The following is a 114,059-nucleotide window of genomic DNA, read 5'->3' on the forward strand; positions in this document are numbered from 1 at the left end:
CAATTTAAAGCCGCATCCGCCCTTGAGCGTAAGCGTCTTGGCGCTGCCGGTTTCCGAAAAGCTGGCGATGCCGATGCCAAAGGGGTCGCGCACAACGGCCTCGGCCAAGGTGCTGTTGGTCCCGTGGCGCAGCGTGCCTTCGGGCAGATCGGCGTTGGCGGGCAGAAACCGGTCTTCGATGCTTTGCGACAGGCCAGACAGCGCGTCGCGCAGGTGCAGCGCAATGGGCGCATCGGGCCCGCCAAGCGTCGACCAGTTGTCGATCCGACCGGTCAGGATGCCCGACAGTTCCGCAAGCGAGATCGAACCAACGGGGTTTTCCTGTGCCACGATCGGCACCATAGCATCCAGCGCCAGAACGCGGCTGCGGTTGGGTTCTTCCAGATCGCCAAGGCCAGCCTCGCGCGCACGGGCCAGTTCTTCGTCGCGGATTTCACGTAAGGCCATCACGATGTCGGCGTCATCGCCCAGAAGATCGGCAAAGCCTTCGTCGGTGTTGGTCACACGGAAGGTGAAACGGCCCACGGGTTTGCCGGTGTCGACGTTTTTCAGGGTGTAGAGAAACTGGGTGTCTTCCAGTTTCTCGCGCTCGGTCGTCATGACGTTGTTGCGCGCGAACCCTTCCAGCAGGGCGGGCATCAGCACCGCGCCAAGGGTGGCAGAGCCGGAGACAGACAGTTCAGCGACAAAGTCGGTCAGAGACGGGCATCCGGGGCCTTCACAGAGCACGCCAGAGCCATCAACGGTCAGTTCGCCGTACTGGGTGCGAAGACGATAGAATTCGCCATCAAAGCCCAGCATCGTGCCGCTTAGTTCAATCGCCCCGTCACGCGACCGAAGGGTCACGTCTTGGGCGGCGACGGCGTTCACCGTGAAGAATAGAAAAAGTGCGGCGCTGATCGCCGCACGTACATAACGCATAGAAACGTCCGTCCCACCGGTCTTAGTTGGATGCGATCTTCAGGTCTTCTATGAGGTTTTTCAACACAAGAAAATCACCAACTGAGCCGCACTCGGGAATGGCCAGTGTCAGATCCTGCACCTTGAGGTCGCCACCGGCGCGCATGTCCAGCGTTTGGGCTTCGACATCTGTGTTGCAGTTTCTAAGTGTCACCTCGGCTTCGACCGACAGGGCGATGTCGCCGTTGCGGGCGGTGGTGCCTGCGGGGAAGCTGTAGATTTCGGCGACCAAGGCATCGGGCGTGTCTTCGTTGCCGATGCGCGTCAGGAAGCCGCCTTTGCCTTGTGCGGCCTCGGCGATGTCACCTTTGGCGTCGTGCCAGATATGACCCTGATCGAAATAGTTCGCGCCGAATTCGCGGGCGTGAAGTTGCAGGCCCGCCTGACCGCGCCACTGTACGACCACGCGGTCATAGAACGGCAGCGAGGGTACATCTGCTTGTGCCAGACCGCCTTCGCCGTTGGTGAAGGCCGCGATGAACACAGCTGTTTCAGACAGCGCAGGGATGGACAGGGTTGCTGTGCCGTCGGGCTGGGTGACTTCGGTCACCATCATGCCGTTGTGGTGCAGCGTAAAGCGTTCGGACGCATTGCAGGGCGCTTTGATGGACACGTCGACCATGGCGCCTGCGGCGGCTGTGGCAGTCATGTCGATGGCGCAGTCGGGGCTAATCTGGGGTTGCTCCAGCACCGGACCGGGCAGGGGGGCTGCATCATCCTGAACAGCGGCCATTTCAACAGGTGTGTCGGGCAACTGTGCATCGGTCAGTGCATCCAGCGGAAGGCTGGGCAGGGCGTTCATTTCGGCGGCAGCGACCGGTTCATCCGCTTTCGCAGATGTGTCGGTGATCGCGCTGACCTGCACGGTTGCGGGCGAGCCGCTTTTGGATTGCGATGGCAGTTCAAAACCGAATTGCATCACATAGCCGGTCGCCAATGCGACGCACAGTGTTGCACCACCAAGAACAATAGACTTTTTCTGGGCCATAACAGCCTCCGCAAAACTATCCTTGCGGAGTAATTTCGGTAATAAAAGGGGCCAGCATAAGGCGCGCCCCAGACCGCATTAGGGCAATCCTGTGAACAATCGCCCGCAATTCGCCCGTTTTGATTCCGGTTTTCAGAGTCGGATTGACTGCGTTGATGTCAGGGCGGTCAACGCGCGTCCGAAATCCTTAACGGATGCCTCAAACAAAAAACGCCCCGAGAAGGGGGCGTTTTTTATCTGATACGGATCAGGCCAGACGGCCGTGGCAATGTTTGAACTTTTCGCCCGATCCGCATGGGCAGGGGTCGTTCCGGCCCGGGTTGCCCCACGTGTTGGGATCGGTTTCGTCAAAGCCTGCGACGAGCGGGGTGCGTTCGGCTGCGGGTTGACCGGCGTCGGGCGCGGGGGCCGCGGCTGCCGCCTGAGCGGCGCGGGCCGCAGCTTGGGCCTGTGCTTGCTGTTGCAGCATCTGCTGCATCATGGCGTTGCGCTCGTCTTCGGTCATCGGACGGACCTGACCCAGTTTCTGGGTGACCTCTTCGCGCAGGCTGTCGAGCATGGATTCGAACAGCTGGAAGGATTCGTTCTTGTATTCGTTCAGCGGATCACGCTGCGCGTAGCCGCGGAAGCCTACAACCGAACGCAGGTGTTCCAGCGTCAGAAGGTGTTCGCGCCATTTGCCGTCGATCGTTTGAAGCAACATCTGCTTTTCGATCTGGCGCATGGTGTCTTCGCCGAAGGCCTTGGTCTTTTCGGCCATTTGTTCGTCTGTCTTTTCTTCCAGACGTTCGCGGATCACGTCCTGATCGACGCCGTCCTCTTCACCCCACGCCATGATCGGCAGGTCGATGCCCAGCTTTTCGATCACAGCGGCATAAAGGCCCTCTGTGTCCCACTGGTCAGAATAGGATTTCGGCGGCGCGTAGGCGTCGACCAGATCGTCGATGACCTGATGGCGCATGTCCTGTGTGATTTCGGACAGATCCTCGGCTTCCATGATTTCGCGGCGCTGCGAGAAGATCACCTTACGCTGATCGTTCATCACGTCGTCGAATTTCAAAAGCTGCTTACGGATGTCAAAGTTGCGGCCTTCGACCTTGGCCTGAGCGCGTTCCAGCGATTTGTTCACCCAGGGGTGGATGATTGCTTCGCCCTCTTTCATGCCGAGCGAGGACAGCACCTTGTCCAGACGTTCCGAGCCGAAGATGCGCATCAGGTCGTCGTCCAGCGACAGGAAGAACGAAGAGCGGCCCGGGTCACCCTGACGGCCGGAACGACCGCGCAGCTGGTTGTCGATACGGCGGCTTTCGTGGCGCTCGGTTGCCAGAACGAACAGGCCACCGGCCTCCATCACGGCCTTTTCCGAGTCCTTATGTTCGGCCTCGATGCGGCTGCGGATGGCATCGGGGTCAGCTTCGGGATCGGCTGCGATGGCTTCCATGATCTGGAATTCCACGTTGCCGCCCAGTTTGATGTCTGTACCACGACCCGCCATGTTGGTGGCGATGGTCACCGCGCCCAGCTTACCGGCGTCGGCGACGATCTGCGCCTCTTGCTCGTGCTGGCGGGCGTTCAGAACGTTGTGCGGCAGGCCGGCTTCTTTCAGCAGGGCCGACAGCATTTCCGATTTCTCGATCGACGTGGTGCCGACCAGAACCGGCTGGCCTTTTTCGTGGGCCAGTTTGATTTCTTCGACGATGGCCGCGTATTTTTCCTTGGCCGTACGATAGACTTTGTCGTCTTCGTCGATACGGGCGATGGGGCGGTTTGTCGGAACTTCGACAACGCCGAGGCCATAGATTTCCATGAATTCTTCGGCTTCGGTCAGGGCCGTACCGGTCATGCCGCCCAGTTTGTCGTACAGGCGGAAATAGTTCTGGAACGTAACCGAGGCCAGCGTGACGTTTTCCGGCTGGATGTTCACGCCTTCCTTGGCCTCGATCGCCTGATGCAGGCCTTCGGACAAACGACGACCCGGCATCATACGGCCTGTGAATTCGTCGATCAGGACAACTTCGCCATCGCGCACGATGTAGTCTTTGTCCTTGGTGTAAAGCTTGTGCGCGCGCAGGCCCTGATTGATGTGGTGGACCAGCGTGGTCGATTCCGGATCATAGAGCGTCTGACCCTCTTCCAGCAGACCAAGGGCCTGAAGGCGGGCTTCCAGAAATTCGTTGCCCTCATCCGTGTAGGTCACGTTGCGGGTTTTTTCGTCCAGCTCGAAGTGATCGTCGGTCAGTTCAGGAATGACGCGGTCAACGTTCTGATACAGTTCGGAACGGTCCTGCGCGGGGCCCGAGATGATCAGCGGTGTCCGCGCTTCGTCGATCAGGATCGAGTCGACCTCGTCCACGATCGCGAAATAGTGGTCGCGCTGGGACATCTGCTTGAGTTCCGACTTCATGTTGTCGCGCAGATAGTCAAAGCCCAGTTCGTTGTTCGTCGCGTAGGTGATGTCAGCGGCGTAGGCTTCGCGCTTTTCGGCTTCGTCCTGACGCGGGTAGACAACGCCGGTTGTCAGACCCAAGGCGGCGTAGACCTTGCTCATCCATTCGGCGTCACGCTTGGCCAGATAGTCGTTCACGGTCACGACGTGGACGCCACGGCCTGTCAGCGCGTTCAGATAGGCAGGGAAGGTCGCCACAAGGGTTTTACCTTCACCGGTCTTCATTTCCGAGATGTTGCCCTGATGCAGGAAAATCCCGCCCATCAGCTGGACATCGTGGGCGCGCAGGCCCAGGGCGCGATGAGCGGCTTCGCGGCAGTTGGCAAACGCTTCGGGCAGCAGATCATCCAGGGATGCGCCATCGGCAAGACGTTGCTTGAATTCTTCGGTCTTTGCGATCAGGCCAGCGTCGTCAAGCTTCTGGAAGTCCGGCTCCAGCGCATTGATCTGCTCGACCAGAGGGCGCGTCGCCTTGATTTTACGGTCGTTCGGTGTTCCGAACACCTTGCGCGCGAGTTTTCCTAGCATGGTCTCACTTTCGTGTCTGACATCAAAGTGTGCGGCATTTGCTTGCCCGTCTTGCACACAGCCCATAAGACACTGGGGAAAAGACCGGCCTGAAACAGCCACCTTGGCGATGTAAGGGCCGCTCAACCCAGTGTCAACGCCGCCACTGTGCGGCATTAGAAGAAGGTCGTTTAAATGCTTCACTTTACCGATAGCCTGTCCCGTATGTGCCGAGTTTCAGGTCTGGCAATGATGCTGGCCCTGCCGGTTGCGGCGCACGCCCAAGACGAAGTTACCGCCGACACAGTCGTTGCGACGGTCAACGGCGTTGAAATCAAACTGGGTCACATGCTGATGGTGCGCGCAGGTCTGCCCGAACAGTATCAGCAAATGCCCGACACGGTTCTGTGGGACGGCATTCTGGATCAGCTGATCCAGCAAGAGGTTCTGGCCCAACAGCCCGAAGCAGTAGAAACCAACCGCGTTAAGCTGGCACTGGAAAACGAACGTCGCGCGCTGGTCGCGTCCGAGCGTCTGGCCGTGGTTTCGCAGGATCTGGTGACAGACGAAGCGATCGAGGCGAAATACGCCGAGCTATTTGGCTCGGTCGAGCCCAAGCTGGAATACAACGCGAACCACATCCTTGTGGAAACCGAAGAAGAAGCCGCCGCATTGGTTGCCGAACTGGAAGGCGGCGCGGATTTCGAAGCGCTGGCCAAGGAAAAATCCACAGGCCCGTCCGGCCCGTCCGGTGGCGCGCTGGGCTGGTTCGGCGAAGGCCAGATGGTTGCACCCTTCGAACAGGCTGTCATGGAGCTTGAGGTCGGCGCTGTGTCCGCCCCTGTCCAGACGCAGTTCGGCTGGCACGTGATCAAGCTGAACGAAACCCGCGAACAGGGTGCCCCTGCGCTGGAAGAGGTTCGTGAACAGATCGCGGGCCAGATCGAACAGGAAGGCGTGCAGGCCATGATCAAAGAATACGTCGACGCTGCTGATGTCACAAAAACCGACACCAACGACGTTGATACCTCTGTTTTGTCCAATCTTGAGCTTTTGGAGGAATAATTGGCCAAGATCACCACACGGTCACCTCTGGCGCCGGAAAAATTTCCGGACCTGCCAGCCATTGCCGGTGTCCGCTTTGCCTCGACCGAGGCGGGCGTGAGGTATGCGGGACGCAAGGACGTCATGTTGGCGCTTCTTGATCCCGGTAGCGTGATGACGGGGGTGTTCACCCGTTCTGCCACGCGGTCGGCCAACGTGCTGGACTGTCAGGCCAAAATCGGCGGCGACAGCGATGCGGGCGCGGCGATCATCGTGAACTCGGGCAACTCGAATGCCTTTACGGGCCGCGCGGGCGAAGGCTCGGTTCGTGCGATTTGCGAAAAGGTGGCCGAGGTCACAGGCCTGTCCGCAGACCGTGTGTTCACCAGCTCGACCGGTGTGATCGGCGAACGGCTGCCGCACGACCGGATCACCGGCAAGGTCGAAGAACTGGCGGGTAAGCTGAGCACGGACGGCATCGAAGATGCGGCCATGGCGATCATGACCACCGATACCTTCCCCAAAGGCGCGTCGCAGGTTGTCGATCTGCCCGGTGGCACGGTCAAAATCGCGGGAATCGCCAAAGGGTCGGGCATGATCGCGCCGGATATGGCGACGATGCTGGTCTACATCTTTACCGATGCCAAGATCAGCCGCGCAGACCTGCAAACGCTGGTCAGCCGGATCAACGACCGCAGCTTTAACTGCATCACGGTCGACAGCGACACGTCGACCTCTGACACGCTGCTGTGCGGCGCGACAGGGGCGTCGGGGGTTGAGGTGACGGCAGAAACCGAAGCCTTTGCAAAAGCGCTGGAAGCGGTGTTCATGGACCTTGCGCATCAGGTGGTGCGTGACGGTGAAGGCGCGACCAAGTTCGTGACCGTTAACGTCACAGGTGCTGCCAATGACCAAGACGCACGCACCCACGCGCTGGCCATTGCGAACTCGCCCTTGGTGAAGACCGCAATCGCGGGTGAAGACCCGAACTGGGGTCGCGTTGTGATGGCGATCGGCAAATCCGGTGCGGCTGCGGATCGTGATCTGCTCAGCATCCGTTTTGGCGACGTGCTGGTCGCGGAAAAGGGCTGGGTATCGCCCGACTACCGCGAAGAACAGGGCGCTGCGCAGATGAAGCAACCCGAGATCACGTTGAACGTGGATATCGGTCTGGGCGAGGGCACAGCCACGGTTTGGACCTGTGACCTGACCCACGGCTATATCTCGATCAACGCGGATTACCGTTCGTAAAAGACTTTGGGCGGGGTTTCGGCCCCGCCCGCATTACCGGAGTTGCCTTTGATGAAAACTGTACTGGTGTCGGCTGTTGCCCTGATCGATGTGGACGGCCGTGTGTTGCTGGCCCAACGGCCTGAAGGCAAATCCATGGCCGGTCTGTGGGAATTCCCCGGAGGCAAGGTCGAGCAGGGCGAAACGCCCGAGGTCGCGCTGATCCGCGAGCTTCAGGAAGAACTGGGCATCGACACTTGGGCCAGCTGTCTGGCGCCTTTGACCTTTGCCAGCCACAGCTACGACAACTTCCACCTGCTGATGCCACTGTTTGCCTGCCGCAAGTGGGACGGCGTGCCGCAAAGCCGTGAAGGACAGGCGCTGAAATGGGTCGCGGCGCGCGATCTGAACCAATACCCGATGCCCGCCGCAGACGTGCCCCTGATCCCGATTTTGCGCGACTGGCTGTAAGCAAAACTTAGCCTATTGGCTTAAGTTTCGGATGGTCATCTTTAGATAGAAACTATTGCGAAGGCCGCACGTTCGTTTATCTTGAGTGCTGTTCTGGGGAGGACATCACATGATCAAAACTATCGTACTCGGAAGCTGCGTATCCGTGCAGGGTATCCTTGAAAAAACGCTGCCTGACGGCCGCATGGTCGTCCGTGTGGGGCAACAGCTTTTCACAGGCAAGCCCATCGGCGCCTGATCTGAACAGACTATCTTCCAGATAGACAGAAGGGAGGACGACGGTCCTCCCTTTTTGTTTGGGGCGTGCACAAGTGTTGCGTGCGGGACTTTGCCGGCGTTCATAAGGCCTGCACTAAGGTTCGCTTCGCTATTGTAGCTTGAGGATCACGTTGTCCTCTGCCTCTTCCCCGTCAGCTCCGTGCACGCGGATAATCTCAACCAGCCAGTCGAAAACGACAGGGCCCTTGTTGTTGTGTGCGTTTCTCAGTTGTTTCTTAACCGAGTTTCTGTTCGTCGGATGGCAGCGTTCCAGGCGCAGCTCCAGTTGACGAACGGTTTCCGCGTAGCCCAATCGGGATCTAGACAGATCGGAATTTTCCCAAAACAGTATAAAGCCTTTATCCGGCGTCCCGAAACCACCGCGCAGAATGTCGTTGAACGCATCCAGATTGCGACCCCAATATGAACCGGGAATAAGAACGCGGCTGATCTCTTCGAAAAACTCCTCAAGCGTGGAGAATTGCCTGCCGTTAATCCGGTAGGTTCTCATGCTCTGAAACTTTTGCCAGTCTTCTTTGGTCCTCATGGATTAAGTGCAGACGCTGTCCTGACATGCAAGTTCCCGCGCCTTAGGCGCAGACAATCGTGCCACCGTAGAGGATCGGCTGAATTTGTCCCTATACAGAGAAAGGGACGTCCGCACTATGGGCGAAGCCAACCTTGATTATAAACAAAATAATGACCGCTTTGGTGCCTTCTGCCCTGAAGCACTCCAATCGGCGCGGTGCAGTTGGGCAACGCCTTAGATCATCCTATGCAGTTTAAAAAGAGCAGCCGTACAGGGGTCAGCTGCCGAGTGACCCTTCGATCCAAACTCGCTCAAAACGTTTATTCTTGCAGTCTTCGGGCAAAATACGGAACTCGACCTCTCCGCCGTCGCCGAAAGGTAATTCTGGTATGGTGCCGCCTTCCAACCGCAACAGACGGAGCCCCCGATTTCCAGAACCACAGAGTGGATATTTCTCCGGCCCGCCGATCATGTCTGGCCGACATTCGTAGATCATCAGGTCCGGTCTATCCATTGCCTGTTTGATCGAGGCAGCAATGCTGATTTCGTCCATTTCCGTCAGCAATTCATGTTCCGCCCTGGTCAACTGAAGGGCAGCGATGGCGCCGTCATCAAGCGTCTTGCCTTCGATCGCACGGACCGACCGCCGCGGTAGGGCACGCGGGCTGCCTCTCTGGGACAGAACGTCACAAATTCCACAAAGATCATCCGGCGGGGTCGTTACTGTTTCTCCGGCGCTTTCGACAAAAAGCACTGCACCGTCAACCGAGTGCCCTTCGGACAGATCAAGGAAGAAATACAGGACCCCCGATTTGGGGAAATCGCTCGGAATTACGGAGACAGGCAGTTCGTCCAAGTGCACCGAAGCCAAGAAGTGGTAGGGGGAACGTGCGCCTCTCGGCCACTCAACACCGTCTGGCAGCCGTGGGAGGCCTCCAAACGCAGAATTGGATTGCGCGTGATCCGGACTTTCGTGAACGAGAAAGACAGCGTCCTTCACGTGCTCTTCGAAAAGCGCTCTGACGGACGGGCTGATCGATTTTCTTTCTGACTCATGGCATTCCCGCTGATACAGTTCCTCGGCCGCCTCTCTGCGCTGACGTTGCAGATTGCGATCTTCTTGCATTTCCTTGATCAGCTTTTCTCGCAATCCAAGCGTTTTGCGCAGACTCGCAATTTCGTCGCTTTCATCCACCAAAGTTTTTGTTCGCGGTTCAATGGGGGTATCACGCTGCCCAACCGTCGCGTTTGCCGCGGCCTCGACCACCTCGACCTTTCGGGGATATCGCCATGTTGCGAAGGCGATCAAACCGCTGGTCATAAAGATCGCCCAACTTGGAATTCCGATCCAAACGAACGCGTTGTAAAGCGCAATAGCAGAAACGAAAAGCGTCAGAACAAAGCCGACCATGATCAAATATTTCATCGAAAATCTCCACCTACGCAGCTCTACCTATAAGAGAAATCCGGCTTAATCTGGGAATGAGAGCGACTTTTTCATGCGAGAATGTTCCTGGTCGCGCTGGTGTCAGCACGTTTTGGGCTGCTTTCTGAGAGAGTGGAGATTGGCGCGACGTGCGGCATCCGACACGTTGGGCGCCAGGCAGACATTCGCTGGGACGCTAAGAATTTACAGCGTGGGAAACGTTCGGATGGCAGTGATAACTCGGGGTGCCTGATTTTGCCCCTGAAAAGCAAAAGGGCCGCCCTGAGGCGACCCTTTTTGTTCTTATATCAACCGGATCAGTCCAGTTTGCGTTCGATCTCTTCGCGCTCGAAGATTTCGATGACGTCGTCGGGACGGATATCGTCGTAGTTCTCAAACGCCATACCGCATTCCTGACCGGACTGGACCTCGGCCACTTCGTCTTTGAAGCGCTTGAGGGTCTTGAGCGTGCCTTCGTGGATAACCACGTCGTCGCGCAGTAGGCGGACGCCTGCGGAACGGCGGGCAACGCCTTCTGTGACCAGACAGCCTGCAACCTTGCCAACGCCTGTGACCTTGAAGACCTCTTTGATCTTCGCATAGCCGATAAAGCGTTCGCGGACTTCGGCGGACAGCAGGCCGGATGCGGCTGCTTTCACGTCGTCCACGAGGTCATAGATGACGCTGTAGTAGCGGATCTCGACGCCCTTCTGGTTGGCGGTGTTACGTGCGGAAGCGTTGGCACGGACGTTGAAGCCCATGATCGGCGCACCGGATGCTTCGGCCAGACCCACGTCGGTTTCCGTGATCGCGCCAACACCGTAGTGAAGAACGCGGACGCGGACCTCGTCGTTGCCGATCTTTTCCATCGCCTGAACGATGGCTTCGGCAGAGCCCTGCACGTCGGCTTTGACCAGGATGGGCAGTTCCGCCACGTTCTGATCGTCTTTCGCCTTCTGCATAAGCTGGTCAAGCGTTGTGGCGGCACCGGCAGCGGCGCGTTTGTCCTTGGCGACCTGAGCACGGTATTCCGCGATCTCGCGCGCCTGTGCTTCTGTAGAGGTCACGTTCAGAACGTCGCCTGCTTCGGGTGTGCCGTTCAGACCCAGAACCTCGACCGGAACGGACGGGCCTGCTTCCTTCACGCGCTCGCCGCGGTCGTTTTCCATCGCACGGACCTTACCCCACTGTTCGCCGACGACGAAGATATCGCCCTGACGCAGTGTGCCGTTCTGAACCAGAACCGTGGCAACGGGGCCGCGACCTACGTCCAGTTTGGCTTCGATCACGGCCGCCTGAGCGGGGCGATCGGGGTTGGCTTTGAGTTCAAGGATTTCCGCCTGAAGCGCGATGGCTTCGAGCAGTTCGTCCAAACCCTGACCGGTGTGCGCGGAAACCTCGACGTCTTGGACGTCACCGGACATCTGTTCCACAACAACTTCGTGCTGCAGCAGGTCGGTGCGGACCTTGGTCGGGTTCGCGGCGGGTTTGTCGATTTTGTTGATCGCAACGATCATCGGAACGCCAGCCGCTTTGGCGTGGCTGATCGCTTCGACGGTTTGCGGCATGACGGCGTCATCGGCAGCAACCACCAGAACAACGATGTCCGTGACCTGGGCACCGCGCGAACGCATTGAGGTAAAGGCCGCGTGGCCCGGTGTGTCGAGGAACGACAGAACCGCGCCAGAGTCGGTTGTGACCTGATACGCACCGATGTGCTGCGTGATGCCGCCGGCTTCGCCAGTGACAACCTTGGTGTTGCGGATCGCGTCCAGCAGCGATGTTTTGCCGTGGTCGACGTGGCCCATGATGGTCACGACCGGCGGACGCGGCTTCAGATCGTCTTCGCTGTCTTCGACCTGTTCGATGACCTGTTCGACGTCAGCGTCGGAAACGCGGGTTACCTTGTGGCCGAACTCTTCGATGATCAGTTCCGCTGTATCGGCGTCGATCGTCTGGTTCTGTGTCGCCATTACACCCATCTGCATGAGCGATTTGACAACGTCTGCCACGCGCTCGGCCATACGGTTGGCCAGTTCGGCAACCGTGATCGCCTCGGGCAGCTGAACGTCACGTGTGACCTTTTCACGGACAGCGTTGCCACCCATCGCTTTCTGACGGGCGCGTTCCTGTTTCCGCTTCATCGCGGCCATGGATTTCTGACGGCCACCTTCACCGGACAGCGCCTGGTTGAGGGTCAGCTTGCCTGCACGGCGACCACCGTCGTCGCGACCACGGGTCGAACGGCCACGCTCTTCGCGTTCACGCTCGGCTTTGCGCGGTGCTGCGGGTGCGGGTTTTGCACCTGCGCCTGTGCGGGCAGGGCCACCGTCTTTGTCGGCAGGTGCGGCTTTGGGCGCGGCGGCTGCGGCAGGCTTGGCTGCTGCGGCGCGCTCGGCTTTCTTGGCCTCTTCTGCGGCGACGCGTGCGCGTTCTTCTTCTTCGGCCTTGGCGCGTGCGCGCTCTTCGGCTTCACGCTGTTCGCGCTCTTTCTGTTCTTTCTCGGCGCGCAGGCGGTTGCGCTCTTCTTCGCGGGCCTTTTCTTCGGCTTCGCGCTGAGCGGCTTCTTCGACTTCGCGGGCTTTCGCAGCCTGCAGAGCCTTCAGGCGCCGTTCCATTTCCGCTTCGGAAATGCCACCGGGACGTCGTGCATTCGCTGCAGCGGCTGCTGCTGCGTTGCTGCCCGAGCCGGTACCTTTGCCAGCCGCGCCAGCGCCCGCTTTGGGCACCACAACGCGCTTGCGTTTGGTTTCCACCACGACGTTCTTGGTCCGGCCATGGCTAAAGCTTTGCTTGACGTTCCCCGAACGGGGCCCGCCGCCACGTACACCCAAAGTCTTTTTACCGTCGTTATCGCTCATGAAGCTCTCTTATCCTTCCCGGCAGCCCCTGCCGCCGTCTTTGCATCGGACGTTCCGACGCGTAGGCCCTTCAAACGTTGGGCATCCTCTACAACACGTTTCGTGAGTCCGCCAGCGCCAAGCGCGGCATGTATCACAGTTTCCCGACCAAAGGCCATGCCCAGCTCGTCCGAGGTGAGCCAACCGATGTAACTGCCGTAGTGCGGGGTACTTAGTTTGCTTTTTCCCCGAGAAGATCCGTCAGAGGACTGAATCAGTACCTCGGCCTCTTCTTTTTGCAGCCAGTCTTTGACCTTTTCGTAGCCCGCAACGGCATTGCCGGATTTGCGGGCCAGGCTGATCAGTTCGACAACGCGGCGGGCCAGCATGGGTTCCAGCATGTCCACCAGATCGTCGGGCGCTTTCACGGGCTGTTTGGCGGCCCGAGAAAACAGGTTTTTCTTAACGGCCTTTTCCAACGCCGCGCGATCAGACGCAACATAAAAGCCCCGACCGGGCAATTTGCCCGCCAGATCAGGAACGATCTGGCCGTCTGGTCCCGCAACGAAACGGATCAACCCGTACTTCGGCTGAGCCTCGCCTGTGGCGATGCATTTCCGTTCGGGACCGTCAGAACGGTCTTTATGTGCCCCACCGCGTGTCACGTGGTTTTACGCCTCATCTTCCGAAGCTTCGATCGCATCTTCGTCGATCTCTTCTTCGCTACCATGTTCCAGTTCTTCCGGATCAACCCAACCCAGCAGAACGCGGGCGGTCATGACCATGGACTGTGCCTCTTCCAGAGAGACGTCGAACTTTTCCAGAATGCCGTCATCCTTAACGCGCTGACCGTTGTCGGTGGTCCAGCCACCTGCCAGTTCCCAGTCGGCGCATGTGGCAAAGTCTTCCAGCGTTTTCACGCCGTCTTCTGCCAGTGCTTCCAACATCTGGGGTGTCAGGCCTTCGAATTCAATAAGGCTGTCGTCGGCACCCAGTTCACGGGCATGTGCCAGTGCGCGCTGTGCCTGCTCTTCCAGAACGTCGCGGGCACGGGCCTGCAGTTCTGTTGCCGTGTCGTCGTCCACACCGTCGATTACGGTAAGTTCTTCGATCTCGACGTAAGCCACTTCTTCGAGGTTGGTGAAGCCTTCGGACACCAGCAGCTGGGCAAAGAATTCGTCCACGTCCAGCGCGGCCTGGAACAGCTTGGTGCGCTCTTCGAATTCGGCCTGACGACGCTTGGATTCTTCTTCTTCGGTCATGATGTCGATATCGAGACCGGTCAGCTGGGATGCCAGACGGACGTTCTGACCGCGGCGGCCAATGGCCAGCGACAGCTGTTCGTCGGGAACAACAACTTCGATACGCTCGGCGTCTTCATCCAGAACAACCTTGGACACTTCTGCCGGCTGCAGCGCGTTCACAAGGAATGTCGGAACGTCTTCGTTCCACGGAATGATGTCGATCTTTTCGCCCTGCAGTTCGTTCACAACGGCCTGAACACGGCTACCGCGCATACCCACACAGGCACCGACCGGATCGATCGAGTTGTCGTAGGAGATAACGGCGATCTTGGCGCGCGAACCCGGGTCACGGGCGACGGCCTTGATTTCGATGATGCCGTCGTAGATTTCCGGCACTTCCATCTTGAACAGCTCGGCCATGAATTCGGGCGCTGTACGGGACAGGAAGATCTGCGGTCCACGCGCTTCGCGGCGTACGTCCTTGATGTAGCAGCGGATACGGTCGTTCGGGCGATAGCTTTCGCGGCCGATCTTTTCGTTGCGGCGCAGGATGCCTTCGCCACGACCCACGTCGACGATGACGTTGCCGTATTCTTCGCGCTTGACCACACCGTTGATGATGGTGCCTGCGCGGTCTTTGAATTCTTCGTACTGACGGTCACGTTCGGCTTCGCGCACCTTCTGCAGGATGACCTGCTTGGCGGATTGCGCGGCGATACGGCCCATATCGACCGGCGGAACCTCTTCTACGAACTGGTCGCCCACGGCAGGGTTTGCCATGTACTGCTTGGCCTGCTCGACGGTCATTTCAGCCTGATAGTTTTCCAGCTCGTCATCTTCGACAACGGTGCGGACGCGTGTAAATGTGGCGCGACCTGTCTTGCGGTCGATGGACACGCGGATGTCCATTTCCGAGCCGTAGCGCGACTTGGCAGCCCGCGCGAGGCTTTCTTCCATCGCTTCAACGACCAGCGCAGGGTCGATCATCTTTTCGCGTGCAACCGCTTCGGCGGTCTGCAAAAGCTCAAGCTGGTTGGCAGAGGTAATGGCCATTGGGTCTTACTCCTCGTTCTGGCCGTCGTCGGCCACGATGTCATCAAACTCGGTTTCGTCAAAGCCCTGCGCCTTGCGGGCTTTCAGCATTTCCTTGATCAGGTCGTCGGTCAGAACCAGCTTGGCATCTGCCAGCCAGTCGAACTGAAGGCCGACAGTGCCTTCTGTAATATTGATCAGAACTTCGCCGTCCTCGACGCCAGCCAGAACGCCCTTAAAGCGTTTGCGGCCGTCGATCAGTTCCTGCGTCTCAAGCTTTGCCTCGTAGCCTTCGAATGTTTCGAAGTCCTTGATGCGCGTCAGCGGGCGGTCGATGCCGGGGGACGAGACTTCAAGTGTATAGGCGTCGATAATCGGGTCTTCTACGTCCAGAACCGCAGACACAGCCGTGGAAATCTGCGCGCATTCATCCACTTCGATGCCGCCTTCGGGGCGTTCGGCCATGATTTGCAGCAGGGGCGTGTTGCCGCCTTGAAGGCGAATACGCACCAGTTCGAATCCCATGTCTTCGATGACAGGGCCCACGATGCTGGCCAGCCGCTGGTCCATGGACGTTTTGGCAATCAGGTCGCTCATTAAGCTTCCGGTATCCTTATTCTAACGGGCCTGACGTTCAGGCACAAAAAAACGGGCGCGCGGCCCGTCGATGTTTCCCGGTGGAGCTTCGACCGAGGCCGACGCGCCGCTGTTGGGGGTCGTATACGCAAGCTTGGGTGAGTCTGCAAGCCTGCTGTGCAGGGCCGCCAATTCTCAGGCGACGGGTATTGCGGCAGCCGTGTTTCGGGCGGTGTCCGAGGTCATGCCAATCAGGGTCTGGCAAACGGTCTGCGGATCGTAACGTTCCGCATTCGAGGATGCCAGCGGCAGGCGGTGGCAGGCGATCCCGAAGCGTTCGGAAACGGCGTCGCAGTCCTGTTGCGGGACGCTTAGATCGCACAGGATATCGGTGATGAACTGGCGGGCCGAAAGCGTGTCGGGGGTGTCGGACATCATCGGGGCCAAAAGGCCGGTGATTTGATCGCTCAGCGTCATGCCCAGGGCCTCGGGGTCATGTCCGAGGTTCGGCATATAGACCTTGCGCGCATCGCTTTGCGCCACGGCCCGTCCGACGCCGGCTGGCAGCAGGTTCGCAATGACGCTGGAAAAAAGCGATCCCGGCGGGAAACAGATGACGTCGGCGTTGGCGATCAGGGTCTGGTTTTCAGCATTCAGGGCAACGCTGGCGGGCAGCACCTCTTGCGTGCCGTTGGTGATGAACAGCCGTCGGATCGGGGCGCTGATCGGGGCGGTTGTTTTGCCGGTGAAATGACGTTGCCCGAATACCAGCTGACCATCCGCCAGCGCCACGCCCAGATGCAGATTGACGTCTGCAATGGGGCGCACCCGCCCTTGGATGTCGACCAGTCGCGCCATCTGTTCGATCGCCGGTGCCAACTGTCGTCCGCAGCGGAAATAGGCGCCGGTCAAAATCAGGTTGCCCACGCTTGCCCCGCGATAGTCGAAATCGTCAGGCGCAATTTGCAGGAAGTCATGCAGCAGCCCCAAGACCTCGGATTGGATGGGGCCTTGGATATCCTGCATCAACGGATGCGAGGCATCGACGAATGAACGAAGCTCAGCCCGCAGCGCTGTCTTAGTCGCATCCGCAGAAAGGCGGTGTTTGAACAGATAAAAGATGGCCCGTTGATGCGGCGTGTCCTCGTTCGCGAGGGCCATCAGACGACTGCGCATGTCACCCACAGCGGGCATATCGAAGGCCGCGCGCAGCACTTGGGAACTGCCGCCATTGTCGAAGGGTGTGATCAGATGGGCGCTGTTGTGCGTGTAGCGTTTCAATTGCCGTGCAATGCCGTTCAACGCGGTGCCGCCGCTGAAAAACAGAATGCGCGCGCCATCCTCTGGCGGGGTCGTCGCGTCGGGCATCAGGGAAGAAAAGGGCGCGTCGGGCAATGTGAATTCATTTCAGAAAAAAGGCCGCCACCAGAGGGATAGGATAGGTGGCGGCCGTTGTCCGGTTGGGGATAGGGCCGTGCATTAACGAAAACGGGTTCGCAAGTTTGGCTAACCGGGTTCAGTAAGGTCATAAGAAAACAAAACCACGGAATATGTCAGGGGGAAAGCACGCGCCGTTTTGCCCGTAAATCCTGAGCGCGAAATTGCTGCAGAATTTGCGTTACCCCAGCATTCTCAGTGATTTGACCTGATCACAACAAATTTCAGATCAGTTGTTTAATGCCCTGCACGTGATCGATTTTTGCTGCCAGCACATCGGCGGTCAACTCATCCACAGTTGTCATCAGGTCCTCGGGTTCGACGATCTTGTCGATCAGCCCCCAAACCTGCGCTTCTTGCGCGGTGATCTTCTCGCCCGCCATCAGGATCATCTTGGCCCGCGACGGCCCCGCAATTGCCGCCAGCCGTTTCGGGTCAGATGGCTGCGGCAGGAAGCCTAGTTTCATCACCGGATAGAACACCTTGGTGCCGGGCGTGGCGATGCGCAGGTCACAGGCCAACACCATCCCCATCGCGCCACCCGCCACCGTGCCATTCAGCGCGGCGATGGTCAGGCCGGGCAGGGCCGCGATGGCCCCAGACAGGCGTTCCCACAAGGGTGACACGGCCAGTCCGGCCTTGGCCGCATCCAGATCGGCACCAGCGGAAAACACCTTGCCCGCGCCTGTCAGGACAAAGGCGTGTTTGTCGGTCGCACCCTCGGCCGCGATGGCCAGCTGTTCCAGCATTTCGGCAGTCAGGGAATTGGCCTTATCCTGACGGTCGATGGTGACGATGCGCAGGTCGCCTTTGTCTTCTACGGTGATCATGCAACGCCAACCTTTTTGCGAATATCCGGATCGCGCAAATATACCTCATCGCCCAGGAATGTGTCTGCGTCAGAGCCGCACATCCACACCAATGTCTTGGCCACCCATTCCGGCGGAATGTGATCGGACCAGTCCAACTGGCTGACTGGGTTGATGCCCGAAGCTTTGATTTCCTTCTGCATCTGGGTGGCGACCGTGCCGGGTGACAGCGAAATCGCGCGGATGTTTTTGTCGCCGTATTCCTTGTTGGCCATGCGGGTCAGCATCAGTGCCCCCGCTTTGGAGGAACAGTAATGCGACCAGCCTTCGACCGGGCCATGAGCCGCGCCGGACCCGATGGTCAGGATCGTACCGCCACCGTGTTCCAGCATCACGGGCAGTGCTGCGCGCATGCCGTGAAAGACGCCTTTGAGGTTGATGTCGATGACCTGACCCCACGCATCGGGATCGGCCTCGGCCAGATGCGAGACCGGTTCGATCACGCCCGCGTTGTTGATCAGAACGTCCAGACGACCGAAGGCCTTGATGCAGTTTTCGACGGCTTGCTCGACCTCCCAGTAGCGCGAGATATCGCAGGGAATCGCAACGGCGTTTTCGCCGATTTCACCAGCCAGATCAGCGATTTGGTCCGCGCCACGCGCAACCAAGGCCACTTTTGCACCGGCATCGGCGAATTCCCGCGCGGCGGCTGCGCCGATTCCGCGGCTGGCACCCGTGATCAGAACCACTTTTCCTGTCAAATCCATGCCAACTCCTTTCAGTTACGAGTGAAATACGTATCTATCCAATATCTTGCGGTCTAGCCCCTTGACCCCCGGCTTCCGGCGGTTGACCCTTAACCTATTCGTTTGTCACTTTTCGGAAAGGATCCACCATGCGTTATGACCAGCGTTTCAGCCAATTTATGATCTGCGGTCTGGCGGCTGCATCATTCTCTGTACCTGCGGTGTCCTTTGCGGATGTCACCCCGGAAGACGTTTGGGCAGACATGAGTAAATACTACGAAGCCTATGGTTACCAGATGGCGGGGGATCAAACCCGCGTGGGTGACACGCTTGTTATCGACAATATGGTTCTGTCGATGGCCTTCCCCGAAGAAGAAGGCAGCTTCAGCTTTTCTGCCGATAAGGTCGTTCTGACCGATCTGGGCGATGGCACGGTTAGCATGGCTTTCCCTGACTCGATGCCGATCAGCGTGCAGGTCAAACCGGCAGACGAGCCGCCCGTCGATATCACCTTGGACTACCGTCTGAATGACGTGTCCATCATCGCATCCGGCGCACCCGATGACATGCTGTATACCTTCGAAGGCGCAGGCATTGCGATCGAGCTGACCGATCTGGCGATCAACGGCATCTCGATCGGGAACAACGTGGCGTATTTTCTGTTGAATATGGACGGCGTGTCCGGCACCGCGACGACAGTGTCCGAGGAAGGCTTTAACAAACTTGCGGAAAGCATTGTTGCGGAAAACATCACCTACAAGATGAATTTCGCCGATCCTGAAACCGGTGATACCGGCGCGTTCAGCGGGTCGATGACAGATACGAGAGTCAAGCTGTCTTCTGACATGCCCGAAGGTGTTGATCCTAACGATATGCAGGCCAGCCTTGATGCGGGTATGAGCGGCGGCATCTTGATGGATTTCGCGTCCAGCACGATGATCGGGACATTCACGTCGAAATCCGAAGGCGACGGTACGTTCAATACTTCGTCGGCTGGTGGCCACTATGAATTGTCCGTGTCCAACAACGGCATGGTGATCGAGGGAAAAGCGGCTGAAACCAAAACGGATCTGATGACGCCTGAATTCCCGTTGCCGCTGTCCTATTCGGTCGGCAATTCGGCCTTCGCCCTGAAGATGCCTATCGTCGCCTCTGAAGAAGAGCAGATGTTCAATTTGGGTCTGACGCTTGCCGATCTGGAAATGTCCGAGATGATCTGGTCGATGTTCGATCCGCAGGCCGCCCTGCCGCGTGATCCGATGACGCTTGATCTGGGTGTCAGCGGTTATGTCCTGTCCGAGCTGGATTTCTTTGATGTCGAGGCGATGGCAGCGCTGGAAAACACCAACGAGGCGCCCGGTGAAATCCGGTCGCTTTCGCTGGATCGTTTGCGTGTGAACGTGCTGGGGGCCGAACTGACGGGCGAGGGTGGCTTCACATTCGACAATTCGGATATGGAAACCTTTGATGGCGTGCCGCGCCCCGAAGGCCGGATCGCGCTGGGCCTGACCGGTGCAAACGCTGTGCTGGATAAGCTGGGCGAGCTTGGTTTTATCAGCCCCGACGACCTGATGGGCGCGCGCATGATGCTGGGGATGTTCACCATTCCGGCGGGTGATGACAGTGTGACCACAACGGTTGAGATCAACGAACAGGGTCACGTCATCGCGAACGGTCAGCGCATCCAGTAACGGAACGCCAAAACGTACAGTGGGCCGCCTTTTCGGGCGGCCCTTTTTTATGGTTTTCTTGCTCTATTGATTATTTGCGCAGGGCAGGCAGACCCACGCCTGTGGATTCAAAGCCACCGTCAGCAGCCACGATCTGGCCCGTCACATAAGATGCCTTGTCTGAACACAGGAAGACGATCACCTCGGCGATCTCCTGTTCGCTGCCGTAGCGGTTCAGGGGGATCGCGTCGTGATAGGCATCGATGATGTCCTGGCTGTGAACGGCCATCGCCAGCTTGGTGCGCACAGGGCCCGGGCAGACACAGTTGGCACGGATGCCGTATTCGCCCAGTTCTGCCGCCTGCTGCTTGGTCAACTGGATCACCGCAGCTTTGGACGTGCCGTAGGCCACCCGCAGCGTTGAGGCCCGCAGGCCAGAGATCGACGCGATGTTCAGCAGCGCGCCTTTGGTCATTTTCAACGCGGGGATCAGTGCCTGAGATACCAGAAACACCCCGTCCAGATTGGTTTCCATCACGCGCCGCCAGCGGGCGAAATCGGTTTCCTCGATAGGTCCGAAATCGGCCACACCTGCGTTGTTCACAACCGCATCGATACGTCCGTTGATCGCCACCGCTTCGGCAGCCATGTCGTCAACGGCTTGCGGATCAGACACGTCGCAGACGATTGCTGTGGCGTTGTCCAGTGCCGCAGCTTCGCTTTGCAGAACCTCGGCATCGCGGTCGACCATGACGACCGACCAGCCTGCCTCAAGAAACAGTTTTGTTGTTGCCAGACCAATCCCACGGGCCGCGCCCGTCACCAGAGCGGTTTTCTGTTCCATAGTATCCCTCATTCATCCCTGCGCGGGACCGTCGCCTGTCGCGTTGAAAAAGAAAAGGCCTTTGCCACAAGCGAACGCAAACTGACGGTGCGGAAGTTCGCTTAAATGCGAAAATGCAGCAGAAAACGTCGATTTTGATGCGTTGCCGCGCTTGAACGACACCTACTTTGGTGTCACCTTCGCGCATCTATAAAAACGAGGAAAAGATGCAGGACCAACAAGCCACCCTACAAATTGAAACGCCTGATGTCGCAGCACCCGAGCTGTTCGACGATGCCAAGGCGGCGGTGGATCGGTTGGTCGAGCTTTATCAGGCGGGCGTTGGGTATCTGGTCGATGCCTTTTCCAAGGCGATGGTAAACGGCCATCCCGGTGTTCGGTACCGCGCCTATTATCCCGAAATCCGCATCGCGACGACAACCTTTGCCAGCGTCGACAGCCGTCTCAGCTTTGGTCACGTATCGCAACCCGGTGTGCATGCGACGTCGGTGACGCGCCCTGATCTGTTCCGCAATTATCTGGAGCAGCAGATCGAGCTTTTGGTGAAAAACCACGGCGTGCCTGTGCAAATCGGCTTGTCTGATACGCCGATCCCCGTGCACTTTGCCGTTGCAGCCTATTCCAACATGGCTGTGCCGCAGGAAGGGGCGTCTGATTTCACCCTGCGCGATGTGTTTGATGTTCCGGACCTGAACACCACCAACGATGACATCGTGAACGGTTTGGCCAAGCCTGCCGCCGACGGTGCGGCGGCCCTTGCGCCGTTTACTGCGCAGCGGGTGGATTATTCGCTGGCACGTCTGGCGCATTATACCGCCACCGACCCCGAGCATTTCCAGAACCACGTTCTGTTCACCAACTACCAGTTTTACGTCAGCGAGTTCGAGGCTTTTGCCCGCCGCATGCTGGCTGATCCGGACAGCGGCTACACAAGCTTTGTGTCGACCGGCAACGCGACGATCACCGATGCTGACGCCGAACTGCCGCCGTCGGCCAAGATGCCGCAAATGCCGACCTATCACCTGAAACGGGCGAACGGGTCTGGCATCACGCTGGTGAATATCGGGGTGGGGCCGTCTAACGCGAAAACCGCGACGGACCACATTGCCGTTCTACGTCCCCATGCATGGATCATGGTTGGCCACTGCGCCGGCCTGCGCAATTCGCAAAGCCTTGGGGATTTCGTGCTGGCTCACGCCTATCTGCGCGAAGACAAGGTGCTGGACGACGATCTGCCGGTTTGGGTTCCGATTCCGGCCTTGGCTGAAATCCAGACCTCGTTGGAAAAGGCTGTGGCCGAGGAAACCCAGCTTGAAGGTTATGAGCTGAAGCGCGTGATGCGGACCGGCACGGTGGCATCTGTCGATAACCGGAACTGGGAATTGCGCGACCAACAGGGGCCTGTGCAGCGCCTGAGCCAGTCGCGCGCGGTCGCTTTGGACATGGAAAGCGCCACAATTGCTGCGAACGGTTTCCGCTTCCGTGTGCCTTACGGGACGCTTCTTTGCGTGTCCGATAAACCGCTTCACGGCGAACTGAAACTGCCCGGCATGGCATCGGATTTCTATAAAACGCAGGTATCTCGGCACCTTATGATCGGGATTCGCGCGATGGAATTGCTGCGCGAAATGCCCTTGGCACGCATCCACAGCCGGAAGTTGCGTAGCTTCGACGAAACAGCGTTCCTCTAAAGGGCGAAAAAGGCAAAAAACCCCTTGTTTTTTGCGGTTATTGGCCTGCTAATCGTTGTGTCATACCGCAATATGCTGTTAATTACTGCGACACATGCCCTAGAGATTTGGGCCAAAAAGGAGACCTATAATGTCTAAGCCGATGACAAAGACCCAGCTGGTGGCGGCACTGGCCGAAAAAATGGGCAGTGACAAGAAAACTGCTGGCGCAGCTTTGGACGGTCTGACTGACCTGATCCACGAAACAGTCGCCGCAGGTGGCGCGCTGACCGTGCCTTCCGTTGGTAAGATTTATGTTCGCGAACGTCCTGAGCGTATGGTTCGCAACCCCGCAACTGGTGAACAGTTCAAAAAAGAAGCCGACAAGCAGGTTAAAGTAACCGTGCTGAAAGCTCTGAAAGACGCAGTGAACGGCTAAGTTCCCGTCTTTGGTAAGTAAGAAGCGCGTCGCATTTGCGGCGCGCTTTTTCGTTGGATGCTGCGCAGAAAAATGCTGCGTTATGCTGCAACAAAAAGCTGGCCTGCGATCGAGCTTTCGACACCCATTTTGAACTCCTCGACGATCTGTTGAATTGAAATCATTCCGAGTACTTTTGTCCCCGTCGTGACTGGCACGTGACGAATGTTGTTTTCAATCATTGTGACCGCCGTAATGCCCAGCGTCATGTTCTTGTCGACGGTGATTGGCGGGGTCGTCATGATCCGGGACACCGGCGTTGTCATCGGGTCCAGGTCCAAAGAACCCAGACAGCCATGAACGATATCGCGTTCGCAAACCACGCCTGAAAGCTGCTTTTCCTGCATGACGGAAAGCGCGCTAATATTCTTCTTTTTCATAAGGTTGGCGGCATTCTGAACCGTGCAATCCGGTGCGATGGTATAATGGGGTTTGCCGTGGATGAGGTGCTTTACCTTCTTCTGCGCGACTGAGTGGAATGACATATCGGCTACCTTTTAATTTGGCTTCTGTCTGCCGCCGACTCCCCACGTGTCGCGACAGGTCCATAATATCTGGGACCTATCCGAAAGGGTAAGAATTGTCCTGAGAATGCTATGAAATATTAAGTCAAATTGAAAAAAATGCTGCGCAGCATTTCAATTTATGCTGCGCAGCATTTTGGCGATTATGCTGCAGTTTTCTGCGCAGAAAAATCTACGCGAAAACCCGTGTCAGGGCGCTGTCGACAGCCGTGATGATTTCGTCGATGTCGTCTTTGGTTGCGATCAGCGCAGGCGAGAAACACAGCGTGTTGTTGTAGCCGGGAACAGAGCGGTTGGTCGCGCCGATGATCACACCTTGTGCCATGCAGTCTGCGGTCACGGCCATGACGCGTTTTTCGTCCATCGGCGTTTTCGCGTCGCGGTCCGACACCAGTTCGGCCCCAAGGAACAGGCCCTTGCCACGGACATCGCCGATCACGGCGTGTTTGTCTTTCAGCGCGTGCAGTTGATCCATCATGTAGGCGCCCATGTTGGTTGTGTTGTCCAACAGGCCTTCGTCTTCGATGATGCGCATGTTTTCGATCGCGGCGGCGGGGCCAGCGGTGCAGCCGCCAAAGGTCGAGATATCGCGGAAGTAATCCAGCGGGTCGGCGGCGTCTTCTTTGAACATGTCAAAGACGCCTTCTGTCGTGACCAGACAGGCAATCGCCGCATAGCCCGACGCCACGCCCTTGGCCATTGTGACCATATCGGGCTGAACGCCGTATTGCTGGTAACCGAACCACTTGCCGGTCCGGCCAACGCCGCAGACGACCTCGTCGATATGCAGCAGCACATCATATTTGCGGCAGATTTCCTGAACGCGGGGCCAATACCCTTCTGGCGGCGCGATCACGCCGCCACCTGCTGTGACCGGTTCAAGGCAAAGCGCACCCACGGTGTCTGGGCCTTCGCGCAGGATGACCTTTTCGATCTGGTCAGCGGCCCATTCGCCATAATGTTCGATCGGCGCGCCTTCCTGTTCGAAAGCGCGGTATTCAAGGCAGTGCGGCACGCGGACAAAACCGGGCGCAAAGGGGCCGTACTGTGCGTTGCGTTCATCCTGACCGCCTGCCGACAGGCAGCCGATTGTGGTGCCGTGATAATCGCGGTCGCGATAGAGGATCTTGTGCTTTTTGCCGCCATAGCGTTTCGCCGCGATCTGGCGGACCATCTTGAACGCTTTCTCGTTAGCCTCGGACCCCGAGTTACAATAGTAGACGCGCGACATACCGGGCATCTTATCGATCAGCTTTTCCGCAAAGATCGCACCGGGAACAGAGCCTTTGGCACCTGCGAAATAGTTCAGTTTGATCAGCTGGTCATAGACCGCCTTGGCGATGCTTTCGCGGCCATAGCCCACGTTCACCGTCCAGACCGCGCCGGACACCGCATCAAGGTGTTCCTTACCCTTCTGGTCCCAAACGCGCATGCCTTTGCCTTCGATGATGATCTGCGGATCAGTCGTCTCGTAGGGTTTGTGCTGGCTCAGGTGGTGCCAGACATGTTCGCGGTCGGCGGTGACGATATGCGAAATGTCGTTGGCGGAAAGCGTACCGTCCATGATCGGGCTCCGAAGTTTTGACTATTTGATCAAATTTTGCACCACTGCTGAGTCGGCGCAAGGATAATGTTAGTTGACACGAATAAAGCTGCCCATGCCAGCCGCATGATGCGACAGCATATGGCAGTGGAACAGCCAATCGCCCGGATTGTGGGCGTTGAAGGCGATCTCGATCTGGCCTTGGGATTCGATCAGGATGGTGTCACGCAGCGGGCCAAGGGTGCCGTCTGCCAGAACTTGGGCGAAATGCATGCCGTGCAGGTGCATTGCGTGGGGGAAGGCGGTGTCGTTGGCCATGCCGATCCGTACGGTTTGGCCCTTTGAGACTTCGATCAGGGGCGTTTCAGTGCGCCCGACCTGACCATTCAGCGCCCAGAACATGTTTTCCTGTGCCAGTTCACGGCCCGTCATGCGCGTGCCTTTATACATCGCGTGATCCAGTCCAGCCATCGCGCCGCCCGCTATCAGAATGGGCAGCGTCTCGGCGTTCGCCAGATCAATCGGGAAGTCGGGGTTTGGGGGTAGGGCATCTGGCGTTGATCGTGTTGTATCGCTTCCGCCGCTGACGTTGAAATGCACAGCCGCATAGCCGCCGTCGCGTTCATATTGGATCAGATAGGCGTCGCTGTCGTCGGTGATGTCGACGATCAGATCGATGCGCTGCGACGGGGCCAGTGCAAAGGTTTCGCTAAGCGGCTGAGGCGCAATCAGAGGCATGCCGTCGTAAGCAACCACATGGGCGTTCATGCCTTGCAAACTGAGTTCGAATATCCGCGCGTTCGCGGCCGAAATCAGGCGCAGCCGCAGGCGGTCACCGCGTTTGACGTCAAAGCTTTCGTCGATCTTGCCGTTGACCAGCGCGACGTTTCCGATGCGTCCGCCGTGGGAGCGGTCAAAGAAACTGTCGAATTCAGGATCGACCTGCGCCTGATCCGTAAAGCGTATATCGTCCAGCACCAGTACCAGATCGTGATCGACGTCTGGCGCATCGGCTTCTTCGACGATCAGCGCGCCGTACAGGCCGCGTTCCATCTGTTCGACGGTTTGCAGGTGCGAATGATACCAGTAGGTGCCCGCATCAGGCAGCGCAAAGTCATAGGTGAACGTGTCGCCCGCGGGAATGGCAGGCTGCGTCAGGCCGGGAACGCCGTCCATCGCGTTGTCGATGCGGATGCCGTGCCAGTGAACAGATGTGGCTGCAGGCAGTTCATTCACCAAATCAAGTGACAGACGCTCGCCCTGTTTGTAGCGCAGCGTGCGGCCCGGAAAGCTGTCACCGAACGACCAGAGGTCTGTTTCCGCATAGGGTTCGGGTGCGATGCGTTGGCGAATGGTCGAGGCCCGAAGAACATCCCGTTGCGTGGCGTTTCCCAGTGCGGGAAGCGCGGACAGCGCGGCGGTGCCAAGCAGCATGTTTCGACGGGTGATCATAGCGCTCTCCTCTTTGCTGCAGATGATAGCTACGGAATGGGGGCTGGCAATGGCTTGCTTGACAATAAGCCGTTCCCGCGACAGACCGCGCGGATGGTCGCGAACCTTATATATGTAGCGCTGGGTGGCGCTTTGGGTGCTGTTGCACGTTATCTGACCGGCATGGCTGCCGTTCGGGTCATGGGGCATGGCTTTCCTTGGGGCACTCTGACAGTGAACATCTTCGGGTCTTTCCTGATGGGTGTTCTGGTCGTTGCATTGGCTGAGTTGAGCGCGACACGGTTCGCGCCGCTTCTGATGACGGGATTGCTGGGCGGGTTCACGACCTTCTCGGCCTTTTCGCTGGACGCGGTGGCATTGTATGAGCGCGGCGCGATCGGGCTGGCGGCAGGCTATGTGGGCATGTCGGTGGTTCTGTCGCTTCTGGCGTTGGCGGCAGGTATGATCCTGTCACGAGGAGTATTCGCATGAGCGGAGTACAAACACTGACCGTAACCGATGGCGACGCAGGGCAGCGTCTTGATCGCTATCTGAAGCGGTTGTTCCCGCATCTGGCCCAAGGCCGCATCGAAAAGATGTGCCGTAAGGGTGAGCTGCGCGTCGATGGTGGTCGCGTAAAGGCGAACACACGGATCGAGGCCGGTCAGCAGGTACGTATCCCGCCGATCCCCGACGCGGGCGAGGTCCAATCGCGCCCCAAGCCCACGGTATCGGATGCAGACGCAAAGCTGATCCAGTCCTGCGTGCTTTATCGTGACGACTATATCATTGCATTGAACAAACCTCCGGGTTTGCCGACGCAGGGTGGGTCGAAACAGACGCGCCACGTAGACGGCATGGCCGAAGCGCTGAAGTTCGGGTTTGAGGATAAGCCGCGCCTTGTGCACCGTTTGGACAAGGACACATCCGGTGTCCTGATCCTTGCCCGCACCCGCGCGATTGCGGCCGATCTGACCAAGGCGTTCCGCGCCCGCGACACGCGCAAGATTTACTGGGCCGCCGTCGCCGGCGTGCCGCACCCGTCCATGGGCACCGTACGCTATGGTCTGGTCAAGGCGCCGGGTCACGGCAAGGGTGGCGAAGGCGAAAAGATGCTGTGCGTCCATCCCAACCGCGTGACCGAGGTTGAGGGCGCGAAACACGCGACCACGGACTATGCCGTTCTGACCAGCCTTGCGAAACGCGCAGCTTGGGTGGCGCTGGTTCCGATCACGGGCCGGACGCACCAGTTGCGCGCGCACATGGCCGAGATGGGGCATCCCATCATTGGCGACGGTAAATACGGCGGCTCGGGTCAGGAAAACCTGGGCGATGGATGGGGCGCGCAGTTGGGTGGCGAAATCAGTCGCAAACTGCATCTGCACGCGCGGTCGTTGTCTTTGGTGCATCCCGTTACGGGCGCACGTCTGGTGATCACAGCGCCGCTGCCCGACCACATGACCCGCACGTGGGACTATGTGCAGTGGGATGTGCGCGATGTGCCCGCCGATCCCTTCGAGGACATTGAATGACCATGGACCTGAGGCTTGTCATCTTTGATGTGGATGGCACCCTTGTGGACAGCCAGGCCGATATCCTTGCCTCGATGGCGGCGGCTTTCGGGGCGATTGGTCTGGATGTGCCGGAACGCCAGACGGTTCTGGGTATTGTGGGCCTGTCTTTGGATCGTGCCATCCGCGCACTAGCACCTGACGTGGATGACGCCGGCATTTCGACCGCGGTCGAGGCCTATAAGACAGAGTATCAGCGCCTGCGGGCCACCGGTGGCACGCAGAAATCGTCGCCTTTGTATGACGGTATCCGCGATGTGCTGGATACGTTGCATGGCCAGCCCGAAGTGCTTTTAGGTGTCGCTACCGGCAAATCCCGTCGTGGGCTGGTCAGTCTGATGGAGGGGCACCAGATGGGGCATCTGTTTGTTACCCAGCAATGCGCCGATGATCATCCGTCGAAACCGCACCCGTCGATGGTGATGGCCGCACTGGCGGAAACCGGTGTTGCGCCCGAACAGGCCGTGATGATCGGCGACACGAGTTTTGACATGGATATGGCCAAGGCGGCAGGCGTTGCTGCGCTTGGTGTGACTTGGGGCTATCACAGCCCCGCCAGTTTGAGCGCTGCAGACCGCATCGCCGAGCGCGTGCAGGACCTGCCCGAACTGGTGCACGCGATATGGAGTGACCGAACATGAGCGAATGGGCCCCGAAACGTTTCTGGACCGATGCAACTGTCACCGATGCGGAGGGTGGCTTCACCGTTCTGCTGGACAAGCGCGCGGTGAAAACGCCCGCCAAAGCGCCGCTGATCCTGCCGACACAGGCGATGGCTCAGGCAATTGCCGAAGAATGGCAGGCCCAAACCGATAAGATCGATCCAAACACCATGCCGGTCACCCGCAGCGCGAATGCCGCTATTGATAAGGTGCGCATCCAGCATGCCGAGGTCGCCGCCATGATCGCGGCATACGGTGACAGCGATCTTTTGTGTTACCGCGCCGACAGTCCCGAAGAGCTGGTGGCACGTCAGGCCGAGACTTGGGATCCCTATCTTGAGTGGGCCGAAGAGGCGTTGGGCGCCAAGCTTGAACCCCGGACTGGGGTGATCCATGCGGGTCAGGACGCCGCCTCTTTGACACGTTTGTCGGAGGCCGTTCATGCCTTTGACCCGTTTGGGTTGACGGCCTTCCATGACCTTGTGGCATTGACCGGATCGCTGATTTTGGGATTCGCGGCTGAACGGTCGTGGGCCGAATCCTCGTCTATCTGGAGCGCGTCGCGCGTCGATGAAAACTGGCAAATCGAACAGTGGGGCGTAGACGAAGAGGCGCAAGCTACTGAACAGGTTAAGAAACGCTCGTTCGAAGACGCTTTGCGTTTTATTCAGCTTACACGCGGTTCAAACGGCTCATAAAAGCAGCCTTTTCAGGAAAATTAACTTTTGAGCGACTGGTCAAAGCCTTTGCCTTGACCTTCTAAACGGAATCCGACCAAACTCCCTCCCACTAAGCGGACCAAACCGCTTTGGAATCCTATGGGCCACTTGGTCCACTGAACCGTTCCATGAAGGGACGGGCCAAACAGGAAGAGGTAAAAATGAAAAAATCCGTAATTCTTGGCGCATTGACTGTCGCTGGCCTGGCGGCCGGTGCTGCTGGTGCGGCCACACTTGATGACGTCAAGGCGCGCGGCAAGCTGAACTGTGGTGTGACCACAGGTCTGGTTGGCTTCGCTGCTCCTGATGCAAACGGGGAATGGGACGGTTTTGACGTAGGCGTCTGCCGCGCTGTTGCTGCTGCTGTTCTGGGCGATCCGGCTGCTGTCGAATTCGTTCCGACAACCGGCAAAACACGCTTTACAGCGCTGGCGTCCGGCGAAATCGACATGCTGGCACGTAACACCACATGGACATTCAGCCGTGACACAGACCTGAAGTTCGATTTCGTAGGTGTAAACTACTACGACGGTCAGGGCTTCATGGTTCCCAAGGCGCTGGGCGTATCGTCCGCGAAAGAACTGGACGGCGCGACTGTCTGCATTCAGACCGGTACAACAACCGAACTGAACCTGGCGGACTTCTTCCGTTCGAACAACATGGAATACACACCGGTTCCGATCGAAACAAACGCCGAAGCGCAGCAGCAGTATCTGGCTGGCGCATGTGACGTTTACACGACTGACGCATCCGGTCTGGCTGCGACACGTGCCGCGTTCGAAGCACCCGGTGACCACGTTGTTCTGCCGGAAATCGTTTCCAAAGAGCCGCTCGGCCCGCTTGTTCGCCACGGCGACAACGACTGGGGCGACATCGTTCGCTGGACTCTGAACGCGCTGATCGCAGCTGAAGAGCTGGGCGTCACATCTGCGAACATCGAAGAGCTGTCCGCAGGCACAGAGAACCCCGAAATCAACCGTCTGCTGGGCACAGAAGGCAACCTGGGCGAGATGATCGGCCTGGACGCTGGCTGGGGCAAAGCAGCGATTGCAGCGGGTGGTAACTACGGCGAGCTGTTCGAAAAGAACATCGGCGAAAACACTCCGATCGCGCTGTCGCGTGGTCTGAACGCACAGTGGACAGATGGTGGTCTGCTGTACGCACCGCCGTTCCGCTAAGACCTAAGAAAGAGCGCAGGGAAACCTGCGCTCTTTTCCCGTTTAGGGACACTGTCAAAACCGGGGGCAGATGATCGGACTTACCGATCGGATTAATGACCGCCGGGCATCTCAGGGATACCATTATGACAACGCTCAGCGACCCGCCTCGCGAGTCGTTCCGGCTATCAATGCTGTTGAACGATACGCGGTACCGGTCTTACACATTCCAATTCATTGCGCTTTTGTGCGTAATCGCGCTGTTTTCCTTCCTTGGCTACAATCTGGTCAAAAACCTTCAGGCCGCAGGATTGAACATCAGCTACAAGTTTCTGGGTGAAACGTCGAACTACGACATCAACCAGACACTGATCGATTATTCATCCCAATCCACCCATTGGCGGGCGGCGGTTGTCGGGGTTCTGAACACGCTTCTTGTTGCGTTTCTGGCCTGTGTGACCGCGACGATCATCGGCGTGGTTGCGGGCGTTTTGCGCCTGTCGAAGAACTGGCTGATCAGCAAACTTATGGCGGTGTACGTCGAAGCGTTCCGGAACGTTCCGGTTCTGATCTGGATCATCATCATCTTTACAGTGATGACCGCAGTTCTTCCGCAGCCGCGTGACTTCCGCGGTGAAAACGCAACAGCGTCCATGTGGTTCGATGCGGTCGCCTTCACAAACCGCGGCGTCTATATCCCGAAGCCCGTGCTGGAAAGCGGCGGTATGGCGGTTGTCATCGTCTTCCTGCTGTCCATCGTGGGTGTCTTTGCCTATCGTCGCTACGCAACGAAGCTGCTGTATGCGACAGGTAAAATGCTGCCGACAGGCTGGCCGACGCTGGCGATCCTGTTTGTGCCTGCGCTGCTGACGTACTTCGTTCTGGGCAAACCCATTTCGCTGGAACTGCCGGCTCTGGCGGGCTTCAACTTCAAGGGCGGGATCAACATTCTCGGGTCCTTGATCGCGCTGTGGTTCGCCCTCGCGATCTACACAGGCGCCTTCATCGCGGAAAACGTGCGTGCCGGTATTCAGGCCGTCAGCCGTGGCCAGACCGAGGCCGCTGCCTCACTGGGTCTGCGTCCAGGCCGGATCATGAACCTTGTGATCCTGCCGCAGGCGCTGCGCGTGATCATTCCGCCGCTGATTTCCAACTACCTGAACATCACCAAGAACTCGTCTTTGGCGATTGCGGTGGGCTACATGGATATCACAGGCACACTGGGTGGCATCACGCTGAACCAGACGGGCCGGGCGATCGAAGCGATCCTGCTGTTGATGGCGTTCTATCTGGCGATCAGCCTCGCGATCTCGTTCATCATGAACATCTACAACTCGAAAATGAAGCTGAAGGAGCGCTGATATGTCCGACACACACCAGCATTCAATCCGCTTCGTGCGTGAATCCATGTTGCCCGAGCAAGAGCCGCCGGCAACGGAACGCGGGGTGATCAAATGGATGCGCGAGAACATGTTCTCGAGCATTCCGAACGGCATCCTGACATTGATCGCGCTTTATGCCGTCTATGCCATCCTGTCCGGCCTGCTTCCGTGGCTTCTGAACGGGATCTGGGATGCGCCGTCCATTCGCGCCTGCCGTGAAATTCTGGACGGTCAGACAGGGGGCTGCTTTGCCGTTCTGACAGAACGTTGGAACCAGCTGCTGTTCGGGTTCAAATATCCGAACCATCTGTACTGGCGCCCGACAGTGGCCTTTATCCTGCTGTTCGTCGCCATCGCGCCCGTGCTGTTCTACAACACATTCCCGCGTCAGATGCTGATCTTTACCGCGCTTTACCCGTTTGTGGCCTACTGGCTGATCTGGGGCGGTTCGATCCTTGTGCCTATCTTTGCGCTGGTCGGCTTTGGTGTGGGCTACATCGTCTACAGCAAATACGTCGCGCAAAGCTTTGCGATGGGCTTTTTCGGCGGGATCGCCGGTGCCTTGGTCACATGGTGGCTGACCGGCATGATCCCGGTCGAAGGCGTTCTGGCAATGGAGGCGGTTCCGTCCCGTGACATGGGTGGGTTCATGTTGAACCTGATCCTGGGGACTGTCTGTGTGTCCTTGTCGATCCCGTTCGGTATCGCGCTGGCGCTGGGTCGTCAGTCGGACATGCCGTTCATCAAGTGGATCTGCGTGGTCTTCATCGAGTTCATCCGCGGCGTGCCGCTGATCACCCTGCTGTTCGTAGCAAGCGTGGTTCTGGCCTACTTCCTGCCGCCGGGTACGAACTTTGACCTGATCCTGCGCGTGATCATCATGATCACCATGTTTGCATCGGCCTACATCGCCGAGGTGATCCGTGGTGGTCTGGCCGCGCTGCCGAAAGGCCAGTACGAAGCCGCCGACAGCCTTGGCCTTGATTATGCGCAGTCCATGCGTCTGATCATCCTGCCGCAGGCTCTGAAAATTTCGATCCCGGGTATCGTGAACGTTGCGGTGGGTCTGTTCAAAGACACCACACTGGTTTCCGTTATCTCGATGTTCGATCTTGTTGGTATGATCCGCGGACCGATCCTTGCGTCGACTGAATGGAACGGCGTGTATTGGGAACTGTTGGGCTTTGCGTCCTTACTGTTCTTCATCACATGCTACGGTATCTCACAATATTCCCAGTGGCTTGAGCGGCAGCTCAACACGGACCATCGTTAAGGAGGCAACCATGACTGAAGCTGCCCAAACTCAAATGACCGTCTCGGATGAAGTTGCGATTTCAATCGAGAAAATGAACAAATGGTACGGCACGTTCCACGTGCTGCGGGATATCGATCTGACCGTCTATCGTGGCGAACGGATCGTTATCGCGGGCCCGTCGGGTTCCGGTAAATCCACCCTGATCCGCTGCATCAACGCGCTGGAAGAACACCAGCGCGGGCGGATCACCGTGGATGGCACGGTCCTGTCGTCGGATCTGAAAAACATCGACAAGATCCGGTCCGAGGTTGGCATGTGCTTCCAGCACTTCAACCTGTTCCCGCACCTGACCATTCTGGAAAACTGCACGCTGGCTCCGATCTGGGTTCGCAAGACACCCAAGAAAGAAGCCGAAGAAACGGCGATGCACTTCCTTGAAAAGGTGAAGATCCCCGATCAGGCCAACAAGTACCCCGGCCAGTTGTCCGGTGGTCAGCAGCAGCGTGTGGCAATCGCCCGTTCGCTTTGCATGCGTCCGCGCATCATGCTGTTCGATGAACCGACATCGGCGCTTGATCCCGAGATGATCAAAGAGGTTCTGGATACCATGGTCGAACTGGCCGAAGAGGGCATGACCATGCTCTGCGTGACGCACGAGATGGGCTTTGCCCGTCAGGTGGCGAACCGCGTGATCTTTATGGATCAGGGCCAGATCGTGGAACAGAACGAACCCGAAGAGTTCTTCAACAACCCGCAGAACGAACGGACCAAACTGTTCCTCAGCCAGATCCTGGGTCACTGATCCAAACATCTGCGCGCGCCTTTACGGGCGCGTCGTACAAAACAGAAATCCCGGCAAATTCTGCCGGGATTTTTCTTTTGGAAGTGTCTCAACTTCGTGTCTGTCGGGACCGAGAAGTCACGCGGTATCCAATCGGTATTTCAGAAAAGTCGAGCCGTCATAGGTGATTTCGGTGACAAAAGTGGCACCAAGCCGTTTGAGCGCGCTGAGGTTTTTGCGCGACGGTGGAAGCAGAAAGGTTATGAACGGAATTCGATCATCGGCCTTAGCAAACTCGATTGCTTTTCTTGAAATGCGGGTTCCCAACCCAAAAGCGGATGGCGTGAGCACAAGTCCATAATCCCACTCATCCCCTTCCTTTTGAAAACCACCCCACCCGACATATTGGCCGTTATCCAATATTGCCCAGTGTCCAAGGCCATCTCGGTGCCAGCACGCCTCTTTAGCTGTGACAAAGTTCGCGGTGGTGCCCTCGTCCCATTCAAAAGTCAGAAGCGGCATATGTTCTGCCACACGAGGATCGGACATGTGATGAATGATCTCGGTCGGATCAATCTCGGTTAATCTTGTAAACGTAATGTTGTGCTTCAACTGAATGTCCACTTGAACTGAATATCCTGCCAGTTAAGCAAAGGCCTTTTTGCGGACAACGAAGAAAGGCACATGTCACCTTAATTTGAGTGCCATGTATTGGCTCCAAGTCGACCCACCAAAATTAAAGAGAAAACTTTTTCATTTTTTCTGAAACTCTTTTCCGCGGGCTCCCGTGTCTTGAGTACAGCCGGCCGATGGTGGCTGGGAAAAGTACACAGGAGTTCACTAATGAAATTTGCAATGATCGCCGCTTTGATGACTGGTTTTACAGGTACCGCCTACGCAGGTGGCCACGCGATGCAGACCGTGGATGCCATGGATCAATCCGTTGAAAATGGTGTCGTAAGCGCGGAAAACGTTGTCGCGAGCCAGAATGGTTGGCTGGTTGTTCACCGCACAGGCGACGATATGAAGCCCGGTCCCGTGGTTGGCCACGCCCCGCTGCGCAAGGGCGAGAACGCCGATGTCGCCGCGATCCTGACAGAAGAGGTCGCTGCTGGTGACAAGCTGATGCTGATGATCCACGGCGAAGACGGTGGCATGAGCACAGGTATCTTCGAATACACATTGGGTGCCAAAGAAGACGGCCCCGTACGTGTCGACGGCGAACTGGTGATGACCGTCATAACAGCTCAGTAACCGGTTTCCGGTAACGAGTACCCTGTAGTGGGGTAATCAGTATCGGCCGCGCGGGCTAGGTCAGTTCGCGCGGCACGACAAAGTCTTTGACCGTGCCTTTGTCGAAATCGATCCAGCTGTTCAGGTCGAAATCAACCACCAGCGTTGCGCCTGTCGGATAGTCCTCGAACCGGTCATGGCTGGGGGCTTCTTCAACGATATCCGATGCAAAATTGGCAATGCCCGGATTGTGCGCGATGATCAGAACGGTGTCGCCGGTCGCCGCCTGTAGCGCATGGCTCAGATCGGCGCGTTCAGCCAGATACAGCGGTTTCGGGAAATGCGTCGGCGCATCGGTTATATCCAAGCGTTGCAAGGTTTCCTTGGTGCGCGCCGACGGTGAACACAGAACCTCGTCCGGGTGCAGATCATTGTCCTTCAGCCATTTGCCCAAGGCCGTTGCGCTGGCTTGGCCGCGCTTGTTCAAAGGCCGGTCGAAATCGGGCTGATCCATTTTCCAGTCGGATTTTGCATGACGCATCAGGATCAGTCGTTTCATACCTCGTCCCCTTGGTTTCCGTTAGTTTCCCAGAAAGGCACGCATGTGAAAAGCGGCCTGTTCGGGGTGACGCGTAAATTCTTGTGAAACGGGGCAGGCGCGGCGGACAAGACAGCCGTTTTCGCGGCAGTTCTGGCCGGCTTCTGTGCGCAGATAGGTTTTGCAACGCGGCACATCATAGGGCTGTCCAAGCGCCATCGCGCCGACAGGGCAGGCGGTGACACAAGGTCGGTCGGTGCAAGTGTCACAGGGCCGTTGGAATGTGTTGGGCCTCGTAACGGTAAAGGGCAGGGCGATGGCCCCCCGAAACGACAGGAAAAGACCCGCGTGGTGGTGTACCAAAAGGCCGACAGGGGCCTCCCACGCCTCGGCGCAGTCGGTGGCCCATTTGATAAAGGGCGGCCACGGCGGGCCGTCTGAAGGAAAGATCGCAGAGCCGCCCCAGTCACGGGCCAACGCGCCGATCACGCGCTTGGACCACGCGTCCATCGGATCGGCGACGCCTGTGCGATATTCATCAGAAGCTGCGAATAATGGCCAGAAGCGCGGCTCATCCGGCCCCAGAAGGACCAGAGTTTCCGTGCCCTCGGGTAGAACCGCGTCGGGATCAGGGGCAAACAGGCCGCGCAGGCGCAGCCCCGCAGCCTGTGCCGCCTGATCCAACGCGTCTGGTGTCATTCCTGCGCAGAGTATTTGGGCAGGTCTTTTTCGCGGATCAGAGAGCCTGCACCATGGGCTGTGAACAGCTCAAGCAGGCAGGCGTTCGACACGCGGCCATCAAGGATAACAACGCCACGCACGCCTTCTTCCAACGCTTTCAGGGCGGTTTCCGTTTTGGGGATCATACCGCCTGCGATCACGCCTTCTTCGGTCATGATGCGGACGTCTTCGGGCGTCATGGCGGTCAGAACCTCGCCTGCCGCATTCTTGACGCCGGACACATCGGTCAACAGCAAAAGCCGCGCCGCTTTCAGCGCGCCAGCGATGGCACCTGCGGCTGTGTCGCCGTTCACGTTAAATGTCTCTTCTGACAGTCGGCCTGTGGCGACGGGGGCCACAACGGGGATAATGCCCGCGTCCATCATATCGCGCAGCACCTGCACGTTCATTTCGACAGGACGGCCTACCCAGCCCAGTTCCGGATCATCCGCTTCGCAGACCATCAGATCGTCGTCTTTGCCCGACAGGCCAACCGCGCGGCCACCTTCATCCATGATCGCCTGAACGATGCGCTTGTTGACCAAACCGGTCAGCACCATTTCGACGACCTGAACCGTGGCTTTGTCGGTCACACGCTTGCCACGCACGAATTCCGATTTGATGCCAAGCTTATCCAGCATCTCGTTGATCATGGGGCCGCCGCCGTGGACAACGACGGGGTTCACGCCAACCTGCTTCATCAGCACTATATCGCGGGCGAATGTGGCCATGGCTTCGGCGTCGCCCATGGCATTGCCGCCGAATTTCACGACGACCGTCGCGCCGGAATAGCGCTGCATGTAGGGAAGAGCCTCGGAAAGGGTCCGTGCTGTTTCGTGCCAGTTAGCGTTCATTTTTTGCGTCTTCATGTTTTGGTCCGCACAAAGGGTTCTTTGGCGGTTATCGGACGTGGCGATGTTGGGTGCAAGGGGCGCGTCTTAGGTCAGCGATGCAATGATGCTGCGCAGCGTCGGAATCCCGTATCCTTTTTCCGACGATGTCAGCACCAGTTCAGGGTAGGCCGCCGGATGTTTCGACAGCTTCTCGCGGACCTGAACCAGCATTTTCTCGCGGTCTTTCACGCTGATCTTGTCTGCTTTGGTCAGCACCACCTGAAAGGTCACCGCGCTGCGATCCAGAAGCTTCATGATCTCTTGGTCGACGGCCTTGATGCCATGGCGCGAATCCACCAGCACAAAGGCGCGGCGCAGGGATTGACGGCCTGACAGATACCGCTTCAACAGCTGCTGCCATTTTTCAACGACAGCAACGGGCGCATTAGCATAACCATAGCCCGGAAGGTCGACGAGAAAGCGTTCATCGCCCAGCGTGAAGTAGTTGATTTCCTGCGTCCGGCCCGGCGTGTTCGACGCGCGGGCAAGACCCTTGCGACCTGTCAGTGCGTTGATCAGGCTGGATTTGCCAACATTCGAACGGCCTGCAAAGCAAACTTCGATCCGGTCGTCGGGCGGCAGGCCGTCCATGGCGACAACGCCTTTCAGAAAGTCGGCGCCACCCGCAAAAAGCTTGCGTGCTTTTTCAAGTGTCAGATCGTCAGGCTCTTCGGCCAAAGGGAACGGGAGTTGTGTCATAGCGAAATCTCATCCCCGATTGCTACGGTGCCGGACTGGGTGCATTCGACGTTTACCGTGAAATCCTGATGGCCCCAAGTCTGAAGCAGCGCCAAGGTGGCAACGTCACGTTCGCCGGTGTCAGGATTGGCTTCGGTCGCCCGGCAGCGCTCAATCGGTTTACGGACGGCAAAAGTTGCGCCGCCGATGGTGATGTCCTTGCCGATCCAGTCGAATTCTTCCCAGGGGGCAAGGCCATCAAGCCAGAGGTTGGCTCGGAACCGGTGTTCGGACACCGGTCGGCCAAGTTTATCAGACAGCGCACGAAGCGAGGCCAGATTGCCGACCGAAATCGACTGAAGGCGTGAATCGGTGATGCCGCGCGATGTGCGGTAGACCGATGAGGGGGCAGGGCGGCCTTCGGCCACCAGCGGGGCGACCCAATCAATCAACGTGTTTTGATCCTGGTCGGGATTGACGGTGATCGTCGGTCGATCCGGGTGGGAGAGTGTGACTGTGCCAGCGTCTTCATCCAGCTGTGCGAACACAGCCATCAGCTTGGGCGATCCCGCCGCTCGAATGAAGTTGCGGCAATGCTGCCAGCCGTCGCCTTCGTAGACCGCGTTTGTGTGGGCGATGCCCCAAACGCGGTCCCACGGTGTTGTTTTGCCAGCTTCAAAGGATATGCGGTCCGCGCTTGCGCGACCGACCGCTTTGATCGGATAGCGCCAAAGCGCGGAAACGCGTCCCATTAGGCCTTGTCCTTACCTTTGCCGAGCTTGAGGCTCGACTTGATGTTGCCGAACACGTCGGGGGTGTACCCCTGCGACCGCATGATCAGGTACTGCTGGGTAAAGGTGATGGTGTTGTTCGCGATCCAGTACACAACCAGACCCGAGGCAAAACCGCCCAGCATGAACATGAAGACCCACGGCATCCACGCAAAGATCGCGGCCTGTGTCGGATCGGCGGGCGCCGGGTTCAGTTTCTGTTGCAGCCACATGGAGATACCCAAGAGCAGCGGCAGAATACCGATAAAGATCAGCGCCACGATCGAACCAGCCTCGGGTGCGCCCCAGGGCAGGAGGCCGAACAGGTTGAAAATCGATGTGGGATCCGGCGCGCTGAGGTCCTGGAAGGGGCCGAAGAACGGTGCGTGACGCAGTTCCAGCGTGACGAAGATCACCTTGTAGAGCGAGAAGAAGATCGGGATCTGCATCAGGATCGGCAGACAGCCGGAGGCAGGGTTCACCTTGTTCTTCTTGTAAAGCTCCATCATGCCTTGCTGAAGCTGCTGACGGTCGTCGCCCGCCTTTTCCTTCAGTTTCTCCATCTCGGGCTGAAGCTCTTTCATCTTGGCCATCGAGACGTAGGATTTGTAAGCCAGCGGGAACAGGATGGCTTTGATCATCAGCGTTAGCACGATGATCGACACACCCATGTTGCCGATCAGCTTGTTCAGCTCGTGCAGAACCCAGAAGATCGGCTTGGTCAGGAAAAAGAACCAGCCCCAGTCGATCGCATCAATAAAACGGTCAACGCCCGCTTTTTCGTATTCACGGATCGTTTCCCATTCCTTCGCACCGGCGAACAGGCGTGTGGTGACTTCGGTCGTCTGGCCCGCGCCAACGGTGACTGTCGGCAGAACGGTTTCGGTCTGATAGATGTCGCGGGTTGCGTTGTATTTCGACGCCGCACGGAACGCGCTGCCCGGTTCGGGGATCAGTGTGGACATCCAGTAGTGGTCGGTAAAGCCGATCCAGCCGTTTTCGGTAACCTGCAGAACTTCGGCCTGCGCGCCTTCGGACGGAACAACCGGCAGATCGACGATATCGCCATAGCCGATTTCCGTCAGTTCGCCGTCCGCCATGATGCTTGCGCCTTCATGCAGGATGAAGAAGTTCTTGGCGTCGGCGGGTTCGCCGTGACGTGCGATGATGCCATAAGGCGCAAGAGCGACTGTGCCGGCTGCTTCGTTGACCACCTCTTGGGTGATGTCGAACATGAAGTCGTCGTCAACAGCGATGGTGCGACGGAACAGCAGGCCTGCGGGGCTTGTCCATTCCAGAACCGCCGGCGCATCAGGTGTCAGCGTGCCGGTCGAGGCCTGCGTCCAGACCGTGTTCGGGCCGGGAACATCATCGATGCCAAGGCCGCTGCCCGGTGCCCAGCCGTGAAGCGCGTAGAACGCGTTTTCTTCACCAACGGGTTTGAACAGGTGAACGATGGGCGAGCCATCTTCCAGCGTTTCGCGGTAGTCTTTCAGTTGCAGATCGTCGATCCGGCCACCCAGAAGCGAGATCGAGCCAGCCAGACGGGGCGTGTCGATGTCGATGCGGGGCGCGTTGGCCTCTTCGGCTTCGGTCGCCTGCACCTCGGCAGCGCCTGCCGCTGCGGTCGGTGTGTTTGCCACGCCGTCCTCTGTGACGCTTTCGGTCACGGCAGGGGCATTGGGGTCTGTCGGCTCTGCTTCCGGCGGGGGGAACAGCAGGAACCATACGAGGATCACAATAAAGCTGAGCGCTGTCGCGAGGATGAGGTTCTTGTTCTGATCGTCCATGAGGGACTGCCACCCTTGGTTTTTAAACTTGCATGGGTTCAACAGTCGTCGTCGTCCAAGGTCAACCCGATTCCCGTTCACATCGTGCCGCAATCGCGGAATTTAAGGGCAAACCGGCCAGTTTTCGTGGGAATCTTTGGAAATTGCCGGTTTTGGTCTGTGTCTTAGGGGCGGTCGCGCAGCTGCGGTGTCTGCGCGGTTTCGGCGGTGTCGGACAGTCGTTCCGTCATCCAGCGCTGGATTTTGTCGGCGGGCATGGGGCGCGCGATGCCAAAACCTTGCAAATGTTCGCACCCCATGTCCGCCAACAGGCTCTGCTCGGACAGGTGTTCGACACCTTCGGCCAGGGTTTCCAGCCCCATTTTATTGGCCATTCCGATGATCGCCGCGACCATGCGTTGTTGGTGGGTGTCCTGCTCCATGTTGGTGATAAAGCTGCGGTCGATCTTCAGGCGATGCACGGGCAGTTTGCGCAACGCGCGGATCGAGGCATGGCCGGTGCCGAAATCATCAAGGCTGACGCGGCAGCCCAGATCAGCGATGCGGATGACGTTTTCGCGGATGCCATCATCGGAATTATCGGCGATCACCGTTTCCAGAATTTCGACGCCCAGTCTTTCGGGGTCAAGGCCCGCGCGGTCCAGAGCGCGTTGAAGTTTGGCGGCGATGTCAGGGTTGCGGAGTTCATCCATAGTCAGGTTCACCGACACTTCCGGCACGTGGTAGCCCGCTGCATCCCAGGCTTTGATCGCGTCCAGTGATTTTTCCAGAATGATCTGGCCCAACAGTTCAGAGCTGCCCGCAGCTTCTATGTTTTCAAGGAACGATCCCGGCATGATGATGCCGCGTGTGGGATGAACCCAACGTGCCAGTGCCTCGACCCCCGACAGGTTGCCCGTGCGGGCGCAGATCTGTGGTTGGAACCACGGCTGGATTTGACCGTTGACCAATGCCTCAGAGAGTTCGGTGCGGACGGCGCAGCGTGTTTCATCCGCCGCACGCAGGGATTTCGACCACAAGCGCACCGTTGATCCACCATGGCGATTTGCGTCTTCGAGCGCGAGCGTTGCCGCATCCATAAAGTGACTGCCATCAATGGCGGGGATCGGCTGGAACGACGCGGCAGCACCAATCGATGCCCCCAAAAACCGCGAGCCGTGATCAACGTTGATCGGATCCTCGATGGCGTCCTGAAGGCGTTTGCCCAGAAATCGCACGCCATCGGCATCAATATCGACGGCCAGGCTGGGCAGGACGATGAAACGGCTGTCCCCGATCCGGAACACACGGTCATTTTCGCGCAGCACGCCACGAATGCGCGACAGGCAGATGCGCCGCGCGTCGCGGGCCGGTTTTTCGCCAAAGTCCGACGCGATGGCGCGCAGCCCGTCGATATCGATCATGTAGCAGCACGCGATGCGATTCTGCTGTCTGGCGGATTGAACAAGGTCATCCAGCAGGTGTTCGGCCTGCGAAACCTCGATCACCTCGCCGTATTTGCGAAGGACAGACAAATCCGACATGGCGCCGCGCCGCGTGCTGACCCAAACCGCAAATGGCAGGGCCAAGGCGGCAGCGACCAACGTCGCCTGGCCGCCGAACCAAAGGCCGATCATAAGAAGCCCCGGCACTGTCGCAAACAGCATCGGCACCGAGATCACGCTGGCCTGGCCAGATGCGTGTTTTCCCGAAGATGCACGGTGGTCCGAATGCGACATTCCCGAATCCCTGTTGCCATTTTGTTCTATGGCAGGCTAGGGCGCTATTCGTGACCGGTCGGTTAACGCAGTTTCGGGATTTCCTGAGGATTTTCTGTAACTTCGCCCAAATCGCGGGTCAGACCTGCAAAATCAAACAGCTTGGGGTCCAGCAAATGCGAGGGCCGCGCGTTCATCAGCGACCGGAACATGACCTGCCTGCGGCCGGGCGAATTCTTTTCCCACTGATCCAGAATCTGCTTTACCTGCTGGCGTTGAAGCCCGTCCTGCGATCCGCAAAGATCACAAGGGATAATCGGGTAGTTCATTGATTTGGCGAACTTTTCACAGTCGGCCTCGGCCACATGGGCAAGCGGGCGGTAGACAAACAGATCGCCTTCTTCGTTCACCAGTTTCGGCGGCATTGTCGCAAGGCGGCCGCCGTGGAACAGGTTCATGAAAAAGGTTTCCAGAATGTCATCGCGATGGTGGCCCAGAACGACGGCGGAACAGCCCTCTTCCCGCGCGATGCGGTACAGGTTGCCACGACGCAAGCGCGAACAAAGCGCGCAATAGGTGCGGCCCTGCGGGACTTTATCCACCACAATCGAATAGGTGTCCTGATATTCGACGCGATGGGGCACATCCATCTTTTTCAGGAACTCGGGCAGGACTGTCGCAGGAAAGCCGGGCTGGCCCTGATCAAGATTACAAGCCAACAGATCCACAGGCAGCAGGCCGCGCCACTTCAGTTCATAAAGAACTGCCAGCAGGGTGTAGCTGTCTTTACCGCCTGACAGGCAGACCAGCCAACGCGCGCCGCGTTCGATCATGCCATACTGTTCAATCGCCTCGCGCGTATATTGCACGATCCGTTTCCGAAGCTTCTTGAACTCGGTCGTTTTGGGGGCGCCGTAGAACAGCGGGTGGATATCGTCGGCATCATCAAGCATGAGGCTGCTTTACGTCCGCTTTGGCGTTGGGGCAAGGGCCATAGACTATCGCTTTTCCGCGAGGTCAAAGAGGTAGTCTTCGAATTCCGAGCACATGATGATCGTGCGGTCTTCGGGTTCGTAAAAGGCGTTCGCCTCGTCGCAGTCTTCGATGGTTACCGTGACGGTGTGGGATAGGGCATAGTATTCGTTCAGAAAATCGACCTCTTCGGCTATGATCTGTTCGGTGAGCGAGGCATCATCCCCACGATCGCCGCTGTAGACCAACGTGTCGGATGGTTCCTCGATTCCAAGCACATCCAGAACATGGCCCCAGCTTCGATTGGCCTGATCATATTCCGAAGGACAGGATTCGACCCGTTCTTCGGGCAGGTTGAATTGTTTGATCAGGTGGCCGCGTTCGTCGGGGTTGGCGCCGTAGAAGACGCAGACAGTCGTATAGAATCGCTGTTGATCGGCGCTGTGCAGGCCCCACCACGCGACATCGCCGCCGTTTTCGCGGGCTTCCGCGCGAAACCCGAGCGCGGCATCGGCGGCAACCGCGATGGCGGCGTCTTCTTTGAAGGTCGCGTCGATGAAGAAGATCGAAAAGATATCGGCAGCGTCTTCTTCGCGGCCAAAGATCGGCAGGTTTTCCGTATCGATCAGCGCATGGCCCAGCTCGTGGTAAAAGATCGATAGGATGTTCGCCTCGACAAAAGCGACGTCGTCCGCATGGGACGGCGAGGCGCAGAAAAACGCGGCTAGGCTGGCGATCAGGCTGGCTGGTTTCATTCGGTCATCCTGTGTTTGGTCCAGTCTAACCAACAAACGGCACAGAACGAAATCAGTTGATCAATCGTCTTTGCGGGCGGGCACAGGATCATAGCCGCTTTTGCCCCAAGGATGGCAGCGCAGGATGCGGCGTGCGGCCAGCCAGCCGCCCTTGAATGCGCCGTGTTTTTCCAAGGCTTCCAAGGCGTAGGCCGAACATGTGGGCTGGTAGCGGCAATTGTGGCCGACCCATGGGGAAAAGATCAGGCGGTAGGCCTTAACCGGCAGGGACAGGATGCGCGCGCCGAATGTCATTTGCCTGCGTGCAGCTTTTTCAGCGCATAGGCCAGATCGCCCTTTAGCGCTTCGAATTCGCGTTCGGCGGTGGCACCGGCCTTGCCGATCAGCACATAGTCATAGCCCGCGACGCCCTTTTCGGGCAGAACCGCGCGGGCCGCTTCGCGCAGGCGCCGTTTGGCGCGGTTGCGGGCCACGGCATTGCCGACCTTCTTGGAACAAGTAAAGCCCACGCGAATCCCGTCGCTGTCTTCATCGCGCTTGCGGGCCTGAACCAACATGCCAGCAGTGCCCTGACGCTTGGCGCGGGCAGCTTTCAGAAAATCGGCGCGTTTGGTCAGTGTTTCCATGAAGGTTTCCACAAAGTCCGTGCCCCAGAAACGGCAAAACCGCCGAAGGCGTGTTCCCTATGCAGGGGCCCTCGACGGTGCCAAATCTTCGATCGCCTGAAAAAGCTTACGCGCTCAGGCTCTTGCGACCACGTGCGCGGCGGGCATTCAGAATCTTGCGGCCTGCTTTAGTCGCCATGCGTGCGCGGAAGCCGTGGCGGCGTTTCCGCACGAGGTTCGAAGGTTGAAAAGTGCGTTTCGACATCGCTCCGTCTCCGTTTGTTGGGCCCGGACGATGGAATTCGAGGGGCCGTGTATCCTATGAAGCCCGCGCTATAGGGGGTGTTTCCGCCCGAGTCAAACGTGGAAATGCCACTTGTTGCAACATTTCGATCCGAAATGCGGGTTTTATGTTTCAAAGGTGACATGAAACCCAAGGATTCCCGCGGTTTCTGTCACCTGACTTCAACGGGTTGTGAGAAGCCTGTCGCAAACTTGGTTCAATGCGCATGTCTGTGGCACACAACGCAGGACATCCGCAATGACCGAAGTCTATCCAAAACAGAAAGCCGTGCCAGTGAAACAGTCCAGTGAACAGTCCGCCGCTGCACCCAAAGGCGTGATGCGTTACCTGCCTTTGGCGATCATTCTGGCGGTGGCCGTGATCGGATATGCGACGCTGGGCGATTATCTGACCTTTGATACATTGCGCGAAAACCGCGAGGCGCTGCTGGCGTTCCGCGATGCGAACTATGTGCTGACAGTCCTTGTTTTCATACTCATCTACGTTGCGATTGTGGCCTTTTCCCTGCCGGGCGCGACGGTGGCGACGCTGACAGGCGGCTTTCTGTTCGCGACGTTTCCGGGCGCTTTGTTCAACATCACAGCGGCGACTTTAGGCGCGATTGCGATCTTTCAGGCCGCCCGTTGGGGGCTTGGTGAAAAGCTGGCCGCACGGATGGAGGCCAGCGACGGGGTGATTCACAAGATCAAGCAAGGGATCAATGAAAACGAATGGTCCATGCTGTTCCTGATCCGTCTGGTGCCTGCTGTGCCGTTCTTTGTGGCGAATCTGGTGCCTGCCTTTGTGGGCGTGCCGCTGTGGCGCTACGCGGTTACGACATTTCTGGGCATTATCCCCGGCACGGTGGTCTACACATCGGTCGGCGCAGGGCTGGGCGAGGTCTTTGCCCGTGGTGAAACACCGAATCTTGGGATCATTTTCGAACCTCATGTGTTGTTCCCGATACTGGGTCTGGCGGCGCTTGCCGCGCTGCCCATCATTCTGAAGGCCCTTCGTGGCAAAAAAGGGCTGTAAGATATGGACCGGATTTCATGTGACCTGCTGATCATCGGTGCCGGATCGGGCGGTTTGTCTGTTGCGGCGGGCGCGGCGCAGATGGGTGCGGATGTTGTGCTTCTTGAACGCCATAAGATGGGCGGCGATTGCCTGAACTACGGCTGTGTCCCGTCCAAGGCGCTGATCCAGTCCGCCAAAACGGCCCATGCGATGCGCTCCGCTGGCCAATACGGAATCACTCCTGTCGAGCCGCAAGTCGATTATGCGGCGGCCAAGGATCATGTGCAGTCTGTGATCGATGCCATCGCGCCGATGGATAGTGTCGAACGGTTCGAAGGCTTCGGCGTGCGCGTGATTCAAGAAGAAGGGCGCTTTATATCCGATACAGAAGTGCAGGCAGGCGATCACATTATCATGGCCCGCCGGATTGTGATTGCCACGGGCTCGTCCCCGTTTGTGCCGCCCATTCCGGGGTTGGACAGCGTCCCTTACCTGACAAACGAATCCCTGTGGGACCTGCGCGAATTGCCGAAAGAACTGATCGTGATCGGTGGCGGCCCCATCGGCATGGAAATGGCGCAGGCGCATTTGCGGCTCGGGTCCAAGGTGACGGTTCTTGAAGGGGCCAAGGCGCTGGGTAAGGACGATCCGGAAATGGCCGCGGTTGTTCTGGATAATCTGCGATCCGAAGGGGTGGAGATTGTTGAGGATGCGGCGGCCTCGGAAATCCGCGGTGCTGAAGGCGCGATTGAGGTCGAAACCAAAGATGGCCGTGTTTTCAAAGGCACCCATCTGTTGATCGCTGTCGGGCGCAAGGCGAATACAGCGTCACTCGATCTGGAGAAGGCGGGGATCGAAACCACCCGCACAGGCATCAAGGTCGATGACAAGCTGAAGACAACAAATTCCAAGGTCTATGCCATCGGAGATGTGGCTGGTGGCCTGCAGTTCACCCATGTCGCTGGCTATCACGCGGGCGTCGTGGTGCAATCCGCCATGTTCGGCCTGCCCGCCAAGGCGAAAACCGATCACATCCCTTGGGCCACCTACACCGATCCTGAACTGGCGCAGGTTGGTCTGACCGAAGCGCAGGCCAAAGAAAAACACGGCGATGCGCTGGATGTTGTGCGGTTTCACTATAACCACAACGACCGCGCACAGGCCGAACGCCACACCAAGGGCCTGATCAAGGTGATGATCCACAAAGGCCGCCCTGTCGGTGCGTCAATCGCAGGCCACCAAGCGGGCGAGCACATCAATTTCTGGGCCTTTGCATTGGCCAATAAGTTGAAGATGCGCGCCATCACCAGCATGGTTTCTCCGTATCCCACCTACGGAGAGCTTAACAAACGCGCTGCGGGCACCTATTTTTCACCGAAACTCTTTGAAAGCCCGATGGTTAAGCGTGTGGTACGACTGGTCCAGCGCTGGTTGCCCTAAGGTTCTGACGTAAAGGCCCTGATGTTGAACTCTCTTTCTGGCCGATTTCTGGTACTGACGGTGCTTTTTGTCATGTTGGCAGAAGTGCTGATCTTCGTGCCGTCTATCGCCCGTTTCCGAGAGGATTATTTGCTGGGCCATCTGGAGCGTGCCCAGATCGCGTCGCTGGCACTTTTGGCCGACGACATGATCGACGCCGATCTGGAAGAAGAGCTGCTGTTGAATGCGGGCGTGTTCAACGTGGTGCTGCGGCGGGATGAGGCGCGGCAATTGGTTCTGTCTGCCCCTATGCCAGGGCAGGTGCACAAAACTTTTGATCTGCGAAACGCTGGTGCGGCTGTTTTGATCCGTGATGCAATGGCGCGCCTGATCGATACCGAACCACGCGTGATCCGTGTGATCGGCAACCCTTTGCGTGACGCAGGCCTGTTGATCGAGGTCACGATGCTGACCGCCGAACTACGTGCGGCGATGATCGACTACGGATTGCGCATCCTGTGGCTGTCGGCCGTGATTTCCGTCGTGACGGCCACGCTGCTGTTCTTTGCGGTGCGCCGTTTGCTGGTGAAGCCGATCAAGGGCGTCGTGCATCAGATGCAGCGTTACGCCGCCGCGCCGGAAGACGCGCACCGGATCATCACGCCCACCGCCTCGGTCCGTGAACTGCGTGAGGCTGAAACAGCACTTCAGTCCTTGGAACAGCAACTGACCCAGGCCCTGAAACAGAAAGAACGTCTGGCGCAGCTGGGAGGGGCCGTCGCCCGTGTCAGTCATGATCTGCGGAATATTCTGACATCGGCGCAGCTGTTCACCGACCGGATCGAGATGTCTGAAGACCCGTCGGTTAAACGCATGGCCCCGAAACTGGTGAACTCGATCACTCGTGCGGTGAACCTATGCGAAAGCACCTTGGCCTTTGGAAAGGCAGAAGAGCCCGCGCCGTCCCTGACGCTGTTTAATCTGTCGCAACTGGTCGAGGATGTGCTGGATGCCGAACGCTTGGCCATTGGTGACCATGATCTGTCGCTGTCGTCGGATGTACCTGCATCGATGACCGTCCGCGCTGATCCCGAACAGCTTTACCGTATGGTGTCGAATCTGGTGCGTAACGCGCGGCAGGCCATCGTCGGATCGGGCAAACCGGGCGAGATTTCGGTGTCAGGCCGCGCCGACGACACCGGATGGGTCATCCGCGTGTCCGACACTGGGCCGGGTTTGCCGCCGAAAGCGAAAGAGCACCTGTTCCAGCCGTTCCAGGGTGGGGTGCGCAAAGGCGGGGCGGGGCTTGGCCTTGCGATCGTGGCCGAACTGGCACGTGGGCACGGCGGGCTTCTGATGTTGGATGAGGACGTGACAGAAGGAACCGTCTTCGAAATCCGCCTGCCTATGGGCTCGGTCGCCTAGCCAAATCGGGCCATGCAAAAATTATCGGATTTTTCTGGGATAGGGACTTGCACTCCTTCGCAGGCACCGTTAGATGCACGCCCTACGGACCGATAGCTCAGCTGGATAGAGTACTTGACTACGAATCAAGGGGTCGGGGGTTCGAATCCTCCTCGGTCCGCCACCTTGACCTTTACATCATGATCGTGTGGCTCTCCTCTTCTTGGCGGCCTTTTCGCCAATAACGGCTTCTCAAGAAAATAGTACGTAAGTGACGCCAAAATGATGGTTGTCAGAACAGTCGCTATGAACTTTGGGACTGTTTCCTTGTCTTTAAAAAACACGAGAACGGGAATGTGCCAGATATAGATTCCGTAGCTGATCCAGCCAAGATATCTGATTGGTTTCCATCTTAGTAAGATTCCAGCCCAGCTGGGCGAGGAGATGCACGCTGCTATGATCCCGACACCGACCCATTCGGCGATCAAAATTGCCGTAGGTAGTCCTCCAATCGAATTTTCCCCAACAATTGCTACGAAGGCAAACATTACGAGACTCGTAACTAGGGTGAGGTTCACAAAAGGTTTCGGCAAGGTGAAACGGGATGTCGCGAGTATAGCGCCAAGAAATAGCCCTGACGAATGGGGGCCTGGTAAGTAATAGATTGAATTGACAGGTAGAGCGTATCGCGACATCACACAAATGACGTAGAGAGCTAGTGAAATCCTCAAGACGTTGAGACGGCAGTACGCTAGAAGAGCAATTAGAATATAGAAACTCATCTCCATTGTGAGTGTCCAGGTGTGGCCCATTGGACTAAGGTGAGGCGAAAAAAAAGTTTGCAGAAAAACAAGAGACGGCCAAACGACTAGTCCGTTCAAATTCACTGAAAAAAGCAAGGTGCCAACGCAAAAGCTGACAAACGCCATCAAGGGCCAGACCCTGATAAACCGGCGCCAAATAAAGCCTTTTAAAGTGTAACGGTGTGATACTGCGATGGACGTTGTAAGATATCCGCTTAGAACAAAAAATATATCAACGCCAAAAACGCCACCTGGCAATGTTGCTCGGTCTGTATGAACAAGGACGACTGCAAGCGCTGCCATCGCTCTCACACCATCCAATTCAGGATAGTATTTCACAATTAAATCGCCCTATTTTAAAATAATGAAACTATGGAAATTTGAATAGCTTGCGTCAACACAAATAGGTTTCGGCCGGATTCCAATGGCGCGTAGCTCACTAATCGCACGATTAGTGTAGGACTTACCGACCGATCACTCAGCTGAATAGAGTACTTGACTAGTGAGGAAGGGGGCGGAGGTTCGAATCCTCGTCGGTCGGCCACTTTGATTCCCCCCATAAAATTAGTGCGTGTTGGATGTGACGTTGCTGTCACGGGTCACGGCGCGTCGTTGTTGCAGGGCAGATGTTCCTTCCCGTGCGTTTATCCGTTTAACCTGTTATATCAATCTGAAGACGCTTTCAGAAAATCAGAGTTGAATTGCAGCTTGGACGCTTTCAGCGCCTGATCCTGCCGATCTGTTCAGATTTTCAAAGCCTCGGGCAGGGCAATGCCCGTCAGGCCGAGATGATCCGCAAGGATGGCGGTGGACATCTCATGATCTTCGACCGAGGGCAGGCCTGACACACCAATCGCCGCGATGACGCCGACACCTTTTACAGTGATCGGAAAGCCACCTCCGTGGATGACGAAATCGCTATACGGTAGCCCCACATCGGGCCACTGTTCGCGGCCTTCAAGACCGTATTCCAATCCTGCCCGCATCGACGATTTGAACGTCCGCAGAACCGTATTGCCCTTTCTGCGGCCCCAATCTTCGTTTTCAGGTGTGGCGCCTGACAGGGTGGTGAAAAAGTATCGGCGGGCTGCCGATTTGATCTCGATCGAAACAGGAGCCGCTGAGGCCGTCGCGTGTTCGCTAAGTGCGCATCCGAGGGTGAAGGCCAGATCTTCGTCAAAATGATCCAGCACAAGCCGGCGTTCTTGCTCGGCGATGGCATCCACAAGGTCTTGGGACATAAGCTAATTCTCCTGCCGCAGGACTGGGAAACGCGTTCCGTCCTGCAAATTTGTCCGAATAATCAGAGGGTAGGGCACAGGATTTTGCGACACCAGCGGCAACGGGCTGTTGTTGCGGCTGGGGGTGCAGTTTGTGTCAATTCTTTTCAAAACAACGGGCTGCAATCAACCGGGGCTATGACAGGCCACCGTCATCTTGACCGGTCCCGTATGGCGCAACGTGATGCCGGGCGTCGTACCAATCTGTTGGTCAGGTAACAGGCGCAACCTGAAGCGGGAGAACACGCGTTCAATCACGTGGGCTGCAATCTTATTGGCCAGATAAAGCCCGACGCAACGATGTGGCCCAAGGCCGAAGGACAGATAGCCGTCGCGCAGGCGTGGCTGATCCCCAACGAAACGCGATGGGTCAAACCGGTCAGGTTCGGGCCAAAACTCTCTGTGCCGGTGCAAGAGGTAAGGCGATATCAAAACCGAGCTGCCACGAGGAATGTGGTAGCCGCCGATGATGTCGTCGCGAATGACGCGGCGCTCGATGATCCAGATTGACGGATAAAGCCGGATTGCCTCGGAAAAGATATGTGCAGGCTCGGCTGTCTCAAACCCGTTGGATGCGTGGATGAACGCCCAAGATAGGGCATTTGCCGTGGTTTCATGACCGGCCAGCAACAGCGTGACAGTCGCATCGCGAAGCTCTTTGTCGTTCAGCTGTATCGCGCCTTCGGCTTCGTGCGCAGCCAGCAATCGGGATAGCACGTCATCAGGGCGGTCCTGACACCTGCGGCGGGTCTGGATCAGATCGAAAACGATCTGGTCAATCTCGCCCACGGCTTTCTTGAATGCGGGTCGGTGCAGCCGCGGGGAAATCATCGATGCGTCGACCGGAGCTTCGATCCGGCGCCACGTATCGGCCAATAGCGTTTCAAGCGCGGTGTTGATTTTCTGTGGATCGATGTCGGACGAAAACAGGGTCTTGATCGCAATGGCGATGACCAGCTGCATCATCTCGTCGACGATATCGATTTCCTTAGTCTGCTGCCATCGTTCCAGCATGGGATCGACCAATGCGTCGATGACAGGTCCGATGTTTTGGAAACAGGACGGTTGAAAGGCTGGCTGGATCAGCTGCCTGTGACGGCTCCAAGCCCGCTGATCGGCCGAAAGCAGGCTGTTGCCTGTTGTGGCGGCGATCCGGTCTGCGCTGCGGGTGGCTTTGTCGTAGTTGGAGGCCTGTCGCGACAGGACATGATCGACATATTCGGGGCGGTTGATCAGATGGGCGGTGATCGGTCCAAACCGTAATCGCACGATGTCGCCGTGATCGCGCACAGCGTCGGCCAGAAACCCCAAAGAATCCGCTTTGAATTCAGAGAGCGATCCCCAAAGCAAGCTGCCTCTAGGGCCGGGCGCACGCGTCATTTGGGGTAGTTTCCATGGTCAAAGCTGCGGGCCCAGCGATCTGCAACAATCGCTTTGGTGGCAGGATCGAGATCGGTGAAACTGTTCTTCTGATAGCCTCTGAGCGCATCAACATAGCGGCTCAGTTCCGGCTTGAACCTTGCAAAGCCTTCCAATCCCAAACGCGCATAGATTTTGCCGATTTCATCAACCGGATCAGACTCGAGATCATCAAAGCGGATATCGATGAAACGGCCTTCGGGGATCAACGGAAGATCCTCGAAAAAGGCGTCGTACATGACCTCGTGGCGCTGCAGGATGCCTTCGTCAATCGCGTCGATGTCGGGCTTTTGCAGGTATGTGTACCACCCCGCCGTATCAAAGAAATGCCGCTGCGACTGGAACACCCGATACGGGTCGCGGTGGATATGGACGAACCGTGCGTCGGGAAACATTTCCAGAATTGTGCGGATGCGGGCCGTGTGCGGCGGCGACTTGATCAGCAAAGTGCGATCGTCGTTCAGCGACAGTTTCTTGCAGAACTGCACGAAGGCGGCTTTCCATGCCTCGACTTTGGTCCGGTCGACATCGCGGAACGTCATGTAGCGATCATAGTGTTCCATGCGTCGGGGAAAACTGGTGCCCAGATACAGCGACGTCAGCGTCATCAGCAAAGGCGCGAATTCGTCTTCTTGGGGTGATGTGAACTTTAGCGCCATGTTGTCCATGGGCCGTTTTTCAGGGACCAGCCAAGGAAACATGCGGGTCGTGAAATTTTCGGTGGTCAGAAAGGTGTAGGGGTTCACGACCTGATAGGTGTTGGGGAACTGGAATTGCGCACTGTCCTGCGCCAGAAGTTCGTGCAGCAAGGTCGTGCCGCTGCGCCAATGCCCCAGAATAAACAAGGGCGCTTTCGGCTTTTCCGCCTGTTCGATCGCCTTGCCAAAACGCAAAGTCTCAACTGTGGCGCAGGCTGAATTCGACAGGCTGGCCAAGGTAATCACAGCAGCACGATGAAGATAGGCGGGCGAGATCTGAAAATGGTTCTCGGCCAGCAACTGACACCATTTTCCAAAGGTGATGCCAGTCAGGTAATTATGACTTATACTCCAGCGATGCTTAAGTTTTCTTCTCATACGTGTCTATTGCACAATCTAAGGTGTAGCGACATATTGATACGGCAAAATATTGTAAGTAAAGCCGGAGCCGGCTCATGACCATTCCCTCGCATATTGTTGAGATGTTGGCGAGAATTCGCAGACGGTTCCAAAATGCCCCTTTGCAAGAACGCTTGCTGCCCAGCGATGCGGAATTCACGACGTTGCGCCCTGTACGCAATGCCAGCGCCGCGTCGGTCGCGAAATACTGGCAACGCTTGCGCGCTACCGCATCGCAAGACGATCAAGACGCGCTCGCAGACCCGATCACGATGGCCGATCCAGGTCAGTTCAGTGCGAATATCGAAAACTTCATCGGCACCGTGAAAATGCCTGTCGGTATCATCGGCCCGTTGCGGATCAACGGACTGAATGCGCATGGCGATTTTCACGTTCCCATGGCCACGACCGAGGCTGCTTTGGTCGCCTCTTATGCGCGCGGCGCCTATGCCGCCACGAAATCCGGTGGGATCAGCACCGCCTTGCTGTACGAAGGCGTCATCCGCACGCCCGCTTTTGTTTTTGACGGCCTTCTGGATGCGGGCCTGTTTGTCGAATGGGTGGTCAGGGAAATCGACGCGCTCAAGGCCGCTGCCGAAGCAACCACACGTTTCGGCAAACTGGTCTCGGTCGAGCCGATGATCGACAACAACGTCGTGTTTCTGGTGTGCCGCTATACAACTGGCGATGCGGCTGGACAGAACATGGTTACCATCGCCACCAATGCCCTATGCGAGGATATCGCAGCGCGCTGCCCGGTCGCGATGAAGGCATGGTATATCGAAGGCAATTTCTCGGGCGATAAGAAAGCGTCCTTTCTGGGCTTGGTGACGGGACGCGGCCGTAAGGTCAGCGCGTCGGTCACCCTGTCTGCGGACGTAGTGGAAAAGACGTTGGGCACAAGCGTGAAGGCGATGCTGGATTACGGTCAGGTTGCCAATCTGGGCTCGCACCTATCCGGCCAGCTTGGGGCGCAGGCGCATTTCGCAAACGGTTTGGCGGCATTCTACATTGCCACAGGGCAGGACGCCGCATGCGTCGCCGAAAGCGCGATGGGCATCACCCGGATGGAGGCGCGTGGCGATGATCTGTTTTGTTCGGTCACCATGCCCAACATCCTTGTGGGGTCGGTGGGCGGGGGCACCTCTTTGCCCAGTCAGGCCGCGGGGTTGAATGTTCTGGGATTGAAGGGCGCTGGCAACGGCGCCGCCTTGGCCGAGGTCGCAGTCGCGACATGTCTGTGCGGTGAAATCTCGATCGTGGCCGCGATTGCGGCGGGGCACTTCACGCGCGCGCACGAAAATCTGGCCCGAAAAAGATGAGTTTGTCCGCACTCTGGATCTATCAGAAAGAACGCTTCCCGCTGTTCAAGACCGCGCCGCTATTGGCGGTGTTTTCCGCCGCCAGCCTTTCTGTGTCGGCAGAATTGTCCGGTCGGCCATTGCCCGATTGGGGTGGCTATCTGGCCGGTTTTGTCATCGCGATGCTGTTGTTTTTCCAGATGCGCGTTTGCGATGAATACAAAGACCTTGAAGACGACCGGCGCTACCGGCCCGACCGCCCGATCCCGCGCGGGCTGGTTTCGCTGCGCCTGATCATCTCGCTTGGTTTGGTGTCGCTGCCCATCACAGCGCTGACCGCGTGGCTTTGGCATCCACCGGTATTGTGGCTGCTGGCTTTGGTTTGGCTCTGGCTCGGGGCGATGACGGCAGAGTTCGGCGTCGCCGAGTGGCTCAAGGCACGACCTGTGCTCTACCTTCTAAGCCACATGGCCATCATGCCGCTGATCGATCTATTGTTGACCGGTTTGGAATGGTTGCCCTTCGGGGGGCCAGCATCGGGCCTGTCGCTTTTTCTTGCCTTGTCCTTTGTGAATGGGTGCGTCTTGGAAATCGGGCGGAAACTCTGGTCGCCTGAAAACGAGATTGCAGGGGTCGAAACCTATTCGGGGCTGTGGGGCACACGAAAAGCCGCGCGCATCTGGGGGGGCTGCGTGCTGCTGTCATATGCCTTACTTCTTGCCGTGGGTGCGGCGACCGGCATTCTTTGGATCAGCGCCGTTTTGGGTGGAATTGGCGTGGCGATCTGTCTGCTATCCGCCGCCCGCTACGTCCGATCCCCGACTGAGAAGGCCGAAAAGCGCATGGATACAATCGCGGGGCTTTGGGTCTTTGCGTGTTACGCGATTGCAGGGTTTTTACCGGTTTTGCTGAGGTTTGTTTGATGTCCCACATCGTTGCCCATGACGCGGCGGGACGTGCCGAGGCCTTTGCTCTTCGTCCGGTAGACGTCGTCACAAGTGAAAGGGGTTAGCATGACCGAACGTGTTTGGTGGTCCGAAGGGGTTTTGCAGAAACATACGCCGAGGGATCGGTTTTTTGACTGGACGGAAGATCCGAGTCTGAATGTTTGGGTCGGAGCATTTATCCGTTTGTCCCAAAACGGACAGATCGCCCCCAAGCCCCCTACGCAAATCCCCTTCGCCCGCCCGCTTATTGGTGACGGCGAGATGCCGGATGAGTTGGACGACGGGTCGGGCCGGAAACTCGACCTGATTTTCGGTTGGGAAAGCAAGTACGTCTTCACGCATGAGGCATTGGACTTCATGAGGTCGCTTAACCTGCCGGACGCGCGGTTTTACGACAACGGCGATGAGGTGCAGTTTCTGGAATATAACGGCCAACCGATCACCGAGCCGGCGGCGTTGTTTTTGCCCGGGGTGCTGAAAGACACTGTGATCAAAGACCAATCGCCTGCGTTCGGAAAGGATGTTTTTGGTGATTTCCCAAATCGCGTCGCTGCAAGTCGACTGGACAGTGATGGGGACATTGTGGTGTCCAAAGCAGCCTTGGACGGCCCGCCTGTCTGGGTTGAAAAGCTTTATAAACAAACGTTGTTCTTTTCCGACGCAGTCAAGCAAAAGATTGACGCGGTGGGTCTGGCCGAGGCCTTTGTCCTTCGTCCGGTTGAGGTAATTTTATAATCTAAGGTTTTACCCGTTTTGCTGAGGTTTGTTTGATGTCTCACATCGTTGCCCAAGACGCGGCGTTGCATGTCCACGAGGTCGGTGGGAAAGCCGTTGCCTTGTCGCGACTTTCAGGGTTCGGGTTTAATCCGCCCGCTTTTTTCGTCATCCGCGCCGATGCCTTCGAGACGGATGAAGCGGTCGCCGGTCTGGACGATGCGATTGCCGGTTTGGGCGAAGGGCCATTCGCGGTGCGAAGTTCGGCGCGTCAGGAAGACGGGGCAGAGCACAGTCATGCGGGCCAATTCGACACGGTTTTGAATGTCGCGGCCAAGGATGTCTGGCAGGCGGCCATGCAAGTCTGGAAATCGGGGTTCTCGGAAACCGTCGCGACCTATCGGGCGGTCAAATCCGGCGGCAGTGCCGAAGGACCTGCTGTTATCGTGCAGCGCATGATTGATGCGGTCTCTGCCGGTGTTGCCTTTTCAGCTGACCCTGTGACCGGTCAGCGTGGTCAGGTTGTGATCTCGGCCATTGATGGCTTAGGTGAACGTTTGGTGTCCGGTGAAGAAGATGGCGAAGATTGGCGCGTGAGCGCAGCCGTAAGCGGGCCGTCGGATCCCAAGATTCTGACAAAAGACCAGGCACAGGCGGTTGCCGACCTTGCCCGCAAGGCCGAAGCCAGATTTGGTGCGCCACAAGACATCGAATGGGCCTTTGATGCGGACGGGCTGCATATTCTGCAATCGCGGCCCATAACGACCGCGCTGTTGCCCGAACCGCAGCCGGACACATCGCTGACGATCTTTGACAACTCGAACATCGTTGAAAGTTATCCGGGCATGGTCAGCCCTTTGACCTATTCGTTTGCGGTCCATGTCTACGCACGGGTCTATCGGGCCTTCGTGTCGCTTTTGGGGGTGTCTGACCAAACCATCGCGACCAACTCTGCTGTTTTCGGCAACATGCTGGGGCGGGTCGATGGGCGCGTTTACTATAATCTGGTGAACTGGTATCGGGCGTTGGCTTTGCTGCCGGGGTTTTCGTTAAACCGCGCCTATATGGAGACGATGATGGGGGTTTCGACCCCGATGCCGGATGAGGTTACCAGCGCCATCGGCCCCCCGCCCGCACAAGGGGCCGCGCGTGTGCGGGAATACCTGAAACTTGTGAAAGTCGGCGCAGGTCTTCTCTGGCAAGCGGCTAGGCTGCCCAAAACAAGAGCACGGTTTTACGACAGGCTGAATGCCGCGCTAAACGGTGGGTTCGACACTGAAACGGCAGGCCCAACGGCACTAGCGGCTGAATATCGCAGGATCGAAAGCACGCTTCTGGATCGGTGGGACGCGCCGCTGGTGAATGACTTTCTGTGCATGATTGCCTTCGGGGCGTCGCGCAATCTGTTGGAAAAGTGGCTGGGGCCCGAAGGGCTGGTTTTGCATAACGATGTCATGATCGGTCAGGGGGATATTATTTCCGCTGAACCTGCACAGCGCATTGCCAGAATGGGGCAGATGGTTCGTGATGCAGGGATTGCCGATGCGCTTCGCGAAAAGGGATTAGGCGCGCTCGACGCGCATCCTGAAATCGCGCAAGAGGTGCAATCCTACCTTGAAAAATTCGGTGATCGCTGCACCGAAGAACTGAAGCTGGAAAGCATTCCGCTGAGCGAGGATCCGACCAGCCTGCTTCAGGCGATCGCGGCCAGTGCATCGCGCAGCGTCGTTGCCAGTCATGACTCCCCGGACCCCGACTGGGATGAACTATTCCCGAAGAACCCGATCAAACGGTTCTGCGCGAAATGGATCATCACGTGGACCAAGGCCCGTGTTCGGGATCGTGAAAACCTGCGGTTCGAGCGCACGCGCATTTTTGGCTACACCCGACGGGTGTTTCTTGCGTTGGGACGGGAATTCGAAGCGCGCGGGCTGTTGGCCGCGCGGCGCGATGTGTTCTTTCTGACCACCGAAGAAGTCCTCGGGGCGGTCGAAGGATATGGCTTGTCGCCGAACCTGAAAGCCTTGGTCGAGTTGCGCAAAGCCGAGGACGGGGCGGCGGCGCTTCGTCCTGACCCGCCAGAGCGCATCGAATTGCGAGGTCCGGCAATCGCTCCGGCTTGGGAGGAGACGCCTGTCGAACGGGACGCCGCCAAACAGCGGACCGCTACAGGGTGTTCGGCCGGTCAGGTCAAAGCCCGTGCGCGCGTCATTCGCGATCCGCGAACCGAAGCGCTGGCCCCCGGTGATATTCTGGTTGCGCGCCATACCGATCCCGGATGGATCGCGGTGTTTTCGAACGCCTCTGCGATTGTTGTCGAACGCGGATCGTTACTGTCACACTCCGCCATTGTGGCGCGTGAATTGGGTATTCCCTGTGTTGTTGGCCTGAAAGGCGCAACGCAGTGGATTTCGGACGGCGAAATGATTTCTGTGGATGGGGCCACGGGCCAAGTGGAGCGATGCGATGCAGACGTCTGAAATCGAAGCCAAGGCAGCTTTTGACCATATCCGCTACGCCCAGCTTTGGGAGGACGCAGATGTCTTGACCCAAGGCCTTGGCGACTGTGCCGGGGGGACATTGGTTTCGATCTGCTCGGCGGGGGACAATGCGTTGGCGATGTTGACGCTGGACCCCAAGAAGGTCGTCGTTGTGGACCTGTCTCTGGCACAGATTGCCTGCCTTAAGCTGCGGATCGGGGCGTTTCGAAACCTCAGCCATCCAGAGTTTCTGGAATTGATGGGCGCGCGGCCCAGCGGTCAACGCGCATCCCTGTTGGCGAAAGCGCTGACTGATCTGGATGACGAAACCCGTGCGTTTTGGGATGGGCTGACCCCAGAGGTCGAACAGCACGGGGCTGGGGGCGTCGGCAAATTCGAACGCTACTTCCGGATTTTCCGCACGCGTTTGTTGCCCTTGGTCCATTCGCAAAAGACAATCGACGCAATCTTTGTCTCAAGGCCGAAAGCCGACCGTCAGGTGTTCCTTGATACACGCTTTAATACGTGGCGCTGGCGGTTGTTGTTGAACGCCTTCTTCTCGCGTTTCGTGATGGGCCGAATGGGTCGGGACAAAGCGTTCTTCGATCATGTCGAGGGCAGCCCCGCCCAGCACGTTGCCCGCCGAATTCGTCACGCCGCGGTCGACTGCGATCCGGCTGAAAACCCCTACCTTCATTGGATCATGAAAGGCACCCATGGAGCCGCCCTGCCCATGACATGGAGAGAAGAGCATTTTGACACCATCAAAGCGCGCCTTGACCGAATCGACATTCGGCCCGGATCGCTGGAGGCGTTCATTTCGACCGGAGAAAAGGCCGACGGATTCAATCTGTCTGATATCTTTGAATACATGTCGCCCGAGGTGTTCACGCAGGTCTATGACAGCATCCTGAGCGCGTCTGCTCCCAATGCACGCTTGGTCTATTGGAACATGATGGCGCCACGCCGTGTGCCGCATTGTTATGCGTCTCGGGTCAAAACCCTAAGCGACGTCGAAGACCGCCTGAAAGCAGAGGACAAGGCGTTCTTCTATTCGGATTTCGTTGTCGAAGAGGTGATCGGTTGAGTCCGGTTTTCCAGATTGCTCTGGCTCTTGGGTCGGTCGCTGCGTTGCTAGGCCTGATGGCGGTTGTGCGCCGGCTGGCGACCCAATGGCAGATCAGTGCCGAAGTGCAGCGCAAGCTCGTTCATGTCGGCACCGGACTTTATGCGCTTAGCCTGCCGTGGCTGTTTCCGGATCGCTGGCCTGTCTATGCGCTGGTTGGGGTCACCCTGATTGTGATGATGGTGCTGCGCCTGCCGAACTCGAAACTGGGCGGGACGTTGCACGGGGTCGAAAGGCAGTCTTATGGCGATCTTCTTTTGGCGATTTCCGTGGGGCTCTGCTTGTTTCTGGCCGGAGATGACCTTTACCTATATGTCTTGCCGATTGCGGTTCTGACCTTTGCCGATGCGGCTGCGGCGCTTGCCGGTAGCACCTATGGAAAACGGTTCTTCCGCGTGGAAGACGGCAACAAAAGCATAGAAGGAAGCGTTGTTTTCTTTGTCATCACGCTGGTGATCTCGATGCTGTGCCTGATGCTTATGACACCCTTCGCACCCCTGAATATCATCGTGTTGTCTTTGATGGTTGCGGGTTTTGGCACATTGGTCGAAGCGGCAAGCTGGCGTGGGTTTGATAACTTCTTTCTGCCTTTGGGGCTGCTGATTTTTCTGTCAGTCCACGCAGCAAACCCGCTTCAGGAACTGGCCATGCTGGCGGTTACGTTTGCTCTTAGCATCGTTGCGTTCAAAGCCATCTCGCCCAAAATCGGGCTGACCAATCACGCCTCGCGGGTCTACGTGATCACCGTGTTTCTGCTTCTTGCCGTGACGGCCGTTCAAAACGCGCTTGTTCCGATCCTTGTTCTTGCCGCCCACGCATGGAGCCGCACCTCCGCCCCCTGCAACAGCAGATTTCCGGATCTGGATATTGTCGCAGCACTGGCTTTGGTCAGTATCGGCTGGCTGACGCTGGGCAATGCGACGGGATGGAATGCTGTTTCCTTCTACGGAATGACCGCGATGGGGCTGATGGTTGGGCTGTGCGCTATCGCTGTGACGCCCCGCAGCATTCTGGCCCGTGTGGCCATTCTAACGGCCATTGTTCTGGCGCTTTGCGTGGTGCGTTACCTGGTGATCGGTCTCAATCCCGACCCTGCAAACTGGAACGGCCCAATGTGGTCCGTCACTGTCGCCAGCTTGGCCTTGGCGACAGTTGTGCCATCGCTTGTGCCGCAGGCCTTTGTGCAGGCGCGGGTCATAAAGCTGACACTGCTATCGCTTGCGATCCCTCTGGCCACCTATCTTTATTCAATCGACTATTCGGGTTTTTTCACATGACGCAGCACAGTTTCCGCGCTGACGGGGCAAAGATTACAGTCTATCTTGATGGCCCTGTTTGGGACGGTAAACCAACCGCCGCCGTGGGCGCATTCGCGTGCAAAACAAAAGAAAGCGGCGCGGCTGTTTTGCAGCAAGCGATCGACTGTATTCGCGATAATGGCATCACGCACATCATCGGCCCGATGGACGGCGATACGTGGCACAGCTACCGTTTCGTGACGCAAACCGATGAAAGCCCCGCGTTCCTGCTCGAGCCGAAGAACACGCCCGATGCGCTTGAGGTGTTCAAAGAAGCGGGCTTTTCCGAGATCAGCAGCTATTTCTCGGCCCGTGTGCCGCTGGAACAAGCGGCTAAAACCGCACCGCCCGCCACAACGGATTTCGAGATCGAACACTGGGACGGCACAGATCCCGAACGGCTGTTCGGTCAGGTGTTCGAATTGTCCTGCGAGGCATTTGCCAACAATGCCTTCTACAAACCCATCACCCGAGACGCGTTTCTTGCGATGTATATGCCCATCGTGCCCATGCTGAAGCGCGAGCTTATTCTTTTCGCCAGACGGCCGGATCAAACGCTGGTGGGTTTTCTGTTCGGAACGCCAAACTACGCCGGGGGGCCAAAGCCCAGCAGTGTCATCCTGAAGACCTATGCAAGCCTTATGAAAGGGGCGGGGCAGCATCTGGCCTATACGTTTCACAAGACAGCGGCTGTGAACGGATTTAGCACGGCCATCCACGCCCTGATCCACGATGATAACCTGTCGGCGCTGCGTAGTGCGGCTGAGGGGGCAGATGTGTTTCGCCGCTACGGGCTGTTCGGGTTGAAGCTGGATGACTAGCATTCTGGGTGATTTCGCCGATGCGGTTGCGCGCCATCCCGACAGGGTTGCGATTGTCGATGGCACGGGGAAGGAAACCACCTTCAGGCAACTCAAAGACCGCGCAGACGGGTTCGCGCGGGCATGGCAGACGCGCGGGATTGGGCAAGGCGATCGGGTGTTGCTTGCGATGAAACTGGATGCCGACCTTTACGCAAGCCTTGCAGCGCTTTGGTCACTTGGGGCGACGGTTGTGCTTCCTGAGCCTGCGATGGGGTTGGCGGGCTTGCGTCATGCGGCCAAGGTTACCAATGTGTCCGCGTTTTGCAGCTCGGGCTTTTATGGTCTTTTGAAATTCGCTTTGCCGGAATTGTGGTCGCTGCGCCATCTGCGCCCCCAGGTTCGCGACGGTAGCCCACTGGACTTACCTTCCCCGAAAGACGCTGACATTGCGTTGATTTCTTTCACCTCGGGGACGTCCGGCGCGCCGAAAGCGATCCCGCGCAGCCATGGGTTTCTTTCGGCCCAACATCACGCAATTGCGCCCCTTCTGCATAGCACAGCTCCCGAGCGCGATCTTGTCGCTTTTCCGGTGTTTGTTCTGATCAACATCGCAAGCGGTCAGACCTCTGTTCTGCCGAACTGGAAAATGTCGCGTTTGGCGGACCTTGGCGCTGGGCAGCTTGAACAGTGGGTCATCCGCCAAAACGTATCGCGCGCGCTGTTGCCTCCGTCACTGTGTGAAAAGCTGGCGATGGTGGCATCCGCCGCGCCGGTCCACACCGTTTTTACCGGCGGTGGCCCCGTTTTTCCCGATCTTGTAACCCAGTTGAAATCGGCAAAACCCGATCTGCGGATCGTCTGCGTTTATGGCTCAACCGAAGCCGAGCCCATTGCGCACCTCAATTCTGACGAGGTCACATCGGACGATCATGCCAGCATGATGTCGGGCAAGGGGCTGCTTGTCGGTTATCCGGTCGACGATATTCAAGTCCGGATCGTTGAGGGCGAAATTCAGGTCGCGGGCGCGCATGTGAACAGCGGATATCTGGACCCAAAACATGATGTGGAAAACAAAGTTCATGATGGTGCGGTCGTTTGGCACCGCACGGGCGATGCGGGGTATTTTGACGACCACGGGCGGCTCTGGCTGCTGGGGCGTGTGGGGTCCGAGGTTTATGTAAAAGGGGAACCGGTGTTCCCGTTCTCGGTCGAGGTCGCTGTGCGCGGGTGGGATGGGGTGACGCGGTGCGCCCTGTCGGCCAAAGGCGACCAACCCTGTCTGGTCATCGAGGGCGATGGCCGCCACCAAGATGACTGGCGCCAAAAAGCGGGCCAGCTGGGAATTCAAAACGTCAAGATCGTCGCAAAGATCCCGATGGACAAACGCCATGCCTCAAAGGTCGATCAGGCGGCGTTGAGGAAGCTGATCTAACGCAGTTTGGCCAGTTTACGTGGCTACCTTAGGGCTGCTGAAGACCTGTGTTGAGTCATCGTTAAAACGCACCCCATTCCAATCCGAACTTGCTCAGGTATTTCCGCAGTCGGTCGGCATCGTTCTGGATTTTGCGTTTGCTGCGGGATACCGCGAATAAGGTTCTGCCCGCAGCGCTCAGGCTTGAGGATGTGCGGCAGACGCGGATCACTTCGGCCAGTTGAACAAGGTCGAAGGGGTCCACATCCGACACGCCGTCGCCCATCACGTCGGCGACCAGTTTGAAATCGTCGTTGGATTGGCTCGACGACCAGTCGCTTTGCAGCATGTCGATTTCGGATGTCACCATGGCACGGGTGATCCTGCCGCGCGGGGCGAGTGTGCAGAGCCTGCGGATTGATCCGGAAAAATCACGAAAGTTCCCGGGCCAGTGCGTGGCGGGGTCTTTGGCGAACGCAAGATACTGGCTGCGGGCGTCCGAGTTAAAGCCGACGTGCACACCCAAATTCCGTTCGCAACGGTCCAGTTCGTGCACCAGGTTTGCCTCGATATCCTCGGTGCGGCCGCGCAACGGGGGCAGGGTAAAGCTCCATGTGTTCAGCCGGGCGAGCAGGTCGGGGCGAAATTGACCCGCGGCGGCAAGACTGCGCAGATCACGGTTGGCACCGGCGATCAGGTGGAACCGGCTTGAGATTTCGTGATCGGACCCCAGCGGATAGAACCGCCCTGTTTCAATCGCGTGAAGCAGCACGGACTGCATGTTCGGGCTTAATTCGTCCACATCGTCAAGAAACAGGACGCCGCCGTCTGCCTCGCGCAGAAGACCGCTGCGTTCGGTGCCTGCCGTTCCAAGGTATGAACGGCGCTGTCCGAAAAGTGTGGCCATGGCATCGGGGCCGTTCAACGTTGCACAGTTCACATGAACCAGACGTCCCTTCAGGCGGCGGCGATCCAGTTTCAGGCTGTGAATGCGTTCCGCCAGTTCTGTCTTGCCTGTTCCGGTTTCACCAAGCAGCAGGATCGGTTCATCTGAATTGCTGGCGATCAGTTCGATCCGGTCGATGATATCGTTGTACTGCGCATTGCGCGTCTCGATCCCGCCTTTCAGTTGATCGCTGTATTCGCGCGACAGTTGGTCGAACCGTTGCTGCAATGCGTTATAGCGACTGAGGTCCAGATCGATGATGTCGAACTTGGGTGTGTCGTCATCCGGTCCGGGCGGACCTGTCTGGATCAGGCGCGCAGGGATGTGGCGGCTTTCGGTCAGCAGGAACCAGCAAATCTGCGCCACGTGCGTCCCTGTAGTCAGATGCACGTGATAGCGTTCGCGGTCCTCGTCAAAGCCGTAGGACCGCGCGAAGTCGAACAGTTTGCCGTAGACCTCTTGGAAGTCCCAAGGGTCGTTCAGATCAAGTTGCTGCAGCAGAACTTCGGTCTCGGGTGAGATTTCCTCGATCTCGCGCTGGATTTGTTTGGCCAGCCGCAAAAACCGCGAGTCATACAGCAATTCCAGCCGGTCGACGTGAAAATGGTCATGGCCGGTCAGGCTGGGCGTCGGCTTCCACCGCCGTTTCTTGCCCATATCGAGCTTGGTTCCGAGGAATCCGATGACCACGTTTCGCATGGCTTATCCAAAATTATAAATAAAGATAAATATGGATAGTAATTGCGGAAGATGAATTTCGCAAATGGCAATATTATTATTCAAAAAAAATAGCTTAAGTGAAAAATATTTTTTCGTTCTGGTTGTGCGGCGTGCATGTCAAAACATTCCCACAACCAATGAGGAACGAAGAAATGGCGAACAAATCCGTGTTTGCATCGATGAAAGGCCGGTTGCTGCCGAAAGCGACGTCTACGAATGCCCACGGGGCACCGGCCTACGCTTATTCCGATGCGCATGCGCTTGCGCAGGTCGCTGTTACCGGCACTTTCGGGGATATGTTCTATCAGACGCCGCAGGAAGAACTGGAATACGTTCTGGATGTGGCCGAGTCCGTCGAGCCGCGCTATCTGGCGCAAGCCGCGATCTACGCCCGCCAGTCGGGCTACATGAAGGACATGCCGGCTGTGCTGCTGGCGGTTCTGGCGCGGCGCGATCCGGTTCTGTTCCGTGCGGCCTTTGGTCGTGTGGTCGATAACGGCAAGATGCTGCGCACCTTTGTGCAGGTCGTCCGTTCCGGTCAGACGGGGCGTAAATCGCTGGGGTCTGCACCGAAGGCTATGGTGCGCAACTGGCTGAATACCGCCTCTGATCGGGCTTTGCTGTATGCCAATATCGGGAACGACCCGTCGTTGGCTGACGTGATCAAAATGGTGCACCCGAAACCGGCTACGGCCGAACGCGAGGCACTGTTTGCCTGGATCGTCGGGCGGCCGTGCGATGTGGCACGGCTGCCGCAGGCTCTGCAGGACTGGATGGCGTTCAAGGAAACGGGCAAAGGCCCGATGCCGGATGTGCCGTTCCAGATGCTGACGCAGCTGAACCTGTCTTCGGCCCAATGGGCGCGTCTTGCGCGTAACGGGTCGTGGCAGATGGTGCGCCAGAACCTGAACACGTTCCAGCGTCACGGCGTTTTCGGCGTGGCCAAGAATGTGGATCACGTTGCAAAGCTGCTGCGTAAACCGGGCGCGATCGTCAAAGCACGCGCGTTTCCGTACCAGCTGATGGTGGCGGCGCAAAACGTGAACGGGGATATGCCGCGCAAGATCGTGGACGCTCTGCACGATGCGATGGAAGTCGCCGTGAAGAACGTGCCGAAGATCGATGGTCAGGTCGTTGTGTGTCCGGACGTGTCCGGTTCGATGACTTGGGCTGTGACAGGCCATCGTCCGGGGGCGACGTCGGTTGTCCGCCACGTGGATGTGGCGGCGCTGGTGGCAGCGTCCTTCCAGCGCGTGAACCGCGGATGTCAGGTTCTGCCGTTCGACTTCGACGTACGTGATGTGCGTCTGGAGCCGCGCGACACGATCCTGACCAACGCCGAGCGTCTGGCCGCGATGGGTGGGGGTGGAACAAACTGCTCCGCGCCGCTGAAGTGGCTGAACGAACGGGGCCGCGCGCCGGATCTGGTGGTGTTCGTGTCCGATAACCAATCGTGGGTTGATGCCCGCGCCGGGGGTCGGGGAACGGCGATGTTGCAGGAATGGGAAACGATCAAACGTCGTAACCCGAAGGCCAAACTGGTTTGCATCGACATCGCGCCATTCGGAACGACGCAGGCGCAGACACGTGAAGACGTGCTGAACATCGGCGGCTTCTCGGATGCGGTCTTTGACCAGATCGCAGCCTTTGCCAAAGGTCAGACCAATCCGGACCACTGGGTTGGCGAGATCGAGAAGATCGACGTCTAAAACATAGGGTCAGGCGGAATGCCTGTGGGACTACTACTCATTTAAGCAATGCTGCTGTCTCACAATCAGACTTGTCCGCCTGACCCAACCGAAACGAAGGAAAAAGGAACGACTTTCGCGTTTAATGCGGGCATGGCGGGGGCACGATCAGAGGAACTTGGCGGTTCGACTCCGTCACTCTTGCGGGCGCTCTCTGGCATGGGCGGGACCTCGTACCGCCGTGTCTGTTTTAAACGCAAAAGTCTCGGCGAATGCCGGTGGAACTACAGAGCTGTTAACTCCCGTGTCGCGGGTTCGAATCCCGTCGTGGCCGCCATCTATGGCCACGTAGCTCAGTCTGGTAGAGCAGGACGTTTCACCAAACACTTGTCGTCGAGACGGAATTTTTCCGGGGGAATGCCCGTGGGAGTACATCGCTATGGAATGGTCGCCGAAAGGCCTCTCACGAAACACTTGTCCCCCGGACCCTGAACGTAACGAATAGAAAGGAATACCCCGGCGAATGCTGAAGGAACTACATGGCACACCAGGGATCGGTCGAGCGGGTTCAACTCCCCTCCTTGCCGGCGCCCAGACGGAAAACGCATCTGCCCATTCGGATGCGGGGCGGGCCTCCCAAACTGTTTCTTCCCACTTTGTCGCCGGGGCCAAGACCCAAAGGGGCGGATGCCCACAGACCTTCAGGTAGACGCCCCCGAAAGGGGAACATGGGGAACCGTGTTGTGCTGGTTCAAGTCCAGTCCGGAGTACTCCGGTGGCGGAAAATCGGTTTGTGACCGCCTTGTCGCCCCGACAGGGTAAATATGTGAGTGAAGATTATGACTGAAGATATGACATTTGATCCTGTGACTGGCGACCATCTGAAAGAGTGGGGGCATCGGCCAGGTAAACAATTTCCGGACCTGCTGACGCGGGCGAATGCCATGCGCGCCGAAGGCTTTGGTCTGGTGCGCATCCGGCAAGAGCTCGAGGGCGAAATCCCTCCGGTCGTGCCGACGATGGACCTGCACGCACATGGCGCTGTTGCGTTTCATGAAAACATCGACGTCACCCATCCGGACGAGGAAGACAACGTTCTGAAGGTCCGCGAAACGATGGCTGCGCTGATGCAAACGCCAACGATCGAAGCTGGTGCGATTATGCCCGATGCCTGTCCGGCAGGGCCGGTCGGGACCATTCCGGTCGGTGGTGTGGCCGCAGCGCGGAACGCGATCCATCCGGGAATGCATTCGGCGGATATCTGTTGTTCGGTTATGATCACCGATCTGGGTAATGCCGATCCGAAAGCGGTGCTGGATGCCGCGCAGTCGGTGACGCATTTCGGACCGGGCGGACGGCCGCAGGGACAACGGTTCACAACCTCGCTGAAGCTGCTGGATGCGTTCCGTGAAAACCCGTTTCTGAACAACCCCAAGTCCCTGCGGATGGCGCAGGAACATATGGGTACGCAAGGGGACGGGAACCACTTCCTGTTTGTCGGTCGGTCGCGGAAAACCGGACGGACGGCGATCGTGACCCACCACGGGTCGCGTGGGCCGGGTGCGGTTCTGTATAAGAACGGCATGGCTGTGGCTGAACGGTTCCGGAAGGAACTGTCACCAAAGACGCGCAAACAGAACGCGTGGATTCCGGCGGACACGCAGGAAGGCCGCGATTACTGGGACGCGCTGCAGCTGATCCGGAAGTGGACCAAGGCGAACCATAACGCGATCCATCAGGCGACGCTTGAAGCCGCGCGCGCAGGCGACGTTGGCGAGCGGTTCTGGAACGAACATAACTTCGTCTTCAAACGGGGTGATCTGTTCTACCACGGCAAGGGGGCGACCCCTGCTTGGGACGACTACGCGCAGGATGCCACAGGTCTGACCCTGATTCCGCTGAACATGTCCGAGCCGGTACTGGTTGTACGCGGCAAGGATGCGGATCACGGACTGGGCTTCAGCCCGCACGGCGCTGGGCGGAACTTCTCGCGGTCCGAACATAAGCGTCGGATGGGGTCCGTGACGCCCGAGCAGATGCTGAAGGCGGAAACTGAAGGTCTGGACGTCCGTTTCCATGCCGGTGGGGTTGATGCGTCGGAGCTGCCGTCCAGCTACAAAAGCGCGGACAACGTTGTGGCGCAGATCAAATCCTATGATCTGGCCGAGATCGAGGACTACATCGATCCGTACGGCTGCATCATGGCGGGGGATGTGCCTCCGTTCTGGAAAAACAAAAAGAAAGGCCGGCGGTGAGTGTCACCGGCGGCCTTCGCCATGTTTTGGCACATGCGCTAAGCGACTGACGCGTGATCAGAACGCCACCCTGTCGCCGCCCTTAAGATCCAGTATCTCGCGCGCTTCGTCGGGTGTGGCCACCTCACTGCCAAGGTCTTCGACAATACGCCGGATTTTGGCCACCTGTTGCGCGTTGCTTTCTGCCAGCTGTCCACGGGAAATGAACAGGCTGTCTTCCAGCCCGACGCGCACATTGCCACCCATCTGACTGGCCGTGGTCGCCAAGGACATCTGCGCGCCGCCAGCCCCCAGAACCGACCAGCGATAGTCATCCCCGAACAGACGGTCGGCGGTGCGTTTCATAAAGATCAGGTTGTCGACCTCGGGGCCGATGCCGCCAAGAATGCCGAAGATGAACTGGATAAAGATCGGCGCTTTGAACAGCCCGATATCCATACAGAATTTCAGGTTATACAGGTGCCCGACATCATAGCATTCGTGTTCGAACTTGATGTCGTGCGGGGCCAATGTGTCGGCGGCTTCCTTGATGTCGCGGAAGGTGTTGCGAAAGATGTTCTGGTCCGAGCCCGCGACATATTCCTTTTCCCAGTCGAACTTCCAATCGCCATCCTTGTATCGGTTCGCCAATGGATGGAACGAAAAGTTCATCGACCCCATGTTCATCGAACACATCTCGGGGCTGAAGGTTTTGGCAGGGGTGATCCGGTCCTGAATAGACAGGGTCAGGGACCCGCCGGTCGAGATGTTGACCACGGCATCTGTCGCTTGCTTGATACGCGGCAGGAAGGGCGCGAAATCGTCCGGATTGACCGAAGGCGCGCCGGTTTCGTTGTTGCGCGCATGCAGGTGCAGGATCGACGCACCGGCTTCGGCGGCATCAATCGCCTGCTGGGCGATGTCATCATAGGTGTAGGGCAGCGCATCCGACATTGTCGGTGTGTGGATGGCCCCTGTGATGGCGCAGGTGATGATGGTTTTCTTTTGACGTGCCATGGGTCAGGCTTCCTTGTCGTCTTTCGGGGCAATCACGCGATAGCCCAGCGGGAATAGTTGCAGATCAAAGCGGGTTCGAATGAGGCCCCAAATCCCTTTGGGGGCTTTCAGCATCACCACGATGGCGACGATGCCCAAAACGATCAGGTAGATCGTCCCGAGATCGGCCAGCGTTTCGCGCAGCGCGAAAAACACCAGCGTTCCGATGATCGGGCCTTCGATGGTTCCGATGCCACCGATCACCACGATAAAGATGACAAACGCGGTCCAGTCGTTAACACTGAACGCGGCATCAGGCGAGATGCGCAGCTTTTGCAGAAAGATCAGCGCGCCGATCATCGCGGTCAAAGCAGAGGTGACGACGTAGACCGTGAACTTCGTCCGCCAGATATCGATGCCAAGGCTTTTTGCGGCCAGTTCGTTGTCGCGTATCGCGGTCAGGGCCAGACCCTGGCGCGAGCGCAAGAAAAGGTAGACGCAGGTCACGACCAGCACGGCAGCGCCCAAAGCCAGCCAATAGCTCAGCGACTCGCGCATATCGCGTTTCGAGGCCAGCGATTTGACGATGGCCATGGGCAAAGATGATCCGGACCCACCGCCCAATGCCGAAACCTGTGCAAACCCCAGCCGGAAGACTTCGGCGATGACCCATGTCCCGATGGCAAAATAGGCCCCGCGAAGCCGGAAGATCAGGACCGCGACCGGCACGGACACCAGCGCACCCAGAACGCCTGCCAGCGCAATGGCCGCAAAGGGGTGCAGGCCACCGAACATGGTCAGAGCAAACAGCATATAGCCGCCGAACCCGACAAAGGCCTGCTGTCCAACCGAAACCAGTCCGGCGTAGCCCGCCATCAGGTTCCAGAGCGAGGCCAGCGCGAGGTACAGGAACAGCTCTGCCAACAGGCGCATTTCGGCGCGACCGGCCCACCACGGGGCCGAGATCAGCAGGATCACACACAATGCCCCCAGAATGGCTGCGACACGTGCAGCCTGCGAAGAGCGGGTGACGGAGTAGTTCTGCAAGCTCATGCTGCGATCCTCGGGAATAGGCCGTTCGGACGGATGGCAAGGATGATCAGGAAGGCCAGATGGCCCGCGAGTATCTGGAAACCGGGATCGATCTTGGCGCCCACAGTTTGCGCGATGCCAAGGATCACGCCGCCTGCCAAAGTGCCCCAGAGATTGCCAAGGCCCCCGATAATCACGGCTTCAAAGCCGAAAATCAGGCGTCCGCCGCCGATCGACGGGTCAAAGCTTGTCCGGATACCAAGAAGGATGCCTGCAATCGCCGTCACCCCCAGCGCAAGTGCCATGGCCAGTCCGAAAACATGGCGACGGTTCAGGCCCATCAGTTGGGCAATGTCCTGATTGTCCGACACGGCCCGGAAGGCGCGCCCAACGGCGGTGTGGTAGAACGTCCATTGCAGCGCCCAGATCACCACGACCGCGATGGCAAAGGTCAGAACCGGTAACACCCCGAGCGTCAGCCCGCCCATTGCGATGCTGGCCGTTTCCAACGCGCCTGCATCCATCTTTTGCGGATCGGCTGTGTAGACCTCTAGTAGACCGTTTTGCAGGATTACGCTCAGGCCGAAGGTGACCAGCAGGGGCGGCAGCAGGTCTTCGCCAAGGGTCTGGTTCAACAGCCCCCGTTGCAGCACGTAGCCGATCAACGCCATAGCAGGAACCACGATTGCCAAGGCCGCAAGCGGATGTAGCCCGACCGTCGCCGTGACAGTCAAACCCAGATAGGCCGCCATGACGATCAGGTCGCCATGCGCGATATTAACCAGCCGCATGACGCCGAAAATCAGGGACAATCCAGCTGCAAAAAGCGCATATAAACCGCCCAGCAAGGTGCCCTGTACGATTGCGTTCACCCAATCCATGTCATTCGATCCCGAAATATGCGCGGGAAATCTCCTCGCGCGAAACCTTGTCTGACGCGCCTTCCAGCGACACGCGGCCCTCTTGCAGGCAGTACACACGCGACGAAACTTTCAGCGCCTGAGCGATGTCCTGTTCAACGATGATCGCGCTCATGCCGCCGTTGATGATGCCCGGAAGGGCGGCGTAGATGTCCTTGATGACAATGGGTGCCAGCCCGAGACTGATTTCGTCGAACATGATCAGATCGGGGTTCGCCATCAGCGCACGGCCAATCGCGACCATCTGTTGCTGCCCGCCCGAAAGCGATGTCGAAGCCTGATCTTTGCGTTCTTCAAGGATCGGAAACAGCCGATAGACCGCATCCAGATCCCACGGGCCTTGCCGCCCGACCTGCGCACCGATCATCAGGTTTTCCTTGACCGACAGAGACGGGAAAAGCTGGCGCCCCTCGGGCACCATGGCCAGCCCCTGCATCGCCACTTCGTCGGCGCGCAGCTGGCTGATATCGTTGCCATGAAAATGGATCTGGCCCGGCCCGTTCGACAAAAGCCCTGTGACCGACCGCATCAGCGTGGTCTTGCCCGCGCCGTTGGCACCGATAATTGCCAGCACCTCGCCGGGTTCGATGTACATATCGACCCCGTAAAGCGCCTGAAAATCGCCGTAAAAGGCCTTAAGCCCCTGAATGTTCAGAATGGGCTCAGGCATCGGCTTCGATCCCGAGATAGATTTCTTTCACTTCGGGGCTCTCCATGATCTTTTGCGGTTCGCCCTCGGCGATCTTTTTGCCGAAATCGATCACGATCAGGCGGTCAACGACGGCCATGAGGGCGTGAACCACATGTTCGATCCAGATGATCGCAACGCCGCTTGCGTGGATATCCTTGATGGTTTGCACCAAAGATTTGCACTCGGCCTCGGTCAGGCCACCGGCGATTTCGTCCAGCAACAAAAGCTTGGGTTTGGCGCAAAGCGCGCGGGTCATTTCAAGCCGCTTGCGTTCCAGAAGGGTCAGGCTGCCTGCCAGCACATTGGCCTTTGGCAGAAGTTCGGTATGCTCCAGAACCTCGAGGCAAAACCGCTCTGCCTCGTGTCCGTGCAGACCCGCCGACTGGGTGGCCGCGATCATGGCATTTTCAAACACGGTCATGCCGGAAAACGGCTGGGGCACCTGAAATGATCGGGCGATACCGGCGTGGCTGCGTTTGGCCGCGCTCATGTTGGTGATGTCCTTGCCGTCAAAGTACACCCGCCCGCTGTCGGGGCCGGAGGTGCCCGTGATCAGATTGAACATCGAGGTTTTACCCGCGCCGTTCGGACCGATCACGCCCAGAGCTTCGCCTTGGGCGACCTCGTAACTTAGCGCATCGGCCACTGTCACAGCCCCGAAAGACTTGCACAGATGGTCCAGTCGTAAAATGGCGGTCATACCGTCCTCACTTGGAAAAAGGGGCGGCACCATGATGCCGCGCCTTTTCTTTTAGGCCAGAAATTTCAGGTCGCCGGTCAGCGGAATGTCCGAGGCAGCCGAGTTCGCGACGATTTTCAGGTCAAACGCATCGCCGTCTTTCTGCCATTGACCCGCAACCAGCGGCGTCTTGGTGACGTTGTTGATCGGCCCGTTGGCCCAGTTCACATTGCCAACAATCGTACCCAGATTGGTGCCCTGGATGGCGGCTACGATGGCTTCTGGATCTTCCAGATCGTCAGCGCGGCGCGCCACATCCGCGACCACTTCGAACAGGGCATGCTTAAAACCGATGGGCTGTGTCCACGGGCGGTTCGATGCGGCGGTATAGCCTTCGGCCAGATCCTTGGCCGAGCTACCGTCGAGCGAGGATGCAAAGGGATGGTTGGGCGACCACCAGACCTCGGAACTCAGGCCATCGCCCCGTTCGCCAAGCGATTCAATCACGGACGGGAACAGCAGCGCCTTGCCGATGGTCACGACCTTGGGGTTAAAGCCCTGTTGCGCGGCTTGCGACCAGAAGGTCGCGAAATCCGGCGGGATCATGTTGCCTGTTACGATCTCGCAACCCGCATCCTTGAACGCGGCAATGTAGTTCGAGAAATCATCAGAAAGCGGCTGGTAGCGGCCCGGATCGATCAGGTTATAGCCCTCTGCCGCCAGCGGTTTGGGCAGACCCAATTCCGGATGGCCCCAAGCGTTGCCGTCCGCGTCGTTCGGGAACAAACCGCCTACCGTCTTGGCGGCGCCGGACTGGCCCCACATGTCCAGAAACGCGCCGATGACGTCTTCGAGACCCCAGAAGAAGTGATAGGTCGATGCGAACCCTTCGCCGGGCACGCCGTTGCGGCCAAAGAAATAGGGCTGCCACGGACAGTCGGTGGTGATGCAGGGCACCTCGTTCACCTCGGCCTGATCGGACACAGGGTTGACCGTATCCGGTGTCGAGGCCGCGACGATGATATCGACCTCGTCGCCAAGGATCAGATCGGCGGCAACTTCGGCGGCGCGGTTCGGGTTGGACTGACTGTCCTTCGAGATGATCTCGATGTTCCAGCTTTTGCCGTTGTTCTCGATCCCGCTGGCAAAGGCCTTTTCGATGCCCGCCAGAACAAAGTCGTCCGCTTCGGCGAAACCGGCCAGCGGTCCGGTGCGCGGGCTGACATGGCCGACGCGGAGGGTGGGTGTCGCGGCATAGGCCCGTGTGGCCGTCAGGACCGCCGGACTGGCAAGAACTGCGCCTGCGCCCGTAAGAAACGCACGGCGGTTTGGAGCTATGGCTGTTTTCTTATTCATGGTTCTTCCTCCCTGTGCCGATCTTCCAACCGGCGGTTCGTTATTCCAAGATTTTTTCAAGTTTCTTCAGGTGGCTTGCGACGCGGGCGCGCACGGCGTCCGCCTCTGCCTCGGTCCACTTGCGGAACCCTTCGCCTGTCTTCATTCCCAACCGCTTCTCGGCAACAAGCTGCTGCAGATAGGGCGACGGGCCTTGGCGCGCCTCGATGTCGTGAAGCACGTTTTCGTGGATATCGAGCGTCAGATCGGTGCCGACCAGATCGGCATTTTCCAACGGGCCCAGCACGGCCAACCGGCGACCGAAGCTGGATTTGATCACGGTGTCCACGGCCTCGGCATCGCAAATGCCGTTTTCAACAAGGCTGATCGCTTCGCGCCACAGCGCATGCTGCAGCCGGTTGCCAATGAAACCGGGAACATCTTTTGCAACCATCACCGGCGTTTTTCCGGCCCCTTCCAGCAGGTCGAACATGGTCTGCGCAACGTCCGGATCGGTCCACTTGGTGCGGATGACCTCGACCAGCGGGATCATGTGGGGCGGGTTCCACCAATGGGTGCCAAGCGCGCGGTTTTGCAGGCGCAGACCCGACATGATTTCGGTGATCGGCATGACCGACGTGTTTGATGCCAGAATGCAGGTCTCGGACGCATGGGATTCGATCTCGGCAAAGATTTTCTGCTTCAACGCCATTTTCTCGGGCGCGGCTTCGAACACGACGGTTGCCGTTTTCACCGCATCGGCGGTGGTTTCGGCAATCGTGATCAGTTTCAGCGCTGTGGCAATCGATGCGGCATCGTCGCCCATCGCGGCCATGCTTTGTGCCATCCGGTCGGTGACCGTTTCACGCGCTTCGGGCACCGGATCGGTGATCGAAACGCGATGGCCTGCGCGGGCAAAGGTCAGGGCGATCCCGTGCCCCATAAGCCCTGCACCGATGACAGCGATATGATGTGTGGTGGTGTCCATTATCAGCCCGCCGTGTATCCGCCATCGGCATACAGAATGTGGCCGGTGTAGAAATCGGACGCCTTGGACGCGAGGAACAACAAGGGACCTGCCAGATCCTCGGGTTCGCCCAACCGGCCTTTCGGCACCCGGGCAAGAAAGCCGTTGCGCACTTTGGTGGCCTCTTCGGTATCCTCGAACATCCATGCCGTCAGCGGTGACCGGAACACGGTCGGGGCAATGGCGTTCACGGTCACACCGGACGCGCCCAGTTCACAGCCAAGCGCCTTGGTGATGCCGTCAGTGGCCGATTTCGACGCGCAGTAGGCGGTGTATCCGGCGGGGTGGCCCAAAAGGCCGCGCGCCGAGCTGACCAAGACGATCTTGCCATAGCCCTGCTGTTTCATTTGGGCCGCCGCTGCACGGGACAAAAGCCACGTCTGGGTGACGTTCGCATCCATGACAGATTCAAATGTTTCAGGCGTCATGTCGTTGATCAGCGCGACGCGGTTCATCCCCGAGGCGACGACAAGAATATCCAGTTTCCCGTAGGCTTCGACCGCCTGCGCCACAAGATCGTTGCAGATCGTCTCGTCCGTCGGGCGCGTGTTGATCGCAGTCACATCAGCGCCCATCGCGCGACATTCCTCGGCGATTTCGTCCAGCGCATCCTGATTTCCGGCCACCAGAACCAGCTTGCATCCGGCGCCAGCAAGAACGCGGGCCGCGACCATTCCGAAAGCGCCAGACGCGCCAGTGATCAGGGCGACGTTGTTTTTGACGTCGAACATGGACAGTGCATTTGTCATTGATTGCATGGGTCAGGCCTTTGGGGGGTAGGGGATGACCACGAGCATTTTGCACACGTGGTTCGATTTGTTTTCGATGCGGCGGATCATGTCGGGCGGAACGGTACAGCTGTCCATCGCGCGCAGAACGTCGGTTTTGCCGTCCCATTCGATGGTCATTTCGCCTTCGAGGACGACGTAAACCTTTTCAAACGGGGTCGAATCCGGACCTGCGCCGCCACCGGGTAGGAACTGGGAAAAGCCGACCCACTGGTTCGTCGGGCCACCTTCTTCGAAACCCTGAAGCCTTAGGCCCGACACGCCCCAGTGGTTCGGGGCCTCATAGGGCTCGGCGTCGTTGAAGCGCTTGATATGCATGGGAAAAGTCCTTTCTTAACCGCCCGCCATGCCGACAAAGTTCAGCATTTCGTGGACAAGCGATTCATCGGCAGTGCCGATGTGTTCGACGATTGAGATGTGGTTGTGACCCGCGACACCCACGACCAGCGGAAGACGACCGTTGCGGTCGGTCAGGCCGGTGATCAGTTTGCGGGTCTGATCGATGATCATGGCGGGCTCATGCTCGGCGTAGGCGACCATCACCGGAAGGGCGCGACCGTCCAGCGCGTTCACCACGGACTGCGCCGCGCGGTCGCCGTTGGGGCCATAGTACAAAGCGTCCCGCGCGGGATCGAGTTCGCGGCCCATAAGATCAACAGCAGGAGGAGAGATCAGGATCGAGCCGACAACGCCGTCAGCCGCGTTCTGGAATTCTTCGTGGAACGTATAGTCGGCCACATGCATCGATCCGGCGGAATTGCCCGACAGAACGATGTGTTCCGGATTGCCGCCAAGACCGGCGATGTTCGCTTTGATCCACTCCAGCGCCAGTGCAACGTCCTTGGCGCCCGAGGGCCACGTGCTTTCCGGTGCGAACCGATAATTCAGGGTCACCGTCACAACGCCATGACGCGCCAACCAGCGGCCGATATTGGCGGCACCGCCCTTGTCGCCGCGGACAAAACCACCGCCGTGCACAAAGACCATCACAGGAAGATTGGACGCGCCTTCAGGGGCATAGACATCAAGCTTTTGCCGTTCGTGATCGCCATAAGCCTGATCGGCTAAAACGTTCAGCCCGTCATTGCTGTCGGCTGCATGCAGGGGGCCGTACAGCTTCATGGTTCCACCGACCATTTCGCGCGACAGCTCGGACCCCAAGGCAGGCAATGCCTCGGCGATATCCGGCGTCAGCGCCACTTGGGCCGAGACCGGAGACGCGGCCAGAAATGCCAAAGAACACAGAAGTTTTTTCATGACATCCTCCCCATGTCTTGAAAGTCGCGGGCCGCCGTTGTCGGGCAGCCCGCATGGAAAGCCTTAGAAGCTTTCGCCAGCGTCGATGCGGAAGTTCTGGCTTTTGTCGATCATCGCAACCAGACGAACGATGCAGCCATCACCGCGATCCCAGTTCCACGGGAAGAACGCGAATGTGCAGCGTCTACCTGTGACCGCGTCCAGATCGCCGCCCACGTTTTCGATGCCCATGATGCCGTTCTTGAACAGGATGTTGTGGACCGGTTCCCAATCGGGGAAGTCGTCTTTCCAGTCGCGACCGCCGGACCATTCTTTGTACTCTTCCGCCAGATGCGGCAGCAGAGGGCCGTTGCGCTGCGGGCCGATTGCTGTGGCAAGCGGGTGGTCGTTGGCCTGCGTGTCGTGACCTACAACCTTCACGCCTTTTTCCACCATCCATTCGCCAGCAGAGGCCACAAAGCCCGGGCAATAGGCAAAGTAATCGCCGTCTTCGTACTGTTTGTGCCAGCCGGTGTTGATAATCAGAACATCGCCCTTGCGGATCGCGTGACCGCAGGCTTTTTCCAGATCCTCACCTGTGATCGGCTCCCACTTCTTTTTGGGCAGCGACACAACGATGCCGGTACCAAAGAAGTGCGGCAGCGGCACTTCGTCGATGAACGGTGTGCCCTGAACCACATGCGCGGGCGCGTCGATGTGCGTGGTCGCGTGCATTGTTGTGGTGATCCGCTGGCTGAGAACACCAGACTTGGCCATGTAGTGGATACGTTCGATCTTTGTATCTTCGAAATACGGCCAGTTGGGGTTCTGGAAACCAAAGCGGTGGCTCAGGTTGTAGAACTCCAGCCCCATGTCGTTGTCGGTGTTCCCTTGGAACTCGATGCCGCGAATTTCAACCATTTGGCACATCTCCTTTGTTCGCCGGAATCTCGGCGTTTTGTGTTTCAGATTGTCGGGGTGGCTCCTCCCACCTGTCCCGAGAAGTGATGCAGGCGCATCGTATCGCGGTCAAGAAAAAAGTTCACCATGCGGTTGACATGCATCGCATCGCGGTACATCAATGGTCGCAATGAAGGATGGCTTGAAGCCTGCAGTACCGGCGAAGGGTTTTTGCAAATGTCTGAAACAGAAGAAAAAAATGGAAAGTCCGGTATTCAGGTTATCTCTCGGGCCGCTGCTGTTTTGCGTGCGTTAAAGGACGAAAAGAATGGATTGAGCCTTGGGCAAATCGCACAGCGGGTCGGTTTGGCCCGTTCTACGGTACAAAGAATCACCAGCGCCCTGATGGACGAACATTTCGTCATCACCGCGCCGCAGGGCCGCGGGTTGATCCTTGGGCCGGAACTTAGCGCGCTGGCCAGTGCCGCGCAGTACAACATCGTCGAACATTGCGGCCTGCTGCTGAACGAACTGACCCATAAGACAGGCGAAACCACCGACCTTGCCGTCATGCGCGGCATCGGGATGGTGTTTCTGGATCAGGTGCCGGGAACACACCGGCTGACGACCGTGTCAAAGGTGGGCGAGGTGTTTCCCTTGACGACAACCGCGAATGGCAAAGCCTGTCTGGCGCAGCTTCCCGAAGATGAGGCCTGCAGGCTGATCAAAAACGAATGGACACGCAACGGCGTTGAAAAAGACATCTCGTCTTTACTGAAGGAGCTGGCCGAAGTCCGCGCAACGGGGCTTGCCTATGACCTTGATGAACATTCCTCAGGCGTGTCCGCGATCGGTTTCGCCTTCACAGATTGGGTCGGTGAATTGCATGCCATTTCCGTTCCTGTGCCGTCGTCCAGATTTGCCGGTCAACGCGCCAAGATCGAAAAGACCCTGTTGGAAACATCGTCCAACATTCACAGCACATTCCAGTAAGCGGCAGGGTGAAATGCCGTCCGGCTAACGGACAGGCGGGGATCGTGCCTTTTGACGGGCAGCGTGCGGTCTAGACCAGCAAATTTCGCCTGCATAGCAGGCTGCGCGTGCCGCAATTCAGTGGCCGCTTTAACCCCTGATAAAGGCAAAGGTTTTTCGCAAGAACCGCTCTTACGCGCCCTGTGATAACAAGGTCGGAACCAACCGCTGCCCTGCTTCGTTATTTCGTGGCAAGGAAACGGTTTCCCAAGATAAAATGGGCTATCGTTTTTTAGCCAGTAGACAAGAAAAAATTTGTGGCTAAAGGGGGGATTATGGGCCGTGAATCAATTCGCAAGTGACCGCGCGCCTTCTTTGACCACACAATGAAACACGCGGGGCACCGTCCCCTGGCGCAGCAAACCTTAATGATGCCAAGGCTGATCTGATGACATCATCTTCCCCTCCCAAATCCCCCCGAAAGGTCGCCGCGCCGGCGATCATCGGCTGGATGGAAATGGCTGATCTGCCATTGTTGGGCCTGCACCGGATCAAGGCCAAGATCGACACGGGCGCACGCACCACCGCGCTTCATGCGACGGACATCGAAGAATTTGTGAAAGAAGGCGAAACATGGGTGCGGTTCCGGACCCAGCTTGCCGATCACCGGCCCGAGCATGTGATCGAGGCACCGTACCATTCCGAGCGCGCGATCAAGAACACCAGCGGCATCCCCGAAGATCGCTATATCATCCGCACCAATCTGCAGCTTGGCAGCCGCAAGTGGATGATTGATCTATCCGTGACGGACCGCAGCAATATGACGTTTCCAATGATTATCGGTCGGGCCGCGCTCAAGAACCATAACATTGCCGTCCACACCCGAAAAACTTTCCAAATGACGGATGCTCCGGCCGAGCGCCGCAGAAAGGATTATCAATGAAAATCGCGATGCTTGCCCGCAATGCCAAACTGTATTCCCACCAGCGCCTGAAAGAAGCCGCCGAGCAACGCGGTCATCAACTGGACATCATCGACACGCTGAGATGCTATATGAACATCGCGTCGCGGCGTCCCGAGATCTATTACAACGGTGAAAAGCTGACAGGCTACGACGCGGTTATTCCGCGGATCGGTGCATCAATCACGTTCTACGGCACCGCGGTCCTGCGCCAATTCGAAATGATGGGCGTCTATCCCCTGAACGAAAGCGTTGCGATTGGCCGGTCGCGGGACAAGCTGCGTTCAATGCAGTTGATGGCGCGCGACGGGATCGGCCTGCCTGTCACGACCTTTGCCCATGATGCGAAACAAACCGAAGAGGTCCTGAAGCTGGCAGGCGAAGCGCCGTTGGTGATCAAGCTTCTGGAAGGCACGCAAGGTCTGGGTGTTGTTCTGGCCGATACCAATCGGTCGGCCAAATCCGTGTTCGAGGCATTCCGCGCAACCAACACCAACATCCTGATTCAAGAGTTCATCAAGGAAGCGGGCGGCACCGACATCCGCGCCATCGTTATCGGTGGCAAGGTGATCGCCGCGATGAAGCGCACCGGTGCCGAAGGTGAATTCCGTTCGAACCTGCACCGTGGCGGGTCCGCTCAGGTCGTTAAGCTATCCGCTGAAGAACGCGCGACCGCTGTTCGCGCAGCAAAGTCCATGGGTCTGAATGCCTGCGGTGTGGATATGCTGCGCGCCAACCACGGGCCAGTGATCATGGAGGTGAACTCCTCTCCGGGTCTGGAAGGCGTTGAAAAGGCGACCGGATTGGATATCGCTGGCAAGATGATCGAGTTTCTTGAAAAGAATGCCGCCAAGGGATCTACCCGTACACGAGGCAAGGGCTGATGGCGAAACGGCCCGCGTTCGAGATTGGCGGAAAAACCATTGAAGCGGGCACCCGTCAGACGGTCGATATCCCAGTCAGTGTTTTATCAGATCACACGCCTATTTCGATGTCGGTGCATGTGGTGCACGGCAAAAAGCCCGGGCCGGTCATGTTCGTCAGTGGCGGCATCCACGGTGACGAGGTCATCGGGATTGAAATCATCCGCCGCGTGTTGGCTTCGAAATCCATGAAGAATTTGGCTGGCACGTTGTTGGCCGTGCCGATCGTCAACACCTACGGTTTGATCAACCATTCACGGTATCTGCCGGACAGGCGCGATTTGAACCGTGTGTTTCCGGGCAGCAACGAAGGTTCGCTTGCGGCACGTTTGGCGCATATGTTTCTGAAGGAAATCGTGAAGCGGTCCGAAATCGGGATCGACCTGCATTCGGCCGCGGTGCACCGCACGAACTATCCTCAGGTGCGTATTTCGCCCGAAGATCCGGACATGGAAGCGCTGGCGCATGTTTTCGGCGCGCCGGTCATCATCAAATCGCCTTTGCGCGACGGATCGCTGCGCGGTGAGGCCAAGAAAATCGGCAAGCCCATCCTGCTTTATGAGGCGGGCGAGGGGCTCCGGTTTGACGAATTCTCGATCCGTGCAGGTGTGGCCGGTGTTCTTAGGGTCATGAACCACAAAGGCATGGTTTCAAAGCGCGGCGTGTCGGCGCCCAAGGCGGCACCGCAACTTTGCCTGTCCAGCAAATGGGTCCGTGCGCCGATGGGTGGTCTTCTGCGGATTTTCAAAAGCGACGGCGCTTTGGTGCGCACCGGTGAACTGCTTGCGGCGGTGTCCGACCCCTTCGGTGAAAAAGAGCAGGAAATCGTTGCACCGTTTTCCGGCATTATTGTTGGCCGCGCCGTCATGCCGATCGTCAACGAAGGCGATGCGGTGTTTCACATCGGACGCGTCAAATCCGTGGCCAAGGCCGAAAACGCGGTCGAAGATCTTGTCAGCCAGTTGGAAGACGATCCGATGTTCGACGAGGATGAAATCATCTGACGCCGCCCGCAGTTGGGGCGTCAGACATGCACCTCGGCGTCTGTTTTTGCAGTGCGGTTCAGCGTAACCCAACCGCGATTCCGCGCAATCTTTTCCAACAGGGGATCGCCTGTCACGATGATCTGTTCCCCGACACATTCCAGCATCGCAAGATCCGAGATGTGATCCCCGCAGGCGGCGCTGGATTGAAGGTCGATATCATGCGCATCGGCCAGTTGCCGGATGGCGACCGCCTTGCCTTCGCCGATGGTTTGCGGCGGGATCAACTCTCCCGTGAACAGCCCGAATGACACCTCGAGCTGTGCGGCAAGTAGGTGGTCAAAGCGCAGCGCGCTGTTGATGCCGCTAAGGATTTCGTGGGACGATCCGCTCACCCCGACAATCAGGTATCCCTCTTCGCGCCGCTTGCGCAAAAGCGCCAGTGCCGGTTCGATCCAGACCGAGGCAGGAAGCGTCTCAAACCATTCTTCGGCAAGGGTTTCGACCTCGATCAGCGATCGGCCTTCGAAACTGCGATAAAAGGCCCTGTTCAAATCCTCGCGGCAGCCGTCGGGGACTTGCTGCGCAAGGCTTTGGCGAAACGTGGACATCACCGCCTTGGGGTCAGCGTGCCGGTATTCGCAGGCATGGGCGTAGTAGTAACTTTGAAAATCGAACATGGACTTCGTGGCGATCAGGGTATCGTCGATATCAAAGAAAATGGCCTTATTACGCGACATGGCGAAGCTCCTTTTCTACGGTGGCGGGTTTGGCCCATGGGGCGGAGGCGAAGTAGTCAAGCGTCAGGCCGGCATCGAGTTCAGAGCACGATGCGGCGACAACGCCGTCAGGTCGGACAAGAAAAGAGGCGTTCTGCGCGGTGCCGATTTCGCCAGTCAGATCGGCAAACGGATCGGCAAGGACCTGTGCCCCCTGAATGGATGGCAACCTGTCGCCATATTCGCGCAGGATGACGACAGGGCGAACGCCATCGCCCAGTTGCAAAAGGCGCGTCACCTCGGCCTGCACCTGACCAAGCATCATGTCGTCGGCGCGCCGCAGAACAAAGACCGCGTGAAATGCCTGACCATGGAACAGACGCGCGCTTTCGAACAGGCCCGATTGGCTTTGAAGGCGGGCATTCGGCGCCCGCGATCCGGGCTCGGGCCATGCAGCCGAAGGCATCTTGCCTGCCAAAACCGATGGGTCATAGGCCTGACGAATGCCGGACAGCAGTGCAGGAAGATCGCGTTGCACCTTGATGCCCGGATTCATGAAACTGGTCGCAACGCTTCGTGCAAGGCGTTCCCACCAACGGGTCGCGGTGATGTAGCGGGTTGTTTTTGTTGTGATGTCGATCAGACTGGCCGCCAGCTTCAGCCGTTCGGTCCCATAGCTTTCGAGCAGCGACACATCGGCCATGCCCTGATGCACAAACCCCAGCTTCCAACCCAGATTGAACGCATCGCCAAAGCCCGTGTTCAGACCCTGCGCGCCAAGCGGGCTGACAAGATGCATCGCATCACCAGCAAGGAAAACGCGTTCACGGTGCGCAGAGGATGCCAGACGGTAATAGAACGGGGCGGCCGTCAGCCATTCGGGTGAATGTGCGCGAATGCCGCCGGGGCCGCGCGTGTCGATGATGTCCTGCAACATGTCTAGCTTGGCTTCGGGGCGCTTGTGACGATCCTGGAAGTCTTCCCATTTCAGATCGGTTTGCGCGATGACACGGTGCATGCCGTTGGGCATCGGGATCAACAAAAGGTAGCCATGTTTGGACAGGTGGAACTGCAATTCGTGGCGGGGGCCGTTCCAGTCTAGCTTCACGTCCCCCAGCAGGAACGCCTTGCCATAGCTGCCGCCCGGAAAATCGATGCCGACCAGTTCCCGCGTGGTGGATCGCCCGCCATCAGCGCCGACGACATAGCTGGCCGAGATGGTCATAGGGGTGCCGTCCGGTTTTTCGACGACGATCTGCGCAGGCCAGTTCGGGTCTTTCAGCGCGCCGATATCGCGGATTTCCGTCAGCTTGTGTTCCCACAAGATCGACACGCCCTGCTTTTCCAGATCGGCGGCCAGATGGGCCTCGGTCCGGCTTTGCGGCAGCCCCAGAACAAAATCGTAGGGCGTCGCAATTCCACGAAAGCTTGTAGCCATGGTGCGGCGTTTGTTTTCGTAGATCGCATAGTCGCGCATCGGGAAACCTTCGGCCAGAAGACCGTCAGTCAGACCCAAAGTGTGCATCTTTTCCAATGTGATAGCGTGGACGCCAATGGCCTTTGAATAGGGCGTTGTGCCTGAAGATTGTTCAATCAAAACGACCGACAGGCCGAAACGTGCCACTGTTGCCGCAACGGCCATTCCAACCGGACCACCACCTATGATAGCAACATCGGCAGATAACCGTTCTTCATCTTTCTTTGCATTTTTCATCATAGCTATTTTCCCTGGAGTTGTGACTTGGCGGACTTAATCAACAGCCTTGATCTGAACCTTCTGAAAGTCTTTCGCGCCCTATCCCAAACCCAAAGCACGACCCGCACCGCCGAGATGCTGAACATCTCGCAATCCGCCGTGTCGCGAGCGCTGGGCAAATTGCGGACGTCGTTCAACGACCCGCTGTTCGAGTGGCGCGGGAATACGATGCAGCCCTCGGCCGTGGCGCGCGCCTTGCGTCCCGATATCGAAGAGGCGCTGGGTTGCGCGGAAAAGGCGCTGGCGCAGGTGCGGCAGTTCGATCCGCAAACCTCGGAAACAAGCTTTACGCTCGGGCTGACGGACTATGCGATTTACGCGATCTTCCCGCAGCTTTTCAGCCGCATCCGGCAAGAGTCTCCGTTCGTGTCGATCAACTTGCGAAACGTAAGTGCACGGGATGCATTGCAGCGTCTGAGCGAAGGGCACATTGAATTCGCGATCGTCAGCCAGAGCGTCCATCAGACAGAATTCAGCGCGGACCGCCTGTTTGACGAAGATTACGTGATCGTCGGCGACAGGAACGGCATCAGCGAAGCTCCGGGCAGTGTTATGCAGCTTGAAACCTATCTGACGCACAAACACATGCTGTGTTCCTATTCGGGCGACCGCCGCGGCTGGGTGGATGAAGAGCTTGAGAAACTTGGAAAAACGCGTGACATCCAGTTCGTTTTCGAATCGTTTTCGCCCATGGTGTCCAACCTTGCCGGAACCGACCTTCTGGCCACCATTCCGCGTCGTTTGGTCAGCTTTGCCGAAGAGACGTTCGGACTTTCGCATTGGGAGCTTCCTTTTCCATCGGTCTGTCATTCGTTTCACTTGGTGATGCGGCGTCAGCACCGGCTGACGCCTGCGCGGGCCTGGTTTCGTCAGACCATCCTGTCGATTGCGAACTCGGACACGCTCTAGACCGCTACGGCCAGTTCCTTGTCGGCCATGGCGATGCAATCCTGCGTGCGGGCCTGCGCCATGGCGGCTTCTTTCGGGGCCAGACGCTTGGCGTCGAACACTGTGAACCGCGTGTCGATTGTGGTGACGGGTGATCCGTTTTGCAGGAACACGACCTGCACGTCATAGCTGCCACGGTCGGGGCGGTCTTCGTCGCGCGTTTCGACGGTCAGTTCGATGTCGGTTGAAAGCGGAAAGGCGAATGACTGGAACGTCGAATTCAGGTGGTTGATCACCGCGTAGTTGCTTTGCTGCGGGCGCAGATAGCGTTCGATGACGGCCAGAAACATCTGGCGCGCCGCTTCGACCAGCAACATGCCTTGCAAGTGGTGGCCGGTCTGGTGGTCGCCCATCAGCTCGCAGTCTTCATCAATCAGAAGGCGGGCGCCAAAGGCGTTGTTGCGCAGTACCTGAGGCTCCGAGATCAAAGCATTCTGACGCTTGACCTTGTGGCAGGATTTGCTGCTGGCGCGTTTCGCGCTGACGCTATTGACCAGCGTGACCTTCGCGTTGGTTTGCGCGGCAAGATCGGTGATATGTGCCACCCAAGCATCCGACACACCCTGACCCAGAATAAGGTTGCAGGCGTCGATTTTCCCGTCCTCTAGGGCGGCGCAGAATGCCAAGGGTGTTGTAACGTTTTCCTGTTGTGCGAACGTGGCAAACTTGTCGCCAACGAGAATGACATTTTTAGACATAACATTTCCTCTGTCAGACAGTCTTGAAAGTTCGGGCTTGAAAGTTCGGGAGGGGGCATCGCGACGCTTGCCGCGATGCCGGTGACAATCAGGACGCTTTGGCAAATGAGCCACGGAAATCCGCAGCAAAGCCGTCAAAGCTGCGCGCAGGCGCGCCTTTCACCGATGCAACCGTGTCCGACAGAACTGCCGATCCGTAACCAGCACGATAGATCTGGAACAGTTCGACGAAGGCTTCTGTCACCCACGGATCCATGCCCATGCCAAGCATCGCCTCGCGTGCGGCTTCTTCGGGGACATCGACGTGCTGCACCGGATAGCCTGCCGCTTTGCCGATCTTTTCTGCGGCTTCCGCATAGGTCAGCGCGTCCGGCCCCGTGATGTCGTAGGATTTGCCACGAAGAGCCGTGTCTTCGATGACCTTCGTGAAGACATCGGCAATGTCGCGCACATCCGTGAACGAGATTTTGCCATCCGCAGCAGGGGCATAGATTTTGCCCTCGCCTGCGATCGATCCGGCATCGCCCAAAAGAACCTGCATGAACAGGTTGGGGCGGATAGGTGTGATGCTCAGCCCGATAGAGCCCGCGTAATCTTCGATCTCGGCATGGCCCTTGGGCAGGCGGATCGGGGCATCCAGAGACGCGCCCAGACCGGACAGCTTGATCACATCCTTGATGCCCGCAGCCTTGGCCGCATCAAGCGCCGCTTTCTGATGCGCGACCATGTCGGGATGGGCCGGCGAGATCAGAACAAGCGTGTCTGCGCCAGCCATCGCCTTGGTCAGGCTTGCCGGATCGGCAAAGTCGGCCTCAACAACCTCGGTGCCCGCGGGAAACAGGCCTTTGGCCTTGCTCGCGTCCCGCGTCATCGCACGGGCGGGGATGTTCTTTTCGGCAAGTTTTGCCATCAGAACGCTGCCCACATTGCCGGTTGCGCCAGTTACAATAATCATCGTGTGTCTCCTCTTGAGTTTGATGATCGAAGCCACGCCGGGACCATTCCAAAACACCACGCCTTGGAGTGGCCCGATGTTGGCTTAGTTGGTAAGAAGGTCGGTCATGCCGCGCAGACCGTTGTCGAAAAGGTCGGTCAGGATCGGGTCGACAACCTCGTGGGTTGCGCCATCCGAGACCGAATACCATGCGCTGATACGCACCACGCTTGATGTCTCATCGACCGCATCGACATCGAACAGGGCGATGTAGTCGCTGACAGGTGCGGGGCCGGACAACATCGAATAGCCAAAGGACATGCTGTCATCCGAATAATGGATCAGACGTTCCACATAGGCGCTGTCGTCGGTCATAACTGCGGTGCGATAGATGCCGTCGACTTTTTGGGTCACTTCGCAGCTTGCCACCAGATCCTGCCATTTCGTCAACGAACAGAACTGCCCGAATTCAGACCAGACCTGAGCAGCGGGCGTGGGCAGAACGACCTCGCGGGTGACGGTGGGCGGGGTCATGAAAGGGTCGGCGAAACCCGCTGTTGCGGAGGCGGCCAAGCCCAGTGCAATGGCAAATTCACGTTTCATATCGGCACTCCTGAAAACAAGAAATTTGGAATGCACTCAGGTTAGGATCGCCCCGGAATTCTCGGAATGACTGCTCTGGCTATACTAACTATGCGCAAAAAGCATTTTGCTGCGTTGCAGCATATTTTGCTGGTTTTCGGTGGTCGAAACGGGTCGAAAAAAATTGAATTTGGCAGAAAATGGCCGGTGTTTCCGATGCGCGTCTGCTCTGTCTTAAGGTGAGTTCATAATTTTAAAGAAACTTCTTGGGTTGTGCGTGTGACCGTGCGAGTCTTGTTGCATTGTGAAATGTATTCAGGGCGTTCCGGTGAAAAAACTTTTGTCTCTTTTTTCGAAAAATGAATTGCTTGGCGGCCCGATCGGGATGGATCTCAAGCGATTAAATGGTGTGCAAAAGGGTTTGGGCGACGCCGCGATTGCCTATGTGGGGCGGGGTGACGAAGGATCGGTTTTGTCCACGCTTGCCAACATCGACGTCGCCAAGACGCTGGAACTGGATCGGCTGTATAGCAATGACTCAGTCACCATTAATCGCTGGAACTATATCGCACGGCAGGCGCACGACGCCGAGGTGATCGCACGCTATGGCGAGGTGCTGTCTGCGGCCATGGGATCGGCGCGCGACTTTCTGGTTGGCACCAAACATGTGCCCCAACCACTCAGGGTGTTGTTCGCAAACGCGGGGCAGGGGCTAATCAAGCAAACCAACAGATGGCCCCGAGAAATGATCGATGCCAAGGACTGTGCGCTGTCCCCCGAATTTGCGGCGCAGATTTGTGTGGCTGCGGGTGGTTCGGCTGTCGATCTGTTCGATGTAGTTTTCAATGACGACGGACGCTGGGCCAGCCGCGATGATATCCGTGGTCTGACCAAGATTTTCGATTTCTCCGACTTTGCCAAACAGAATGTACCTGCCCTGCTAGAGGCCGGTCGCCGGATGGCTGCCGAAGGAAAGGTGAACGCCATCGCCGCCATGGAGCGCTGGGAGATGTTCGACCACCCCGACGCCCGCGCCTATCTGGTCGAGGCCTGTGCCGACAGTTCCAAAGCTGTGCGCAAGATCGCCGTGAACGTGCTGATGGCGCAGCCCGAAGCCGAGGTTCTGCCAATGGCGACAGACATGTTGACCAACGGCAAGGTGGCCGTGCGTGGTGCCATGGTCGATCTGTTGGCCGGGCTGCGTTCCGAAGTGGCGTTGAACGTCTTGCGGGATCACCTGCCAGCCGAAAAAACCGCCCGCATCAAGGCATCGATTGAAAGCGCGCTGGCGGTGGATCAGGTCACGCAGGCGTCCACCGGCGAAGACGGCGATGACAACACCGGCTACATCGCTCTGGATGGCACCCGCGTTGATATTCCGCCTTTGGCACCACTGGCGTCCGAACCGGACATCTGGTTTGGTGATGAAGATAAGGGCAAGCTGATCAAGCTGATCGAAAAAGAAAACGAAGAAATCGAGCGGCGCAATGCCAATCGCAGCGGGCGTGGATATCGTCCCAAACCGATCAGCACCTCGCTTGCGGGTAAAATCATCAAAATCTTCAACGGTGATCCCGAAGATCTGGATTCCAAAGAAAGCCGTCGATTGGTGTCTTTGATTCAGCACACACTGAAGGACAGTTGGACGACCGAGGCACTGTCGCGCATGGCGCCGAAACGCGCGTTGCGGTGTGCCAGCGTGCTGGAGCGCGGTTTCAGCGCGGCGTTTAATCAGAACGGCTGGTCTGCAGCCCAGAATGTTCTGGTCAACTACGTAAACAGCGACAACGCCGATTATCGTCACCTTGAGGCGATGAACGTTGCCAACAAAACAATGACCTACGGCCCATGGGGTGACCGCAAAACGCGCGAGATCAAGCCAGGCGATCTGCTGCGTTCCGAAATGGCGAGCGATTGGTCCTATTACGACATCGCCGATCTGAACAGCGATGCGATCTGGCCCTTGTTGGCTGAAAGTTTTGATCTGTTCGACGAAGCCTTCGGCATGCGCCCGCCCGGCGAACCTGCGCCGCGCAAGTTGCTGGCGGTGCAGTTCCTGAACCTGCTGCCGAAAACGCCCCAGCGCTACTATGGCCCGCTTCTGGAGCTGGCCACAGGCACCGGTAAAACAGGTCGTGCCCTTGCCCGCGAGATGCTCAAAGGCGCGCCCGGTCTGGAAGAGCGCGCAATTGCCTTGCTGGAAGATACCCGTCAGGACGTGCGCGCTGGCGCCGCCGAATGGCTGGCAGATCTGGGGGCCACAGGTGCCGCGAAACCGCTGAAGGCACGGCTTAAGAAAGAAAAGTCCGATCTGGCCCGCGCGGCCATCCTGACGGCGCTGTCGCGTCTGGGGGTCGAGCTGTCCGATTACGTCGGTCCCAAGGCGCTTTTGGCCGAGGCGGAAAAGGTTCTGAAAAAGGCCAAGTTCGATAAGCTGGACTGGCTGATCAGCGATCACATGCCCGCGCTGAAATACAAAGGCGGGCAAAAGGTGCCGCCCGAGGTGATCAAGGCGTGGCTGTTCCTTGCCAACAAGTTGAAGCAACCGGGCGGAAATGCGCTGTTCGACATCTATCTGGATCAGCTGGCCCCCGAAAGCGCGCGCACTCTGTCAACGTGGATTTTCGATGCATGGATCGATTACGACACCCAGCGCCCGCCGGATGAAGAGGCGCACGCCTATGCCGAGAAGCACGCCGACAGCAATTTCAAATACAACAGCCGCTGGATCGAAGGATACACCCGCGAACGCGCGTATCGTGATTTGTTCAACGGGTTCAAATCCAACTACCTGAACTCGGGCGCTGCGACCAAAGGCATTCTGGGTCTGACCAAACAGATCGACCCTGCCCATGGCGCGGCTGTCGTCCGCACCTACCTGAAGCAGCATGGGTCACGCACGTCGCAGGCGTCCGCGCTGTTGGATGTGCTGGCGGCCAAGGGTGATCCGCTTTCGCTTCAGATCGTGATCTCCGCAGCCACGCGCCTGAAACAAAAGGGCGTACAGGCCTACGCGGGCGAACTGGTCAATGGCGTGGCCGAGGCGCGGAACTGGTCGCTGGATGAACTGGCCGATCGGACCATTCCAACGGCAGGACTGAATGATGACGGCGTGTTGGAATTGCCCATTGGCGACGATGCCAAACCCTATTTCGCGCGGATGGACGATGACTTTAAACTGGTGGCCTTCAACCCCGACGGTAAGCCGATCAAGGCGCTGCCTGCGGGCGACGATGACAACACCAAAGCCAGCAAGAAACAACTGTCCGCATCCAAGCGGGAACTGAAGCAGGTCATGACCCTTCAGGGCGAACGCCTGTACGAGGCGCTTTGTGCCGAACGTATCTGGCCGGTGTCGGACTGGCAGCGCGATTTCCGCGATCATCCCCTGATGGGCCGCCTGACGGAACGCGTGATCTGGCTGGGTGTTGATGGGGACGGGAATGCAATCACCGCCTTCCGCCCGACCGCCGAAGGTGACTACGTCGATGCCGAGGATAACGAGGTGGATCCGCAAAGCTTTGCCAACATCCGGCTGGCGCATGGCGCATTGTTGCCTGATGGCGCAGCGGACGCATGGAAAACGCATCTGTCGGATTACGAGGTCAAGCCTCTGTTCGCGCAATTCGGTCGGCCGTTGTTGTCGGTCGAAGGCGACATGGCAAAGGAAACCCAGATCAAGGATCGCCATGGCTGGGTGACCGACACTTTCACCTTCCGTGGTGTGGCGTCGAAGCTGGGCTACGAAAGGGGCGAGGCGCTGGATGGCGGGTATTTCAACGAATACGTCAAAAACTTCCGCAGCGCCGGTCTGTGCGCTGTGATCGAGTTCTCGGGCAACTGCCTGCCCGAAGAAAACGTCGCCGCCGCGCAGATGTATCTGAGCTTTCACAAGCTCATGGGCAAAGGCCGCCGTGGGCGCGCTGTGCCCTTGGGCGAGGTGCCCGGCGTTTTGCTGTCGGAATGCTGGAACGATTATCGGGATATGGTGGCCAAGGGCTCTTATGATCCCGAATGGATGAAGAAGATGCCATGGATTTAAAAACCGACGTAACAACCGCCCAGCGGCTTCCGGCGGAACTGCGCTATGCGGATGAACTGACCCGCCTGCGCGACGCCGATAGCGACCCGAAGCCAGCCGGTTGGGCGCTGTCCCCCCGTGCTGTGCGCCGGTTTATTCTGGGCGACGCCAAGCTGGACGTGTCGCGCAAATTCTATGGCGATGACCCGCTGGTTGATCGTTGTATCGTCGCACTTATGGGGCATCAGGGGCTGATGCTGGTGGGGGAACCGGGCACGGCAAAGTCGCTGTTGTCCGAACTTCTGGCGGCAGCGATCAGCGGCACGTCCCGTCTGGTGGTCCAAGGCAGCGCAGGCGTGATCGAGGATCATCTGCGCTATGGCTGGAACTATGCGCTGTTGCTGGCCGAAGGACCCAGCGAACGCGCGCTGATCCCGTCGCCGGTGCTGACGGCCATGCAGAACGGCCAGATCGCGCGGATCGAAGAACTGACCCGCTGCGCCCCCGAGGTGCAGGATGCGATGATTTCGCTGTTGTCCGAAAAGACAGTCGCCCTGCCGGAACTCGGTGCCGCCCGCGAGGTGCGGGCAGAACGCGGCTTTAACGTCATCGCCACTGCCAACCTGCGCGATCTGGGTGTGAACGAAATGTCGAGCGCTCTGAAACGCCGCTTTAATTTCGAAACTGTGGCACCCATTGCTGATGCGGCCTTTGAAAAGGAATTGATCGCCAAACAGGTCCGCGACCGCATGGCCGAATACGATATGAAGGCCGATCTGCCCGAGGATGTTCTGGACGTCGTCGTGTCGGTTTTTCGTGACCTGCGCACAGGTCGGGCCGAGGATGGTGCCGTGGTCGCCCAGCCGAAATCGGTCATGTCTACAGCCGAGGCGGTGAACGTCGCCCATGGGGCGCTGTTGGATGCCAGCTATCTGTCCGGCGATGCCCCGACCGGTGCCCATGTTGCGCGGCAATTGCGCGGTGTCGTGTTCAAGGATGACGCCGAAGACGCCCGTAAACTACGCGCCTATGTCGACACGATCGCCCGCGCCCGTGGCCGGACAAGCCGCGCTTGGGCCGCCTTCCACAAGGCCGCCAAGGACGACGGATGATCACAGCCCCGCAGCAAATCCATGCGGGATGAGGCGCTGATCCATCAGGTGCGGGACAGGCTGTTCCAGCCCGACACCGGCCTGTATCTGGCCCCCATCCGCCACCATTCGCCCGCCTGCGCGTGGGCGATTCGGGCTATGATCCGTGACCTGCGCCCATCCCACGTGATGATCGAAGCGCCCCACGATCTGGCGCATCTGATCCCGCATTTGCTGGACCCTGACACCGTGCCGCCCGTCGCTGCGGCCAGTCTGCTTGATCAGAAAGATGGCCCGCGTCTGGCGGCCTATTACCCGTTCTGCGCCCATTCGCCGGAATGGATCGCCCTGCGCGAAGGGGCCGCCATCGGGGCCGAGGTGCGGTTCATCGACCTTGGGTCAGACGCCAAAATGCAGGGCCGTGACGGTAATCACAAAGGCCCACAGTCTCTGGTGCAGGAACAGGCGTTTGACAGCGGGGATTACATCCGCGCGCTCAGTGACCGGCTGGGATGCCGCGACGGGTTCGAGCTTTGGGATCATCTGTTCGAAACCCGTTTGGGCGACCCCGACTGGCGCGGCTTTCTGCAAGACGTGGGCACCTATTGCGCCGCTCTTCGTGCCTCGACGCCCGAAGATCAGTTCCAAGCCACGAATGATGATGCCCGCGAGGCCCACATGGCCGCCTGCCTGCGGGATGCGCTGGCCGATGGTGCAGGCCCCGTGGTTTGCGTGATCGGCGGGTTTCATGCGGCGGCCTTGTTAGAGCCTGTGAAGACGGCAGGAAAAACGCGGGCAGGGAGCAAATCCGATGCTGCATCCTATCTGATCCGCTACGGCTATAAGGATATGGATGCGCTGATGGGGTACGGCGCGGGCCTGCCTCAGCCAGCGTATTACCAGTCGCTTTGGGATCATGCCGACGCGCGCGGCCAAGCACCGGACTGGCAGGCCTTTGCCCATGATCTGACCCAAGAGTTCGCCCATAAAATGCGCGGCGATGGCCATGGTATTTCCGTTCCGGCGCAGGTCGAAATGCTGCGCAGCGCGGAAACGCTGGCGCGGTTGCGCGGACGTCCCGGGGCGCTGCGGTATGATCTGTTCGACGGTCTTACATCGGCGCTGCTGAAGGGCGAAGACAGCGGGTCGGATGTCTGGCGGGAACGGTTCACCGAATACCTGCGCGGTCATGCGCTGGGCGATGTTAGCGACGCTGCCGGCCAGCCGCCGATTGTGGCCGACGCCATGGCCCGCGCACGTGCGCACCGGTTCGATGTGTCCGACGGACGGCGGCGCGAACGCAGTCTGGATATCCGCCGCAAACCCGCCCATCTGGCTGCGTCGCGCTTTGCCCATGCGATGGCCCTGTTGGACAGCGGCTTTGCGACCCGCAGCGGCGGACCGGATTTCCAGAACGCCAAGCAGACCGACCTCTTGTTCGAGCGCTGGGATTACGCATGGTCGCCCCGCGTCGAGGGCCAGTTGATCGAGGCCGCCGTTCACGGCGACACGGTACCCGCCGCCTGTCTGGCCAAACTGTTCGCAGATCGCCATGCGCTGACCAAGGACGGACGCGCCGACGATTTGCCTGCGCTTTTGACCATGTTCAGAAGGGGTCTTCTGGCAGGGCTGGGCACCGAGCTGACAGGTTTCCTGACCGAAATCGCGGGGGCGATCAGCCGATCCGCCGATTTCGCAGACACGGCCAAGGCGATGGTCACCCTGCACGGGATCGAGGCATCGCGCGGCCCCCTGTCGCTGCCTGACGGGTTGGACATCACAGGCGTGATGCAGCAGGCCTTTGCCCGCATGATTTATCTTTGTGACGACCTGCCAAACATGCGTGACGATGCGATCCAGCCCTGTCTGGATGCGCTGCGGCTTGTGTCCGAACTGATGCGCGGGTTCGAGGGGGATGACCTGGACAAAACCCTGTTTGACGACGCGCTTGATCGTGCGGCGTTGGCCGATCCCGCGCCGGAACTGCTAGGCGCGATCACGGCCATTGCGGTTGATGCAGGCCGCAAACCCGATCACACCCTGCCTGATTTGCTAAAGGCGCAACTGAACGGCAGCGCGCCGGATTTGCTGACGCGTTTGGCTGGATTGCGCGGCGTGTTGGCGATTTCGCCGTCCCTGCTGTGGACCGTTGATGGCGTGCTGGATGCACTGGATGAATTTCTGAACGGCGTGACGGATGACGGGTTTCTTGAATTGCTGCCCCATTTGCGCCTTGCCCTGTCCGCGCTGTCCCCGCGCGAGGCCGATCTGGTGGCCGCGGCCCTGACCCGCAGACATGGCGGATCGGCCAGCAGCTATACCGCGCATTTTCACGATGTGGACGCGGCCGAGGCCGCCTTGGGTGCCAAGGTGGATGCAGAATTGCGCACGGGACTTATGGCTGACGGATTGGACGGCTGGATCATCGGGGGTGGGGCATGAGTGACGATCCCTCGAACATCCAACGGCGTTGGCGGCTGGCGCTGGGGCGCTATGCGGAACGGCAGATGGGCGGGTTGTCCAAGTCTGACGTGCGCATGGACCGAACATTGGACTATCTCTATGGCCGCGAATACGACAAGCGCGGGCTGCACCGCCCGAAAGGCCCCGGCACTTTGGACCCGACCCAGATGAAGGCGCTGGATTGGCTGGGGTCTGCGCGCAAGCTGTTTCCGCAATCGGTGTTCGAGGTGCTTCAGGATCACGCGCTGGACCGCTACGGGTTGTCGGATCTTCTGGATGATCCCAAGACGCTGGAAAATCTGGAACCCAATCAGGACCTTCTGAAAACACTGCTCAGCTTTCATGGCCGCGCAAAACCCGAAGTGAAGGACAAGTTGCGGCAGGTGGCCGATGCGGTGATCCAAGACATCATGCGCCGTCTAAAATCAGACGTTCAGCGCGCGTTTTCGGGTCGCCGCAATCCTTATAAACGGTCCCACGTCGCGTCGGCGGCGAATTTTGACTGGCGCGGCACGCTGCGGCGAAATCTGAAGAACTACGATCCGGAAACGGGCCGCATCATCGCCGACGACCTGCGCTTTGTGTCCCGTGAACGGCGGCGTCTGCCGTGGTCGGTGATCCTTTGCGTTGACCAGTCCGGGTCGATGACCGACAGCATCATCCATTCGGCGGTGATGGCGGCGATCCTGTCGGGCCTGCCGGGGGTCAACGTGTCGATGGTTCTGTTCGATACGTCCATCATTGATGTCACCGAAAAGCTGACCGATCCGCTGGACACGCTTCTATCTGTGCAACTGGGGGGCGGCACGGATATCGGGCAGGCGGTAGAGTATTCCGAACGCTACATCGACACGCCCGAGCGCACGGTCTTTGTTCTGATTTCCGACTTTGCCGAAGGCGCAAGCCCCCGCAGGCTCTATCGCGCGGTCGCGCGGATGAACGAGGCGCGGGTGCGCATGATCGGACTGTCGGCGCTGGATGATCTGGGCGATCCCTATATGGACGCGCAGATTGCAGGCCGTCTGGCCGGGCTTGGCATGAAGATCGCCGCGATGACGCCGGACAAACTGGCGCAATGGCTGGCGGGGGTAATGGAATGAGCCTGCGCGCCCTGATCACCTCATTCGATGATGATGCCTTGGTGGCTTTGGCCAACAAGGGCCTGTTGCGGCGCGCACAAAAGGCCGTGCCCGACGCGCAGGTCCAGCACTTTGACGACGCACAGGCAAGGGTGCAGACCGGCGGGCAGACCGTCACGATCCCTGCGGGCGGACCGCAAACCGCGACCTGCGATTGCCCGGCAACCGGCGTGTGTAGCCATATCCTGACGGCGGTTCTGGTGCTGCGCGACATTATCGAACCGACGGATGCAGAACCTGCGACGCCCGAGGCCCCAACTGTCAGCGCATCGGACTGGCTGGTGGGCCTGACCGCCGACCAACTACGCAAGTTTGCTGGGGCGGATTTCGACGGCGCTGCTGTCTTGGCGGCGACGGCCCATGTCGAGCAGAGGGGCGGCAATGCCCAAGCAAGCTTTCCGTCACCCGAGGCGACAGTGACCTTTGTTGCGGGCCAAGACCTGAAGGCCGCGCTGTATAAGGGGCCAGCCATACGCAAACGGCTTGTCGTTGCGGCAGGGGCGATCGCGCTGCGTGATTTGGCAGGTGTCGCGCGGGATGCGCCGTTGGCAAGCCCGAACGCTGCACCCGCGCCTGACAGCGAAACGATGGATGCGATCCTGCGTGCGCTGGAAGAGGCCATCGGGCAGATTTTCCATGGCTCTGCCGTTTTGGCCGAAGAACGTCTTCTGGACCTCGCGATTTCCGCCAAGGTCCAATCCGCACCGCGTCTGATGGGCCAGTTGATGACCCTGTCCACGCAAGCGGGCTGGGCCGAAGCCGGTGATGTCCGGTTTGAAGGCGGGCGGTTTCTGGCCGCGCTGTCGCGGACCTATGCACTGGCGCGGGCCATTCGGCTTTGTCCTGAGGATACCGATCTGTTGGGGCAGGCGCGGCGTTCCTATCAGCCTGTCGCGGATATGACGCTCATGTGTCTGGGTCTGCATGGGTGGACCACCCCCAACGGCGCGCGCGGCCTGACCGCCTATTTTCTGGATCAGGAAACCGGCGAACATCGGAGCGCAACCGTCGCCCGTGGCGCAGGCATGGATTTGGCCTTTACCGCCTATCAAGCCTATTTAAATCCGCTGTGGGGCACGCCCGCAGCGTCCCGACTTAGCGGATCTTTTCTGGTGCTGGAAAACCCGCTGTGCGCCGAAGACGGACAGATCTCGACCGGTGACAAAACACGGGCCAAAGACATTCAGCCATTGCGGACCTCCGATGTTCAAAACAGTCCGGCCCTGATCCGGCGTTGGTCCGATCTGCGCGCCGATTTGCGGGTGCGGATGGGCACCGGCCTGCGCCGTGCAGCCGCGCCCGTGCCATCGCTCATCCTGCCGCACAGCATTTCCGAACCCCTGTTCGACGACATCAGCCAGCGCTATGTCTGGCGGGCCACCGATAACGTGGGTCAGACGCTTGATCTGACAGCAACGCCCGATGACCGCCCGCGCCTTGCAAAGTTGCACACGCAATTTCCCGGCGCGGTGGCATTGCTGGTGCTGACCTCGGTTGTCGGGGATGACCTGATCCACGAACCTGTCACGCTTTTGCTGTCGTCGCTGGGGGACTTAGAGGCCGTCGATGTGAAGTTCCGCGATCTTCCGGCGGGAAGCGCGCTGGCGCGGGCCAAAGCGGGGCTTTTGCAGGGCTTCCAGCGCCTGACCGGCAGCAGCGGGACACCCTTGCAGACAGCTTTTCCCGCACAGGACCTGTCGCAACTGGCCGAACAGTGCCGCCATCTGCAGCCCGACACTCTGGCCCGCCTTGCCGCGGGGGCCGAGGCGCGGCAACTGTTGGTTCTGGCGGACCGGCTTGAGGGCCTGAAAACACGTCAGGCCCCTGAGGATATTTTGGCCACGGCCTATCTGTGCCAAGAGGCGATGATGATGCTTGCATTGGCTGATTGATACCACGGGTTTGCAACCCGTTATTTAGAAAAACCCTTAAGGCCGCTGTCCCTTCCGGACGCGCAAAATGGGCAGGAGCAGTTTTTAGATGAAGACAGTTACACGCCGCGCGGCGCTTGTGGGTTTGGGGGGCGTTGCGGGTTACGGCCTGTCCGGCGCCTTGCGCCCGAACCTTCCGGTCTATGCAGGCACAAAACCGATGCCCGTACCCTCGGGCGAGGGGTTTCTGAACGATGCCAGCGGGCTGTCCGCGACCCCGATCAAAAAGCATCTGATTCTGAACGACGCGGCAGATGATGTCTTGTTCGAAAAAATCCGCGCCGAACTGGCCGAGGCGCGGTCCGAAGGACGCCCACTGAACGTAGGCGCGGCGCGTCATTCTATGGGCGCTCAGGCCATCCCGCGCGATGGCACTGCGATCACCTTCGACAATGGAGCGATCGAGATCGACAGCGATGCGCAAACCTTCCGCGTGCACGCCGGTGCCCGCTGGTCCGAGGTCATCGCCGCCTTGGACCCGCAAGGCTGGTCGCCCAAGGTCATGCAATCGAACCACGACTTCGGCGTGGCCGCGACCTATTTGGTCAACGCCCATGGCTGGGCAGTGCCCTTTGGGCCGATGGGATCAACCGTCAGGTCGGTGCGCATGGTGTTGGCATCAGGTGATCTGGTGACCTGTTCGCCCGATGAAAACCGTGATCTGTTCTATATGGCGATGGGCGGCTACGGATTGGTTGGTGTGATCGTCGATCTTGAGGTCGAGATGGTCAAAAACACCCGTCTTGTGCCCAGTTTCCAACTGCTTGATGCGACGGGGTTCGCCCAAGCCTTCCAGACAGCCGTCGACGATCCGACTGTGAAAATGGCTTTTGGGCGGTTGAACGTTGAACGCGCGACTTTCTTCCAAAAGGCCATGCTGACCACCTTTCGCGAAGCCGAAGATCAGGATGATCTGCCGCCTGCGTCCGGGTCCGGGATCATGTCGCATCTGGCAAGCCGCATTTACCGTGCCCAACTGGGCAACGAGCCTTTTAAATCCTTCCGTTGGTTTAACGAAACACGCGTTGGCCCTGCGCTTGGGTCCGGTCCTTACACGCGCAATTCGCTGATCAACGAACCGGTGGCGACGCTGGCGGATCGCAACCCTGACCGCACCGATATCCTGCACGAATATTTCGTGGGCTTTGACCGGTTCAACGATTTCCTGACCGCTTGTCAGGATGTCGTTCCGGCGTCCTATCAGGAATTCCTGAACGTCACGCTGCGCTATGTGGCGACGGATGATAACAGCCTGCTGTCCTACGCCCCCGTTCCGCGCATCGCGGCGGTGATGTCGTTCAGTCAGGAACTGACCCAACGGGCCGAGGCCGACATGACCCGCATGACCCGCGCGTTGATCGACCGGATCGCGGATATCGAGGGCGCTTACTATCTGCCCTACCGCCCGCATGCGACGCTGGACCAGTTCAAACGTGTCTACCCATGGAGCATCGCCTTCGCCGAAGCCAAGCGATATCTGGACCCCGATCTGGTGCTGCGAAACAATCTTTGGGATCAGTATTTGGGGCAGATATGAGCGGATTACAGAAAATCGCACTGGGCTATTTCGTGGCGCTGATGAGCGCCGCGCACTGATTACAGCGCGCTTTTGTTAAAGGCGGAAACCCTTTACCTTTCCATCCATGACAACGACCGGCCAAAAGACAGTGCGCGCCGTCGAACGGGCGCTGAAAATTCTGGAATTGATGAACCGCGCGCCGGTCGTCAAAGTGCAGTACTTGGCCGAACAAACCGACCTCCCCGCGCCGACGGTGGTACGGCTGCTCGAAACCCTGATGGTGGCGGGATATGTCCAGAAACTGGGGCGGCAGGCGGGCTATAGCGTGACCGATCAGGTCGCCAAACTGGGTGCAGGATATCACGGCCTTCCGCAGGTTTTCGATGTTGTCCGGAAAGAGGCCGAGGCCCTGACACGGCGCACCCTCTGGCCCGCAGCCTTGGCAACGCTGGACGTCGATGCGCTGGTCATCAGGTTCAGTACCATCCCCATGAGCCCCCTTGCGCACTACGGCTCGGCCATCAATAGACGCATGTCTTTGTTGGATTTTGCCCATGGCCGCGCCTATCTGGCCTTCTGTTCCGCAGAAGAACGCCGCCATCTGGTCGCCCTGTTGCAGCAGTCCGCCTCAAGCGCAGAAGAGGCCACCGCGATCGCGCAACGGGCCGAGTCCGTGGTGGCCCTGACCCGCGCCAGCGGTTTCGGCGAACGTTCGGGCAGCAACCAGCCCGACACCCATTCACTGGCCTTGCCACTGCGCATGGGGTCGAAACTTGTGGGGACACTGGGGATCACCTATTTCGCCCGCGCCAATGTTGATGTTGCGGCGTTGAAAAAGCAGCTGCGCGCCACGGTGACGGCCTGCGAAAAGGGCGCCTTGGCCAATGCCCGCCAGTTGGATGAACAGCCCGCAGCCTAGTGGTTTTGCGCCCACGGTATCGGCCCAATACCGAATCCTCGCGTTGCCGATTTGCCACCAAAAATGCACCGTTTCCGGCCCCAAGGGGGCTTGGCGACTGTTGCGGGTATTGCACCATATCTTGGACATTCGGAAACCGCGCCGTTTCGCGTTCCTAATTTCACCACGCGAAATTTGTCCAAATATTTTTTGTTTAAATGAGTGCCTTACGTAATGTCGAAATGTGCGGCGGGAGGGCCGCGCAGTTTTTACGAGTATCGGTGAGGGACAGCCGGAGGGAGGACAACAATGCCAAACACATCACATCCGGACTGACCGGTTTAACAGCGCAGTCCTGCGCTGACATCCAGCCAGACACACAGCAAAAAAGCAACTGACGGGCTTCGGCGCGACCGGTTCTTTTGTGCCTGTCTCAGCGGTCCGGAAACCAGAAAACCAGACACCGGCAAGGCCCCCGCTTTGCCGTAAGGCTGGGCTTTGCCTGCACGTACCAAAGCCTTCTGGAACCGGACCGCACCATCTTCGGCATCATAATAAAGGAAGACCTAAATGAAGATCACTTACACCCTTGGCGCGGCGGCGACCGCACTTGCCTTGGCCGGGCCTGCACAGGCCATCGACGTCGGTCCGGGCGACTACACCATTCTGCCGGGCGGCACCAATCTGGGCATGGTGTACTGGCAGCACCTCAGCTCGGATACACTGAAGATCGACGGCAACGAAATTCCGTCGTCGAAGCTGGAAGGCGACGTTGTCATCCTGCGCAACGTCAACTTCTTCGAGCTGGGCAGCATGCCTGCCGCTTTCCATCTGGTCATGCCCTTTGCCAGCCTTGAGGCCGACATCGGCGGGGTCGAGCAGGAAATGTCGAACGGCCTGGGCGACACGACGCTGGGCCTGACAGTCTGGCCCGTTCAGCCCGATAACCCCGAGACCGGCACGACGCTCGGCTTCTCGCTGTTTGCGACACTGCCCACCGGCAACTTCGAGCCCGGCAAGATCGGCATCGGCGAAGGCACCACCACGCTGACTCCGCAGCTTGGTTTGATCCAGGGCCTTGGTGGCGGTTGGTACTTTGACGGCGTTCTGGATGTCGCGATCAAGGCCGACAGCACCGTGGACGGCGTCGAGTTCAAGCGCGATCCGTCGTGGCAGATGCAGGCCATGCTGCGCAAACAGTGGGGCCCGACCACATCGCTGGCGATCGGCTATTCCGGCAAGCGCGGTGGCGACATGACGGTAAATGGCCTCGAAAGCGGCCTGAAAACCGAGAGCGACCAGTTGCGCGTCTTTGGCACTCACTTCGTCAGCCCGACGGTTCAGGTGCAGGGCATGCTGGGCAAAGACATCAATGTTGATGGTGGCTTCCAGAACAACAGCGTGGCCCAGTTCCGTCTGGTCAAAGTGTACTAAGATTTCTCCGGCCCGGTGCACGCCGGGCCGGTCATCCCGATCGGGTGCTTAACGATCCGATCCGGTCAAAAGGTTCTGAACGACCTTATCCATCACCGCAAAGAACGTCTCGCGCTCGGCCGCTGATACGTTTTCGAACAGGCGATCATTCAGCGCCTCGGTGTGTTCCCGAATTTTCGCAATCAACGTATGCCCGTCTGCAGTCAGGGTCAGCGCATTCTGACGGCGGTCCTGTTGGCTGCGTTCGCGCGCCACCAGGCCGCGTTCTTCCAGATGTTTGACCACTGCGGTCACGGCAGACTTTTTCAGCACGACGGATGTCGCCAGATCGTTTTGCGAAATACCGGGGTTCAGCCAGATCACCGACAGCACTCCGATCACACCGGCCTCAAGGTCCAGTGCCTGACGGATGGCATGGCCTTCGGGGCGCAGCAGGCTTTGTAATGTGCGCGCCATAAAGGGCAGATCCCGCGACAGGATGCCAAAGTCATCGCCCTTGGGTGGTCTGGTGTTGTGGCCGGTCACGGCGTCTCCTGTCCTTAGTTCCGGCTTTATCAATAGCCTTGCGACGTGCGGTTCGTAAAGCGGTCGGGGCCCCGAAAACTGCTCCAGTTTTTGAACGAATAATGTGAATCAGAACGGAGAATCGGCGCCTGACACTCTAATTCTCCAATTTTTCATGGCCAAAACAACATTGACAGAATCGTAATATAGTTCACTAAATGAACTAATGATAAGGATGACCGCAAAGCGCGTCACATACCAACAGTTCAAAATGAACGCGGCCAAAGAAGCCGCACCTTCCGGGAGGACATGATGAAAGACCTTTTCAAAACGCTGGCGCTGACTGCGCTGACCATCTGTGCCGCCGACGTGGCAATGGCCACCGAATTGCGCCTGTCTGTGGAAACCCCGCCGGGCCACGTGCGCAATCTGGCTGCCGAGCGCTGGGCCGAAGCGATTGCCACCAAATCGAACGGCGCGATCACGGTCGAGGTCTTTCCTGCCGCCCAGCTTTATAAATCCGCCGATGCGATCCGCGCCTTGGCGTCGGGCGCGTTGGACATGTCCATTCAGGCGTCCCCCACGCTCAGCCGGTTTGAACCGAACCTGTCGGTGATCACGCTGCCGATGTTTTTTGGCGCGTCCCGCGATGACGTTCGCACCATTCTGGACGGCCCCTTGGGTGATGAGCTTTGGGGCATGGTTGCGAAAAAGGGGATCGTTGTTCCCGATGGCGGTCACTTCGAATTCGCGCCCAACAACTCGGCCTATACAGCGGGCAAGGTTGTTGCGACCTACGGCGATCTGAGCGGCGTAAAACTGGCGACCCCGCCCAGCCCCGTTGTTGTCGCGATCATGAAGGAAATGGGCGCCGCGCCACAGGCCACCCCGCGTTCAGAGATTGTGCTTCAACTGACCCAAGGCCAGATTGACGGTCTGGGGTCGGTCACTGACCTGACCATCAAGGGCGGCAAGCTGTGGGAAGCAGGCATTGACAATGCCTTCGCCGACAACGCGGGCTGGGGCGTGTACATTCCGCTGATGTCCAAGGCGAGCCTTGATAAACTGAGCGCTGAAGATCAGGCGATTATTCAAGAGGCATGGTCCGAAACCGTGGGCTGGGCGCGGGAATACGCGGCCAACGAACTGGCCGATGCACGGTCGGTGAATGAAGCCAACGGCGTGACCTATCATGACCCTGATCCGGCGGACGTGCAGGCGATGCGCGAAAAGATGACTTCCGCGCAGGACGCCATCGTGGCGGATGGCGGGATGGACGCCGAGTTTGTGGGCCGCGTCCAAGCCGCCCTGACAGGCAACTGAAAATGCCGCGCTGTCCTATGAAATAAGGGCAGCGCGATCATTGGTACATACAGGCATGATCACCAAAATCCTCACCATCTGGACCCGCGTTGAGGCGGTCCTGATCGGGCTATGCATCATCGCGGCCTTGCTGGTCTTTCTGGGCGGCGCTGCGGTGCGCGCCTTTGCCCCCGCCTATTCCGTGGACTGGGCGGAAGAGGTCGCTTTATACGGCATCATCTGGGCCACCGTTCTGGCGGGCTCATCGCTTGTGGCCGAGGGGCGGCATTTGCACACCGAGGTGTTTTTGGCCCGCTTTTCACCGCGCACCCGCACTGTGATCGGATGGGCCATGACCGGCGTCGCCACAGCATTCTGCGCCGCGATGATGGTCTACGGCTGGCAGGCCTATTCCTTTGCCCTGCTGCTGGATGAACGCTCGGCGTCAAGTCTGCGGGTGCCGCAGGCCTATGCGGTCTTTCTGGCGCTGCCGGTCGGGATGGCCCTGATTTTGGGTCGCGTCGCGCTGATGATACTGTCAGGCCAACGCCCGTTTTCCGGCGTCGTCCACCTGCGCGAAACCGAGGAGCTTTGATATGCAGGCTCTGATCGGATTGGGCGGGATGCTGGTGCTGATGGCACTGGGCGCGCCGATTTTCGTGTCGCTCGGGCTGGCGGCGCTGTTGATGCTGGCGACAGAGGGCCGCCCATTGATGGATGCCGCCGCGCATTCGATCAACGGCATCAACTCGACCACGTTCCTTGCCGTGCCGTTTTTCGTCATGGCGGCGACCTTTATGCAAAAAGGTGGCATCGCCCGCGTGATCATCGAGGCGGCGGAAACTTGGGTCGGTCATTTCCGTGGTGGTCTTGGGTTGGTCGCGGTCATTGCGACCACCTTGTTTGCCGCCATCAGCGGGTCATCCGTGGTCACTGCCATGGCGATGGGCACCTTCCTGATCCCCGCAATGGTGGCGCGCGGCTATGACCGGCCTTTTGCACTGGGCCTAGTGGGTGCGTCGGGCACGCTGGGCATTCTGATCCCGCCGTCCTTGTCGATGATCCTCTACGGGCTGATCGCCGAAGAAAGCGTGCCGCGTCTGTTTCTGGCAGGGGTCGTGCCGGGCCTGTTGCAGGCGGCGCTTTTGGGGGCTTGGGTGATCTTCTATTCACGGCGCAAGGGATACGCATCGGGCCAGCGGGCCAGCACCTCGGAATTCATCCGCAAGAACCTGCGCGCGCTGCCTGCTGTGGCGATCCCGCTGTCGGTGTTTGCGGGGATATACTCAGGATATACAACCGTGACCGAAAGCGCAGGCGTCGCCGCCATCGCCTCGGTCCTTGTGGCGATTTTCGTCTATAAGGAAGTCACCTTCCGCGATGTTTTCCCTATGGCGACCGAAGGGATGAAGTCGGCTTCGGCTGTAACATTCATCGTCATGTTCGCGTTGTTGTTCGCACATTGGATCACCGGTTCCGGCATCCCCACGGCCTTGGTCAACTTCGCCATCGCCCGAGAATTGGAACCGTGGCAGTTCCTGTTGGCCCTGAACGTCATGATGATCATTCTGGGCATGTTCCTTGATGCGATTGCGGTGATGCTGATCGTCACGCCCATCGTTCTGCCGGTGCTGTCGACGCTGGGCATTGATCCGGTTCATTTCGGCATCGTTCTGATCGTGAACATGGAGATCGCGTTCCTGACGCCGCCCATCGGGCTGAACCTGTTTGTTCTGTCCTCTATCGCCAAGGCGCCGATGTCCGAGGCCGTGCGCGGCATGGTGCCTTTCGTGATCATCATGGCGGTCTTCCTGATCCTCATCACCTACATACCGGAGATTTCCCTGTGGCTTCCGAACCTGTTGATGCAATGACCCGCGATTGGGACCCGTCCGATCCTGCAACGCAGGCGAATTACCCCGCAGCGCAGGAACGTCTGCGGCAGGTGGCTCCTGTGGCGTGGTCGGACAAATGGGGCGGGTTTTATACGCTGATGCGCTACGACGATGTCGTAAAAGCCAGCCGCGATCCGGAAACCTTCACGGCCACCAAGATGACGGTGATCCCGTCATCCCCGCGCAAAGGATTGCCGCGTCTTCCTTTGCAAAAGGACCCGCCGGAAAGCGACCGATATCGCAAGGGGCTGAACCCGTTTTTCAAGGAAAACAAAGTCCGCAGCTGGGAGCCCGCGCTGCGTGAATTGGCCGGTCGCTTGATGACGGACCTGCTGAAAACGCCCGAGGCCGCGAATTTCTCGGGCGGGTTTGCTGAACCTTTCACGCAAGGGGCCCTGGGCATATTGCTCGGTCTTGATTCCGAGGAGGCGTTAGAGATCGGGCGGCTCAGCCATGCCTATGTTGAAGCCGTGCAGGGCGAAGACCTGTCCACTGCTGGCGGCCTGTCCAAACAGGTGGACGGCTTTGCGATCCGGCTGGTGGACAACCGTCTGGCCAGCCCGCGCGATCCGGAAACCGATATCGTCAGTGGTCTTGCCGCCCAAACGCCCGATGGCCTGCCTTATACCGAAGAGGAACTGGCAGGCATGGTGCGTCTGATGTTGATCGGCGGGCATGTGGTGCCGCGCAATTTCCTGTGCTCGGTCGCGTGGCGCATGGCGACGCATCCAGATCATGTCGCTTTGCTGCGCAGGGATGCTTCCGCGTGGAAACCGTTTATCGAAGAACTGCTGCGCTACTACCCCGCCAATCAGGCGTTGGTGCGGGTTGCGACCAAGGACACATCGCTGGGCGGTGTGGATATTCCCAAAGGCTGCCCTGTCGCGCTGAATTTCCTGTCGGCCAATCGGGACGAGGCGGTCTTTGACCGCGCGATGGAGTTTGTGCCTGATCGCAGCCCGAACCGTCATCTGGCCTTTGGCATCGGGCCGCATATGTGCCTTGGGCTGGCGATGGCCAAGCTGCAAACGCGGATCACGCTGGATGCGTTGTTATCTACGCCGGGCTTGGCCGTGGCTGGCGCGCCGGTTTGGGCGCGGTGGACGGAATACGGCATCACCGCGCTGACTTTGGACCTTCGGTGTGAGCTATGATGCGGCCTAACGATTTCACCGTGCCAGAGGTCGAAGATTTCGACTGCCCCCACGCCCAGTTCGCCCGGTTGCGTGGTCATTGCCCCGTTGCGTGGTCAAACGATCTGGGGGGCTTCTGGGCTGTGACGCGCCATGCTGATGCCTGCGAGGTGTTGGAAAACTGGAAGCTGTTCACCACCACCGTGCAAAACGTTGTGCCGCCTGTGGCCACCACGCAAAGACGCCCGCCGCTGCATCTGGACCCACCCGACAACATCCCCTACCGCAATGCGATCCTGCGGTTTCTAAGCCCGTCGCGCCTGAAAGCGTGGGAGCCGCGGGTCGAACAGATGGTTGCGCGGTTTTTGGACCCGTGGATCGCCAATGGCGGCGGCGATATCTGTGCCGGTTTTTCCTTTCAGTTGCCCATCGCTCTGCTGGCCGAATTCTTTAACCTCGCGCCGGATCAGGCCGAACGCATTCGCGTTGTGGGGGCTGCGTTCAACATGGCGTTGCAGCGGCAGGACCTGCCGGAATTGCGCGCCCGATCGGATGAACTGTACGGCATTGCCGAGGCGCTGATCGCGGATCGCATCGCGCATCCCCGTGATCCCGACACCGACCCGACGGCCAATCTGTTGGCGGTTCGGGTGGATGGCGAACCCTTGGCGCATGATCTGATCCTCGGGGCGCTGCGGCAGTTTCTGTTGGTGGGGATTATCGCGCCCACGACCTTTATAGGATCGATGGCGGTCCATCTGGCGCGGCACCCTGATCATCACAAGGACCTGCGCGATGACCCGTCACGTGTGAATGACGCGACCGAGGAATTGCTGCGGCTTTACACGCCCTATCGCGGATTCGCCCGCACCGCGCGGCAGGACACCGACCTTGGGGGAAAGACCATCAAGGCAGGCGAGGCGGTCGCCATTGTCTTTACATCGGCCAATCGGGACGAGGCGGTTTTTGATGACCCGCATGAATACAAACTGGATCGACCTGCCCGCGATCTTTTGACCTTTGGTCGGGGCCCGCACATGTGCCCTGGCGCGCCCCTTGCGCGGCTTTTGCTGCAAGAGGTGTTGCGGCAGTTGACGGCGAAAACACGGGAACTGACCCTAACCGGTGACATCGAAATGACCCGCTGGCCCGAGTACGGCCCGCTGTCCGTGCCGCTGAAAGTGACGCCAGTGTAGGCGATCCGCGACCTTTGGCGCGGTCGTAGGGCGTCAGAAATACCCCAAAAGCGCGAAATACGTGCTAGCATCCCCCGACTACGAGATCGCGGTGGAGGAACGGGGTTTTGTTGGAACATGCTTTGATGCTGGATTCGGTGGGGGCACCCATCCCGCATGACGATGCCACACGCTCGACCGATTGGGACGAGGTGCAGGCCTTTTGTGAAACGGTCTATATGCCCTACAAGGTGCGGCCGCTGGAGCGGTTTTCGAAACCGGATGCCACGATGATTTCGGCTATGGCGGGGCGCGTGACGATGACGCGGTTTTCTTATGGGACCGGCATCTTTCTGGATCAGTTCGACCCCGAGGCGGGCAATATCCTTGTTCTGAACACCCTGCGCGGGGCGCTGAACCATCAGGCAGACGGGGCGCCTGTTTCGACGGGGGCAGGGGAAAGTTTTGTCGTGGATTGTTCGCGCACCGATTACTGGCTTGAGGGCGATCCGGATCATATGCAGTTGAACCTAACGATCCCGCATCAGGTGATGGCTGATACCGCCGAACGCTGGTTCGGCTTTGTCCCCGATGACACGCTGTGGACCAGTCGGGTTAAGTTCGGCGGTCCGAACACCGCGTGGCCGTCACTGCTGGATTATGCGGCGCGGGCGCTGACGCGGACAGGCACGATTGCCGCAGATGCGGCGCTGGTCCGTCATATCGAAGAGGTGCTTTGCGTCGAACTTCTGCGCCACTGGGCGGCGCAGGCCGGTGTGAAACTGGAAAGCGGCGCGCGGGCGGCGGCCCCTGGATATGTGCGCCGCGCTGAAGAGATTTTCGAGGCCGAGGCACGGGATGCGCCGACCGTCGGGGATGTCGCCAAGCGCGTGGGTGTGTCAGCGCGCACGCTGTCGGGCGGCTTCCAACGGTTTCGCGGCATTTCCCCGCGCGATTTTCTGGCGGCGCGCCGTCTGGAAGGCTTCCGCGCTGATCTGGAAACCGCACCTGCCCATCTGAGCGTGTCCGAGATCGCGGTGGATTGGGGCTTTAGCAATCTCGGGGCTTTGGCGGGGCGCTACCGCGACAGGTTTGGTGAACTGCCGTCGCAGACGCGGCTGCGGGCAGGAGGCGCTGCGCGTCACTGATATTTTCCTTCCGAAACCGGACAGCGCCTGCCGATGCCGGACAGCGCGCGGGCCTTTGCGCCCATAGCCTGTGCCATACGAGTTCTAGGGAGGACCCACATGAAAGATACGATTACATCCGATATCAAGTCGCGTTGCGACGGTGTGTTGAACGGCCTGACCAGCGGCGCGTCCCGCGTGCCGGGCGTTGTGGCGATGGTCACCGACCGCGATGGCGACATCTACTCCGGTGCATCCGGCGAACGTCGTATCGGCGGCGATCCGATGACCGAAGACACCGTATTTGCCATCTTTTCCACGACCAAGGCGATTGCGGGCACGACGGCGCTGCAATGCGTAGAGGACGGGCTTCTGGATCTTGATGCACCGGCTAAGGAATACGCGCCTGCCATCGGCAATCTGCAAGTGATCGACGGCTTTGATGACAACGGTCAGCCGCGTCTGCGCGCGCCGAAATCCGATGTCACCACGCGCCAGTTGATGTTGCATACGGCGGGCTTTGGCTATGACTTCTTCAATGAAGACTACAAGCGTCTGGCCGAAGAGCATGGCCAGCCTTCGGTTGTGACAGGCAGCCGTGCGTCCATTGAAACGCCTTTGCTGTTCGATCCCGGTGAAAAATGGGAATACGGCACAAACATCGACTGGGTCGGTCAGGTTGTCGAAGGCATCCGCGGCAAACGTCTGGGCGAGGTGATGTCTGAGCGCGTCTTTGCACCACTGGGCATGACGGACATTGCCTTTACCCGCACCGACAACATGAAGTCGCGCACAGCAACCATCCATGCCCGTGGCGAAGACGGCAGCCTGACCCCGATGGACGACTTCGCCCTGCCGGATGACCCCGAGGTACACATGGGTGGTCACGGTCTTTATGGTTCGGTGCCGGAATACATGAAGTTCATCCGCATGTGGCTGAATGACGGTGCTGGCCCGAATGGCCGCGTGCTGAAGCCGGAAACGGTGGATTGGGCTGTCAAAGGCGCATTGGTGCCGCCGCAGAAGGTGACGATGCTGCCGGGCGTGATCCCGTCTTTGTCCAATGATGCTGAGTTCTTCCCGGGGCTGGCCAAGGACTGGTCCTACACCTTTATGGTCAATTCCCAAGAGGCCCCGACAGGCCGCCCCGCCGGTGCCATCGGTTGGGCCGGTCTGGCGAACTGCTTTTACTGGATCGACCGCGCCAACGGCGTGGGCGGTTACTGGGCGACGCAGATCCTGCCGTTCGGCGATCCTGAGTCCTTCACCGGATACATGGACTTCGAAACCGCCGTTTATCAGGCGCTGGCCAACAGCTGATCTTGCGGGGCGGTCGCGCGCCGCCCCTTCATCTTAGACGGTGACGTCAGGGAACGCCGCGTCGTGGAAAAATCCACGGCGCGGTGATTGCGTCGTAATACGGCTTTCTCTATATGCCGCTCCGAACCGGTCGCAGCCTACCCGGTCTAAAAAACAAGGACTACATCATGAAGACACTTGTCATCTGCTCGGGCGGACTCGATTCCGTTTCGCTTGCGCATATCACAGCGGAAACGCGGGATCTGACCCGTTTGGTTTCCTTCAACTATGGCCAACGCCATCTGAAAGAACTGGAATTCGCAGCCGAAGCTGCGGAGCGTTTGGGCGTGCCCCACACCGTTATCGACCTGCGTCCTGTGGGTGCGGCGCTGACCGGATCGGCGCTGACCGACGATATTGACGTGCCGGATGGTCATTACGCCGAAGACACCATGAAAATCACCGTGGTGCCGAACCGGAACGCAATCATGCTGACCGTGGCCTACGGGATCGCGGCGGCGAATGGTGATCATGCGGTGGCGACCGCTGTGCATGGCGGCGATCACTTTATCTACCCCGATTGCCGTCCCGATTTTGTCGAGGCTTTCGACAAGATGCAGCGCTTTGCGTTGGACGGGTATGCCGACGTCAGCCTGTGGACGCCGTTTGTGCATCGCACCAAGGCTGATATCGTCAGCGACGGGGCCAAGCACAACACGCCGTTTGACCGGACGTGGTCCTGCTACAAGGGTGGCGAACACCACTGCGGTCGCTGCGGTACATGTGTTGAACGGCGCGAGGCGTTTGATCTGGCGGGCGTGACTGATCCCACGGTCTATGAGGATCCTGATTTCTGGCGTCAGGCCGTCACAAATGCGGAGGCAGATTGATGTTTCGCATTTCGAAAGAGTTCCACTTTTCCGCCTCGCACCAATTGGGGCATCTGCCCGCCGATCACCAGTGCGCGCGTCTGCACGGGCATAACTATATCGTTGTTGTCGAACTGGCGGCGGCCGAGTTGAACGAGGACGGGTTCGTGCGAGATTATCACGAACTCAAACCGCTCAAGACCTATATCGACGACACGTTTGACCACCGCCATCTGAACGATGTGCTGGATGTGCCGTCGACGGCGGAAAACATGGCCAAGCATTTCTTTGACTGGTGCCGCGCGCGCTGGCCGGAGACGTCGGCGGTGAAAGTGTCCGAGACGCCCAAGACATGGGCCGAATACCGGCCATGACCCTGCGCATCGTTGAGATTTTCGGGCCGACGGTTCAGGGCGAAGGGGCCCTGATCGGCGAGGCCACGGTGTTCGTGCGGGCAGGCGGCTGTGACTATCGCTGTAGCTGGTGTGACACCATGCATGCGGTGGACAGCCAGTATCGCCACACGTGGCTGCCCATGTCCGATAAGGCCGTGATGGATGAGGTGCGCCGCCTGTCTGGCGGGCGTCCTTTGACCGTGTCGATTTCCGGTGGGAACCCCGCCATTCAGGACTTTGCCCCGCTGATCGCGCTGGGCAAGGCCGAAGGGTATCGCTTTGCCTGCGAAACCCAAGGATCGGTGTCGCAGCCGTGGTTTGCCGATCTCGATACACTTGTCCTAAGCCCCAAACCGCCGTCCAGCGGCGAAACCGTGGATTGGGACAAGTTCGATGCGTGCGTGCAGATGTCTGAAGGCTGCGGTCAGGCGGTGATGAAGATCGTCATCTTTGACGACACCGATTACGCTTGGGCGAAAGAGGCCGCTGCTCGATATCCCGAGATGCCGCTCTATCTGCAACCCGGCAACCCCGAGGTAGACCCCGATCTGCCCGTGAACCTAGAATACGCGACCGACCGGTTGCGTCAGTTGATCGAAAAAACCACCGGTGACGGCTGGTTTGCCCCCCGCATTCTGCCGCAGCTTCATGTCCTTGTCTGGGGCAACAAGCGTGGCGTCTGACCCGAAAGGAACTGTCCATGTCTGATAGTATCTACAGCAATCTGAAACAGCTTGGTGGTGCCACGGTGCTGCCGACCGATCCCGATCAGGCCGAGCTTGAGCGCGTCCAGAACCCGCAGGCTGACGTGGATTACAACGTGCGCTTCACCGCGCCTGAATTCACATCGCTTTGCCCGATGACGGGCCAGCCCGACTTTGCCCATCTGGTGATCGACTATGTGCCGGGGGACTGGCTGGTCGAAAGCAAATCGCTGAAGCTTTATCTGGGTTCGTTCCGCAATCACGGCGCGTTCCACGAGGATTGCACCGTGTCCATCGGCCGTCGTTTGAACGATTTCCTGTCGCCGCGTTGGCTGCGTATCGGCGGTTACTGGTATCCGCGCGGCGGCATCCCGATTGATGTCTTTTGGCAGACCGGCCCGCAGCCCGAAAGCGTCTGGATTCCCGACCAAGGCGTGCCGCCCTATCGCGGTCGCGGTTAAATTTTCGGGCGACGGGTTCTATGGCCACGCGGCATAGGACTTGTCGCCTTCCAAACGGCGGATGCGGGCCGTCCGCCGGAACTTGGCAGGGCTTTCGCCCCGATGGCGGATGAAGAACCGTGTGAAATACGCGGGGTCGTGAAAGCCAAGGCGGTAGGCCACCTGACTGACAGGCATGCCGGTGTTCGACAGCAGTTCTGATGCCTCGCGGATCAGAAGTTGATGCAGATAGCCCTGCGGTGATTTCCCCGTTGCGCGCCGTACCGCGGTGCCTAGCCTGTCGCGGGTGACGTTCAGCGCCGTGGCATAATCCGACACCCGCAAATGTTCGCGCATCCGCTGGCTGGC

General features: G+C 58.7%; 105 protein-coding genes and 1 tRNA gene (1 of these 106 running past the window's edge). 54 read left to right on the forward strand and 52 right to left on the reverse strand.

What is annotated here, in order from left to right:
- The 3 genes from AC4FIA_RS14455 to secA form a co-directional block, all read right to left on the reverse strand.
- Positions 1-921: substrate-binding domain-containing protein (locus tag AC4FIA_RS14455; RefSeq protein WP_490366436.1), on the reverse strand; the 921-nt coding region annotated here is incomplete at its 3' end.
- A 22-nt stretch (positions 922-943) separates the two neighbouring features.
- On the reverse strand, positions 944-1,948 hold the full coding sequence (locus AC4FIA_RS14460; protein WP_490366437.1) for a translocase: 1,005 nt from the start codon (positions 1,946-1,948) through the stop codon (positions 944-946).
- Positions 1,949-2,195: 247 nt separating this feature from the next.
- Positions 2,196-4,922 (reverse strand): preprotein translocase subunit SecA, encoded by a 2,727-nt coding sequence (gene secA / locus AC4FIA_RS14465; RefSeq protein ID WP_490366438.1) that lies wholly within the window; start codon positions 4,920-4,922, stop codon positions 2,196-2,198.
- Between the two features lie 174 nt (positions 4,923-5,096).
- Between secA and AC4FIA_RS14470 the strand changes: the two genes are divergently transcribed.
- From AC4FIA_RS14470 to AC4FIA_RS14485, 4 genes are all read left to right on the forward strand, one after another.
- Positions 5,097-5,966 (forward strand): peptidylprolyl isomerase, encoded by an 870-nt coding sequence (locus AC4FIA_RS14470; protein ID WP_287474295.1) that lies wholly within the window; start codon positions 5,097-5,099, stop codon positions 5,964-5,966.
- The gene (gene argJ / locus AC4FIA_RS14475) at positions 5,967-7,196 is read left to right on the forward strand and encodes a bifunctional glutamate N-acetyltransferase/amino-acid acetyltransferase ArgJ (RefSeq protein WP_490366439.1); all 1,230 of its coding nucleotides are present in this window, start codon (positions 5,967-5,969) and stop codon (positions 7,194-7,196) included. It abuts the gene before it with no gap.
- A 51-nt stretch (positions 7,197-7,247) separates the two neighbouring features.
- Positions 7,248-7,646: an 8-oxo-dGTP diphosphatase MutT gene (gene mutT / locus AC4FIA_RS14480; RefSeq protein ID WP_490366440.1), complete on the forward strand. Its 399-nt coding sequence runs from the start codon at positions 7,248-7,250 to the stop codon at positions 7,644-7,646.
- A 109-nt stretch (positions 7,647-7,755) separates the two neighbouring features.
- On the forward strand, positions 7,756-7,884 hold the full coding sequence (locus AC4FIA_RS14485) for a hypothetical protein (RefSeq protein ID WP_490366441.1): 129 nt from the start codon (positions 7,756-7,758) through the stop codon (positions 7,882-7,884).
- A 129-nt stretch (positions 7,885-8,013) separates the two neighbouring features.
- On the opposite strand, the gene AC4FIA_RS14490 is transcribed toward AC4FIA_RS14485, so the two are convergent.
- From AC4FIA_RS14490 to AC4FIA_RS14530, 9 genes are all read right to left on the reverse strand, one after another.
- On the reverse strand, positions 8,014-8,415 hold the full coding sequence (locus AC4FIA_RS14490; protein ID WP_490366442.1) for a barstar family protein: 402 nt from the start codon (positions 8,413-8,415) through the stop codon (positions 8,014-8,016).
- Between the two features lie 295 nt (positions 8,416-8,710).
- Complete coding sequence (locus AC4FIA_RS14495; protein WP_490366443.1) at positions 8,711-9,859, reverse strand: DUF1963 domain-containing protein; 1,149 nt, start codon at positions 9,857-9,859, stop codon at positions 8,711-8,713.
- Positions 9,860-10,176: 317 nt separating this feature from the next.
- A complete protein-coding gene (gene infB, locus AC4FIA_RS14500) occupies positions 10,177-12,720 on the reverse strand; it encodes a translation initiation factor IF-2 (RefSeq protein WP_490366444.1) in 2,544 nt (847 codons plus the stop codon).
- Positions 12,717-13,364 carry an RNA-binding protein gene (locus AC4FIA_RS14505; protein ID WP_103909094.1) on the reverse strand — a complete coding sequence of 216 codons (648 nt, stop codon included), beginning with the start codon at positions 13,362-13,364 and terminating at the stop codon, positions 12,717-12,719. Before AC4FIA_RS14505 ends, infB begins: the two co-directional genes overlap by 4 nt.
- A 6-nt stretch (positions 13,365-13,370) precedes the next feature.
- A complete protein-coding gene (gene nusA, locus AC4FIA_RS14510; protein WP_490366445.1) occupies positions 13,371-14,996 on the reverse strand; it encodes a transcription termination factor NusA in 1,626 nt (541 codons plus the stop codon).
- A 6-nt stretch (positions 14,997-15,002) separates the two neighbouring features.
- Positions 15,003-15,572 carry a ribosome maturation factor RimP gene (gene rimP, locus AC4FIA_RS14515; protein WP_103909092.1) on the reverse strand — a complete coding sequence of 190 codons (570 nt, stop codon included), beginning with the start codon at positions 15,570-15,572 and terminating at the stop codon, positions 15,003-15,005.
- A gap of 174 nt (positions 15,573-15,746) precedes the next feature.
- Positions 15,747-16,946: a GAK system CofD-like protein gene (locus AC4FIA_RS14520; RefSeq protein ID WP_490366446.1), complete on the reverse strand. Its 1,200-nt coding sequence runs from the start codon at positions 16,944-16,946 to the stop codon at positions 15,747-15,749.
- 266 nt (positions 16,947-17,212) lie between these two features.
- A complete protein-coding gene (locus AC4FIA_RS14525) occupies positions 17,213-17,818 on the reverse strand; it encodes an enoyl-CoA hydratase/isomerase family protein (protein WP_490366447.1) in 606 nt (201 codons plus the stop codon).
- A complete protein-coding gene (locus AC4FIA_RS14530) occupies positions 17,815-18,564 on the reverse strand; it encodes an SDR family oxidoreductase (RefSeq protein WP_490366448.1) in 750 nt (249 codons plus the stop codon). The genes AC4FIA_RS14525 and AC4FIA_RS14530 overlap by 4 nt, the downstream gene beginning before the upstream one ends.
- A gap of 128 nt (positions 18,565-18,692) precedes the next feature.
- On the opposite strand from AC4FIA_RS14530, the gene AC4FIA_RS14535 reads away from it, so the two are divergent.
- Positions 18,693-20,234, forward strand: coding sequence for a DUF2125 domain-containing protein (locus AC4FIA_RS14535; protein WP_490366449.1), 1,542 nt, complete (start codon positions 18,693-18,695; stop codon positions 20,232-20,234).
- Between the two features lie 70 nt (positions 20,235-20,304).
- Here AC4FIA_RS14535 and AC4FIA_RS14540 read toward each other — a convergent pair whose 3' ends face one another.
- The gene (locus AC4FIA_RS14540) at positions 20,305-21,057 is read right to left on the reverse strand and encodes an SDR family NAD(P)-dependent oxidoreductase (RefSeq protein WP_490366450.1); all 753 of its coding nucleotides are present in this window, start codon (positions 21,055-21,057) and stop codon (positions 20,305-20,307) included.
- Positions 21,058-21,263: 206 nt separating this feature from the next.
- On the opposite strand from AC4FIA_RS14540, the gene AC4FIA_RS14545 reads away from it, so the two are divergent.
- Both AC4FIA_RS14545 and AC4FIA_RS14550 read left to right on the forward strand, forming a co-directional pair.
- The gene (locus AC4FIA_RS14545) at positions 21,264-22,748 is read left to right on the forward strand and encodes an AMP nucleosidase (RefSeq protein ID WP_490366451.1); all 1,485 of its coding nucleotides are present in this window, start codon (positions 21,264-21,266) and stop codon (positions 22,746-22,748) included.
- A 130-nt stretch (positions 22,749-22,878) separates the two neighbouring features.
- Positions 22,879-23,166: an HU family DNA-binding protein gene (locus tag AC4FIA_RS14550; RefSeq protein ID WP_103909086.1), complete on the forward strand. Its 288-nt coding sequence runs from the start codon at positions 22,879-22,881 to the stop codon at positions 23,164-23,166.
- An 80-nt stretch (positions 23,167-23,246) separates the two neighbouring features.
- Here the strand turns inward: AC4FIA_RS14550 and AC4FIA_RS14555 are convergent, their stop codons facing one another.
- The 3 genes from AC4FIA_RS14555 to AC4FIA_RS14565 form a co-directional block, all read right to left on the reverse strand.
- Positions 23,247-23,690, reverse strand: a complete 444-nt coding sequence (locus AC4FIA_RS14555; RefSeq protein WP_490366452.1) for a CBS domain-containing protein — start codon at positions 23,688-23,690, stop codon at positions 23,247-23,249.
- 211 nt (positions 23,691-23,901) lie between these two features.
- Complete coding sequence (locus tag AC4FIA_RS14560) at positions 23,902-25,293, reverse strand: aminotransferase family protein (RefSeq protein ID WP_490366453.1); 1,392 nt, start codon at positions 25,291-25,293, stop codon at positions 23,902-23,904.
- Positions 25,294-25,362: 69 nt separating this feature from the next.
- Entirely contained in the window at positions 25,363-26,724 is a 1,362-nt protein-coding gene (locus AC4FIA_RS14565) for a multicopper oxidase family protein (RefSeq protein WP_490366454.1), read from the reverse strand.
- A 93-nt stretch (positions 26,725-26,817) separates the two neighbouring features.
- Here AC4FIA_RS14565 and crcB point away from each other — a divergent pair, with 93 nt between their 5' ends.
- The 8 genes from crcB (at position 26,818) to AC4FIA_RS14605 (ending at position 34,251) form a co-directional block, all read left to right on the forward strand.
- The gene (gene crcB, locus AC4FIA_RS14570) at positions 26,818-27,195 is read left to right on the forward strand and encodes a fluoride efflux transporter CrcB (RefSeq protein ID WP_490366523.1); all 378 of its coding nucleotides are present in this window, start codon (positions 26,818-26,820) and stop codon (positions 27,193-27,195) included.
- Positions 27,192-28,235, forward strand: a complete 1,044-nt coding sequence (locus tag AC4FIA_RS14575; protein ID WP_490366455.1) for an RluA family pseudouridine synthase — start codon at positions 27,192-27,194, stop codon at positions 28,233-28,235. Before crcB ends, AC4FIA_RS14575 begins: the two co-directional genes overlap by 4 nt.
- The gene (locus AC4FIA_RS14580; protein ID WP_490366456.1) at positions 28,232-28,915 is read left to right on the forward strand and encodes an HAD-IA family hydrolase; all 684 of its coding nucleotides are present in this window, start codon (positions 28,232-28,234) and stop codon (positions 28,913-28,915) included. Before AC4FIA_RS14575 ends, AC4FIA_RS14580 begins: the two co-directional genes overlap by 4 nt.
- Positions 28,912-29,634 carry an ATP12 family chaperone protein gene (locus AC4FIA_RS14585; protein ID WP_490366457.1) on the forward strand — a complete coding sequence of 241 codons (723 nt, stop codon included), beginning with the start codon at positions 28,912-28,914 and terminating at the stop codon, positions 29,632-29,634. Before AC4FIA_RS14580 ends, AC4FIA_RS14585 begins: the two co-directional genes overlap by 4 nt.
- A gap of 182 nt (positions 29,635-29,816) precedes the next feature.
- The gene (locus AC4FIA_RS14590) at positions 29,817-30,833 is read left to right on the forward strand and encodes an amino acid ABC transporter substrate-binding protein (protein WP_490366458.1); all 1,017 of its coding nucleotides are present in this window, start codon (positions 29,817-29,819) and stop codon (positions 30,831-30,833) included.
- Between the two features lie 125 nt (positions 30,834-30,958).
- Entirely contained in the window at positions 30,959-32,173 is a 1,215-nt protein-coding gene (locus AC4FIA_RS14595; protein ID WP_490366459.1) for an amino acid ABC transporter permease, read from the forward strand.
- 1 nt (position 32,174) lies between these two features.
- Positions 32,175-33,467 carry an amino acid ABC transporter permease gene (locus AC4FIA_RS14600; protein WP_490366460.1) on the forward strand — a complete coding sequence of 431 codons (1,293 nt, stop codon included), beginning with the start codon at positions 32,175-32,177 and terminating at the stop codon, positions 33,465-33,467.
- 10 nt (positions 33,468-33,477) lie between these two features.
- A complete protein-coding gene (locus tag AC4FIA_RS14605; protein ID WP_103909075.1) occupies positions 33,478-34,251 on the forward strand; it encodes an amino acid ABC transporter ATP-binding protein in 774 nt (257 codons plus the stop codon).
- Positions 34,252-34,368: 117 nt separating this feature from the next.
- Here AC4FIA_RS14605 and AC4FIA_RS14610 read toward each other — a convergent pair whose 3' ends face one another.
- Positions 34,369-34,842, reverse strand: a complete 474-nt coding sequence (locus AC4FIA_RS14610; RefSeq protein WP_490366461.1) for a GNAT family N-acetyltransferase — start codon at positions 34,840-34,842, stop codon at positions 34,369-34,371.
- Between the two features lie 231 nt (positions 34,843-35,073).
- On the opposite strand from AC4FIA_RS14610, the gene AC4FIA_RS14615 reads away from it, so the two are divergent.
- Positions 35,074-35,484, forward strand: coding sequence for a DUF7282 domain-containing protein (locus AC4FIA_RS14615; protein ID WP_490366462.1), 411 nt, complete (start codon positions 35,074-35,076; stop codon positions 35,482-35,484).
- A gap of 55 nt (positions 35,485-35,539) precedes the next feature.
- Here AC4FIA_RS14615 and AC4FIA_RS14620 read toward each other — a convergent pair whose 3' ends face one another.
- From AC4FIA_RS14620 to rpmH, 12 genes are all read right to left on the reverse strand, one after another.
- Positions 35,540-36,022, reverse strand: a complete 483-nt coding sequence (locus AC4FIA_RS14620) for a SixA phosphatase family protein (RefSeq protein WP_490366463.1) — start codon at positions 36,020-36,022, stop codon at positions 35,540-35,542.
- A 21-nt stretch (positions 36,023-36,043) separates the two neighbouring features.
- Positions 36,044-36,700: a ferredoxin gene (locus tag AC4FIA_RS14625; RefSeq protein ID WP_490366464.1), complete on the reverse strand. Its 657-nt coding sequence runs from the start codon at positions 36,698-36,700 to the stop codon at positions 36,044-36,046.
- Positions 36,697-37,590, reverse strand: a complete 894-nt coding sequence (gene argB, locus AC4FIA_RS14630) for an acetylglutamate kinase (protein ID WP_490366465.1) — start codon at positions 37,588-37,590, stop codon at positions 36,697-36,699. The genes AC4FIA_RS14625 and argB overlap by 4 nt, the downstream gene beginning before the upstream one ends.
- 69 nt (positions 37,591-37,659) lie before the next feature.
- Positions 37,660-38,313 carry a ribosome biogenesis GTP-binding protein YihA/YsxC gene (gene yihA, locus AC4FIA_RS14635; RefSeq protein WP_488048750.1) on the reverse strand — a complete coding sequence of 218 codons (654 nt, stop codon included), beginning with the start codon at positions 38,311-38,313 and terminating at the stop codon, positions 37,660-37,662.
- Complete coding sequence (locus AC4FIA_RS14640) at positions 38,310-39,044, reverse strand: MOSC domain-containing protein (protein ID WP_490366466.1); 735 nt, start codon at positions 39,042-39,044, stop codon at positions 38,310-38,312. Before AC4FIA_RS14640 ends, yihA begins: the two co-directional genes overlap by 4 nt.
- Entirely contained in the window at positions 39,044-40,852 is a 1,809-nt protein-coding gene (yidC, locus tag AC4FIA_RS14645; protein WP_287474341.1) for a membrane protein insertase YidC, read from the reverse strand. Before yidC ends, AC4FIA_RS14640 begins: the two co-directional genes overlap by 1 nt.
- Before the next feature lie 164 nt (positions 40,853-41,016).
- Positions 41,017-42,570 carry a putative bifunctional diguanylate cyclase/phosphodiesterase gene (locus AC4FIA_RS14650; protein WP_490366467.1) on the reverse strand — a complete coding sequence of 518 codons (1,554 nt, stop codon included), beginning with the start codon at positions 42,568-42,570 and terminating at the stop codon, positions 41,017-41,019.
- Between the two features lie 62 nt (positions 42,571-42,632).
- Positions 42,633-43,502 carry a tRNA 2-thiocytidine(32) synthetase TtcA gene (gene ttcA / locus AC4FIA_RS14655; RefSeq protein ID WP_103909066.1) on the reverse strand — a complete coding sequence of 290 codons (870 nt, stop codon included), beginning with the start codon at positions 43,500-43,502 and terminating at the stop codon, positions 42,633-42,635.
- Positions 43,503-43,547: 45 nt separating this feature from the next.
- Positions 43,548-44,276 (reverse strand): DUF4344 domain-containing metallopeptidase, encoded by a 729-nt coding sequence (locus AC4FIA_RS14660; RefSeq protein ID WP_490366468.1) that lies wholly within the window; start codon positions 44,274-44,276, stop codon positions 43,548-43,550.
- Between the two features lie 60 nt (positions 44,277-44,336).
- Positions 44,337-44,570 carry a membrane protein insertion efficiency factor YidD gene (yidD, locus tag AC4FIA_RS14665; protein ID WP_490366469.1) on the reverse strand — a complete coding sequence of 78 codons (234 nt, stop codon included), beginning with the start codon at positions 44,568-44,570 and terminating at the stop codon, positions 44,337-44,339.
- On the reverse strand, positions 44,567-44,902 hold the full coding sequence (gene rnpA / locus AC4FIA_RS14670; protein ID WP_490366470.1) for a ribonuclease P protein component: 336 nt from the start codon (positions 44,900-44,902) through the stop codon (positions 44,567-44,569). The genes yidD and rnpA overlap by 4 nt, the downstream gene beginning before the upstream one ends.
- Before the next feature lie 106 nt (positions 44,903-45,008).
- Positions 45,009-45,146, reverse strand: a complete 138-nt coding sequence (gene rpmH / locus AC4FIA_RS14675) for a 50S ribosomal protein L34 (RefSeq protein WP_025311815.1) — start codon at positions 45,144-45,146, stop codon at positions 45,009-45,011.
- A 357-nt stretch (positions 45,147-45,503) separates the two neighbouring features.
- Between rpmH and AC4FIA_RS14680 the strand changes: the two genes are divergently transcribed.
- The 4 genes from AC4FIA_RS14680 to AC4FIA_RS14695 all read left to right on the forward strand — a co-directional run bounded on the left by AC4FIA_RS14680 (position 45,504) and on the right by AC4FIA_RS14695 (position 49,188).
- Positions 45,504-46,199, forward strand: a complete 696-nt coding sequence (locus AC4FIA_RS14680) for a TVP38/TMEM64 family protein (protein ID WP_490366524.1) — start codon at positions 45,504-45,506, stop codon at positions 46,197-46,199.
- Between the two features lie 3 nt (positions 46,200-46,202).
- Positions 46,203-47,621 carry a dihydrolipoyl dehydrogenase family protein gene (locus AC4FIA_RS14685; RefSeq protein WP_490366471.1) on the forward strand — a complete coding sequence of 473 codons (1,419 nt, stop codon included), beginning with the start codon at positions 46,203-46,205 and terminating at the stop codon, positions 47,619-47,621.
- Between the two features lie 21 nt (positions 47,622-47,642).
- Positions 47,643-49,025 (forward strand): sensor histidine kinase, encoded by a 1,383-nt coding sequence (locus tag AC4FIA_RS14690; protein ID WP_490366472.1) that lies wholly within the window; start codon positions 47,643-47,645, stop codon positions 49,023-49,025.
- 86 nt (positions 49,026-49,111) lie between these two features.
- A tRNA-Arg gene (locus AC4FIA_RS14695) sits at positions 49,112-49,188 on the forward strand.
- Here the strand turns inward: AC4FIA_RS14695 and AC4FIA_RS14700 are convergent.
- The 4 genes from AC4FIA_RS14700 to AC4FIA_RS14715 all read right to left on the reverse strand — a co-directional run bounded on the left by AC4FIA_RS14700 (position 49,151) and on the right by AC4FIA_RS14715 (position 53,582).
- Complete coding sequence (locus AC4FIA_RS14700) at positions 49,151-50,146, reverse strand: acyltransferase family protein (RefSeq protein ID WP_490366473.1); 996 nt, start codon at positions 50,144-50,146, stop codon at positions 49,151-49,153. The two genes, AC4FIA_RS14695 and AC4FIA_RS14700, sit on opposite strands and share 38 nt — an antisense overlap.
- Positions 50,147-50,550: 404 nt before the next feature.
- The gene (locus AC4FIA_RS14705; protein ID WP_490366474.1) at positions 50,551-51,048 is read right to left on the reverse strand and encodes a heme-degrading domain-containing protein; all 498 of its coding nucleotides are present in this window, start codon (positions 51,046-51,048) and stop codon (positions 50,551-50,553) included.
- Between the two features lie 165 nt (positions 51,049-51,213).
- Positions 51,214-52,467, reverse strand: coding sequence for a cytochrome P450 (locus tag AC4FIA_RS14710; protein ID WP_490366475.1), 1,254 nt, complete (start codon positions 52,465-52,467; stop codon positions 51,214-51,216).
- On the reverse strand, positions 52,464-53,582 hold the full coding sequence (locus AC4FIA_RS14715) for a sulfotransferase family protein (RefSeq protein WP_490366476.1): 1,119 nt from the start codon (positions 53,580-53,582) through the stop codon (positions 52,464-52,466). Before AC4FIA_RS14715 ends, AC4FIA_RS14710 begins: the two co-directional genes overlap by 4 nt.
- 77 nt (positions 53,583-53,659) lie before the next feature.
- Here AC4FIA_RS14715 and AC4FIA_RS14720 point away from each other — a divergent pair, with 77 nt between their 5' ends.
- From AC4FIA_RS14720 to AC4FIA_RS14755, 8 genes are all read left to right on the forward strand, one after another.
- Positions 53,660-54,925, forward strand: a complete 1,266-nt coding sequence (locus AC4FIA_RS14720; protein ID WP_490366477.1) for a hydroxymethylglutaryl-CoA reductase — start codon at positions 53,660-53,662, stop codon at positions 54,923-54,925.
- Positions 54,922-55,827, forward strand: a complete 906-nt coding sequence (locus AC4FIA_RS14725) for a UbiA family prenyltransferase (RefSeq protein WP_490366478.1) — start codon at positions 54,922-54,924, stop codon at positions 55,825-55,827. The genes AC4FIA_RS14720 and AC4FIA_RS14725 overlap by 4 nt, the downstream gene beginning before the upstream one ends.
- A 90-nt stretch (positions 55,828-55,917) precedes the next feature.
- Positions 55,918-56,586 carry a hypothetical protein gene (locus tag AC4FIA_RS14730; RefSeq protein ID WP_490366479.1) on the forward strand — a complete coding sequence of 223 codons (669 nt, stop codon included), beginning with the start codon at positions 55,918-55,920 and terminating at the stop codon, positions 56,584-56,586.
- Between the two features lie 35 nt (positions 56,587-56,621).
- Entirely contained in the window at positions 56,622-59,045 is a 2,424-nt protein-coding gene (locus tag AC4FIA_RS14735; RefSeq protein WP_490366480.1) for a PEP/pyruvate-binding domain-containing protein, read from the forward strand.
- Positions 59,032-60,132 (forward strand): BtaA family protein, encoded by a 1,101-nt coding sequence (locus tag AC4FIA_RS14740; RefSeq protein ID WP_490366481.1) that lies wholly within the window; start codon positions 59,032-59,034, stop codon positions 60,130-60,132. The genes AC4FIA_RS14735 and AC4FIA_RS14740 overlap by 14 nt, the downstream gene beginning before the upstream one ends.
- Complete coding sequence (locus AC4FIA_RS14745) at positions 60,129-61,448, forward strand: diacylglycerol/polyprenol kinase family protein (RefSeq protein WP_490366482.1); 1,320 nt, start codon at positions 60,129-60,131, stop codon at positions 61,446-61,448. Before AC4FIA_RS14740 ends, AC4FIA_RS14745 begins: the two co-directional genes overlap by 4 nt.
- Positions 61,445-62,290, forward strand: coding sequence for a hypothetical protein (locus AC4FIA_RS14750; protein WP_490366483.1), 846 nt, complete (start codon positions 61,445-61,447; stop codon positions 62,288-62,290). The genes AC4FIA_RS14745 and AC4FIA_RS14750 overlap by 4 nt, the downstream gene beginning before the upstream one ends.
- On the forward strand, positions 62,283-63,704 hold the full coding sequence (locus tag AC4FIA_RS14755; protein WP_490366484.1) for an AMP-binding protein: 1,422 nt from the start codon (positions 62,283-62,285) through the stop codon (positions 63,702-63,704). The genes AC4FIA_RS14750 and AC4FIA_RS14755 overlap by 8 nt, the downstream gene beginning before the upstream one ends.
- Positions 63,705-63,765: 61 nt before the next feature.
- Here AC4FIA_RS14755 and rtcR read toward each other — a convergent pair whose 3' ends face one another.
- A complete protein-coding gene (rtcR, locus tag AC4FIA_RS14760) occupies positions 63,766-65,328 on the reverse strand; it encodes an RNA repair transcriptional activator RtcR (RefSeq protein WP_490366485.1) in 1,563 nt (520 codons plus the stop codon).
- 173 nt (positions 65,329-65,501) lie between these two features.
- On the opposite strand from rtcR, the gene AC4FIA_RS14765 reads away from it, so the two are divergent.
- Both AC4FIA_RS14765 and AC4FIA_RS14770 read left to right on the forward strand, forming a co-directional pair.
- The gene (locus AC4FIA_RS14765) at positions 65,502-67,058 is read left to right on the forward strand and encodes a vWA domain-containing protein (protein WP_490366486.1); all 1,557 of its coding nucleotides are present in this window, start codon (positions 65,502-65,504) and stop codon (positions 67,056-67,058) included.
- An 818-nt stretch (positions 67,059-67,876) separates the two neighbouring features.
- Positions 67,877-69,292 (forward strand): RtcB family protein, encoded by a 1,416-nt coding sequence (locus AC4FIA_RS14770; protein ID WP_490366487.1) that lies wholly within the window; start codon positions 67,877-67,879, stop codon positions 69,290-69,292.
- 57 nt (positions 69,293-69,349) lie between these two features.
- Here AC4FIA_RS14770 and kce read toward each other — a convergent pair whose 3' ends face one another.
- The 11 genes from kce to AC4FIA_RS14825 form a co-directional block, all read right to left on the reverse strand.
- Positions 69,350-70,288, reverse strand: a complete 939-nt coding sequence (kce, locus tag AC4FIA_RS14775; protein ID WP_490366488.1) for a 3,5-dioxohexanoate:acetyl-CoA acetone transferase — start codon at positions 70,286-70,288, stop codon at positions 69,350-69,352.
- A 3-nt stretch (positions 70,289-70,291) separates the two neighbouring features.
- Entirely contained in the window at positions 70,292-71,320 is a 1,029-nt protein-coding gene (locus tag AC4FIA_RS14780; RefSeq protein WP_490366489.1) for a branched-chain amino acid ABC transporter permease, read from the reverse strand.
- Complete coding sequence (locus tag AC4FIA_RS14785) at positions 71,317-72,180, reverse strand: branched-chain amino acid ABC transporter permease (RefSeq protein ID WP_488048725.1); 864 nt, start codon at positions 72,178-72,180, stop codon at positions 71,317-71,319. The genes AC4FIA_RS14780 and AC4FIA_RS14785 overlap by 4 nt, the downstream gene beginning before the upstream one ends.
- 1 nt (position 72,181) lies before the next feature.
- Entirely contained in the window at positions 72,182-72,889 is a 708-nt protein-coding gene (locus tag AC4FIA_RS14790; RefSeq protein WP_490366490.1) for an ABC transporter ATP-binding protein, read from the reverse strand.
- Positions 72,882-73,610 carry an ABC transporter ATP-binding protein gene (locus tag AC4FIA_RS14795; RefSeq protein ID WP_490366491.1) on the reverse strand — a complete coding sequence of 243 codons (729 nt, stop codon included), beginning with the start codon at positions 73,608-73,610 and terminating at the stop codon, positions 72,882-72,884. The genes AC4FIA_RS14790 and AC4FIA_RS14795 overlap by 8 nt, the downstream gene beginning before the upstream one ends.
- 51 nt (positions 73,611-73,661) lie before the next feature.
- A complete protein-coding gene (locus tag AC4FIA_RS14800; protein ID WP_490366492.1) occupies positions 73,662-74,945 on the reverse strand; it encodes an ABC transporter substrate-binding protein in 1,284 nt (427 codons plus the stop codon).
- A gap of 40 nt (positions 74,946-74,985) precedes the next feature.
- A complete protein-coding gene (locus tag AC4FIA_RS14805; RefSeq protein WP_490366493.1) occupies positions 74,986-75,912 on the reverse strand; it encodes a 3-hydroxyacyl-CoA dehydrogenase family protein in 927 nt (308 codons plus the stop codon).
- Between the two features lie 2 nt (positions 75,913-75,914).
- On the reverse strand, positions 75,915-76,709 hold the full coding sequence (locus tag AC4FIA_RS14810; protein ID WP_287474378.1) for an SDR family NAD(P)-dependent oxidoreductase: 795 nt from the start codon (positions 76,707-76,709) through the stop codon (positions 75,915-75,917).
- Positions 76,710-76,712: 3 nt separating this feature from the next.
- Entirely contained in the window at positions 76,713-77,057 is a 345-nt protein-coding gene (locus tag AC4FIA_RS14815; protein WP_490366494.1) for a cupin domain-containing protein, read from the reverse strand.
- Between the two features lie 15 nt (positions 77,058-77,072).
- The gene (locus AC4FIA_RS14820) at positions 77,073-77,996 is read right to left on the reverse strand and encodes an alpha/beta hydrolase (RefSeq protein ID WP_490366495.1); all 924 of its coding nucleotides are present in this window, start codon (positions 77,994-77,996) and stop codon (positions 77,073-77,075) included.
- A gap of 63 nt (positions 77,997-78,059) precedes the next feature.
- Complete coding sequence (locus AC4FIA_RS14825; protein ID WP_490366496.1) at positions 78,060-78,896, reverse strand: cyclase family protein; 837 nt, start codon at positions 78,894-78,896, stop codon at positions 78,060-78,062.
- A 216-nt stretch (positions 78,897-79,112) separates the two neighbouring features.
- Here AC4FIA_RS14825 and AC4FIA_RS14830 point away from each other — a divergent pair, with 216 nt between their 5' ends.
- The 4 genes from AC4FIA_RS14830 to AC4FIA_RS14845 all read left to right on the forward strand — a co-directional run bounded on the left by AC4FIA_RS14830 (position 79,113) and on the right by AC4FIA_RS14845 (position 82,735).
- On the forward strand, positions 79,113-79,868 hold the full coding sequence (locus AC4FIA_RS14830) for an IclR family transcriptional regulator (protein WP_490366497.1): 756 nt from the start codon (positions 79,113-79,115) through the stop codon (positions 79,866-79,868).
- 427 nt (positions 79,869-80,295) lie between these two features.
- On the forward strand, positions 80,296-80,790 hold the full coding sequence (locus AC4FIA_RS14835) for an ATP-dependent zinc protease family protein (protein WP_490366498.1): 495 nt from the start codon (positions 80,296-80,298) through the stop codon (positions 80,788-80,790).
- Positions 80,787-81,692: a 30S ribosomal protein S6--L-glutamate ligase gene (gene rimK / locus AC4FIA_RS14840; RefSeq protein ID WP_287474387.1), complete on the forward strand. Its 906-nt coding sequence runs from the start codon at positions 80,787-80,789 to the stop codon at positions 81,690-81,692. The genes AC4FIA_RS14835 and rimK overlap by 4 nt, the downstream gene beginning before the upstream one ends.
- Positions 81,692-82,735 carry a succinylglutamate desuccinylase/aspartoacylase family protein gene (locus AC4FIA_RS14845; protein ID WP_490366499.1) on the forward strand — a complete coding sequence of 348 codons (1,044 nt, stop codon included), beginning with the start codon at positions 81,692-81,694 and terminating at the stop codon, positions 82,733-82,735. Before rimK ends, AC4FIA_RS14845 begins: the two co-directional genes overlap by 1 nt.
- 20 nt (positions 82,736-82,755) lie before the next feature.
- Here the strand turns inward: AC4FIA_RS14845 and AC4FIA_RS14850 are convergent, their stop codons facing one another.
- Positions 82,756-83,454, reverse strand: coding sequence for an HAD family hydrolase (locus AC4FIA_RS14850; RefSeq protein ID WP_490366500.1), 699 nt, complete (start codon positions 83,452-83,454; stop codon positions 82,756-82,758).
- Positions 83,444-85,150 carry an FAD-dependent monooxygenase gene (locus tag AC4FIA_RS14855; RefSeq protein WP_490366501.1) on the reverse strand — a complete coding sequence of 569 codons (1,707 nt, stop codon included), beginning with the start codon at positions 85,148-85,150 and terminating at the stop codon, positions 83,444-83,446. The genes AC4FIA_RS14850 and AC4FIA_RS14855 overlap by 11 nt, the downstream gene beginning before the upstream one ends.
- 24 nt (positions 85,151-85,174) lie before the next feature.
- On the opposite strand from AC4FIA_RS14855, the gene AC4FIA_RS14860 reads away from it, so the two are divergent.
- Positions 85,175-86,098 carry a LysR family transcriptional regulator gene (locus tag AC4FIA_RS14860; RefSeq protein ID WP_490366502.1) on the forward strand — a complete coding sequence of 308 codons (924 nt, stop codon included), beginning with the start codon at positions 85,175-85,177 and terminating at the stop codon, positions 86,096-86,098.
- On the opposite strand, the gene AC4FIA_RS14865 is transcribed toward AC4FIA_RS14860, so the two are convergent.
- The 3 genes from AC4FIA_RS14865 to AC4FIA_RS14875 form a co-directional block, all read right to left on the reverse strand.
- Entirely contained in the window at positions 86,095-86,835 is a 741-nt protein-coding gene (locus AC4FIA_RS14865) for an AfsA-related hotdog domain-containing protein (protein ID WP_490366503.1), read from the reverse strand. The two genes, AC4FIA_RS14860 and AC4FIA_RS14865, sit on opposite strands and share 4 nt — an antisense overlap.
- 88 nt (positions 86,836-86,923) lie before the next feature.
- Entirely contained in the window at positions 86,924-87,790 is an 867-nt protein-coding gene (locus AC4FIA_RS14870; protein WP_490366504.1) for an SDR family oxidoreductase, read from the reverse strand.
- A gap of 84 nt (positions 87,791-87,874) precedes the next feature.
- The gene (locus tag AC4FIA_RS14875) at positions 87,875-88,372 is read right to left on the reverse strand and encodes an SRPBCC family protein (RefSeq protein WP_490366505.1); all 498 of its coding nucleotides are present in this window, start codon (positions 88,370-88,372) and stop codon (positions 87,875-87,877) included.
- 364 nt (positions 88,373-88,736) lie between these two features.
- On the opposite strand from AC4FIA_RS14875, the gene AC4FIA_RS14880 reads away from it, so the two are divergent.
- The 8 genes from AC4FIA_RS14880 to AC4FIA_RS14915 all read left to right on the forward strand — a co-directional run bounded on the left by AC4FIA_RS14880 (position 88,737) and on the right by AC4FIA_RS14915 (position 102,847).
- A complete protein-coding gene (locus tag AC4FIA_RS14880) occupies positions 88,737-92,393 on the forward strand; it encodes a DUF4132 domain-containing protein (protein ID WP_490366506.1) in 3,657 nt (1,218 codons plus the stop codon).
- A complete protein-coding gene (locus tag AC4FIA_RS14885; protein ID WP_490366507.1) occupies positions 92,384-93,484 on the forward strand; it encodes an ATP-binding protein in 1,101 nt (366 codons plus the stop codon). The genes AC4FIA_RS14880 and AC4FIA_RS14885 overlap by 10 nt, the downstream gene beginning before the upstream one ends.
- Before the next feature lie 21 nt (positions 93,485-93,505).
- Complete coding sequence (locus AC4FIA_RS14890) at positions 93,506-95,905, forward strand: DUF5682 family protein (protein ID WP_490366508.1); 2,400 nt, start codon at positions 93,506-93,508, stop codon at positions 95,903-95,905.
- A complete protein-coding gene (locus AC4FIA_RS14895) occupies positions 95,902-97,026 on the forward strand; it encodes a VWA domain-containing protein (RefSeq protein WP_490366509.1) in 1,125 nt (374 codons plus the stop codon). The genes AC4FIA_RS14890 and AC4FIA_RS14895 overlap by 4 nt, the downstream gene beginning before the upstream one ends.
- Positions 97,023-98,957, forward strand: coding sequence for a hypothetical protein (locus AC4FIA_RS14900; protein ID WP_490366510.1), 1,935 nt, complete (start codon positions 97,023-97,025; stop codon positions 98,955-98,957). The genes AC4FIA_RS14895 and AC4FIA_RS14900 overlap by 4 nt, the downstream gene beginning before the upstream one ends.
- An 88-nt stretch (positions 98,958-99,045) precedes the next feature.
- On the forward strand, positions 99,046-100,533 hold the full coding sequence (locus AC4FIA_RS14905) for an FAD-binding oxidoreductase (RefSeq protein WP_490366511.1): 1,488 nt from the start codon (positions 99,046-99,048) through the stop codon (positions 100,531-100,533).
- Positions 100,534-100,639: 106 nt separating this feature from the next.
- A complete protein-coding gene (locus AC4FIA_RS14910; RefSeq protein ID WP_490366512.1) occupies positions 100,640-101,434 on the forward strand; it encodes a DNA-binding transcriptional regulator in 795 nt (264 codons plus the stop codon).
- 549 nt (positions 101,435-101,983) lie between these two features.
- Positions 101,984-102,847 (forward strand): transporter, encoded by an 864-nt coding sequence (locus tag AC4FIA_RS14915; RefSeq protein ID WP_490366513.1) that lies wholly within the window; start codon positions 101,984-101,986, stop codon positions 102,845-102,847.
- Positions 102,848-102,895: 48 nt separating this feature from the next.
- Here the strand turns inward: AC4FIA_RS14915 and AC4FIA_RS14920 are convergent, their stop codons facing one another.
- Positions 102,896-103,372 carry a MarR family winged helix-turn-helix transcriptional regulator gene (locus tag AC4FIA_RS14920; protein ID WP_234994665.1) on the reverse strand — a complete coding sequence of 159 codons (477 nt, stop codon included), beginning with the start codon at positions 103,370-103,372 and terminating at the stop codon, positions 102,896-102,898.
- 291 nt (positions 103,373-103,663) lie between these two features.
- Between AC4FIA_RS14920 and dctP the strand changes: the two genes are divergently transcribed.
- The 11 genes from dctP (at position 103,664) to queF (ending at position 113,711) form a co-directional block, all read left to right on the forward strand.
- A complete protein-coding gene (dctP, locus tag AC4FIA_RS14925) occupies positions 103,664-104,674 on the forward strand; it encodes a TRAP transporter substrate-binding protein DctP (RefSeq protein ID WP_490366514.1) in 1,011 nt (336 codons plus the stop codon).
- A gap of 55 nt (positions 104,675-104,729) precedes the next feature.
- A complete protein-coding gene (locus AC4FIA_RS14930) occupies positions 104,730-105,248 on the forward strand; it encodes a TRAP transporter small permease (protein WP_490366515.1) in 519 nt (172 codons plus the stop codon).
- 1 nt (position 105,249) lies between these two features.
- Entirely contained in the window at positions 105,250-106,527 is a 1,278-nt protein-coding gene (locus AC4FIA_RS14935; RefSeq protein WP_488048696.1) for a TRAP transporter large permease, read from the forward strand.
- The gene (locus tag AC4FIA_RS14940; protein ID WP_490366516.1) at positions 106,500-107,702 is read left to right on the forward strand and encodes a cytochrome P450; all 1,203 of its coding nucleotides are present in this window, start codon (positions 106,500-106,502) and stop codon (positions 107,700-107,702) included. Before AC4FIA_RS14935 ends, AC4FIA_RS14940 begins: the two co-directional genes overlap by 28 nt.
- On the forward strand, positions 107,699-108,877 hold the full coding sequence (locus AC4FIA_RS14945) for a cytochrome P450 (RefSeq protein WP_490366517.1): 1,179 nt from the start codon (positions 107,699-107,701) through the stop codon (positions 108,875-108,877). Before AC4FIA_RS14940 ends, AC4FIA_RS14945 begins: the two co-directional genes overlap by 4 nt.
- A 125-nt stretch (positions 108,878-109,002) precedes the next feature.
- Positions 109,003-110,004 (forward strand): AraC family transcriptional regulator, encoded by a 1,002-nt coding sequence (locus AC4FIA_RS14950; RefSeq protein ID WP_490366518.1) that lies wholly within the window; start codon positions 109,003-109,005, stop codon positions 110,002-110,004.
- 99 nt (positions 110,005-110,103) lie between these two features.
- Positions 110,104-111,303, forward strand: coding sequence for a methyl acetate hydrolase AcmB (acmB, locus tag AC4FIA_RS14955; RefSeq protein ID WP_490366519.1), 1,200 nt, complete (start codon positions 110,104-110,106; stop codon positions 111,301-111,303).
- Between the two features lie 167 nt (positions 111,304-111,470).
- Positions 111,471-112,172, forward strand: coding sequence for a 7-cyano-7-deazaguanine synthase QueC (gene queC, locus AC4FIA_RS14960; protein ID WP_490366520.1), 702 nt, complete (start codon positions 111,471-111,473; stop codon positions 112,170-112,172).
- On the forward strand, positions 112,172-112,525 hold the full coding sequence (queD, locus tag AC4FIA_RS14965) for a 6-carboxytetrahydropterin synthase QueD (protein ID WP_287475520.1): 354 nt from the start codon (positions 112,172-112,174) through the stop codon (positions 112,523-112,525). The genes queC and queD overlap by 1 nt, the downstream gene beginning before the upstream one ends.
- Complete coding sequence (queE, locus tag AC4FIA_RS14970; RefSeq protein ID WP_490366525.1) at positions 112,522-113,229, forward strand: 7-carboxy-7-deazaguanine synthase QueE; 708 nt, start codon at positions 112,522-112,524, stop codon at positions 113,227-113,229. The genes queD and queE overlap by 4 nt, the downstream gene beginning before the upstream one ends.
- A gap of 17 nt (positions 113,230-113,246) precedes the next feature.
- The gene (gene queF / locus AC4FIA_RS14975) at positions 113,247-113,711 is read left to right on the forward strand and encodes a preQ(1) synthase (RefSeq protein ID WP_103909013.1); all 465 of its coding nucleotides are present in this window, start codon (positions 113,247-113,249) and stop codon (positions 113,709-113,711) included.
- Between the two features lie 18 nt (positions 113,712-113,729).
- Here queF and AC4FIA_RS14980 read toward each other — a convergent pair whose 3' ends face one another.
- A protein-coding gene (locus AC4FIA_RS14980) for a helix-turn-helix domain-containing protein (RefSeq protein WP_490366521.1) crosses the window boundary here: on the reverse strand, positions 113,730-114,059 show its 3' portion. The gene runs 546 nt beyond the window's last position; 330 of the gene's 876 nt are visible here — the last part of the coding sequence; its start codon lies beyond the right edge, outside the window; its stop codon occupies positions 113,730-113,732.

Source organism: Thalassococcus sp., assembly GCF_982780845.1.

Excerpts from the sequence above, each read along its gene's own strand:
- AC4FIA_RS14460 (WP_490366437.1), bottom strand. The coding sequence starts at position 1,948 with ATGGCCCAGAAAAAGTCTATTGTTCTTGGTGGTGCAACACTGTGCGTC.
- secA (WP_490366438.1), bottom strand. The coding sequence starts at position 4,922 with ATGCTAGGAAAACTCGCGCGCAAGGTGTTCGGAACACCGAACGACCGT.
- AC4FIA_RS14470 (WP_287474295.1), top strand. The coding sequence starts at position 5,097 with ATGCTTCACTTTACCGATAGCCTGTCCCGTATGTGCCGAGTTTCAGGT.
- mutT (WP_490366440.1), top strand. The coding sequence starts at position 7,248 with ATGAAAACTGTACTGGTGTCGGCTGTTGCCCTGATCGATGTGGACGGC.
- AC4FIA_RS14485 (WP_490366441.1), top strand. The coding sequence starts at position 7,756 with ATGATCAAAACTATCGTACTCGGAAGCTGCGTATCCGTGCAGGGTATC.
- AC4FIA_RS14490 (WP_490366442.1), bottom strand. The coding sequence starts at position 8,415 with ATGAGAACCTACCGGATTAACGGCAGGCAATTCTCCACGCTTGAGGAG.
- AC4FIA_RS14495 (WP_490366443.1), bottom strand. The coding sequence starts at position 9,859 with ATGAAATATTTGATCATGGTCGGCTTTGTTCTGACGCTTTTCGTTTCT.
- infB (WP_490366444.1), bottom strand. The coding sequence starts at position 12,720 with ATGAGCGATAACGACGGTAAAAAGACTTTGGGTGTACGTGGCGGCGGG.
- nusA (WP_490366445.1), bottom strand. The coding sequence starts at position 14,996 with ATGGCCATTACCTCTGCCAACCAGCTTGAGCTTTTGCAGACCGCCGAA.
- rimP (WP_103909092.1), bottom strand. The coding sequence starts at position 15,572 with ATGAGCGACCTGATTGCCAAAACGTCCATGGACCAGCGGCTGGCCAGC.
- AC4FIA_RS14525 (WP_490366447.1), bottom strand. The coding sequence starts at position 17,818 with ATGATCACCGTAGAAGACAAAGGCGACCTGCGCATCGTCACCATCGAC.
- AC4FIA_RS14530 (WP_490366448.1), bottom strand. The coding sequence starts at position 18,564 with ATGGATTTGACAGGAAAAGTGGTTCTGATCACGGGTGCCAGCCGCGGA.
- AC4FIA_RS14535 (WP_490366449.1), top strand. The coding sequence starts at position 18,693 with ATGCGTTATGACCAGCGTTTCAGCCAATTTATGATCTGCGGTCTGGCG.
- AC4FIA_RS14540 (WP_490366450.1), bottom strand. The coding sequence starts at position 21,057 with ATGGAACAGAAAACCGCTCTGGTGACGGGCGCGGCCCGTGGGATTGGT.
- AC4FIA_RS14545 (WP_490366451.1), top strand. The coding sequence starts at position 21,264 with ATGCAGGACCAACAAGCCACCCTACAAATTGAAACGCCTGATGTCGCA.
- AC4FIA_RS14550 (WP_103909086.1), top strand. The coding sequence starts at position 22,879 with ATGTCTAAGCCGATGACAAAGACCCAGCTGGTGGCGGCACTGGCCGAA.
- AC4FIA_RS14555 (WP_490366452.1), bottom strand. The coding sequence starts at position 23,690 with ATGTCATTCCACTCAGTCGCGCAGAAGAAGGTAAAGCACCTCATCCAC.
- AC4FIA_RS14560 (WP_490366453.1), bottom strand. The coding sequence starts at position 25,293 with ATGGACGGTACGCTTTCCGCCAACGACATTTCGCATATCGTCACCGCC.
- AC4FIA_RS14565 (WP_490366454.1), bottom strand. The coding sequence starts at position 26,724 with ATGATCACCCGTCGAAACATGCTGCTTGGCACCGCCGCGCTGTCCGCG.
- crcB (WP_490366523.1), top strand. The coding sequence starts at position 26,818 with ATGGTCGCGAACCTTATATATGTAGCGCTGGGTGGCGCTTTGGGTGCT.
- AC4FIA_RS14575 (WP_490366455.1), top strand. The coding sequence starts at position 27,192 with ATGAGCGGAGTACAAACACTGACCGTAACCGATGGCGACGCAGGGCAG.
- AC4FIA_RS14580 (WP_490366456.1), top strand. The coding sequence starts at position 28,232 with ATGACCATGGACCTGAGGCTTGTCATCTTTGATGTGGATGGCACCCTT.
- AC4FIA_RS14585 (WP_490366457.1), top strand. The coding sequence starts at position 28,912 with ATGAGCGAATGGGCCCCGAAACGTTTCTGGACCGATGCAACTGTCACC.
- AC4FIA_RS14590 (WP_490366458.1), top strand. The coding sequence starts at position 29,817 with ATGAAAAAATCCGTAATTCTTGGCGCATTGACTGTCGCTGGCCTGGCG.
- AC4FIA_RS14595 (WP_490366459.1), top strand. The coding sequence starts at position 30,959 with ATGACAACGCTCAGCGACCCGCCTCGCGAGTCGTTCCGGCTATCAATG.
- AC4FIA_RS14600 (WP_490366460.1), top strand. The coding sequence starts at position 32,175 with ATGTCCGACACACACCAGCATTCAATCCGCTTCGTGCGTGAATCCATG.
- AC4FIA_RS14605 (WP_103909075.1), top strand. The coding sequence starts at position 33,478 with ATGACTGAAGCTGCCCAAACTCAAATGACCGTCTCGGATGAAGTTGCG.
- AC4FIA_RS14615 (WP_490366462.1), top strand. The coding sequence starts at position 35,074 with ATGAAATTTGCAATGATCGCCGCTTTGATGACTGGTTTTACAGGTACC.
- AC4FIA_RS14620 (WP_490366463.1), bottom strand. The coding sequence starts at position 36,022 with ATGAAACGACTGATCCTGATGCGTCATGCAAAATCCGACTGGAAAATG.
- AC4FIA_RS14625 (WP_490366464.1), bottom strand. The coding sequence starts at position 36,700 with ATGACACCAGACGCGTTGGATCAGGCGGCACAGGCTGCGGGGCTGCGC.
- argB (WP_490366465.1), bottom strand. The coding sequence starts at position 37,590 with ATGAAGACGCAAAAAATGAACGCTAACTGGCACGAAACAGCACGGACC.
- yihA (WP_488048750.1), bottom strand. The coding sequence starts at position 38,313 with ATGACACAACTCCCGTTCCCTTTGGCCGAAGAGCCTGACGATCTGACA.
- AC4FIA_RS14640 (WP_490366466.1), bottom strand. The coding sequence starts at position 39,044 with ATGGGACGCGTTTCCGCGCTTTGGCGCTATCCGATCAAAGCGGTCGGT.
- yidC (WP_287474341.1), bottom strand. The coding sequence starts at position 40,852 with ATGGACGATCAGAACAAGAACCTCATCCTCGCGACAGCGCTCAGCTTT.
- AC4FIA_RS14650 (WP_490366467.1), bottom strand. The coding sequence starts at position 42,570 with ATGTCGCATTCGGACCACCGTGCATCTTCGGGAAAACACGCATCTGGC.
- ttcA (WP_103909066.1), bottom strand. The coding sequence starts at position 43,502 with ATGCTTGATGATGCCGACGATATCCACCCGCTGTTCTACGGCGCCCCC.
- AC4FIA_RS14660 (WP_490366468.1), bottom strand. The coding sequence starts at position 44,276 with ATGAAACCAGCCAGCCTGATCGCCAGCCTAGCCGCGTTTTTCTGCGCC.
- yidD (WP_490366469.1), bottom strand. The coding sequence starts at position 44,570 with ATGACATTCGGCGCGCGCATCCTGTCCCTGCCGGTTAAGGCCTACCGC.
- rnpA (WP_490366470.1), bottom strand. The coding sequence starts at position 44,902 with ATGGAAACACTGACCAAACGCGCCGATTTTCTGAAAGCTGCCCGCGCC.
- rpmH (WP_025311815.1), bottom strand. The coding sequence starts at position 45,146 with ATGTCGAAACGCACTTTTCAACCTTCGAACCTCGTGCGGAAACGCCGC.
- AC4FIA_RS14680 (WP_490366524.1), top strand. The coding sequence starts at position 45,504 with ATGCGTTACCTGCCTTTGGCGATCATTCTGGCGGTGGCCGTGATCGGA.
- AC4FIA_RS14685 (WP_490366471.1), top strand. The coding sequence starts at position 46,203 with ATGGACCGGATTTCATGTGACCTGCTGATCATCGGTGCCGGATCGGGC.
- AC4FIA_RS14690 (WP_490366472.1), top strand. The coding sequence starts at position 47,643 with ATGTTGAACTCTCTTTCTGGCCGATTTCTGGTACTGACGGTGCTTTTT.
- AC4FIA_RS14705 (WP_490366474.1), bottom strand. The coding sequence starts at position 51,048 with ATGTCCCAAGACCTTGTGGATGCCATCGCCGAGCAAGAACGCCGGCTT.
- AC4FIA_RS14710 (WP_490366475.1), bottom strand. The coding sequence starts at position 52,467 with ATGACGCGTGCGCCCGGCCCTAGAGGCAGCTTGCTTTGGGGATCGCTC.
- AC4FIA_RS14715 (WP_490366476.1), bottom strand. The coding sequence starts at position 53,582 with ATGAGAAGAAAACTTAAGCATCGCTGGAGTATAAGTCATAATTACCTG.
- AC4FIA_RS14720 (WP_490366477.1), top strand. The coding sequence starts at position 53,660 with ATGACCATTCCCTCGCATATTGTTGAGATGTTGGCGAGAATTCGCAGA.
- AC4FIA_RS14725 (WP_490366478.1), top strand. The coding sequence starts at position 54,922 with ATGAGTTTGTCCGCACTCTGGATCTATCAGAAAGAACGCTTCCCGCTG.
- AC4FIA_RS14730 (WP_490366479.1), top strand. The coding sequence starts at position 55,918 with ATGACCGAACGTGTTTGGTGGTCCGAAGGGGTTTTGCAGAAACATACG.
- AC4FIA_RS14735 (WP_490366480.1), top strand. The coding sequence starts at position 56,622 with ATGTCTCACATCGTTGCCCAAGACGCGGCGTTGCATGTCCACGAGGTC.
- AC4FIA_RS14740 (WP_490366481.1), top strand. The coding sequence starts at position 59,032 with ATGCAGACGTCTGAAATCGAAGCCAAGGCAGCTTTTGACCATATCCGC.
- AC4FIA_RS14750 (WP_490366483.1), top strand. The coding sequence starts at position 61,445 with ATGACGCAGCACAGTTTCCGCGCTGACGGGGCAAAGATTACAGTCTAT.
- AC4FIA_RS14755 (WP_490366484.1), top strand. The coding sequence starts at position 62,283 with ATGACTAGCATTCTGGGTGATTTCGCCGATGCGGTTGCGCGCCATCCC.
- rtcR (WP_490366485.1), bottom strand. The coding sequence starts at position 65,328 with ATGCGAAACGTGGTCATCGGATTCCTCGGAACCAAGCTCGATATGGGC.
- AC4FIA_RS14765 (WP_490366486.1), top strand. The coding sequence starts at position 65,502 with ATGGCGAACAAATCCGTGTTTGCATCGATGAAAGGCCGGTTGCTGCCG.
- AC4FIA_RS14770 (WP_490366487.1), top strand. The coding sequence starts at position 67,877 with ATGACTGAAGATATGACATTTGATCCTGTGACTGGCGACCATCTGAAA.
- kce (WP_490366488.1), bottom strand. The coding sequence starts at position 70,288 with ATGGCACGTCAAAAGAAAACCATCATCACCTGCGCCATCACAGGGGCC.
- AC4FIA_RS14780 (WP_490366489.1), bottom strand. The coding sequence starts at position 71,320 with ATGAGCTTGCAGAACTACTCCGTCACCCGCTCTTCGCAGGCTGCACGT.
- AC4FIA_RS14785 (WP_488048725.1), bottom strand. The coding sequence starts at position 72,180 with ATGGATTGGGTGAACGCAATCGTACAGGGCACCTTGCTGGGCGGTTTA.
- AC4FIA_RS14790 (WP_490366490.1), bottom strand. The coding sequence starts at position 72,889 with ATGCCTGAGCCCATTCTGAACATTCAGGGGCTTAAGGCCTTTTACGGC.
- AC4FIA_RS14795 (WP_490366491.1), bottom strand. The coding sequence starts at position 73,610 with ATGACCGCCATTTTACGACTGGACCATCTGTGCAAGTCTTTCGGGGCT.
- AC4FIA_RS14800 (WP_490366492.1), bottom strand. The coding sequence starts at position 74,945 with ATGAATAAGAAAACAGCCATAGCTCCAAACCGCCGTGCGTTTCTTACG.
- AC4FIA_RS14805 (WP_490366493.1), bottom strand. The coding sequence starts at position 75,912 with ATGGACACCACCACACATCATATCGCTGTCATCGGTGCAGGGCTTATG.
- AC4FIA_RS14810 (WP_287474378.1), bottom strand. The coding sequence starts at position 76,709 with ATGCAATCAATGACAAATGCACTGTCCATGTTCGACGTCAAAAACAAC.
- AC4FIA_RS14815 (WP_490366494.1), bottom strand. The coding sequence starts at position 77,057 with ATGCATATCAAGCGCTTCAACGACGCCGAGCCCTATGAGGCCCCGAAC.
- AC4FIA_RS14820 (WP_490366495.1), bottom strand. The coding sequence starts at position 77,996 with ATGAAAAAACTTCTGTGTTCTTTGGCATTTCTGGCCGCGTCTCCGGTC.
- AC4FIA_RS14825 (WP_490366496.1), bottom strand. The coding sequence starts at position 78,896 with ATGGTTGAAATTCGCGGCATCGAGTTCCAAGGGAACACCGACAACGAC.
- AC4FIA_RS14830 (WP_490366497.1), top strand. The coding sequence starts at position 79,113 with ATGTCTGAAACAGAAGAAAAAAATGGAAAGTCCGGTATTCAGGTTATC.
- AC4FIA_RS14835 (WP_490366498.1), top strand. The coding sequence starts at position 80,296 with ATGACATCATCTTCCCCTCCCAAATCCCCCCGAAAGGTCGCCGCGCCG.
- rimK (WP_287474387.1), top strand. The coding sequence starts at position 80,787 with ATGAAAATCGCGATGCTTGCCCGCAATGCCAAACTGTATTCCCACCAG.
- AC4FIA_RS14845 (WP_490366499.1), top strand. The coding sequence starts at position 81,692 with ATGGCGAAACGGCCCGCGTTCGAGATTGGCGGAAAAACCATTGAAGCG.
- AC4FIA_RS14850 (WP_490366500.1), bottom strand. The coding sequence starts at position 83,454 with ATGTCGCGTAATAAGGCCATTTTCTTTGATATCGACGATACCCTGATC.
- AC4FIA_RS14855 (WP_490366501.1), bottom strand. The coding sequence starts at position 85,150 with ATGATGAAAAATGCAAAGAAAGATGAAGAACGGTTATCTGCCGATGTT.
- AC4FIA_RS14865 (WP_490366503.1), bottom strand. The coding sequence starts at position 86,835 with ATGTCTAAAAATGTCATTCTCGTTGGCGACAAGTTTGCCACGTTCGCA.
- AC4FIA_RS14870 (WP_490366504.1), bottom strand. The coding sequence starts at position 87,790 with ATGATTATTGTAACTGGCGCAACCGGCAATGTGGGCAGCGTTCTGATG.
- AC4FIA_RS14875 (WP_490366505.1), bottom strand. The coding sequence starts at position 88,372 with ATGAAACGTGAATTTGCCATTGCACTGGGCTTGGCCGCCTCCGCAACA.
- AC4FIA_RS14880 (WP_490366506.1), top strand. The coding sequence starts at position 88,737 with ATGGATCTCAAGCGATTAAATGGTGTGCAAAAGGGTTTGGGCGACGCC.
- AC4FIA_RS14885 (WP_490366507.1), top strand. The coding sequence starts at position 92,384 with ATGGATTTAAAAACCGACGTAACAACCGCCCAGCGGCTTCCGGCGGAA.
- AC4FIA_RS14890 (WP_490366508.1), top strand. The coding sequence starts at position 93,506 with ATGCGGGATGAGGCGCTGATCCATCAGGTGCGGGACAGGCTGTTCCAG.
- AC4FIA_RS14895 (WP_490366509.1), top strand. The coding sequence starts at position 95,902 with ATGAGTGACGATCCCTCGAACATCCAACGGCGTTGGCGGCTGGCGCTG.
- AC4FIA_RS14900 (WP_490366510.1), top strand. The coding sequence starts at position 97,023 with ATGAGCCTGCGCGCCCTGATCACCTCATTCGATGATGATGCCTTGGTG.
- AC4FIA_RS14905 (WP_490366511.1), top strand. The coding sequence starts at position 99,046 with ATGAAGACAGTTACACGCCGCGCGGCGCTTGTGGGTTTGGGGGGCGTT.
- AC4FIA_RS14910 (WP_490366512.1), top strand. The coding sequence starts at position 100,640 with ATGACAACGACCGGCCAAAAGACAGTGCGCGCCGTCGAACGGGCGCTG.
- AC4FIA_RS14915 (WP_490366513.1), top strand. The coding sequence starts at position 101,984 with ATGAAGATCACTTACACCCTTGGCGCGGCGGCGACCGCACTTGCCTTG.
- dctP (WP_490366514.1), top strand. The coding sequence starts at position 103,664 with ATGAAAGACCTTTTCAAAACGCTGGCGCTGACTGCGCTGACCATCTGT.
- AC4FIA_RS14930 (WP_490366515.1), top strand. The coding sequence starts at position 104,730 with ATGATCACCAAAATCCTCACCATCTGGACCCGCGTTGAGGCGGTCCTG.
- AC4FIA_RS14935 (WP_488048696.1), top strand. The coding sequence starts at position 105,250 with ATGCAGGCTCTGATCGGATTGGGCGGGATGCTGGTGCTGATGGCACTG.
- AC4FIA_RS14945 (WP_490366517.1), top strand. The coding sequence starts at position 107,699 with ATGATGCGGCCTAACGATTTCACCGTGCCAGAGGTCGAAGATTTCGAC.
- AC4FIA_RS14950 (WP_490366518.1), top strand. The coding sequence starts at position 109,003 with ATGCTGGATTCGGTGGGGGCACCCATCCCGCATGACGATGCCACACGC.
- acmB (WP_490366519.1), top strand. The coding sequence starts at position 110,104 with ATGAAAGATACGATTACATCCGATATCAAGTCGCGTTGCGACGGTGTG.
- queC (WP_490366520.1), top strand. The coding sequence starts at position 111,471 with ATGAAGACACTTGTCATCTGCTCGGGCGGACTCGATTCCGTTTCGCTT.
- queD (WP_287475520.1), top strand. The coding sequence starts at position 112,172 with ATGTTTCGCATTTCGAAAGAGTTCCACTTTTCCGCCTCGCACCAATTG.
- queE (WP_490366525.1), top strand. The coding sequence starts at position 112,522 with ATGACCCTGCGCATCGTTGAGATTTTCGGGCCGACGGTTCAGGGCGAA.
- queF (WP_103909013.1), top strand. The coding sequence starts at position 113,247 with ATGTCTGATAGTATCTACAGCAATCTGAAACAGCTTGGTGGTGCCACG.